The sequence below is a fragment of the Providencia sp. PROV267 genome (genome assembly GCF_028477825.1).
Lineage (GTDB): Bacteria > Pseudomonadota > Gammaproteobacteria > Enterobacterales > Enterobacteriaceae > Providencia > Providencia stuartii.
The window spans coordinates 57,672-153,068 of record NZ_JAMPLX010000017.1; the positions used below are offsets into that span (position 1 = coordinate 57,672).

Genomic DNA, 95,397 nt, shown 5'->3' on the forward strand with positions numbered 1-95,397 from the left:
TGTGGGCCGCCTAATGAAGGTATGTAAAGCGAAAATTGTGCCTCTGTTTCCGGTGTATGATCATCGTACTCATCAACTGCATATTTATATCCGTGAGCCTATGGATGATATTGATGGGCAGGATGATGAATATATTGCAAGAAGGATGAATGAAGAGCTGGAATATCTCGTCGGTCCAAATCCTGAACAATATACTTGGATACTTAAGTTATTGAAAACACGGAAGGGGGATGAAATTGAACCTTATCAACGTGATGATCTATATCGATAGTTTTACGCTCAATTCACTTAAATAATTATATTTTCTATGAATAGCACCTCGACTGAATTGTTATGTTAGAGGTGCTTTTTTTATATTTGGGGAATGCCTTACCTAAGAATTACCAATCTTTTATTGATTGGCTAATTATGATAATAATTTAGTTAATTGAGAAGTGAATAGAAAAAAAGATATTTATTTTTCTCTTTTATACTTTATTTATGATCGCTATTTTATCGATTTGCCTTATATCAAATATTTTATAACACCATGATAAATAAGTGAATTATATATTTTGGGGGTTCATTTATAACTTATTTTTTGTAAGGTTATAACTGCTTAACTGCATAAAACGAAGCCTTTTATCGAGCGGAAAGGTCAAAAATCCTTATCAATAGTTAATATCAATTATATGGTAAATGAAATACACGTAAAAGGTTATTTTTATGAGATGATATAAATTGTTGTAATGCAGATAATGTGAGTTTAGTTGATAGCGCGTATTTGTCAGAGTAAAAATAGGCAATCAGAGGTGGAAGGTTGTATTGAGATGCTCATACATTTGCGTTATTTTTCTTTGTAACTAAAGAGTCGTGTGTATTGATGAATGATAATGGAGATATAAGTTTTTTCTCTTTTTCATAAGCTCACTATAGTTAACTGTTAACTTATTGGAACAGTAATAAGATTAATCTAATAGAGCACTAGTTTGATAAAATTTTGATGAAATAAGTATTAATTAAAAAGGTCATATTGTCTGCCATTCCCCCCTAGAACCCCACATTTGCTAATCAATAACAAAAAATTATTAGATTAATATCCTGATTTTCTTTACTCTCAATAGGTGTTTAACGAGCCATAAATTTGCAAGCATTTGACGAGAACATTAAATGTTAAATCATAATTTAATTTAAAGTTAAACATCATACCAAATATTTATTAATAAAATAATTAATTAATTTAAATTACGCTGGGATTTTTTTAATGATTTAACGCTAAGACAAAACGCTATATTAACGAATAGTTTTTATGTTTTAAATATAAAATAAATGGCAATAAATTTATTGTATATTTTATTTTTACTGATGATTAAATGATGGAAGAAATAAGAGTAAGTTTAAATTAATAAAGCCCAAAAAAGAGATTCTTTTTAACTAAGATGAAATTTGTACTAAAAAACATACAGACTTAAATAATATTTAACTAATGATGACAAAATGATCTGTAAGTGCATATACCTATTAACGGTGATGAAATATGTTGCTATATTTTTATTAAATAATAAAAATTGAGTCCAAAACTCTATTTGGAGACGCTATGGAAAAAACGAGAACGACATTGGACCAATGGATTACCTTGCAAGCTGTTGTAGATTGCGGGGGATTTGCACAAGCCGCTGAAGTATTACATCGGACTCAATCCGCTATTAGTTATACAATCAGCAAACTTGAACAAACACTAGAAATTGAAATCTTTTCATTAGAAAAAAGACGCGCTGTTTTAACACCGAAAGGTGAAATGTTATTAGCGTTATCTCGGGAGTTAACGAATAAAGCGATATTATTGGAAACAAAAGCTAAATTACTGAATAGTAAATGCAATATAAAGATTAAACTCGTGATAGACACGCTTTATCACACAGATAATCTTTTAGATAAAGTGGCTAATTTTATTAAAAGGCATAAAGATTATGACATTGATATAATCAAACAAAACATATCTAAATCAGATGTGTTTGCTTTAAAGGATTATGATATTTTGATTACAGATCAGCATGTTGAGACTTTAAATCCTATTTTTTTAGAAACGGTTGAATCTGTTATTGTGACTTCACCTGACCATATATTACAGAGTATTGAAGAATCTAACTTATTGGATTATCTATCTAAATATACAAAAGTTGTTCTTGATCCTTCATTGGAAGATACCGTTAAAAGTGCACAAACTATCAGCGCTGCATCACTAGAAACAGTTATTAAACTTGTCGAAAATGGAACGGGCTATACATGGTTGCCTAAAAATCTAATAAAAAACCAGTTGAATAATCATTCACTAAAACAGCTAAAAATTGCCAATAAAAATATTTACTATGATTTTTATATGTATGTGAATAAAAATTCATTGGTGCAAGATGTTTTAGGTGAATTTATAAACCATTTAGAGTTAACTGAGATTAAATAAACGTTAATCATTAAATGAGTAATCAAAAATAAACATTAAGTGTTTCGATATAATAACAAAAAATTCAATGTAACAAGATATTAACTAAATTAAATTGTGATGCTATATTTCGCTTGCACTCATGCACTGAGTAAATATTTATTAGTGCTGTGGCAATTAACATCAGAATATCTAATTATAGGAATCGATATGAGTATTCTAAAAAAATCCCTAACTGCTTTAGGGGTGGCTTTAGCTGTAACAACCGCTCCAGCTGTTTTTGCTTCAGGAACAATTGACTTTACTGGTGAAATAACTGATTCAGCTTGTGCAGTAGATAGTAGCTCTCAAAACTTAACGGTTGACCTTGGTAAAGTGTCAGTGAAAAGTTTAGCAGCAGCAGGGCAAATTGCTGGTTTAAAAGATTTTACTATTAAACTCATCGATTGCCCTGAAAATGCTAAAGTGGCAGTAAGATTTGGTGGCTCTCGTGATAACGATGACCGCGATATTTTACAAATAGCACAAGCTGGGGGTCACGCAACCAAAGTAGGTATTGCTTTATTTGAAAAGGATGCGACAACACAAATTAAACTATTTGAAGATTCAAAATTAGTTGAATTTAAAAATGCAGCAGGTGATTCAGTAGAATTGAATTACGTAGCTCGCTATAAAGCAACAGGTGCTGCAACTGCTGGTAAGGCAGATGGTACGGCTGTTTATAGCATTCAATATCAATAATAAATATATACCCTAAATAATTTGAGTTGCATCTAAAAGACAGACCTACATATTCTGAGAAGCATCGTTATTTAATGCCTCTTGGAGGGGATGGTGCACGTCAATCATGAGGCAATTTGAATATAGTGTGTATAGAGGGTAACGCTGTTACCCTCTCATTTTTAATAAATAAAATGGCCGAATTATGAAAAAAATAATTTTTTCAGCAGTTTTTCTTTTATTTTCTATTTCTCATTTTGCTTCTGCGGCGGGTGTCAGTGTGGGAGGAACTCGTTTTATCTATCAAGAAAATAAACGTGAAATTGATATCCCTATTTTTAATAGTGATAAAGAAAAGCCATTCCTTATTCAAACTTGGGTAAGTCCATTTGAAGGTGAAGGAAAAACACCATTTATTGCAACGCCACCATTATTTCGCATCGAGCCAGATAGTAATGCTGCTGCACGTATTTCTTATGTAGGTGAACCTATTGGTTCAAACCAAGAAAAATTATATTTGCTTAATGTAAAATCAATACCACCTAAAGACGTTAAAATTGAAAATCAATTACAGATTGTTATCAACTCTCAGTTTAAACTATTTTTAAGATCAAAAGATATTGTTCCATTTGACTTTAATAAAGTTGAAATTATCAAAAAACCTGACGGTATTATTATTAATAACGATACTCCCTATCATTTATCAGTTAGGGATATATTGGTAGACGGGAAAAACATCCAAGGCGGTGATCTCGTTTACCCTCATACAAAAGAATACATTGTTAAACACAGCATAAATAATAATCAAAAAGTTGTTGTTAAATTTATTAATGACTATGGCGCGATTATTGATAAAACATCTAAATAAGAGTATAAAAAATGTCTGCCTCATGTTTTAAAAATAAAAGTTTATACCACTCAAAAGTTTTTATTGCAGTCAGTATTATATTATATTCTAACAATACTAAAGCAGATGATGTTTTTGACATTAATGCAATCAATACAGGGATTGAAAGCCACGTTGCGGATGTAAATAATTTAGATTACCTGTCATATTCGGGAGGGCAGCTACCCGGAACTTATCATGTCGCTATTTATATTAATAACAAATTTGTTGATGAACAAAATTTACGCTTTATCTTTGATAAGCAAAATAAAAAGCTTGTTCCTGAAATAGCAAAGAAGATGCTATTAAGCTGGGGGGTTAAAAATACCGCGAGCCAAGCTTTTAGCGATGCAAAAGATGATCAAGCAATCACTGATATCGCCGCGACTATACCCGGTGCGTTCTATAAATATGACTTTGGGAATGGCCGCCTTAATATCAGTATCCCTCAAATAGGGTTAGATAATTATAGCCGCGGTTACGTTGATCCTAAAGAGTGGGATGATGGTATTAATGCCGCCTTCGTAAATTATAATATCCGACACAGCCAAAATTGGTATAAAGATCGTGACGATACCAATACCAATAACACATTTATTGGCTTACGCAGCGGTATTAATTTTGATGTGTGGCGATTGAGAAACCACAGTACTTATAGCCGGACTTCAGGGAAAACGGATTGGAATAATCTACAAACTTATGTGGAAAGGGATATTCGTCCATTAAAAAGTCACTTAACGATTGGTGAAACAGCATCGGATAACGGTGTTATGGAAAGTAACCCTTATCGAGGCGTAAAGCTAGCCTCCGATGAAAGTATGTTACCGCAAAGTCAACGTGGGTTTGCGCCGGTAGTTAAAGGCATTGCTCAAACGAATGCTGTTGTGACGATCCGCCAAAATGGTAGCGTGATTTATCAAACGACAGTACCACCCGGCGAGTTTGAAATAAATGACCTTTATCCTACGTCATATAGTGGTGATTTGGATGTACAAATAGAAGAAGCAAATGGAACGATCCGTTCGTTTATTCAACCTTTTTCTGCCGTTCCTATGATGCAGCGAGCGGGATCATTAAAATACAGCATTGATATTGGTAAATACAATGTTGATAACGCGCTTCGGAAACCTAATTTTGCGCAAGCCTCTGCTATTTATGGTTTGCCTTATAACTTGTCGGTTTATGGTGGTTTTATTTTATCAAAGGACTACCAAGCTTATACCGCAGGGACAGGGATCAACTTGGGGAGTATTGGGGCAATTTCAGCCGATGTGACTCAATCTAAAACAGAACTACTTGATAAAACGAATGCGCAAGGTCAGTCCTATCGAGTGCAATATTCGAAATATATGCCAGGAACAGGTACGTCATTTTCTCTTGCATCTTATCGCTATTCGACAAAAGAATATTACGATTTTTCTGCATCAAATAATGACCCTTATGAGAGCGGAAGAAAGAAACAGCAGTTCCAAGCTTCTATTTCTCAGTCATTAAAAGATATTGGTTATTTATCCATTAATGGTTATCAACAATATTATTGGGATAGAAGCGGCGTCGATAAAAATTTAACCGTAGGCTTTAACTCTAATTATCGACAAATAAACTATGGTATTTCTTACTCTTATACTAAGCAGGAACATACTAACAGTAAAAACGAAATGTTATCTATCAATTTTAGTGTTCCATTTACGCTTGGACAAAAAAATAACTGGGTCAATTATCGTTACAATACTAGCCAGAATGGTGATTCGATTAGTTCGGTCAGTGTGAGTGGTACACGTTTAGAAGATAACAATTTGCAATTTGATATCACGCAAAACTATAACCATAGCCGACATGAAAATAGCGGTTCGGTGAGTGGTAATTATATTGTTTCATCAGGAGAGTATAACGGGGGCTATAGTTATGACCCACGTTATCAGTCCGCTAATATCGGGGCAACTGGCGCGTTACTATTACACTCTGGTGGTATCACCCCAGCTCGAGCGATTTATGACTCTGCGGTTTTAGTCAAAGCCAATGATATTAATGACCTGAAAGTCAATAATGCGCAGTCGCTTTATACTAACTCTTGGGGATATGCTGTTGTACCGAGTGCTACACGTTATGAAAGGAATAAGATCAGCGTTGACCCTTCAACATTAACAGGAAATAACGATGTTGGGTTAAGCACGACAACAGTTGTACCAACTCGTGGTGCTATCGTATTAGCCGACTTTAAAGGTAAACGTGGTGCGAGAGTCATGCTTAAATTAACTCACCATGATCAACTCATTCCATTTGGAGCACAAGTGTCTGTTTTAGTTGATAAAGAAGAGGTTACAACAGGTATTGTCGCTAATGATGGTGAAGTCTATTTAAGTGGTGTACCTGAACAGAGTCGTATTGTTGTCAAATGGGGAAGTCATGCGGATCAGCAGTGTGAACTGCCACTTCAGCTTGATTTAAGTAACGACAAAATTCAATTTATTGAGCGAATTTGCCAATAGGAGCAGACATGAATAAATTATTTTTAATTGGGGGTATTTCGACGCTTCTATTTTCACAATCCGCTTTAGCCGAATTTAGAGCATTATTTAATGAATTATCTCATACAGTGAATGAACCTATTTATGTTTCAAGAACAGCACCAATTGGATCAGAAGTCGGAACTATTGATTTAGGAAGCTATACCGCTTGGAGTTGGAGTAACATAACAGACGAAGTTCAAGTGGGAATTTATTTACCTGAAACGTATGGCAGTAAACAATATTATAATAACAGATACATTAAAGAAATTAATAATTCTGGTGTGGGCTATGCGCTACATGGGACAGTGTCAACACCTTGCACAGGTAGTGCTTATGTTGATGGAATTAATACCATTGATGGAAATAATGCGAATAGGATGATCTGTAGCACTACCCAGAGTTCAGGTGTGTATACCGTTTCTTTAAAACTTGTTTTTTATAAGCTCAAAGATAACGTAAAAACGCAAGTACTACCTGCTAGCCGAGCGGCGATGTTAATTATTTATAATAATGGATTTCAAACATCGGATAGCTACGGTAATATGGAGCCTAAGGTTAGTATAGGGCCGGTTAATATTATTTCGACTGGTTGTGAAGTGCTGAATAAAAATATTCTTGTGCCTTTTAATAAGATTGATAAATCGAGTTTTTCAGGGGTAGGGAGTGTTAGCCCAAATAGCGTGAAAGATTTTCAAATCAACCTTAGTTGTGACCCCGTGTCACCCATAAAAATCACCTTTACTGGAACACCTGTCAATAATAGTATGACACCCGGAACAATCGCATTAAATAATCCAACAGACGTCAATACTGCGAAAGGGTATGGTATACAAGTTAAGTATAAAAATGACCCCATTAAAATAAATCAAATGATGACGATCGAAGAAAAAAATGTATCGTCGGAAAATTATAGTATTCCATTACAAGCAGCGTATATTCAAACTTCGAATGATACACAAGCTGGCCAAGCTAATGGAACGTTACAGTTTAATTTGCAATATCATTGATTCCCAGAAAAATCGGACAGATTAAACGGTAACTATTCAATATAAATTATGATGAGCACAATATTTATTACAATGTTGTGCTTATTTTTATTTTAGTGATGCCAAAGACGAACGTAGGAGAACTTGGTAGCATTGGACCGAATGGATTGGCATTTACTGAATTTTATTATTCAACAGAGAATGGGAGCTATTTTGATGACTATCATCGTGTTTTAGCACAAGCATTGCCATCAGTATACCATGTTGAAAATTCTTGGGAAAACTATGACAAAATAGCTTCGGTGATTGCTGCTGTATTTAATAATTGGAAAATGACTCACTCTAAATAAGCATACACAGCATTATCTATATCGATTGAAAAAGGGAGCAAATGCTCCCTTTACACCGATATTGATTTATTCGACTTCCAAAATACGGCAAGTATTCGTACTACCAATTGTGCCCATCAAGTCACCTTGAGTAACGAGAACGAGATCTCCAGTCATTAAATAACCATTATCACGTAGGCGTGTGATAGCTTCATTCGCAGCCGCAATACCATCGGTGTGAGTGCTACAGAAAACAGGTGTAACACCACGGTACAGTGAAGACTGATTGAGTGTTTTTTCATGGCGCGACATAGCGAAAATAGGTAAGCCAGAACTGATACGTGACATCATACGAGCAGTACGGCCTGATTCAGTCATCGCGATAATGGCTTTGACCCCTTTCAGGTGGTTAGCAGCGTACATCGTTGACATCGCGATAGCTTCTTCAGGTGAATCAAACTCGGCATCTAAGCGGTGCTTGGAGACATTCAGTCCAGGCATTTTTTCAGCCCCTAAACAGACTTGTGCCATGGCAGCAACGGTTTCAGCTGGGTATTGCCCCGCAGCGGTTTCTGCTGATAGCATAACGGCGTCTGTACCATCTAGAACGGCGTTAGCGACATCCATCACTTCAGCACGAGTCGGCATTGGATTTGTGATCATTGACTCCATCATTTGAGTTGCGGTGATCACTACTCGGTTGAGCTGACGTGAACGGCGGATCAGTTTCTTTTGTACCGCAACTAATTCTGGGTCACCGATTTCAACGCCTAAATCACCGCGAGCAACCATGACAACATCCGATGCAAGGATAACTTCATCCATAATTTCATCGGTTGCCACAGCTTCAGCGCGCTCTACTTTCGCGACGATTTGGCATTCACAGCCTGCATCACGAGCCAAACGGCGCGCATAATTTAAATCTTCGCCTGAACGAGGGAAGGAAACGGCAAGGTAATCGACACCGATTTTAGCGGCGGTGATGATATCTTCTTTGTCTTTATCGGTTAGTGCTTCAGCCGATAAACCACCACCAAGTTTGTTGATGCCTTTATTATTGGAGAGTTGACCGCCAACGGTTACTTCAGTGAAAACTTGTAAGCCTTGGACTTCACGGACTTTCAGTTGTACACGACCATCATCAAGCAATAAAATGTCACCAGGTACAACATCAGCAGGTAAACCTTTATAATCAATCCCCACTTTTTGTTGGTCACCTTCACCTTTGCCGAGAGTGGCATCAAGGATAAATTTATCACCAACATTTAAGAATACTTTGCCATCTTTAAACGTAGAAACACGTATTTTAGGGCCTTGTAAATCGCCAAGGATCGCAACATGGCGACCTAAACGAGCAGCGATTTCACGCACTTTGTTAGCACGAAGAATATGGTCTTCTGGAGTTCCGTGAGAGAAGTTTAGGCGTACAACGTTGGCGCCGGCGTTAATAATCTTTTCAAGGTTATTATCACGATCGGTAGCTGGACCTAGGGTAGTAACAATTTTAGTTCTTCTAAGCCGTCTAGTCATGTATTACTCCGTTGACCTGTAATGGTGTTGATTTATTGAGTGAAATCTTTTCATACTTCAAGCGGTATGTAGTGCTCGTGGCGTAAGCCCCTATCATATTATGTCGACATACAACTTGAATCATTTAGCGTATTTTCGAGACCTTTTTACGACAAGTCGTCATGCTGACACGAGCACAGCTATTATATACTGCTAATTCGTTTATGCTATCAGGTCTGTAAAACTATTAAAGCCCACAGTAAGAAAAGAATACTTTTTAACGTTTACACACTATCAAACCGCGAATCACGTAATGCTTCTTTGACCCGTTTCAAGTTATCTCTAAATTTTTCACCTCTTCTTAAGGTAAAACCCGTTGTGAGGACATCGATCACTGTGAGTTGAGCAAGTCTTGAGACCATTGGCATATAGACGTCGGTATCCTCTGGTACATCAATAATAATTGAAAGGGTAGCGACTTGAGACAATGGAGAGTTTTCTGAGGTGATGGCAATCACAGTGGCATCGTTATCACGGGCTAGGCGAGCCATATCAACTAAGGCTTTCGTTCTTCCTGTATGCGAGATTAAAACGATAACATCCCCCTCAGTACTATTTATACAACTCATTCGTTGCATGACAATATCATCGAAATAAATGACGGGAATATTAAAACGGAAAAATTTATTCATCGCATCATGTGCTACAGCCGCCGATGCGCCAAAGCCAAAAAAGCTGATTTTTCTTGCTTGAGTGAGAAGGTCAACCGCACGATTAACGGCCGCAATGTCTAAAGTATGTTTGACATTATCTAAACCCGCCATTGCTGATTCGAAAATTTTATGGGTATAGGTGTTAACCGTATCATTTTCTTCAACATTTCGGTTCACGTAAGGGGTGCCGTTAGCGAGGTTTTGCGCCAATCGAAGTTTAAAGTCAGGAAACCCTTTGGTATCCATTTTACGGCAAAACCGGTTAACGGTGGGTTCACTCACATCAGCAAGTTGAGCAAGGCTCGCAATGCTAAGATGAATAGCTCGCTGTGGCATACCTAAAATCACTTCGGCAACTTTCTTTTCTGATTTACTTAAAAAATCGAGGCTGTTCTTCATTTGTTCTAAAATATTCATATAACGAAAGTGCCTATTTCATCAAAAGGAGAAATTTTTCTGCCATAAAGATACGCTGTATTTTATTAATATCGTTTTGAAGGCAGTGTGTATATAAAAGGAATATACTATGGGTAATGGCTAACCTATCTGAATGAGAGGCGTTTGTGATGTAATTTTTTACAAAACTATGAGCTGTATCTAATTTTCATATCAGTAAGTTCGTTAGCTGTTTTGTCATTTTATTACAAATGCTGTCACCATTCAGTTAACATGACATGGTTTAGGTTTGCTGCTTTTTTCAGCATAAAAACTGTGATCTGTATCATCAATATTTACTGAATACCCTCAAAAGGGTACATTAGCGGAACATCTGGCTAATTTTGTAACAAAATTACAATAAATTCCGCAAATTGAGGAGAACCAATATGGCGGTAAATAATGCTGCTCAAGCCTGTGACTTGATTATTTTCGGCACCAAAGGAGACCTCGCTCGTCGTAAGTTGCTTCCATCCCTTTATCAGTTGGAGAAAGCAGGCTACATTCACCCAGACACCCGTATCATCGGTGTAGGGCGTGCGCAGTGGAGCCAGAGCGATTATGTTGAGTTTGTTGAAAAGGCGTTCAGCGAATTTTTAAAAGAAGATCTCGACCCAGTACTTTGGGAGAGGCTCAGTGCGCGTTTAGATTTCTGCAATTTGGATGTTAATCAAACCGAAAATTTCGATAGCTTGGCACAAATGTTGAAGCAAGACTGCCATCCCGCTATCCACTATTTTGCTATGCCGCCGAGCACTTTTGGGGCAGTTTGCCATGGACTTGGACATGCAGGTTTAAATAAACAGCCTAACCGTGTTGTGATGGAAAAACCGTTAGGTACAGATTTAGCGTCTTCTCAAGAAATCAACAATGAAGTAGCGAAATATTTTGATGAAAGTCAGGTCTATCGTATCGACCATTACCTCGGTAAAGAAACGGTACTTAACCTGCTGGCTCTACGTTTTGCTAACTCATTATTTATCAACAACTGGGATAATCGCACCATTGACCATGTGCAGATCACCGTTGCAGAAGAAGTGGGTATAGAAGGGCGCTGGGGGTATTTTGATCAGGCAGGTCAAATGCGCGATATGGTGCAAAACCACCTATTACAAATTCTCACCATGATCGCGATGTCGCCACCTGCTGATCTCACCACTGACCGGATCCGTGATGAAAAAGTGAAAGTGTTACGTTCATTACGTCGAATTGACCACACTAATGTCAGAGAAAAAGCGGTTCGCGGGCAGTATACTGCGGGCTTTGTTCAAGGTAATAAGGTTCCCGGTTATCTTGAAGAAGAAGGCGCTAATAAACAAAGTATGACAGAAACCTTTGTTGCGCTACGCGTTGACATCGATGATTGGCGCTGGGCAGGAGTACCTTTTTATTTACGCACAGGTAAGCGTTTACCTGCTAAGTGCTCTGAAGTTGTTGTTTATTTTAAAAAGCCAGCACTGAATATTTTCTCTGAAAGCTATCAGGAATTACCGCAAAACAAGCTCACTATTCGTCTGCAACCGGATGAAGGGATTGATATTGAGATCATGAATAAGGCACCGGGCCTTGATCACAAACATCGCTTGCAAACCACTAAGCTGGACTTGAGTTTCTCAGAAACCTTTAATCAAACACACCTTGCGGATGCTTATGAGCGCTTATTGCTTGAAGCAATGCGCGGTATTCAAGCGCTGTTCGTACGCCGTGATGAGGTTGAAGAGGCTTGGAAGTTTGTTGATTCCATTATGGATGCGTGGGCTATGGATAATGAAGCCCCTAAACCATACCAAGCGGGTACTTGGGGGCCTATCGCATCGGTTGCGATGATCACTCGTGATGGGCGTTCTTGGAACGAATTTGAATAAGCTATAGTTGATTTATCTCGTAGGCCAGCTTGCTCTAGAAGGAAGCTGGCCTTATTTTTATCCATGGTGCGAGAGCATCTTACAGCACTAACTCACTTCTTCCTGTCGCCGCCATATGAATAATACCTTGCTCTATCCGTAAACAAGCCATTTTAGCCGCATCGGGAACAGACAGCCCCGCGAGTAATTGAGCTGTTAACTCTGCACCAAATAGATCGCCGGTACCTTTTGGCGTGACAGGGTAACGTTTATGGCGAATAACCGCGACATCCTGTTTGGTGACACACACGACCTCAATACTTTCATCATCGGGTTGGAATGCACTGGTAATGATCACCCATTGCGTATGGCCTTTTAGTAATGAACGAGCAGCTTGAGTTGCATCATCAAGGGTCTTTATCTGTTGACCACTTAGTGTCGCGAGTTCAAATTTATTGGGGATGATACCCGTTGCAAGCGGCAATACTTCATCGCGATACACATCGGCAATTTCTGGGGGAATATAAAAACCGCTATCTTCATCCCCCATAACAGGATCGACAATGACAGGTATAGAAGGGTATGACTGACGTACACTTGATAACCATTGTGCAAGATCATGGGCTTTATCTCTAGAGCCTAAATATCCCGTTAGGATCGCACGTACACTGCCAAGGCAATCGCGCTCAACTAATCCAGACAGATAGCCTCGAAACCATTCACCCGGTAATTCGCCGCCGTGACATGTCACATAATGGGGGGTATTGCTTAAAATCACTGTCGGTACAGCAGCGACCCTTAGCCCTTGCTTCATCAGTGCCGGAACCGCAATACTGTTACCGACACTGCCGTAAATAACTTGCGACTGGATGGAGATGACATCATAAGGCAGCGGCGTGGCATTTGCATCGTTTTGAAAACTGTTAGAGGTGAGGTTAAAGGTGTCCATTTATCTCTCTTTCGGCCAAAATTAAGCAGTTAGCTAATATAAGATGCCTGTTTGCCGTTGAAGTCAATCATAAACAATGGATAGGACTACGTAATAAAAGAAAACAATGAAAAATTTATTTTTTTCAATAAAAAGTATGGTTATCTAGTGAGAAGTTTGTGGTTGATTATTCGTTTAACTTGAGAATAGGTCAAGGTTAGTTGATTATTTCCTGCATAATTATGCAATAAATATTCATTTAAAAAAGCTTTTTATATTCATTGACTTAATATTTTTGGCATGATAAAAATAACCTGTAATCAACAATTATATGAGGGTTCGGAGTAACTTGGATGGATGTCCATCCGATGAAATGAATGAGATATCATGCTTAGCGTGAATAGCATTAAAATCAGTAAGTCCCAAAGAAGAACTACCCATCGGCTTTTCCTTTCAGCGATCCTTTCCAGTGAACACCACTGGTGCGGTGCATTATAGCGTCTCTCTCTATTATTCATTTTGCTGAATAAAATCAGCATCACTTTGATATTTATTTGTTTTTTATAATTGCACAAAATTTTTCTTAGCCGAAAAGTTTGCTATTTCTGTATGAATAATAAGCAGTCGTGCGATTATCCATAGAGAGATTATATAATGATATATTGGATATTTTTAGCATTAGCTATCATTACCGAAGTGATCGGTACATTATCGATGAAACACGCCAGCGTGAGTGGTGATTTTACTGGGATGGCAGTAATGTATGTCATGATTGCATCTTCTTACATTTTGCTGGCTGTTGCTGTGAAAAAAGTTGCCCTTGGGGTTGCATACGCCTTATGGGAAGGGATCGGTATTCTATTTATCACGACGTTTAGTGTGTTGTGGTTTGGCGAGTCGCTTTCCCCTATGAAAATTGGTGGCTTAGTATTGTTAATCGCAGGAATTGGGTTAATTAAATCAGGTACTAAAAAATCGACCGTCACTCAGTCTGCTCAAAAAGTGAAAGAAGCGGCGGGGCGTGCGGTCTCTGCGGTTAAATCAGGTGGTTTGGCACAAGAACGTGCTAAAACGGAGGCCTGATTATGGACGTCCAATTTGAATGGTGGCACGGCGCATTTTTAGTTCTTGCTGTGGTACTGGAAATTCTTGCAAACATCCTCTTAAAAATGTCGAACGGCTTTAAACGTTACTGGTTAGGCATTTTATCTTTAGTGGCAGTATTAGGCGCATTTAGCTCGTTGGCTCAAGCAGTCAAAGGTATCGAATTGTCGATTGCTTATGCGTTGTGGGGCGCTTTTGGTATTATTGCGACGGTAGCCGCGGGGTGGATCCTTTTCAATCAGCGGCTAAATTATAAAGGTTGGGGAGGTATCGTCCTGTTATTGTTGGGGATGGTGCTTATTAAAATGTCTTAAAAAATAGAGCGCCAATTGATGATTGGCGCTCTATTTTTTTATGATAAATCGTTTGCTAGGTGTCGTTATTCAATAGCGGCAACAATTTTGATTTCGACTTTATATTCCGGTTTCATCAGCGCCGCTTGTACAGTACAACGAACCGGTGCGCTGCCTTCAACAACCCAAGCATCCCATGCTTGATTCATTCCCGCAAAATCGGCTTTGTCAGCAAGGAAAATCGTTGCATCAAGGATTTTACTTTTGTCAGAACCCACGCGTTGTAAAAGAATATCAATCGCTGAAAGGGTATTCGCTGTTTGAGCAATAATATCAGCATCTAAGTTATCCGGTACACTGGTGTAGTAGACAACATTGTTGTGAATAACCGCTTCAGACCAACGTTTGTCAGGGTCAATTCTTTCAATCGTCATCATTATTCCTTAGTTCATTTCATTAGTGAGTCTTTTTAAGGATAACAGCTTGCTTTATTGATGAAAAATCCTTTCTATGACGATTGGATGATTTAGCTCAGCAGGCAACATCAAGACATGATAAAGTAGACGCCTTCAAAGAGAACAATAAATAGGTTTGCGGTGCACGACGATTTTTCTTCTAATGGCTTTTTGGCGAGAACAATCCCAGGTTTTCAACCACGAGCAGCCCAAGTCAAAATGTCACATGCTGTCACGGAGGCAATTGAAAAACAGCATGTGCTAGTGGCTGAAGCGGGAACAGGAACAGGCAAAACATACGCTTATTTGGTGCCCGCCTTACGTTCGGGTAAAAAAGTGATTGTTTCGACTGGATCGAAAGCGTTACAAGATCAGCTTTATCACCGTGACTTACCCACGATTATAGACGCGATGAAATTTAATGGGCGGACAGCGTTATTAAAAGGCCGCTCAAATTATCTTTGCTTAGAGCGTTTAGATCAGCAGTCATTAGGCGGGGGTAGCCTTGAGCCAGAAATATTGTCTGCCGTTGTCCGCTTACGCAACTGGTCCATTGAATCGGAGTCTGGGGATATCAGCACTTGTCACGATATCGCGGAAGATCATGCCGTTTGGCCATTAGTCACCAGCACTAATGACAACTGTCTCGGCAGTGATTGCCCTCGTTATCAAGAATGCTTTGTATTAAAAGCGCGCCGCAAAGCATTAGATGCTGACATTATCGTTGTTAACCATCATCTCTTTATGGCTGATCGTGTTGTTAAAGATACGGGGTTTGGGGAGTTAATGCCACAAGCTGATGTGATGATTTTTGATGAAGCGCATCAAATCCCCGATATTGCTAGCCAATATTTCGGTCAACAACTCAGTAGCCGCCAGCTTCTTGATCTCGCACGTGATATGGTTATGGCCTATCGCACAGAGCTAAAAGATCTGGTTCAGCTACAAAAAAGTGCAGATAGGCTAACCCAAAGCACATTGGATTTTCGCTTAAATTTAGGTGAGAGCAGCTTTCGTGGTAATTTGCGTGATCTATTGAAAAGCCCTGTGGTGCAGCGCGCGTTGACATTACTCGATGATTCTCTCGAGTTATGTTATGAAGTGATCAAGACATCATTAGGGCGTTCGCAAACATTAGATTCCGTTTTTGAACGGGTGACTCTCTACCGTAATCGTTTGAATCGGCTAAAAGATGTCACAATTCCAGGTTATAGCTATTGGTTTGAAAGCTATGGCCGGCATTTTTTATTAGCGATAACACCACTGACGGTTGCGGAAAAATTCAGTGAAATGATCTCCAGTACGCCAGCAAGTTGGGTATTCACATCGGCAACGTTATCCGTTAATGAACAACTCAATTACTTTACCGATAGATTGGGTTTAACGTCAGCGAAAACCTTGCTATTGGCGAGCCCTTTTGATTATCAAAGCCAAACTTTACTCTGTGTGCCACGTTTTTTACCGGAAACAAACCAAAAAGGGGTGGCACAAAAACTTGCGAATATGTTGCGACCACTGATTATAAAAAACCAAGGGCGCTGCTTTTTCTTGTGTACATCACATATGATGATGCGTGAATTAGCCGAAGAGCTGAGAACAACACTCGTGTTACCTGTGCTTATGCAAGGCGAAAGCAGTAAAAATAAGTTACTTGCTCAATTTATTGCGGCGGGAAATGCAGTGCTTGTTGCAACGAGTAGCTTTTGGGAAGGGGTAGATGTCAGAGGGGATGAACTGACATGTGTGATTATCGACAAATTACCGTTTACAGCCCCTGATGACCCATTATTACGGGCGCGTATTGAGGATTGCCAATTAAGAGGCGGTGACCCATTTGCGGATGTTCAAATTCCTGATGCGGTGATCACCTTAAAGCAAGGTGTTGGGCGTTTGATCCGTGATACCAGTGATTACGGCGTTATTGTGATTTGCGATAACCGTTTAGTAACACGTCCATATGGTAAGGTTTTTTTGAATAGTTTACCGCCGTCACCAAGAACTCGCAGTTTATCTAAAGCAATTGAGTTTCTTGAGAAAAAACGAATAGAACATAATAATAGCAATTAAACCAAGGTCATAAGCGGTTTTTTCTGCTATTTCATTTTGAGTTTATGCTACTATAAACGTCATTTTCAGGTCACTGTACAGGTACAGTGGCATCAAATCTAATCATTTGCCGGAGTTGTGGCATGTCGAGCCGTATTCTTGCTGTTGATACAGCAACAGAAGCATGTTCAGTCGCATTGTTATGCGATGGAGAAATTATTTCGCGTTTTGCCGTTTCGCCTCGAGAGCATACACAAAAAGTGTTGCCAATGGTGGACGAGGTATTATCCCAAGCGGGGGTCACTTTAAACCAATTGGATGCGTTAGCGTTTGGTCGTGGACCGGGGAGTTTTACGGGCGTTCGCATCGGGGTCGGTATCGCCCAAGGGTTAGCACTCGGCGCCAATTTACCGATGATCGGTGTTTCATCATTGATGACACTGGCAGAAGGGGCATATCGAACGCAAGGACATGAGCAGATTTTGACGGCGATTGATGCGCGCATGACAGAGGTATATTGCGCTCAATATCAGCGTACGGCAGAGGGTATATGGCTCGGTGAGGATACCGAAGCTGTTATGGCGCCGGAGCTATTTAGAGATTCAATCGCTCAGTTGGCAGGGCAATGGAGCCTAGCAGGAACAGGTTGGCAAGCTTATCCGCAATTAAAAGACAGTGCGCTTTCGTTGATTGAAAGTGGGATCACATTGCCAGCGGCACAAGATATGTTACCGATTGCTGAACGTTTATGGCGTTCGGGTCAGGTACAAGCCGTCGAAAACGTTGAACCAACATATTTACGTAACGAAGTGACGTGGAAAAAACTGCCGGGTCGTGAATAGGTATATTTTTTAGATTGGCTATGCTTATTTTATTGTTAAGTTAGGCATAGCCAAGTTCTGTTTTACGCTTTTTTCCTACCAATATTTACTGTCTTAAATGGATGTTTTTTTTAATTCGATGATTGAAATTAGCATCGAGACTCATCAAGCCTTATTTTATCAGTCTATAATTGAATTATTCGTGTATTTATCTCTCAAAGTATTGAACATATCGTGTTATGTTAGTTGATATTAATGTTAATCCTTGCCGTCTGAATTTATAATTAAAGCTAAATGGAGGTGGTATATGGGTATAAAAATTAACAGCCGTTCGACATTTAAAGCGGTTTTATTTGTCGGCATATTAACGTTAACGGGGTGTGTGTCGATCCCAGCCTCAATTCAAGGCTCGTCACCTAATCCAGCGGTTAACTTATCGTCAGTACAAAATGCGCCTGAAATGTATATTGGGCAGGAAGGGCGTTTTGGTGGGAAAGTAATCTCTGTTTTTAATCAGCCTAATAAAACGCGATTAGAAATTGCCGTGATCCCACTGAATAAATATGATGCAGCACCAGAATTAAATACGGCATCAACTGGTCGTATTTATGCCTTTGTTAATGGGTTCCTTGATCCTGCTGACTATAATGGTCGTTACATCACAGTGGTGGGTAAAATTACCGGAGAGCAGCCTGGTAAAATTGGTGATATCCCCTATAAGTATGTCACGCTAGACGTAACGGGTTACCAACGTTGGAATTTAGCGCAAAGTGTAATTTTGCCGCCAGCAGGCCCATGGGGTTATGGGTATTACGGAAACCCTTATTACTATAACCATCCTTGGGGTTACGGATATGGCTATGGTTATGGCTATCCGGGGGGCGTTGCTCCAGTACAAACCTATTTAACCGAATAAAATGAGAAGTGAAAGGCTATTTATTCGGCAATGAGCTTAGTCAGTTTATTTATTAGGTTTATACGTGGGAAATATGTTAATTTTTTCAAAAATGATTCAAAAAAGTGTATTATTATGATATCTACACCAGATATCGTTCTGGAATAACATACTAAAACGAAATAGGCGGAATAGTCCGCCTATTTTTGTTTCGAAGGAATGAAATTTATTTAGTGATAGACCTCTCAACCTTAGCACAGGGTATTTTTCAAACTGGTACGCTGAGTTAATAATTTGTTAAAAGAGTGTTTGAGTTATATTACTATACTAAAATTCAGGAGTCATACTTTGGAAAAAATCTGGCTGAAAAATTACCCAAGCGATGTGCCGGAAGAGATCGATCCTGATCGCTTTGCTTCTTTAGCAGAGTTACTTGAAAATTCGGTTTCGCAATATGCTGACCAACCTGCATTCATCAACATGGGTGCGGTGATGACTTATCGCAAGTTAGAAGAGAGAAGTCGTGCTTTTGCCGCTTACCTACAAAATGGGTTAGGGTTAAAAAAAGGCGACCGCGTCGCGTTGATGATGCCTAACTTGCTGCAATACCCGATAGCTCTATTTGGCGTTTTGCGCGCGGGGATGGTTGTCGTCAATGTTAACCCACTTTATACCCCAAGGGAGCTAGAGCACCAGTTAAATGATAGTGGTGCAACGGCCATTGTCATTGTGTCTAACTTTGCTCATACCCTTGAAAAAGTGGTGTTTAATACCAAGGTTAAGCACGTTATTTTAACTCGGATGGGGGATCAACTCTCTCGTCCGAAAGCGACATTAGTGGATTTTGTCGTCAAGTATGTTAAACGGTTGGTGCCTAAATACCATTTACCAGATGCTATCTCTTTCCGACGTGCGATGCATTACGGTTATCGTATGCAATATATCAAGCCAAAGATCAATGGCGATGACCTTGCGTTCCTTCAGTATACCGGAGGGACGACAGGGGTAGCGAAAGGGGCAATGCTAACGCACCGTAATATGTTAGCGAATATCGAGCAAGCTCGAGCGGCTTATGGTCCGGTATTAAAAATAGGTTCAGAATTTGTTGTTACGGCACTACCGCTCTATCACGTCTTTGCTCTTATGGTAAATTGCTTCCTGTTTATTAATGTCGGGGGGGTGAACTTATTGATTACTAACCCTCGTGATGTGGCAGGTACCGTTAAAGAGTTAGCGCGTTATCCGATCACCTCGATTACGGGTGTTAATACCTTATTCAATGCATGGCTACATAACGCAGAGTTCCAACAACTGGATTTCTCCAAACTCAGGTTGACGGTTGGTGGCGGGATGCCTGTTCAAAAAGTGGTTGCTGAAAAATGGCAAAAACTGACTGGGAAGCATTTATTAGAAGGGTATGGATTGACGGAATGTTCGCCACTTGTCACTGGAAACCCGTATAATCTGACGGCTTATAGTGGTAGTATCGGGTTACCGGTTCCATCAACAGAAATCAAGCTGGTTGATGATGATGGAAATGAGGTTGCACTTGGGGAACCAGGGGAAATGTGGGTGAAAGGTCCACAGGTGATGAAAGGGTATTGGAACCGCCCTGATTCAACCGCGGAAATTTTACATGATGGCTGGTTAGCGACGGGGGATATTGCTGAAATAGACAGTGAAGGTTATATCCGCATTGTCGATCGTAAAAAAGACATGATCATCGTTTCGGGCTTCAATGTCTATCCAAACGAAGTGGAAGATGTGATTTCATCTCATCCTGATGTCGTAGAGTGTGCCGCGATTGGTGTGCCGAGTACGAGTACAGGGGAGGCAGTTAAAGTCTTTGTTGTTAGTAGTAATCCTAATCTAACGTCAGATGATCTGAAAACATTTTGTCGCCGCTCATTAACCGCCTATAAAGTACCTAAGTTATTTGAGTTCCGAACCGAGCTACCAAAATCGAACGTTGGTAAAATATTGCGTAGGGAACTACGTGATGAAGAGAAACAGCAAAAAGATAAATCAACAGCGTAACGTTGTCATATCGGTTTGCACCCCTATGAGTAACGCCGGTTTTTACCGGCGTTACTGTGATGAGAATATAAAAAGAGAAATTTGTTTTGAATTATCGTTTAGTTACAACTGATAGCGAACTTGCACAGGTATGCCAGCAGGCGAGTGAAGCCGATTGGTTGGCATTGGATACCGAATTTGTCCGTACTCGAACTTACTATCCACAATTAGGTTTGCTACAGCTTTATGATGGAAAACAAGTTTCACTGATTGACCCGTTATCTATTAGCGACTTTTCACCGTTTAAAGCCTTACTGACAAATAAGAGCCTCACTAAGTTTTTACATGCCGGTAGTGAAGATCTTGAAGTGTTTTTGCATGATTTTGAGTGTGTGCCTGAACCGATGGTCGACACACAGGTTATTGCAGCCTTTTTGGGTTATCCAATCTCCTGTGGTTTCGCTTCTTTAGTTTCTGAATACTTAGGCATAGAGCTTGATAAGAGTGAATCTCGAACCGACTGGCTAGCGCGCCCCTTAAGTGAAAAACAGTGCCAATATGCGACGGCAGACGTACTTTATTTGCTGCCGTTAGCCAAGATCCTGATGCAGAAAGTGGAAGAGTCAGGCTACCTTTCTGCTGCGCTAGAAGAGTGCCAAAGAACGGTTGAACGCAGACAAAATGTGACTGATCCTGCATTAGCTTACCGTAATATCACCAATGTTTGTCAGTTAAAGAATGAGCAATTGGCTTGCTTGCAAATGCTGGCGGAATGGCGGCTAAATCAAGCAAAAGCGCGTGATATGGCGATTAACTTTGTGGTTAAAGAGGAGCATCTTTGGAAAGTGGCGCGTTATTTACCCGGTTCATTAGGTGAATTAGACGCATTAGGGCTGACGGGGCAAGAGATCCGCTGTCATGGAAGGCGGTTACTCAGTATTGTTGAAAAAGCCAAACAAATGGATGAGAGTGAATATCCCCCCACAGTGGCGAATTTGAATGAGCAACCTCAATATAAAACGTTATTTAAAGAGATAAAGAGTGTTGTTAAAGAAATTGCAGAGCATGAGAAATTCAATGCGGAATTGCTTGCTTCAAGGCGACAAATAAACCAGTTGCTCTCGGTACATTGGGGGATCAAATCTATCCCTAATCAGCCTGAATTACTTGATGGTTGGCGAGGAAGAATGCTTGCTGAGCCAATTACAAAGCTCCTTCAACAAGCGCGTTAATGGCCTATTTTCACTCCTAGGTTTGCTAGGAGTGAAATGTTAACCTTTTGCCTAGTGAATAGTGACGGCACTTAAGCGTTGAATAGCTCACCCACTCATTAATCAATCGATTTATTTACTGCACTGCTACGGTTTCGACAGAAAGTTAACTATCGGCAGAGGCGTATCGGAGAGTTGGGGGATTTTGTATTTCTTTTGGCAATAGACACCCAAACCACATAGAACAAATATTCATTCCATTGATGATTATTTAAATTCAATTGGTTGAACAAATAAAAAAGCAAGCCGCTATTTACAACTTAAAAACAACGGCTATTTGCTATGATTATTTTTCAGGAGCCTTGATTTCATCACCTTCCGGTAACGTAACGTTGAGTTCAAGTACTGAGATATCATCACCTTTTTGTTCGAATTGTACAGAAAGCATCTCAGGGTCAACTTGCACGTATTTACAAATAACCTGCAAAATATCTCTTTTCATATCAGCAAGATAAGGAGGTTCACTATCACCGCGGCGACGTTCTGCAACGATGATTTGCAATCGCTCTTTTGCGATATTTGCTGTCGACTTTTTTCTCGACAGAAAGAAATCCAATAAAGCCATTATTTACCCCCCAAATAGGCGTTTCAAGAAACCTTTTTTCTCTTCTTCAATGAATCGGATAGGGCGCTCTTCACCTAAAATACGGTCAACACAGTCACTGTATGCCTGACCTGCATCAGATTCTGCGTCTAAGATGACCGGTTCACCTTGGTTTGATGAACGTAGAACAGATTGGTCTTCAGGGATCACACCAATTAATGGAATACAAAGTATTTCCAGCACATCTTCCATGCTTAACATATCACCACGCGTCACACGACCCGGGTTATAGCGGGTTAATAACAAGTGCTCTTTGATAGGATCGAGCCCTTTTTCGGCGCGGCGTGATTTAGAGGCGAGAATACCCAAGATGCGGTCAGAGTCACGAACAGAAGAAACCTCAGGGTTCGTGGTGATGATCGCTTCATCTGCAAAGTAAAGTGCCATTAATGCACCACTTTCAATACCGGCTGGGGAGTCACATACGATAAAATCAAAAGACAAGTCATTACTTAATTCGTCGAGTATTTTTTCAACGCCTTCACGTGTCAGTGCGTCTTTGTCACGAGTTTGTGATGCTGGCAGAATATAAAGATTCTCGGTGCGTTTATCTTTAATCAGTGCCTGATTTAATGTGGCATCACCTTGAATGACGTTAACGAAGTCATACACTACTCGGCGTTCACATCCCATGATCAGGTCGAGGTTACGTAGACCGATATCAAAATCGATCACAACCGTTTTTTTCCCTCTTTGAGCTAGGCCTGTAGCTATGGCCGCGCTTGAAGTGGTTTTACCGACGCCACCTTTACCTGATGTAACAACAATTATGCGTGCCATGAATAATTCCTTGTAAATAAGGTCTAAATTAAGTTTTCAATATTTAATCTGTTGTCAACGAGACAAAGTTTCGCTGCTTTGCCGAGAAATTCAGACGGGATCTGATCACTCAGCCAATATTCACCTGCAATAGACACTAACTCTGCTTGCAAGTGGACACAAAAAATTTGGCTTTCCGTATCGCCAGAAGCACCTGCAAGTGCTCGGCCTCTCATTATGCCATATATATGAATATTACCATCTGCCAACAATTCTGCACCTGCACTCACATTACTTGTTACGATGAGATCACTATTTGGTGCATAAATTCGTTGGCCTGAACGAACAGGGGCATTAATAATTCGTGTTTTCCGGTAATTAAACTCAGGTTCGGCGGGAGTGGCTACCTCAACCGGTGTATGAACAGCCTTAGGTTGAGTATCAACGGCTTTTTGGCTTTTCCCCTCATTGAGAACCGGTAAGCCTGCATCATTGACTTTCTTACGTAGCAAAGGATCGGTACATCCGCTTATTCCGACAACCCTTAAGCCAACCGATATAATTGCTTTGTGAATACTGTATAAATCAGCATTTGTGGTTAAATCAGCAATGTTGATAACCACTGGCGCATTTTTAAGGAAGTCAGGAGCTTGACTAACCTTATCTTGTAGCGCTTTTTTGATGAGTTTGGGTTCTTCACTGTGTAAGTGAAGAACAGAAAGAGTAAAACTACTGCCTTTGAGTTCTATTGGCGACTGTGACATCTATCCGGGCTCAGCAAATTAAAATATCCGAAACAAACTTCGGGTGACGATATTCTGTAAAACAATAGCATGTTATAGTTACTACATTCTTCAAGCAAGCCAATGAACTAAGAAAAAGAGTTAAATATAATGATTTGTGCAATATATCGTAGTCCTAACCGTGAACAAACATATCTTTATATTGAGAAGAAGGATGATTTTTCTCGTGTACCTGAAGAACTCATGAAACAATTTGGTACTCCTCAATTTGCGATGACCCTTTCCCTTGCAAACCGCGACAAGCTGGCAAATGCAGACATTGAGAAAGTCAAAGCTGATTTAATTGAAGTTGGGTATTATCTGCAATTTCCACCTCCAGTTGAAAACCTACTCGCTGAATATCGAGAGTCTTACAGCGAATAAAATTAGGATAATACTTAGATGTTAATTTACTTGGGGAGGTGATGTGATAAAACCAACGTTATTATTTACTTTAATTAGCGGCCTATTTTTAGCTAGCTGCTCAGCAAAACAACCTATTTTGGTTACACCACAGGCTGAGCAAGATGCCATGATTGCAAAAGAGGTGATCGCGCTAAATAAAGCTTTTCCACTCGAAGAGCGTGAACCATCGCAATTCCCTGCTTATGTGGAGTTGTTAAAAGAGCATGCATTAGCTCAAGGTATTCAACCTGCCACTATTGAACGTGGTTTCGCCCATATTCATTTTATTGAACGCGTTGTTAAGGCCGATAAAGGGCAACCGGAAAAAAGAGCAACGGTGACTTTAGAAAGTTATCTCAAGAATGTGCTACCTGCATCACGCATTAATGCAGGCGCGGAAAAATATTGGGAAAATGAGTCACTCTTAAATGCGATTAGCCATCGTTATGGCGTACCGCCCCAATATATTGTTGCGTTGTGGGGGCTAGAAAGTGGCTTTGGTCGCTCCCAAGGTAAAGAAGATGTTATCTCAGCATTAGCTACGCTTTCATTTGAAGGCCGCCGTGAAGCATTATTCAGTAAACAGTTGCTGGCTGCACTGGAAATTATGGATAAAGGCTATATACCGGAAGAGCAGCAGTTAAAAGGCTCTTGGGCAGGCGCCATGGGCCAAAGCCAATTTATGCCGACGTCTTATTTATCTTATGCGGCGGATGGTGATGGCGATGGCAAAATGGATATTTGGAACAATAAGGCGGATGTGTTTGCCTCAATTGCCAATTACCTGTCTACGGAAGGCTGGCAGTCTGCACTACCTTGGGGCTATCAAGTGAGCCTACCTACCGACTTTGATAAGCAACTTGAAGGCGTGAAAGCAGAGCAGGGCAAAACGGTTGCACAGTGGGAGCAACTTGGCGTTAAACTCCCTGCATCTGCGCAGTTATCACCCAATTTAAAAACGTGGGTTGTTATCCCTGATGATCCGTTAGGGCGTGCATACTTAGTAACTGAAAACTTCCGCACGATCATGCATTGGAATCGTTCATATTACTTTGCTTTGAGCGTTTGCCTCATGGCTGATGGCGTTGCTCAAAAAATACAATAACGATAATAGGAGTTACAACTATGTACCAACATCGTGACTGGCAAGGTGCCTTACTGGATTTCCCTGCAAACAAAGTGGTTTGTGTTGGCAGTAACTATGCGAAACATATAAAAGAAATGGGCTCAGCACACCCCGAAGAGCCTGTGATTTTTATCAAACCTGAAACGGCATTATGTGACGCTAACCAACCGATTGTTATTCCAAAAGATCTTGGCTCTGTACACCATGAGATAGAATTAGCGGTTTTGATTGGTATGCCCTTAAAAAATGCTGATGAAGATAGAGTTTCTCGCTCAATCGCGGGTTTTGCTGTGGCATTAGATTTAACATTGCGTGATTTGCAGGCAAAATTTAAAAAAGCAGGGCAGCCATGGGAAAAAAGTAAAGCGTTTGATGGCTCATGTCCTATTTCAGGCTTTATTCCGGTTAATAACTTTGGTGATCCGCAAAGTGCCCAGCTTTCACTGGAGATCAATGGGGAAATTCGCCAGTCAGGCTCTACTCGTGATATGATCACGCCAATATTACCTCTGATTAGCTATATGTCTCGCTTTTTTACTTTGCGTGCGGGGGATATTATTTTAACGGGAACACCAGAGGGTGTCGGGCCGTTGACATCGGGTGATATGTTAAAGCTCTCAATTAATGACCACTCGTTAACGACTCGAGTGATCTAATGATATAGGATTGATAAGTATTATGTCTCAGCCTTTCTGGCAGGTAAAAACGTTAGATGAAATGACTGACGATGAATGGGAATCACTGTGTGACGGTTGTGGTCAGTGTTGTCTACATAAGCTGATGGATGAAGACACGGATGAAATTTATTTTACTAACGTGGCTTGTAATCAATTAAATATTAAGACCTGCCAGTGTAAGCATTATGAAGATCGTTTCAGTTATGAGGCAGATTGCATCAAGCTCAATCGCTACAATTTAGAAACGTTTGAATGGTTGCCACACACTTGTGCTTATCGTTTATTGCTAGAAGGTAAAACCTTACCTGCATGGCATCCTCTTAAAACGGGGTCAAAAGCGGCAATGCACAGTGAGCGGATCTCTGTTCGCCATATCGCGGTTAGAGAAAAAGATGTGGTGGATTGGGAAGACCATATCATGAATCGGCCAGTAGATAGAACATCATCTTAATCAGATAAGCTTGATTTAGCCAATATGTTTGAATAACGCGACAGCCCTATTTTATAGGGCTGTCGTATTTTAAAACAGTGACGTATTAAAATTCTTCATAAACAGCAGGATCTTGATTGCGTAATCGACCATTAGCAGAAGATAAGTTATTTATTGCTTGCATATCTTCCGGCGATAATTCGAAATCATAAACATCAATATTTTCAATTTGGCGTGACGAATGCGCCGATTTCGGTATTGGTAATGCACCTAACTGTAAATGCCAACGTATGATAATTTGCGATACCGATTTATTATAGCGACTCGCTAAATTGAGTAAGGTTGGATTAGATAACACATCACCAGCACGACCTAATGGGCTCCATGATTGCGTAATGATCCCTTTAGATTGGTCATACTGACGCTGTTTGGCTTGATTAAAATTAGGATGCAGCTCAATTTGATTGACCACGGGAAGTATGCCCGTCTCTTTTTCTAATGTTTCTAGATGTTCGGGGAGAAAATTACACACCCCAATACTTCTGATTAAACCTGAACGTTGTGAATCGATTAATGCTTGCCAAGCCTCAACAAATGTTCCTCTTTTCGGATTTGGCCAGTGGATCAAATAAAGGTCAACATAATCTAAACCTAATCGAGCCACTGATTCTTGGATAGTGTGCATGGCATTATTGTATTGTTGGTGTCGGCCAGGTAATTTCGATGTGACGGTTATTTGATCTCTAGGAACTGAGCTATTTTTAATGGCTTTGCCGACAATACCTTCATTCTCATAATTAAATGCAGTATCTAATAAACGATAGCCATGTGATAGCGCACTTTCAATAACCCGAACCCCATGTAAACCTTTTAATGAATATGTTCCAAAACCAATTTGAGGGATTTGGAATCCATCGAGTAATTCATATGATGGGATCATAGTGTCTCCTGATAGATGTCAAAACTGTACCCAATATATCACCGCGTAAGAACTTATTTTGTCGATTTGGGCAGTAGCAATAACATCATGATGGCAATGACCAAAGCGCAAACCGTCAGTAACACTCGGTCAATCGCTAATACAATAGGCCCAGCAGTGGCCGTTAAGTTAAATGTTAATGCGATAGCGGTTAAACAAAATGTCCAATAGCCATAACGTTTCGCACCGATCATTAACATGGCGAATAACAATAGGCCCACTAAGGAAACGTGTAAGAGTGGGTTATTTGATAAACCAAGTAAAAGCCCCCCTACAGCAGCACCGAGCAGAGTGCCTGCACCACGTTGTTTTAGCCTTTGCCAAGTTGCTGTCCGTTCAGATTTCATCACTCTTAAACCAGCAGCAGGTAACCAACAGGGATGAGAGCTAGGGAGCAGGGTTGCAAGAGCACTCCCGATGAGCGCAACGAGAACTATTGCCACAGAGAAGCGCTGTACTGCGGGAGTGCGCATATCAATTTGAGTTGTTGGTGCGGGAAGGTCATGACGGGGCAACAGAATATAAGCAATAATGACGCCCCAAAATGTACCGAGTGTAAATGCGATGCCATAAAATAAGCTACCCTGAGCGGGGACCTGACCAATTGATAGGAAATAAGCTAAAACGCCAAGGGCGATTGGTAAACGTAGATAGGTTGACCGCAATTCGGCATAGCCTTGAAAAAAAGCGCCAAGTCCAGAGCAAATAAAGAATAAAAGGCTACCAAGGGTGACATTAACACCGATTACCGCAAGAGCAGATAAAATGCAGGCTCCTTGCAGTAAAACATAAATAGGTTTTTTCGTGGGGAGTTTAGGAAATGATACAACTAATAAATATGCACCAAAAGAGATCAAAGTCCCTAACATGGGTTGCTTATAGAGGATAGCAATAAACCATGGAGCGATAACCCATAGAGAAAGTAAAAAGGCACTTCGGGTTTGGGGCAAAGAAATTGGCATTAGACGATCTCACCTTATAAATTAATCATATTCATACAGTGTATAAGTTGATAACTCAACGAATAACTTACTGAGAATTATTATAATTTTCCATCATCTCTATTTGAGCATCATTGATTGCCCCGCCAACCTATCACTCGGAAAATGACATAACCAGCGTATAGCAACATCAATATGCCACTCTGGTAGTCGTTTGTATTGCTATCTTCTATTTTTGTAAAATTAAGTAATTAAGACCTATCTTTTTCTTGAGTATGGCATGGTAAAGCCTCTAAAGGGAGGAGACCAAAATGCATCAAATGAAAACAGAAGTTGTGGTTATTAGACTCACTAAGCAAGAAAGAGCAGAGCTTGACGCTAAGAAAACTAAGCCCATTCTCTCAGACTGGTTAAAAGAGCTCGCATTTGCAGCCCCCGATAACCCAGACAATAAGAATATTGAAGGTAAACCCGCCTAGCGGAGTGATGATTTTATTCTCTACAAAATGGGCTTGCATGGTATATCTCAGTCAATAAAGGCGTTGAATGCAATTAACTTTATGGCTAATAGTAGGTTAATTGCATTCACTTAATGGAATGTAGCAGTTTAAGTCAGCAATTTTGTAAGGTGCTGTTAAAGAGGTTAACGGTAGTTTTAATTGATTGGTCGCTAACAATATGAAAGTAGTAACTTAACAACAATGTCGATTAAAGTTTGATCGGTGTGTGTAGTTGAAAGAGATCTAACTCTCACTTCTTACGATAACAGATATTCAATATACGATGTGTGCTTTATGTTATGGTCTAAATAAGTTGCATTAAACAGGCTTATTCGCTCCATTAATCTTGTTATCTTTAGATAGATTATTGCGCAAAGTGATCTAACTAACCTTAACTGAGCATCTTTTTTGTTCAGCGCTGGTGAAATAAAAAGCTATTTATACTCTTTAGGTGAGTTTTAGGACTATTCTTAAGGATGGTTTTGATATCTGAGTTAAGTCTCAATAGAGGGGAGGGTAAATTATTTTTTAACATTAGTTATCAAATGGTTACACATTTAAAAAAATTTGAATAGATCAAAAAATATGAAGAAAAAATGTGCATACATCAAATTAATTGATAACATTTACTAACAATAAGTAACCTTTGTTATTTCTTCATTAGCGCATTTTGGGTGCTAGGCAAGGAATAAAATAGCGAAATAAAAAGAACTTTTGAAATATAGTCAAATCACAAGTAATTATTCTACTTACTAGATCAAAATAAAGCCTATTACTTTCTGATTTATCGCTTAAGTTTTGCTTTTAATCTAAAAATACACCTTTATCCATATAATCATATTGTTTTACTCCTTACATGAGTAAATCATCCAATTATGATGCATTACCGTTATATCATAAATATATTCTCAAATGAGAATTAATTCCATCAATGAATAAACATAAAATTAATTTATATTATTTAAAACCCAAATATCATATTTAGACTAATATTTATTTTGAGTATATAAATTTAGAATAAGTAGTCACAATAAGGATAATCTTATTTAGAATAGTTTTTGCATTTATCTCTTTTATAAAATATCACTATAAGATCATTTTTTAGAATTTGTTAAAAACATAAAAATAAAAAACAAACAATCAATTTGATAAATTAGCGTAAAACGAGTAATACATCGTGTATATTCAATAAGGTTTTTCGATCAATAGCAGTTGTTTGATAGGCTAAGACTATTAAATTTTATTGTATCTCATGATAAAAACGATTTAATGTAATTTAAGTTTTTATGTATCCTCTCTCCGAAATCATATAGACCACGTTATGATTATTAATTCTAAAAATGGACTGATTAAGATAGAACTATATTTTTAATTAAATTATTAGCAGTAGCTTAAATACACGGAAATAAATGTGTAACCATATTAAACATATGGTCAACACCCTACGCTAATTATTTATTAAAAGACTAGGTGCTTAATAAGTTCTGTTTAGTGTAATAATAAAAACCCTCATATTAGGAAATGACAATGAAAAAAGTATTACTGACTGCAATTGCTACTGCAATTATTGGTGCATCTTCTGCTTACGCTGCAACTGAAAACGCTGGTGGTGGCCAAGTTAATTTTTACGGTAAAGTGACAGATGTTTCTTGTACTATTTCTGTTGACGGCCAAGGTAGTGACGCTAAAGTTTATTTGGCTCCTGTTTCAGTAAAAGAAGTTAAAGATGCAGGTGCAAATACTTACCTGAAACCAAAATCATTTGTTATTGACGTGACTAATTGTCAAGGTACAGCTGATGACACTACATTAAATGTTAACTGGACTGGTGGTAACGTATTAGTAGGTGCTTCTGGTGCAAACGAAGGTTATTTAGCTAACACTGATTCAACGGGTGCTGAAAATATTCAATTAGTATTAGCAACTAATGCTGATCCTGATTTAAAAACCAAAATCAACCCAACTAGTGCTACTCAACCTAAAGCAAAAACAGTTGATATTGCTGACGGTTCACGTTTCACTTATTACGTAGGTTACGCAACTTCTACGCCAGATACTGTTAGCAGCGGTATCGTAGAAAGCTATGCAACTTACGAAATTACTTACGAATAATATTAAATTAATTTAAAAGTAATATTTATCTAAGCGGTAGGTTAACTGCCGCTTTTATTTAGAGGTTCAAATGAAAGCAATTGTTTTATTCTTCTGCTTCGTTTTCAGTGCATCTTCATTAGCGAACAACATTATTGTTAACGGCACACGATTTATTTATCCTGGAAATGAAAAAGAAATTACAGTGCAGTTAAATAATACCGCGGATAGACCAGCTGTCGCACAAGCATGGTTAGATACCGGTGATGCATCTGAAACACCAGATACAATAAAAACACCATTTCAAATTACGCCTCCAATATCTCGTATTGATGCTAAGGGTGGTCAAACTCTCCGTATTAAATTAATGGATAAAAATGGACTACCACAAGATAAGGAAAGTTTATGGTGGCTGAATATTTTAGATATTCCACCGACAGTCCGAACTGCAGGAAAAGAAGATCAAAACTTTTTACAACTGGCAATTCGTTCTCGTTTTAAATTTATTTATCGTCCTGTAGGTTTAGGTAGCCGTGAATTAGCACCTGAAAAACTAATTGTGAGTGCTAATGGAAATAATCTGACTATAAATAACCCAACACCATTTTTTATTACCATTACAAAAATTTCTACAGATGGAAAAAATGGGTTAACTGATAAAGCGGTTATGGTGGCACCAAAAAGCCAGAGCTCAGTGGTATTGAAAAAAGCAATTAAAGCAGGTGAAAACATTGTTTTGAACAATATCAATGATTATGGGGCGGACATAGCAGTTAAAACAACTGTTAAATAGGACAGAAAAATGAAACAGCGAGAGTTAATAAATAAATATAGTAATACACTCTCTGTGACCTGCTTTGTCACTGTATGTATGATGCCAACATTTTACGCGTGGGGGGCGGAAGGCACAACCTACGAGTTTAACAGTGGATTCATAGTAGGCAGCAAAGATAATGTTGATTTAGAACGCTTCAATACTGCTCCAATTAGTGAAGGTAAATATTCTGTTGATGTGTATACCAATGATAATTGGAAAGGACGCTATGATTTAAATATTGTTCAACAAAAAGATGGGAATTTAGGTGTGTGCTATACGCCAGCTATGTTGAGCAATTTTGGTGTTGATGCAGAAAAATTAAACCCACAACTAAATTCACAAGAATCCACCTGCTTACCTCTTAAAGAGTGGAATAATTTGAGTGAAGTGAATGATAAATTTCACTCATCTAATTTACGTCTAGATATTTCAGTACCCCAAATTTATGAACAACGTTTATCACGCGGGTATGTTGCGCCACAATTCTGGGAAAAAGGAATACCAGCACTTAATGTAGCCTATATGGCTAACTATTATGATAATCATACGAGCGGAGCTCAGGGGCAAAATGATGCCAGTGCGTATTTAGGATTAAATGCAGGGTTATCATTCGATGGCTGGTTGTTAAAACATATCGGTAACTTAAGTTGGCAACGTTCAGGAAGCACCAGTTGGAACAGCAACCAAACTTATTTACAACGACCTATTGCAAGTATGAAGTCAAAAATGACCGCAGGTCAGTTTTATACTGATGGCGATCTGTTTGACAGTATTAGCTTGCGTGGTGCAAAAATTGCGACAGATGACAGCATGTATCCTGATGGAATGACATCATATGCACCTGAAATTCGTGGTGTTGCCCAAAGTAACGCATTAGTCACTGTACGCCAAAATGGCTCGATCATTTATCAAACCTCAGTACCACCAGGGCCGTTTATTTTAAATGATGTCTATCCATCCGGTTACGGTAATGACCTAAACGTCACCGTTAAGGAAGCAGATGGCAGTGAAAGTACTTTCAGTGTGCCATATTCATCGTTAGCACAACTGTTACGTCCGGGCTTTACACGTTATCAAGTCGCTGCTGGTAAGTCTGATACCGATGGTTTGCATCATCGCCCTTATATTATGCAAGGTACGATCCAACACGGCTTAAATAATACGTTTTCACTTTATGGTGGTGTTACGGCATTTGATGACTACCAAGCTTATTTAGTTGGTACTGGTATTAATACGGGGATTGGTGCGTTAGCACTGGACGTGACGCAATCTCGAACTGCGTTAAAACATCGAACCGATAATGGCCAAAGTTATCGTATCACTTTTAACCGACTGATATCGCAAACTGATACCAATATTTCATTGGCTGCGTATCGTTATTCAACGAAAGACTATTTTAATGTTAACGATGCGCTGTATGCGATCGATTATGATAAACGTGGTCTTTCAAATAACCGTTGGCGTGAAAAAAATGGTTTTAGCTATACAGTAAACCAAAACTTACCGGATGGATTTGGTGGGCTGTATTTTACAGGTCGTATATCAAGTTATTGGGAACGTTCTGGCACTGAGAAACAGTATCAGTTTAGTTATAACAACCAATATCAGCGCCTCTCTTATTCCATTAATTTTATGCGAGTCTACTCGGATAATAATAACTCACATGGAAAGAAAGACGACCGTATTAGCCTAAACCTAAATATTCCACTCTATTTTGGTGACAGCAGAAGTACCACATTAACCTCAAACACCGTATTTAATAATGAGAAATTTGGCTCAACTCAGCTCGGTGTTAATGGGGCACTAGATGATGAGAATAACTGGACTTATGGGCTAAATACCTCAACGGCTAGAGGTGGTGAACACAGTGTTGCAGTAAATACGGGTTATCGTACTCCTTATGTCAATACCAATGCTAATTATAGTCAAGGGCAAGGTTATCGCCAATTTGGCGTTGGTGCGAATGGCTCTGTTGTTGTGCATTCAGGGGGCGTTGTACTCACACCAAATACTGCAACGACAATGGCGTTGATTGAAGCCGAAGGTGCAGAAGGCGCTTCAATTATCAGTGCTCCAGGTGTACGCGTCAATCGAGGTGGTTATGCACTAGCACCATATGTACGACCTTATCGTATTAATAATATTGAAATTGACCCTAAAGGCAGTGCTGAAGATATCGTGTTCGAAAACACATCAAGCCAAGTCGTTCCTTATGAAGGCAGTATTGTTAAGGTGAAATTTGGCACTAAAGTTGAACGTAATCGGACTTTTAACGTTGTGCGTCTCGATAAAAAGCCAATGCCATTTGGCGCGGAAGTGACTAACGCTGAAGGTGAGTCAATTGGTGTTGTCGGACAAGGTGGCACGGTATTTATTAGTAACGAAGATGCCAAAGAAGCTATTGTGAAATGGGATAATGGGCAATGTGTATTTTCTCTGGAAGCAGGAACCAGTAAGGATAGTGTATGTCGATAAACACAATTTTACGTAATGGAATAGCACTGGCAGCAGTGCTATCGAGTATCCCCGCGTATGCTACATGCACCCGAAATAGTTGGGTTCCAGCCGAGAATATCGACATGCAATTTGGCCGAGTGGTTGTCTCCCCAGATCTTCCTGTAGGTAGTGTGATACAAGAAAAAACATGGCCGATGAAGGAAACTGGCAGTTATTGGGCACAGTGTTATGGTGGCACTGTTTTAGATGCCATTATAACAGCAAAGGGGCTGACTGAGGGGCCAAATAAAGTCTATAACACGAATATCCCAGGGATAGGATTGCGTTTCCAACGTATGGGGGCTGTAGCAATGACCTACCCAGATACGTTTAAAGTTAGTGGGAGTAATAGACAAAAGATCAATGTGTATTTAGCTGGCTCAACATTTAAGTTACAAATCATTAAGACAGCAGAAAATACAGGCTCAGGGCGAATTACCCAAGGTGAGTATACTCGTTATGGTTACAAACCTAATTCAGTTGAACCAGCGATTATTACTTATTTATCGGCTGATGCCATTACCATTGTATCGCCATCTTGTAAAATTATGACAGGTAAAAACCAAGATGTTCATCTAGATACGGTTAAGCGCACCGATTTTAAAGGTCGAGGAACTACTGCGGGTGAGAAAAAGTTCCCTATTAATTTAATGTGTAATGGTGGAGTGAGTATTTCTCCCGATTCGGTTTCTGTAAACATGAGTTTCTATGGAAGAAATGCACCGAATACCAACCCTCAAGATGGGGTTCTGGATAACACTGCAAAATCGTCCCCGGCACAAGGTATTGGTGTGCAAGTTCTTACCGACAAGGGAGTAAAATTAACTTGGGGTAAGAGTTATAAGGTTGGGGAGTTAACAACTGCACTCGATAAATATATTAATACGAACTATATTGCTCGCTATTACCAGTATGGAGACAAAGTGACTGCTGGTGATGTGCAGGCTGTGATGCAATTCAACATAACCTATGATTAATAGGGGAGCCCAATGAAAAACTGGATAATACTGATGCTTTTTTCAGCGGTAGGTTATGCAAATGCATTACCAACTTTTGAAACTAACTATGATGAAGGCAAGGTATCTTTTGCGGGTAAAGTTGTTGATGTTTCGTGTGTAGTTTCCGTGAATGACCAAGGAAGTGATGCGAATATCTATCTTGCTCCAATTTCACTTATGGAAATTCATAATAGTGAAGGTGGTGCCTATTTAAAATCAAAAATGTTTACTATCAAGTTATCACAATGTCAATCTGTTGAGCATAATGGTGAAGTTGTTGATGCCGATCTCAATAAAATCAGTGTAACTTGGGCGGATGGTTACTTGGTGCCGAAAACAAACTTTGAAACTGCGGGGCTTCTGAAAAATATGTTAGTTGATGGTGCAAAAAATATTAACTTTGCATTATCCATCAATAATAACACGATTCTAGATGCTGATAATAAAATTATTCCAGCAGATCCTCAGCAACTTAAAGTCACGCCGAAAATATCGGATAATAAGGATGCAATTTTCCAATATTATATTGGTTACACAGCAGAGAAGGCGAGTGATGTGACAACTGGGTTGATGGCAAGTTATGCGACATATGAAATCCAGTATAATTAACATATAAAAACATGTAGGTTAAATAAAAATAACATAGCGATTTAATCGCTATGTTATTTTTTTTGTTTAGGTGATTAGGTTTGAAATATAATTGTCTAATTACAGATGTATCATAAATGTAATAATATAGATTGAAATATTAGAGCGAGTTTTTAGAGTGAATAATAACACTCTCTGCTGTATATTTTAGCTCTTGACTCTTAATATTAATTGTTTCATCTTGCATAGAGTAATCCTCTTCAGTAATACATCCTTGAAAGAACCAGTCTATAGGGCATTTCAACGCAATCGCTATGCTAACTAAGTGATTTAGAGGTATTTTATTGATTCCATTCTCATAGCGAGAGACTTGCTGTTGGCTGATATTTAATTTTTTGGCTAAATCAGCCCCCGAAAGGCCTAATTCTTTTCGCCGTGTTTTTATCTTAATTCCAATAAAATAATGAATGTCCATGTGACACCCTCGATTGATAAAGGGATTGTAGAGTATAATGCTAATGCATTATAAAATTATACAATATATAAAATCTTAAAAAAACAATTAATTTCAATATATCGGTTATTTAATTTAGCTAAGCCATATATTGAAAAGACCTTACAATTTATATTAGTAAGTGTTCTCATGTGTTAATTAAAATGAGAATAATAATTATAACAGAAATATTACTATATAAACATTTGATATAAATTAATTGTTTTACTTTTTGTTTTTTAGTTTTTGTATTTGATTATTTTAAGGCTTGATTATATTTAAATAAACCTTATTCATTTTTTCTTTTATCGATACTCGATTATGGATATGTCGTTCTCTAATATATAACCTTAGATGTTAGTGATATGTATCTAAAAAGCTATTAATTTTCACGGTAAGTATTTTTATTGAGGGTTTCATTGGTATATAAAAATATTAACATTAATTAATATTAAGGAAATTTAATGTTTATTGCTGTTTTACGGAGGATTATTGAATAAAAATTCACGTGGTAAATATACGTATGCTTATAATACATTATTAAAATAATAATAAAGTAGAATGAAAAAATTCAATAAGTATATAATGAAATTAATCAATTAACTGTAATTACGGTCTTGAGAGGGGAGTGCTAGAAAGGATTGTAATTATTAAATCTATTTATAATCAATTACTTATTTCTTCATTCTAATCAGAAGGAGAGTAATATAAATTACATTTTAATAACAAAAAAATGCAAGATATAGATAAGCTCATCATAGATCCCTAATGACATAGTAAAAATAACTATTAATGTAAAAAAGCTAACAGAAAGCAGTTTCGCCATAATTAATTGATAAAACTCTATTGGTAAATATGTGTTTATAGTTTTAGTATAACTGAACTTAAATATTAAAAATGATGTAATGTGTAAACATACATTTCTGGTAGCGCATACTAACAACTAACGCCATTGTTCAGGTGTTTTTTGAAGTTATAGACTAATTGATCTGATTAGACCAGTTTTTTATGCTGTATATATGGTATAATACAGTGGTAGAAGTCGGTGATATTGGCCTGAATTACTGCAAATTGTAACAAAATTGAATGTTCACAAAAGGGCGAAATGAAGAGGTTCGCTGATAAATATCTTGCATAACTCATCGGTTAGAACAGATTTAGTGGTGGGTTACTTAAAGTTAATGAATTTTACAATTTTGTTACATCCATGCCTTTCGCTATACTAACATAATAATCAATATGATTGTCACCACTTAAATGAAGAGGATCTTATAATGAAACTCTATCTTTATGATCATTGTCCGTTTTGTGTTAGAGCAAGAATGATATTCGGATTTAAAAAAATCGCTGTAGAGCAGATATTTTTGATGGAAGATGATAAAGCGACGCCAACCAAAATGATTGGCCGCAAAATGTTGCCTATTTTGCAAAAAGATGATGGTGACTATTTACCAGAGAGTCTAGATATAGTTCATTATGTCGATCAGCTAGTAGAGCCAGCAATCGCTCAACATGCTGTTTCTCCAGAGATTGATAAATGGTATAACACCGTTTCAACTACAGTATATAAATTGGTTGTTCCACGTTTTACACAAGCCGATTTTCCTGAGCTAAGGACCCCAGAGGCGAGAGCCGCTTATATTGAAAGGGAAGAGAGTGCTTTTGGTGATCTGAATACGTTATTAAAAGAAACGCATACATTAATTGTGGAGCTTGAACCACATATGGATGCTTTAGATGCATGGTTAGAAACGCGTAATAGCAACAATATTATGGATGATATTATTATCTTCCCTTTATTGCGCAGTTTATCAATAGTGAATGACTTACCGTTTAGCACCACTATACTGAATTATATGAAAAATATCGCTCAAATAACGGGGGTAACCCTGCTGTTTTCACAAGCAAGGTAAAGTTAGCTATTTTGAAACCGTGTTATTATCAAGCAAAAATCCCATTATTCATGACAAATAATGGGATTTTTAATTAGTCGTCACTTGAAAATAAAGAAAAATTAATTAACGTAATCTTTCAAAACATAAACCAGTTTATACCTACCTTGTGACAAAGTAAGCTTTTTATCATTATAGGATATATCAGCACCTTCGGTTAGCATACGTTTAATTAATGGATCCCATTTTGATAAGTCTTCATCAACGCACTCTAATTCTGTTTTGGATAGATGCTTAACAACAAGCGTTGCATTATTGATCCGACCCATTCCATGAAAATCATTGCACATAGTGGCAGAGACAAACATTTTTTCGCCAAAGGACAAACTAGGAACGCCGACTTTACCAACGATGGGGTGCCCATCAACCTCTGTTAGTACAAAATTATGATGGATTAACTGTTGCTCAGTCACATTATCGCTGTTATCAGCACTCACATTTTGGGTTTGGCAGGCTGCTAATAAAAAACCCAATAGTGTTAAAGGGATTATCCGTTTCATTATCATTTTGCCTCTATTAGGCTTTGACAATGTTAGGACAATCTTCGCCATTATTAAGTTGGCGGATGTTCCCTAAAGTTGTTTCGCTGATACTGGTTAATGCTTCTTCCGTTAAGAAAGCCTGGTGACCCGTAAATAGCACATTATGGCATGATGAAAGGCGACGGAAAATATCATCTTGGATAACGTCATTCGATTTGTCTTCAAAGAACAATTCGCGTTCATTTTCATAAACATCCATACCAAGAGAGCCAATTTTCTGTGCTTTAAGTGCACTAATGGCTGCAACAGAATCGATGAGAGCGCCACGGCTTGTATTGATGATCATTACGCCATTTTTCATTTTATTAAATGCGTTTTCATCTAATAAATGGTGATTTTCGGGCGTGAGAGGGCAGTGTAAAGAGATAATGTCAGAATTTTTGTATAAAGTATCTAAATCCACATATTCTGCACCTAAATCGAGGACCACTTGATTTGGGTAAGGGTCATGGGCGAGTAAACGCATACCAAACCCTTTTAAGATCCTCAGCGCGGCTTGGCCAATTTTACCCGTGCCGATAATACCGACAGTGCGGTTATGCATATTAAAGCCCGTTAACCCTTCTAAAGAAAAATTAGCATCTCGGGTACGTTGATAGGCTCGGTGGATACGACGATTAAGGCATAACATCATCCCCACGGCATGTTCGGCAACTGCTTCAGGTGAATAGGCGGGCACACGCACAACTTGGATCCCAAGCTCTTGTGCTGCGACTAAATCAACATTATTAAAACCTGCGCAACGTAATGCTAAAATGCGGATATTAAGCGCCGCAAGCTCTTCTAATACTTCACGGCTAGCATCATCATTAACAAAGATACATACGGCATCAGCGCCGACAGCATTTTTTGCTGTTTGTACTGTTAATGGAAAATCAAAGTATTCGATATTAAAATCAAACTCGGATCCTTGATTGACTTGATCCATATGTTTACGATCATACTGTTTAGTACTGTAAGAAACGATTTTCATCTAAGAAACTCCGTGTACTATTCGTTAGGAACCCAAAATAAGGGGTAGCTAAAAAAGTGGCTACCAAGCATTAAGGTCAGAATAAGATAATTATTACAGTAAATCATCAAAAAAATACTGAAAGCGCGCCTTTATTGCGCTTTAATTGGTGATTGTAGTCGTTTAAAGATATAACGATCTTGATTAGCACCAATATTCACAATCGATATAGATAAAACAAGGAAGCTGTTTGATGAAAAGGGCACTTAAAATATTACTCTTAAGCGTTGTAGGATGCGTTGTGCTCTTATCTATTTTATGGGTCACAGTAACCCGTTGGCTTCCTATTGTTGCAAAATCTTATTTACCCGAAAACGTGACGCTGTCATTTAGCCAGCCTGTATATCGTCATGACCAATTAATTGTTGATAGCATACAATTGAAGGCAGGCGACTGCTTGTGGTTTGATGCTAAAAAGAGCCGTTTTTCGCTTTTTCCATTACATTTAGCAATTAATGAGTTAACTGAAGATAATCAATGTTTAAGTCAGTTGTCTTCAGATGAAAAAGATAGCGAAAGTACACCACTATCGGTGATTGAATTGATTGATAACTTACCTTCATTTTCATTGGTCATTGAAAATGCCAAGGTATCGCCTTGGGAAGAGTATCAAGGCAGTATTTGGCTGTATCGAAATGAAGGGACGCCATTAGCTTTAGATTATCGTGGTGATAAATTATCTTTTTCAACTAATATCACTGCTAACCATCAACTCAATATTGAACATTTTTCCGTTCAATTACCAGAACAAGAGCAGCGCCTTGAACTCGATGGCGAGTTAAGCTTACCACTAACGACAGAATCACTTCCGACATCAGGCATACTCTTTGCTGAATTTTTATTAACTCAGCCAAGCAAATCCCTGTATGCGAAATTGCGGTGGCTGGATGATCAAGGCACATTGTCTTTATTTGATAAGCAAAGTGGTCAAGAAATTTTTCATTTGCCTTGGCAAGTGTCAGCCAACATGATCCGTATTGAGGATGGGCGTTGGCAGTGGGAAGAGAGTGAGGTTCCATTACATGGCGGTATTTCGTTACAAATAGAGAATTGGCAGTCGGGCCTGAGTGACATGGTGATTAGTGGGCGTACTAATATGATGACCGAGGCTCAAAAAGGTAAAGCGAATTTAGTATTAAATTTACCAGCTAATAAAATTAATTTACTCGATGCAGATATTCATTTTCAGCTAAATGGGCAATTGAAATATGATGATATGGTTTTAGATATCAACTTGCCGTCAAAAATATCGGGTCAATTAATTTCGCCCGCAATTTCATTTCTTCCCGGCTCACTCTTACGAGCTTATGGGCGTGTTTCACCGACGCTACTATTACAAGAAGCACGCTTACCTTTAGCGGGTACTTCATTGAGTGCGGAAGGGATCACCGGGCGCCTCCAAGCTATTTTAAAAGTGAAAGAGCAGTATTGGGGGGATTTCGCCATTCATTTAGATGGTCAGGCGAATAAGTTTATATTTGATAAAGGTAAGTGGTTTTGGAATTATTGGGGAAATGCACAATTACCGGCTTTAGCGGCGCATTGGGATATCAAAGGGCAAGGTAGTTGGCAAGATTCGTTAATTACCCTAAATACGTTAAACACTGGGTTTGACCAAATAAAATATGGTTTGCTTTCGATGACGGCAACACGCCTTATTTTAACAAAACCTTTATTTTGGCAACGTGATCCGGCTAAAGAGAACTTCCAAGGTGAACTCCAACTTACCAGTCACCGAATGCAATTTGGAGCCGCAAGCTATTTGCCTAAAACGACTGTTAATGCGGCTCTAAAAGGTAAATCACCGGCTGATTTTCAGTTAAAAGCTGATTTAAGTACTAAAGACGTAGGGCCAATTGTTATTTTTAGTCGATGGGATGGCGAACGTTTTCGGGGGCAAGCGCGTTGGCCAGAACAATCAGTGAGTGCATTCCAAACATTGATCCCAAATGATTTAGGGATCACCTTGCGTGAAGGAAAACTTTTTTCACAAGCCGCTTTTTCGATTGATCCAGAAACCGGTTTTATCGCGGGAGGGCACTGGCGTGTAGAAAATACGGGAATGTGGCTTAAAGATGGTGAAGTGAGTGGCTTAGATTTCGTTTTACCTTGGAAATTACAAAATAGCACATGGACGTTAGGTGAAAAATCGGCTGTACAATTACGTATCAAGCAATTAAATAATTTGTTTGAACTAACCGATATTCGAGCCGATTTATCAGGTACTTACCCGCCAACAGATGCAATGCCATTAAAATTGAGCCAAGTTGGTTTTAATTTATTAGGGGGGAAGGTAGAGCTTGATTTACTCCGTTGGCCACAAAAACAGCCAGCCACAATCAGACTACATCAAATTGAATTAAGCCGATTATTTACCATACTCAAAGTAACTCAGTTTGCGGCCTCTGGTCGCGTTGATGGGGAATTACCTTTTTACCTTAATAATCCAGAGTGGATCGTTAAAAATGGTTGGTTAGAAAATAGTGGCCCGTTGGCCTTGCGTCTTGATACTCAGTTTGTTGAGTCAATTAAGGCTGATAATATGTCTGCAGGAGCAGCGATAGGTTGGTTGCAATACTTGGAAATTTCTCGCAGCCGTACCGATGTGAATATCACCAATTTAGGCTTGTTGACAATGAAAACCATTATCCAAGGTTTTAATCCTCAAGAATCTAAAAAAAGAGAAGTCCACTTAAATTACACACATGAAGAGAATATCTTCCAATTATGGCGTAGCCTACGTTTTGGCAGTAACTTAGAAGAGTGGCTGGAAAAAAATATCTAAAGGAATAAGGATTAACAGTGAAAATAATCGCGACGAGTGTATTTACATTGATGGCAATGATGCTGACAGGTTGTTTGCGGGTTGAGGTAGCGACACCTGATAAACCCATTAATATCAACATGAATGTTAAAATTGAGCACGAAATACTCATTAAAGCTGATAAGCAAGTTGAAGACTTACTTAAAGAAAATAGTGATCTTTTTGGTAAGGTGGAAGCACAATGAAGACCATTTTCCAAGCGTTGATGATATCCGGTTTATTTGTTTTTTCGGCTGCTGCACTAACCGTTGATGAGGCAAAAAATCAAGGGTTAGTTGGTGAAACATTATCGGGTTATTTAGCGGTAGTTACCCACGGTAATGCGGAAGTTGATGAGCTTGTCACTGAAATTAACCGTGAGCGTGAAATCAAATACAGTGAAATTGCGAAGAAAAACAATCTAAAAACTAGGGATGTGGGCAAAATAGCGGGGCAGAAACTCGTTGAAAGAGCCGCGAGTGGGGAGTATGTACGCGGTATTAATGGTCAATGGCTGAAGAAAAAATAATATGCGCATGATTTGTTCACACGCACATCATTGTAAGGTCAATTGCGGTTAAGCGATAACCGTATCGATGCATTGACGAGCATCTTGCTGTGCTTTTTCAGCCGATTCAGTACCTAATGCAGTACCCTCAGCAAAAATAAATTCGATATCGGTGATACCGATAAAGTTTAAGAACAGTTTTAAAAATGGAACAATAATGTCAGAAGCCGTATCTTTATAGATGCCACCTCGGCTGGTTAACACAAATGCACGTTTATTTTCTAATAAACCGACTGAGCCTTGTTCAGTATATTTAAAGGTCTCTCCCGCTCTTGCAATAAAATCAAAGTAATTTTTAAGATGGGAAGGGATATTCAAATTGTACATTGGCGCAGTAATGACAATCACATCATGTTGTTTGATTTCATCGATCAATTGGTTAGATAATGCTAAATGCGCTTTCTGCTGTTCAGTTTTACTGTCGCCTGGTGCGAAAGCTGCTAAAATTTCCGCATCAATCGCTGGAATTGGGTTGCTGACAAGATCACGGATGGTTATGCTATCGCTCGGGTTTTTTTCTTGCCATTGTTCAATAAAGTAATCTGCCATTTTGTTACTGTGTGAATAGTCTGCCAGAATACTTGATTTCAACAACAATACTTTTTTCATCGTTTTACCTTAAAACTCATTGATTTATATCGTAATTAATAATACAGATTTTAATCATCAATGAAAGAAAGAATTTTAGAAGAGTTATATCAAAAAAATTGATGTTGCCATTTATTCTGTGATATTGATGGCGTTTTTATCATGATGGTAATGACAGCCTATATTCAACAAAATGGCATAAAATAGTTTAAATAATAAGGATTTAAAAAGTGGAATCCATGCTGACAGCCTTAGAAGCTGATATTGGACAAACTTCATTACGTGACCAACGGTTACTGAAAAAGCGTCTTCAAGGAATAGTTAAAATTCGTGATGAAAAATCACGAGTTGCGGTACTGAATGCGATAAAAGCGGATGTTGAAACAGCGAAACAAAAAATTTCGAACAAGCTGCTTAATCCACCTAAAATCGTCTATCCAGAAAATCTTCCTGTTAGTCAGAAAAAACAAGCTATTTATGATGCGATAAAACAGCATCAAGTGGTGATCATCGCGGGTGAAACAGGGTCCGGTAAAACGACTCAGATCCCCAAAATATGTCTGGAATTAGGGCGAGGCGTTAAAGGGCTAATCGGTCATACACAACCAAGGCGACTAGCCGCTCGTGCGGTAGCAACCCGTCTAGCTCAAGAGCTTGAAAGCGAAGTCGGAACTATTGTTGGTTATAAAGTTCGCTTTAGTGATCAAGTGAGTGATAATACACAAGTCAAATTAATGACAGATGGCATTTTGTTAGCAGAACTGCAAAATGATAGGTTACTGCTGCAATATGATACGATCATTATCGATGAGGCTCACGAACGTAGCCTAAATATCGATTTTATCTTAGGTTACCTGCGCCAATTATTACCTAAACGTCCTGATCTAAAAGTCATTATTACGTCAGCAACTATCGATCCTGAACGTTTCTCTCGCCATTTTAATCAGGCACCCATTATTGAAGTGTCGGGGAGAACTTATCCCGTTGAAGTGCGTTATCGCCCGATTATGGGGGATGATAATGACAGCGACCGCGATCAAATCGATGGCATCATTGATGCTGTAAATGAGCTTGGGCAGGAAAGCTCAGGGGATATTTTGATCTTTATGAGCGGTGAACGAGAAATCCGCGATACCGCTGATGCCTTGTCAAAATTACAATTGCGCCATACCGAAATTTTACCGCTATTTGCTAGGCTATCGAATAGTGAACAAAATCGCATATTCCACCCACATGGTGGGCGGCGAATTATTTTAGCCACTAACGTTGCTGAAACGTCTTTGACCGTGCCTGGCATCAAATATGTCATTGATACTGGTTATGCGCGAATAAGCCGTTACAGTGTTAGAACCAAGGTGCAGCGCTTACCTGTTGAACCGATCTCCCAAGCTTCAGCAAATCAGCGTAAAGGTCGCTGTGGTCGTGTTTCTGATGGTATTTGTATTCGTTTATATTCTGAAGAGGACTTTTTAAGTCGCCCAGAGTTTACCGATCCTGAAATACTAAGAACCAATTTGGCGTCTGTTATTTTACAAATGACCTCAATTGGCTTAGGAGATATTAGCGCATTTCCATTTGTCGAAGCTCCGGATAAACGTAATATTCAAGATGGCGTGAAGTTATTAGAAGAGCTTGGGGCTATTCAGGCGCATCAACAGAGTGAACGCGGTTATATATTGACGGATATTGGTCGTCAATTGGCGCAACTACCGGTTGACCCACGTCTCGCTCGAATGGTGATAGAAGCGAGAAAGCTAGGAGCAGTCAGGGAAACCATGGTGATTGTGGCGGCATTATCGATTCAAGACCCAAGGGAGCGCCCATTAGATAAACAACAAGCGGCAGATGAAAAGCATCGCCGCTTCCACGATAAACAATCTGATTTCTTAGCATTCCTTAATCTGTGGGATTACTTAAAAGAGCAGCAAACCGCTTTATCAAATGCGCAATTTAGAAAAATGTGCCGCCAAGATTTTTTGAACTATTTACGCATTCGAGAGTGGCAAGATCTCTATACTCAATTGAGGCAAGTTGTTAAAGAGCAAGGTTTTCCAATTAATAGTGCAGCGGCAGATTACCGGTGTATTCATACATCATTACTTGCTGGGCTGCTATCTCATATCGGTCAAAAAGATGTGGAAAAACCAGAATTTACAGGCGCTAGGAATGCAAGATTCACTATTTTCCCCGGCTCAGGTTTATTTAAAAAGCCCCCAAAATGGGCAATGGTCGCCGAGTTAGTAGAAACGTCAAAATTATGGGGGCGGGTGGCTGCAACTATTGAGCCTGAATGGATAGAGCCGTTAGCGGAGCACCTTGTTAAGCACCATTACAGCGAACCTCATTGGTCTAAATCGCAAGGTGCTGTGATGGCCTCTGAAAAGGTCACTTTGTATGGATTACCGATCGTCGCCGCGCGCCAAGTGAATTACGGGAAAATCGCCCCCTTATTGTGTCGCGAGCTTTTCATTCGTCATGCACTGGTCGAAGGGGATTGGGTTACTCGTCACGCATTTTTCAGGGAAAATCGTAAGCTATTGGCGGAAGTTGAAGATTTAGAACACAAGTCTCGTCGTCGTGATATTTTGGTTGATGATGAAACCTTGTTTGCGTTTTATGACCAGCGTATCCCTAATGATGTGATCTCTACTCGCCATTTTGATAAGTGGTGGAAGGTTGCTTCAAAACAGCAGCCCGATCTCCTGAACTTTGAAAAAAATATGTTGATCAAAGAGGATGCGGCGCACGTATCATTGCTAGATTATCCAAATTTTTGGCATCAAGGTGAGCTGAAATTCCGCTTAAGTTATCAATTTGAACCAGGAACGGAGGCAGATGGGGTGACAGTGCATATCCCATTAGCCATTTTAAACCAAGTACACAATGTTGGTTTTGAGTGGCAAGTCCCGGGGTTACGTCAAGAACTGATTATTGCGTTGATTAAATCATTACCTAAGCCTGTACGTCGGAATTTTGTGCCTGCACCTAATTATGCCGCGGCATTTCTTGAAAGAGTACCGACACCAGATGGTAGCCTACTTGATAAGCTTGAGCGTGAATTACGTCGCATGACAGGGGTGACTGTTGAGCGTGATGCTTGGCAATTAGACCAACTACCTAGCCATTTGAAAATGACATTCCGCGTAGTGGGTGAAAAAAATAAAACCATCGCTGAAGGTCAAGATCTGGATGAATTGAAAAATCGGCTCAAAGAAAAGGTACAAGAAACCCTTTCCGAAGTGGTTGATGATGGCATTGAACAAAGCGGCTTACATATCTGGAGCTTTGGTGAGTTACCTCAACGTTACGAACAGAAACGAGGAGGGTATTCTGTTAAGGCTTATCCGGCCTTAGTGGATGAAAGAAACAGTGTTGGGATCCGCGTTTTCGAAACCGAATTTGAACAACAACAAGCGATGTGGGGTGGTGTACGTAGGTTACTGTTACTGAATATTCCATCGCCAATTAAATACTTACATGAAAAACTCCCGAACAAATCTAAACTGGGATTATATTTTAATCCGTATGGAAAAGTTTTAGAGTTAATCGATGATTGTATCGCCTGTGGTGTTGATCAACTCATTGCGACTTATGGTGGCCCTGTGTGGACGGAAGATGGGTTTGGCAAGTTACAAGAGTTTGTGCGGGCTGAACTCAATGATGCAGTTGTACAAATCGCGAAACAAGTTGAGCAAATACTCACTGCGGTATTTGCAATCAATAAACGCTTAAAAGGACGCGTTGACTTTGCGATGGCAATGGCACTTTCGGATATAAAAGGGCAGATGTCTAACTTAGTCTTTAAAGGCTTTGTCACTGAACATGGTTGGAAACGGCTTCCTGACGTGCTCCGTTATTTGAATGGTATTGAGCGCCGATTAGAAAAACTGGCGATTGATCCTAATAGAGACCGCGCCCAAATGAGTAAAGTGGAGCATGTGACACAAATGTGGCAGCAATGGAAGGTGAAACTGACACCAGTACAACAACAATTACCGGAAGTACAAGAGATCCGTTGGATGATCGAAGAGTTGCGTATAAGCCTATTTGCACAGCAGCTTGGTACGCCGTATCCGATTTCGGATAAACGGATTATTCAATCAATGGAAAATTTAAGTCAGTCACTTTGATAAAATACAGAGTTAGATGATAACCTTCAAAACCCCATCATGATGCTAAAGATGGGGTTTTTTTATCGTTATCGGTTATGGATAAACAATTTGTAATGTCGCAGTTGCATTGGCTTTCCCCGCACTAACAGAGGGGTGGATTTGCACATATTGAGCTTCGAAATAAATGGCATAGGGGGAGCGGTCAAAGCTAGTTCCCAAATTAAAGACTTTATTTAGAGGGATTGGCTCACCTTGAAAACGCAGTTGTAAACCAATCCCTTGGGCGCTATCAGGTCTTTTATCTAGTGCAATCACAGAATGATCTGCACTGTGACTGGCTCGCCCACTAAGGATAATGCCCACAGGGGTTTCTCCACTACAATTTAGCGTAAGATAAAAAGAGACGGGGGCGGAATGGCTACCAATCCCCCTAAACTGGCTCTGTTTGACTTTCTTCATTTTTACTCGTTTATGTTTTTCGAGCAGTTCACAGCTAGGCGTAACAATCTTTGTATTTAGGAAACGATAACTTTGAACAGGTAAATGACCAATTGATGCTTCAATCAGACGATGAGAGCTAAGTATCCCTGAACCTGTGATGTTTTTTGTTTTCACCAATTGTACTCGGATCCCATTTAATGCATTACCACAATAGCTATAACGATGAGAGGTAATGTGGCAAGCATTGGGTGAGTCATTAACAAAAGGTAACTTATCTCGGCTAAATGCCGCTCCCTGTGAGATAAAGCGAAGGCCAATACCGTCAATATTTGTTTGATAAATTGAGTTATAACCATTTGATAGTAATGGGAACTGGCTATTTTCCCATTTTGCTTGAACGGGTGAGCGACAATCTACCATGATTGGATTGTCACTAAGACCGTTTAAGGTCACCTCTTGGATCACCGACCCTACCGCTAATCGATGAGGTACAGTTACCGTACCGAGGGATAACACAGTATGATGTGGCGTGAAATTTGGCACATATTGGCATTGAGAAGCATAAGCGTTATGTGTAACGAATATACAGCAAGGCCATAAACGAGAAATTAAAGTCATCATAAAGCTTCCTTGCGCTGACAAATCACCGGAACATGGTAAAACCCTTGATTCAGATCTGTTTCTAATAGTTGGTATTGAAATTCACATTGCTGCGATTGTTTTGCTCCCCATTTCAATTTTATTGTGCCTGATGGCTCAAGCCCACTTAAATAGACTTGGCCCATATCGTTAATAATTCCTACATTAATATCATTGCTTGTTAGTTCTCCTTTTTCTGTTACGAGGCTGGCAAGCGCACCAAAAGGGGCCAATTTCCCATCCGCAAGCCGAATAGTAAAGAAAGAGCGTTTGCCCCGTTTGACGGGGAAGTGAACCAGTACCAATGCCCCTTTCGTTGGTAAAATAGATTGAAAACTCGTTTCAATTTCAGTATCTACAGGTAAGGTCTGTGTATCAATAACAAAGTTATTACGCCGATAAGGTTGTAGCTGATTGATAATCGCATGGCCTTTGCTATCGGTATTGGTATTGAGTTGAGCATCCAAACGGACGTCTTGCGTATCAGGTACAACCAATAAAGCGGAAGTTTCCCCACGACTCGGTGTTAGCGTGATGCCATACGGATGAGCCACCACTGAACTTCGAAACCCATAGTGCAATTGGTGCTCTTGTTTGTAGCCATAACCCGCATTTAAAATAAATTTATTATGATGATACTGAGTATAAAATCGTGTGTCTGATTCATTTTTCGGCCTCATACAACAGCGGTTATTTAGAGAGTTATGCTGTAGAGTATAAGAAATAAAATTATCTTCTAGGATGGCTCCCGTTAATGTTGCTTGCTGGCTTTGATAGTTATTTGGCGCATATTGTGATTGGTAACTAAAATGCGTATTAGGCAACCAAGCGTTCACCGGAATAATTATGGAAGCAGAAAAGATATACTCTGGTTTTTGCTCAATGATAGAATAATTTGACTGGCAGTTAAGGCTAAAATGGTATTCGTTTATATTGCCTGAATAATTGAGATTATAGGCCCACTGATATCCTCTTTGCTCTCTAAACCTCTGTTGCGATGCTGATAATGATATATTTCCAAAATAACCTAACCCTTGTGATAAATGTAGCTTAATGATCTGTTGAGGGTAGGCGGTGTTAGATAAGTTTATTTTATCCAATACATCAGTGAACTGCCGTAACTTAGGGTTATCGGTCCATTGAACATTAAATGTAAACTCAGTTGCGGTGGGCGTGATTAACTTTGAATATTCAAACTGATAACTATTTGATTTATTTTTCTGACTGTAGGATTGTGTCCAATCAATAGTCAAATCGCCAATTTCATTGGCTGAAAATGAACTGCCTAATATCAGTGATTTAAAAGGTGATGAGAAAATAGAACCAGTATACGCAGTGATATTATTGTTAATACCATATTTTATTTCGCTATGAAAAAAATAAGGTGGTGCAGAGCGTGAGCGGTTAGAGACCATTCCACTGTTTAAGGCATAGCGAAATTGGCCTTTTTTGATCATCAGTGGCGAAGAAGAAAAAGGGTATTGGTATTGACGAACTCGACCACTAGACTCAGTGATCGTCATTTCTAAGACGCCTTTATGGGCTAATGGTTTTAATTGATTTAGTGTAAATGGCCCTGCAGGTAAATAATCATTATAAATGATAATATTATTTTGCCTTACAGTCACCTGAGCCGGACTATGATTAATGCCTTGTAATATGGGTGAATAATATGCATCATAATCCGGAAACATTAATTCATCATTAGAGAGTGAGATCCCTTTAAAAGAGTATGGGATAAAAAATGAGGAGGCAAGGTAATACTCGCCTAAGATAAATTGACTTTTTAATGACCTAATCGGGTAGGATAAAGTTGTATTATAACTCTCCCATTGTTGGTGTGAGTTTGAATAGACTAAATTATTTCTTAGGCGCCATCCTAGATAGTTAATACCATTTTGCAATGACAGGTTAAAGTTATTATTGTCATTAATGTACTTATTCGAGTTATAACTTCCGGATAGGTTATAATCAATATAAGCTGACGTTACGCCATCATCCCATTGTGATTGGAGGTTATTCTCATTAGTGTCACTATTTAAGTAATGATGAGGGATATTGATATCCAACGTTAAGTGATTAAGGTCAAAGTGATGAAAATAACCCTCGATAATTGTTGAAAGGTGGCTAGCTAGGTTGTCATTTTTATCAAACGTCATTGTATTTAATGTTTTTTCATGCAGGCCAATTTTTAATAATTGATTTCGACTGAATATTGGTACTAACTGTTGATCTATATATTGAAAACTTACATTTTCAGTAAATAGTCTAACATTGTTGACAATAACATCAACGGCATAAATCCCTTCGGGTTGATTATCTAGATTTAATATAATATTTTCAATGTCATTAATATTTTCAATGTTATCAAGTGCCTCAAGATTAAAATATTCAGCATATGCCAAAAGTGGAGTCGTGATTAAAAACAGCATTAATAAAGTGATATTATTTTTTTTCATCATCATTAAAGAGTTGTTGAGAAATTAATTGTGTTTTACCGCCATAATCATTTAATGCGCTCCAAGAAACAGAATTCAATTGAGGCAATACTATTTTCCAAGATAATTGCCCAAAGGGGGCTATCATGCCAGGCTCTGCAATCTCTTTACCATTAAGGTATAGTTCTCGCAGCGTAATATAGTGCCCAGTAGGATTTGTTGCCGTTACTTTTTGGTTATTATAGCTAAAGGTGACCTCTTTAAATGCAGATTCGGCACTGCTATTTAAAGATTCAGGCCGATAAAATAGCTTGAAACTGGATTTCACAACAATATGTAAATTATTTTCTGTATTTTCATGAATGGCAGGAAGAGACTTGATATGTAACCAGTAGAGAGTTTCTTGATCAGTTTGGTTTAATGGCGCCACTTTTATCACTCTTAATTTATTTAATGAGGCAGGTTTTAGCTTAAATAGTGGTGGTGTAATAATAAAATCATTAGACCGTTGATTATCTTTTTCAACCCATGATTGAATAAGGTAAGTCGTTTGCTCCTCAGGGTTCTCAATAGATAATGATATTTCCCTATCGTTTTCAGGATAAACAAACCGCGTGCCATTAATAATAATTCCGGCATAAGAGAGAAAAGGAAGCAATAATAAAAAGGTGACTGTTATTTTCATGATAATTAATGAGAGAGAAGAAAACCTCTCTCTCATCTCCTTTTTTATTGATAAATAATGCTGAAATGCGCTAATGCATCTGCTGAGCCGGGAATGATTTGATCACTGGTTGCAATATATTTAGCCACAAAATTCATTTCTACCGTTTTACTTGGGGTTATTTCTTTAAACTGGCTTCCCCCATTTAGTGGTATACGGCGAACACTATTTTCTTCATAAAGGCCTATTGCAATACCTGTTGCAGCAGGTGAGGTTGCATTTGGTGATAATCCTAATAAAGAAGGGTTAGCACTATCACTTTTACCATCAAACTTAAATTGAATTTTCTTATAATCGGTAGGGCAATTAGATAATGTTATTCTAAATGGTGTTGCTGCGGCAGCACTATTTTTATTAGTAAAAGCGGCTACAGAAACCTTCCCCATATTTACCACTTTATGTACAGAATTAGTATCAACAGAGCACGCCGTTGGAATTATACTGCCAACGAACTTTATTTCACCATCTGCTGAAAAAGAAATAGAATGATTAAAAAATAAAATAAGTAATATATATTTTAATAAACTGTTCATTGTATGACCTTGTAAATTATTTGCTGTGTGATTTCTATCAGTATATGTTGCTGATTGAGCGCAATATAATAAGTCTATTTTTTATGTTAAAAAGGGGTAAATTGGCGTGCACAAAACCAAATGATTTGATATCGACTTTCTTTTTCATCCTAAAATTTTGTTTTTAACATTTGCATTATGAAAATGATTTTCAGCATGATACTCCGTTTATTGTTCTTAAAAATTAAGAGTAGGGTATAACCGTTAAATTTTTAACGATTATAGCATCAAAACATACTACTTTAGTTACAACATACTAATTGTTTGGAGAGTACCTAATGAAACAACAGTGCCAATACAAAAAATAACGTGACTAGGCTAACTAAGAATTAAATGGGAAATCAATCCAAGGTAGGGTGAATAGGGGGGAAATGGTAAATCAGAGTCTCTATTTACTCCCTTTGCTAGTTTTAGCAGAGAGAGTAAAAACACAAACTGTCTGTATGGGAAATGAGCAAAACACTACAGTGTTTTACTTGTTACGCTATGCAAATAGGGCGAGCCATTGGTTTTTACGGCGTTTAAAGAGAATGGGTGTAACTCCTTTGAGCCTTTCTCATTTAACTTCTGGCGACATCTAATTTTTCTGGCACAGGCACTATTCGAAAAATGAAGCTTATTGATTTTTTTAACTTTAGCGCTAAAACCAATGTCTTGTGATGATTGAATTCTCTCATTTTTTGTTATGGTATATGAATGTTCATTACGTAATATTAAGTGCATGTTACCTCCTGAATGCAATCATTAGATAATATATGATTCACTTACAAATGATTTAAAAAAGCACTGCTAGAACTAATGAAGGAAGAAGTATCGATGAGATCACTACACTGAATACTAGAGCCTTTTCAGTGTAGTGATTGTAGTTGAAGCTAAAATAGATAGTAGGTTGCGGGCACTGCCCCCGCGATAATAGCCAGAGCGATAATCTTTTCAGCCATATTAAGTGGAGCTTGTTGGGATTGCTGAGTTCGCGCATACCAAAAAACAAGTATACCAGGCGCATATAAAACGACAGACAGCATAAGGTTGATCAGTCCAGAAGCATAAAGCAGCCAAAGACCATAGAGGCTGGCCACCATTCCAACCATCAGTAGCAGCTTATTATGGCGTTCAAAAGCGACTTTTATGAGAAAAGCACCCACTAAAAAGTAAGGAACCAAAATCATCTCAGAAGCGATTGTTAGGAGCGTATTGTAATTACTCCCACTTAGCCAAATTAAGACTAGAGAAAGCTGTACGGCACCATTTGTTAACCACAGGGAGGAGGATGGAGCATCATTCTTATTCAGTTTATTGAATATTTTAGGGAATGATTGATATTGCGCTGCGATATAAGGCACTTCGGCAGCCATAATTGTCCAACTCAGGTATGCTCCACACACAGAGATAATAAGCCCCGCTGCGATAATGATCTCACCACTTGAACCAATTAAACCTACCATTAAATTGGCCATTGATGGATTTTTTATTTCAGCAAGCTCAGCCCTTGGCATAAGGCCTAACGAGAGAAGGGTCACTAGGATATAGATGATTAATGCAGAACTAACGGCGAAAACAGTGGCTAAGCCAACATCACGGCGGTTTTTAGCGCGAGCAGAGACAACGACAGCTCCTTCGATACCAATAAACACCCACAACGTGATCAACATAGTGTCTTTAACTTGCTGCCAAACAGGCACTCCGAGGGAAATCCCACTAAAATCTGCATCGAACACATCAAGTTTGAAAGCGACAAATGCTAGGATAATAAATAGCCCTAATGGGATTAATTTTGCCATAGTGGCTAGCTTATTAATTCCCGCCGCCGTTTGAACACCACGCAACACTAAATAGTGCACAATCCATAATAAGATGGATTCACCAACTAAGGCTTGCCAAGTGTTACCATCGCCAAAAATAATCCTATCGGGTGTATCAGTAAAAAAGCTGATGGCCGCAAAAACGATAACTAAGTAAGAGACATTAGCGATAACCGCACATAGCCAATAACCCCATGCGGAACAAAAACCAATCAGTTCACCGAAACCTTCTTTTGCATAAGTAAAAATGCCCCCATCAAGATCTGGGCGTATACGAGAAAGTAGCAGTAGAGAGAAAGCTAAAAATAAAATGCCAATGCCTGTAATTGACCAGCCAATGATAAGTGCCAAAGGGCTGGCAACTTCAGCCATATTTTGTGGAAGGCTAAAGACACCTGCACCCACCATTGAGCTGAGAACTAATGCGGTGAGTGCTGTAAGACTGAGTGTATGTTTCAATGTATGTCCTGGTTATTCTACAATCAAAAGTTAAAATAACGTTAAATCTACAATTTTATAATGTATTTAAGCTGGAACAATTTTAAATTATAGATTGTTTATCTGTCGTACTGATAAAGTGAGGGGGATTCTACGAATGAAACGACGGTTATGCAATGGAAAACTATTCAGTTTGATAAGATTTTTATTCAGTGGGAAAATCAGCAGTCAAACGTTTTTTTCAGAAATAAAAAAGCCAGCTCGAAAATGGAGCTGGCTTGGTTAGTTAGTATACTTATTACTTAAAGAGGTCAGCGCTGATGGTTACGCTACCGCCATTTGACTGCCACTCACGTGTGATATGGAAGTATTTGGCACCTTTAGCTTCAGCACGTTTGGCAATTTGATAACGCACTTCTGGTGTATTGGTGTAATAACCCGAGAAAGTGATCGAATCAAATGGAACCATTTGTGCAGCAGCGGTTTTATTAACTTCTTCGATAACATAGCCACTTGGCAATGTTACGCTGGTTTTGCCTGGTGCACTGCTTGATGTTTCAAAGAAACGACCAACGGCAGTAGTTGGTTCTTCAGATGAAGCAACGCCAGGAATACGTACTTTTTTGGCGGCTTCACCACCTTCCGCTAATAATGCTTGACCCGCTTCTGAATCTGCTGGTACGACAGCTTCCTCTAGCTGAACTTGGCGCTTAGGCGCATCTTTTTTATAGACATAAGCGGTAGCTAGGGTATTTCCACCATCATTTACAGCGATGTTACGAACAACATAGAATGATGCTGCGCCTTTTTCTTTTGCTTTCTTCGCAATAGCTTCATAAAGATCAGGCTGAGAAGGGTAGAAACCACTGACGGTAACAGCATCAAATGGTTCATACTGTGTTGCGTCTGCTTTTGACATCTCTTCAACGCCACCAAATACGCGACGTTTGCTTTCTTCCACAGATTTTGCATCTTTTTGGTAAAGATCTGCAACAACGCGCATGTTACCGCTATCACCCACATCATCAAGGCTCTGGATATAGAAAGCGTAAGCGCCTAATTTATCAGCCCGGCGTGAGACGGCATCGGATGCTTCATAAATAGCATTAAAGCGCCCAGTCACTGTTATGCGCTCATAAGGTTTTAACTCTTCAGCCTGTTTGGGCGTCAGTTCAACAGCTGCCTGTACAGCAGTAATACTGGTTAATGATAACACCGCGGCTGCGATGGCCGTAGTTTTCAGCTTCATACAAAATCCTTCCGACTTGCGCAATTTATTTTAAAAGTGCTGAACTTTAGTTGTATCACATGGCTATGATTATTACACGTAACCAATCAAGTTGTCTCATAATTTTATTTTTTATAAGAAATAAATATTCATTGACTAGTCATAATTACCAGATTTTTTTAGCTATCCAGTATTTTATTGACCTAAAACTAAGATTTTCACTGCGAATTCCATTTACTGTTTAAGAATCGAGATCAATTATGGATCAAGAAGGTTATTTTCAGTAGGTTATTAGAACTCCATAGAACTGTTTTCGGCTAAAAATAGGACTTTTCTATCTAAGATGGTTAATTTTTAGCAAATTTAACAAATACAAAATTACTTTGGCTTTGAAAAGGGAACATTATGCGTATTGGTATACCTAGAGAACGACTTGCCAATGAAGCTCGTGTTGCTGCTACACCCTCGACGGTGACTCAACTGATTAAGTTAGGTTTCAGTGTCTGTATCGAAAGTGAAGCAGGACATTTAGCGAGTTTTGAGGATGCGGCTTATGAGCAGTCGGGGGCTGAGATTGTTGATCGTGACACCGCTTATTCAGCCGATATTGTTTTTAAAGTCAATGCACCACTAGACGATGAAATTGGATTATTGAAAGAAGGTGCAACGCTGGTGAGTTTTATCTGGCCAGCGCAAAATGCTGAATTGATGGATGCCTTAAAAGCAAGAAATATCAATGTATTCGCTATGGATGCAGTGCCGCGGATTTCCCGTGCGCAATCATTAGATGCCTTAAGTTCAATGGCAAATATCGCAGGTTATCGTGCAATTGTCGAAGCTGCTCATGAATTTGGTCGTTTTTTTACTGGTCAAATTACAGCAGCCGGTAAGGTACCGCCAGCGAAAGTGATGGTCATTGGTGCTGGGGTTGCTGGGCTGGCGGCAATCGGTGCTGCTGGTAGCTTGGGAGCGGTTGTACGTGCATTTGATACGCGTCCAGAAGTTAAAGAGCAAGTGCAAAGTATGGGGGCCGAATTCCTTGAGTTAGATTTCAAAGAGGAAGCAGGCAGCGGCGATGGCTATGCGAAAGTCATGTCCGAAGCGTTTATTAAGGCGGAAATGGCTTTATTTGCTGCACAAGCTAAAGAAGTCGACATTATCGTCACTACCGCACTCATTCCTGGGCGTCCAGCACCTAAATTAATTACCAAAGAGATGGTTGAGTCAATGAAACCTGGTAGTGTGATTGTTGACTTAGCGGCGCAAACAGGGGGGAACTGTGAGTTAACCCAAGCGGATAAATTGGTTGTGACTGATAATGGTGTCAAAATTATTGGTTATACCGATTTACCAAGCCGTCTACCGACTCAATCATCGCAATTGTATGGCACAAACCTTGTTAACTTGATGAAGTTACTGTGCAAAGAGAAGAATGGCGAAATCAATATTGATTTTGATGACGTTGTGATCCGCGGTGTTACCGTTATTAAACAAGGTGAAATCACGTGGCCTGCTCCCCCCATTCAAGTATCTGCTCAGCCGCAGGCGAAGCCTCAAGTGGCGGAAAAAGAAAAAGCGCCTGAGAAGAAGAAAATGTCGCCTGTAGTTAAGTATGGCTTAATGGCATTAGCGATCATTCTATTCGGTTGGTTTGCAAACTCAGCGCCAAAAGAGTTCTTATCACACTTTACGGTATTTGCTCTCGCTTGCGTTGTCGGTTATTACGTTGTGTGGAACGTAACACATGCGTTGCATACACCATTGATGTCTGTCACCAATGCAATTTCAGGCATTATTGTTGTCGGTGCAGTATTGCAAATAGGCTCGGGAGGATGGGTTAGTTTCTTATCTTTCATTGCCATATTGATTGCAAGTATCAATATATTCGGTGGGTTTACTGTTACCCAGCGTATGTTAAAAATGTTTCGTAAAGGATAAGGGGTAACGTATGTTGTCGAGTGGAATTGTAACGGCAGCTTATATTGTTGCTGCTATCCTATTTATATTCAGCCTAGCAGGGTTATCACGCCATGAAAGCTCTCAGCGTGGTAATACTTATGGTATTGCAGGTATGGCGATTGCTTTACTGGCTACCATCTTTGGCCCAGATAGTGCCAATATTGGCTGGATGATTGTTGCGATGGTCATTGGTGCAGTGATTGGTATTCGTCTGGCCAAAAAAGTTGAAATGACCGAAATGCCAGAATTGGTCGCTATTTTACATAGCTTTGTTGGTCTAGCGGCTGTTTTGGTTGGTTTTAATAGTTTTATTGCCAGTGAAGGTCATGCAGACGCGGTGATGGAAAATATCCATCTGACGGAAGTGTTCTTAGGCATATTTATTGGTGCGGTCACCTTCACAGGATCTGTGGTGGCTTATGGGAAATTGTCCGGTAAGATCTCATCGAAACCGATGATGCTACCTAATCGCCACAAACTAAACTTAGCGGCGCTTGTTGTCTCATTTGTGTTATTGCTGATCTTTGTTAAAACAAATAGTGTTGGTTTACAAGTCTTTGCCATGCTGATCATGACGGTTATTGCTTTGGCATTTGGCTGGCACTTAGTTGCTTCGATTGGTGGTGCAGATATGCCAGTTGTTGTGTCAATGCTGAACTCATATTCAGGTTGGGCAGCCGCTGCGGCAGGTTTTATGTTGAGTAATGACTTGCTCATCGTGACAGGAGCATTGGTCGGTTCGTCGGGTGCTATCCTCTCTTATATTATGTGTAAAGCCATGAACCGCTCCTTTATCAGTGTTATTGCTGGAGGCTTTGGTACAGATGGCTCCTCAACGGGTAATGAAGAGGAGATGGGCGAATACCGTGAAACAACGGCGGAAGAAGTGGCAGAATTATTGAAAAATTCAACCTCTGTCATTATTACTCCAGGTTATGGATTGGCGGTTGCTCAAGCACAATATCCTGTTCACGATATTACGGCTAAGTTGCGTGAGAGAGGCATCAATGTGCGTTTCGGTATCCACCCTGTAGCAGGGCGCTTACCTGGGCACATGAACGTCTTATTAGCTGAAGCAAAAGTACCTTATGACATAGTACTGGAAATGGATGAAATTAATGATGATTTCTCTGATACCGATACAGTATTGGTTATTGGTGCGAACGATACTGTTAACCCTGCGGCACAAGAGGATCCAAATAGTCCAATTGCCGGCATGCCAGTGTTGGAGGTTTGGAAAGCAAACAATGTGATTGTATTTAAGCGTTCAATGAATACCGGCTATGCAGGTGTACAAAATCCATTGTTTTTCAAAGAAAACACGCAGATGTTATTTGGTGATGCAAAAGCCAGCGTTGATGCGATTTTAAAAGCACTTTAATATACTAACCTCAAAAGCTCTGTAGGCAACTACAGGGCTTTTTTATGGGTAAAAATGGGTTGTATAAGAAACTATCTTATTAAAAATTCAGTCTATCTCATTATGTTGTGATTAGTTTCATTTTAATTTTAAAACCGGAGAATAGAAAATAGCCGTCATTTTATCGTCCACATGATGCTATTTTATTCACTTTAATCATAACGAGGAGGCCAATATTATGACTCTCAACTGTGTAAATAAGGCTTCCTCACGATTACCAATGGATTTGTTTCAGGATTGGACATTGATAATGGGTTAGCATTGGGAATTAAATAACGTATTACAATGAGTCGACGAGGGGGTAGCCGTTAATATCTCTGCTGAAGGTAAATTAGAGATATTTTCAATTAGATAGTTTTTATATTACCCAATATACAAATTTTATGAGTAATACTGCTGGCAAAAATAGTGGGGATACTAATTTTTGCGCATTGAAGCACTGAATGTGCATTCATTTATCGCAAAAGCGCTGAGTTACCTACAGCGCTTTTGCCACTTTAAAATAAATCTACTTAAGGTTGAGCGATAAAATTAATCATCATCAACCGTGATTGGGCAAACGAAACCATCAGGCTTAATCGCTAATAGGTCACATTTCAATTTGTCGATAACATGTTCTGCTGTATTCCCAAGAAAAGCTGCGGAAATCCCAGTTCTGCCTAATATACCTAGGACAACGACGCCGGCATGTAACTCCTCACAGATTTCAGGGATGATTTTCTCAGGTAACCCTTCACGGACGTGAGTGTATTTTTCATCAATCGAAAATTTCTGGCGTAATTCCTTCATGGCAATGAGATGTTGCCCACGTAGTGCATTGTTATAAAGGCTTGGGTCGAAATCAGGTAGTTCTATTGCAATATTCATTGGCGCAATAGGGTATGCGCTGACCAAATGAATTTCCTGATCTTTCACAATACGTGTTGCTAAATCCTTCGTTTTCTCAACCAACTTAATATTGAGGTCATCATGATAGGATTCTTCATTTGATAAATTGACGGCCACAACAACCGAACCATGATCTGGCCAGACTTTATCTTTAACCATCCATACAGGAGAAGGGCATTTTCTTAAAAGGTGCCAGTCCAGCGGCGTAAAAATAATCGACTCAAAGTTATCTGTTTGATGAGCCATTTTCAGAAGCAGGTCGTGTTCACCACTAATCACTTCCTGAATGATGGCTTCGTAAGGTTTATTATGCCAAATCACTTTAATTTCTATCTCAATACCTGCTTCCAGATAGAAATGCGCTTGTTGTTTAATCCAAGCAGCCTTTTGATTAATGACACCCTTACGCATTGCATCACGCTCTTCAGGTGATAGCAACGTGGTCATATCATAAGAGAGATCATAGATAGGTAAGAATGCTTTAATCCGTCCACCATTACGTTGCACTATGTAGACAGCACGTCGTAATGCTGGTTGATCATCCTGATTTGGGTCAATTGCAACTAGGAGATTTCTATAGTTTGCCATATTAAAATCCTCATAACGGCTGGACATTCCCTACTAAAGATAAACTAAGGTATTGAGGAAAAATAGGCAAGATTTGATGAAAAATAATAATGATGGGTCACAAAATAGTGACCCACCGAGAATTATGAACAAGAGACAGTGGAGACTTTACCTGCAATATCAGTCAGTTTTTCCATATCTTCAATAGTGATATATTTGCCTTTAACACTTAACATGCCGCTTTTTTGGAAACGTCCTAAAAGTCGACTAATCGTTTCAACGGTAAGGCCTAAATAGTTACCAATATCACCACGAGTCATCGTTAAGCGGAATTCTCTTGGAGAGAAGCCGCGCTCTGCAAAGCGATGAGATAGGTTAAGAATAAATGCAGCTAAACGTTCTTCCGCATTTTTCTTAGACAATAAAAGGATCATTTCTTGATCGCCTTTTATTTCGCCGCTCATCAAACGCATGATTTGTTGGCGTAGATTAGGCATCTTACCTGACAAATCATCGAGAGTTTCGAATGGGATTTCACAAACCATTGATGTTTCAAGAGCTTGTGCAAAACTTGGGTGCTGTGTATGTATAATTGCATCAAAACCAACCAGGTCACCAGCAAGATGGAAGCCTGTAATTTGCTCATCACCTTCTTCAGTGATGGTGTAACTTTTGATTGTTCCTGAGCGAATGGCATACAAAGAACGTAATTCATCGCCGGCTTTAAACAGCGCCTGACCCTTTTGAATCGGTTTTTTACGTTCAATGATATTATCAAGTTGATCCAGTTCATGTTCATTCAGTGTGAAGGGAATGCACAGTTGGCTAATACTGCAGTCCTGACAATGAATAGCACAACCACCAGACTGGATGCGACGAACAACTCTTTTTTCTGGGATCATATTAAATGCTCAATACAAGTTAAAATTATTGATATGAGTCAATTTTAACATAAGATAATGCAACTGATAAGTAGAAATATAAAACAGAAGTATCTCAAATAGAAAAGCGTATAAAAACAAAGTAGTTAATCAAATTACATAGTTCATTATAACATCATGATATTCCTTATTTAACTTAAATAACCATTAAGTTAAGTAAAAAATTCTTTAATAGATAAAAGGGGTTATCTATTAAATATCTATTTAAAAGATATATTTTGATAAATTTAAAAATTAACATTAGTTATAATATTTAAACAATAATGCAATATTCGACTTAAAAATGAAAACTTCAGAGGAGCATCAAATGGTAAATAATCCATTAAATATTCCCAATACGATGAAAGTAATAAATATCGCGGAGCACGGTGGAGCAGAAAAACTGCAAATAATTGAACAACCATTGCCCGTATTATCAGAGGGTTATTTATTGGTTAAAGTTGAGGCTGCTGGTGTTAATCGCCCTGATGTTCTTCAACGTATGGGGGCTTATCCGCCACCTCCAGATGCCTCACCTATTTTAGGGCTTGAAGTCGCAGGAACCATTGTTGCAAAAGCAGACGATGTTCAACAATGGCAGATTGGAGATAATATTTGTGCGTTAGTTGCTGGAGGTGGTTACGCCGAATATTGTCTGGTACATCAAGATATTGCATTACCATTAGGTCACTTATCATTTGTTGAGGGAGCGGCTATACCTGAAAACTTTTTTACTGTTTGGGCGAATGTTTTTCAGATTGGTAAATTGAAAAAGGGTGAAACAGTGCTCATTCATGGTGGAACATCCGGTATTGGATCCGTTGCTATCATGTTAGCAAAAGCATTTGGTGCCACGGTGATCACAACAGTCGGCTCAGCAGAAAAGGTAGAAGTCGCAAAATCATTAGGGGCGGACTGTATAATTAATTACCGAAACGATGATTTTGTTCAACACACTCTTGATTACACGCGTTCTCAAGGGGTTGATATGGTTGTTGATATTGTTGGTGGTGATTATGTGGATAAAAATTATCAAGTCGCCGCAAAATTCGGGCGGATCATTCAAATAGGAATGATGAAAGGTAACCCTAAGAGCCTCAATTTAATGCCTTTAATGATTAAACGTTTGATTCACACAGGGTCAACCATGCGTTCACGTACCGTTGCCGAAAAATCCAGCATCGCCGCAGAGTTAAAGCAGCACGTTTGGGGGATGTTGCAAAAAGGTGAATTAAAACCTTTTGTTAACAAAACCTATCCGTTAGACCAAGTGGCTGATGCTCATCGCCATATGGAATCTGGCGATCTTTACGGAAAAATAGTGTTAATTAACAAATAATTATTTTCCTATTGAGATTTATTGAGTCATGAAGATTTAATTTTTTCATGACTCATTGGCTTGCTCATTTATAACAAATGGTTTACATTTTCAAGTGGTTTTAGCGTAAATATCTCTTTACAGCAGACTAATTTTCGAAATTTTGTTCCTGCGCACAAATCCGATTGAAATAAATACGAGTTTATTAATATTTTAACAATTATGGATTATACCTATAGCTAAGTTGGCACATTAACGGCTTGCCTATCAATAAATAACCCAAAGATAATAAAGATAACAAGATCATTAATATATTGTTGTCTTTTAAAGATATGCATCCGTTATATCACTTTCCAATGATAGTAGTTACTTAAATCAAATATGCCATTAAAAGCATGGGCATGATTTAAAGGTGTAGTGATAATGACAAATTTTAATAACTCAAAAATGAATGTAGATGCTTTATTTCTAGGACCGAAATCTGAAAATGCAGTATTTTTCAGAGAGATGATGGAATATGCGGTAACGGAACATATGCATTGGCGTTCAGGCTACCACCCAGAAGACCCTGAATATGTGACAACGGTCGATCGTTATGCACCGGAATATAGGGATACTTTATATCGAACAGAAGGTATTTTAAATCAACTCTCTTCTAAGTTAAAAACAACATCAATCCCATGGTTTTCTCCTCGTTATATGGGCCACATGAACGCGGATACCTTAATGATATCGAATCTCGCGTACGTTATGGCAATGATGTACAACCCAAATAACTGTGCCCAAGAGTCTTCCCCCACCACAACAGTACTCGAGCTAGAAGCAGGGTTAGACCTGTGTGCAATGTTTGGTTATGACACTAATCAGTCATGGGGGCATATTACTTCAGGCGGCACTGTCGCTAATTATGAGGGGTTGTGGGTTGCTCGAAATATTAAAACGTTACCTTTGGCAATAGCTAAGCATCCTCAGGCTCGTCAATTACTAAAAGAGGATAGTGAGAAAGCGTTGCTGAATATGCCGACCTCTGCTGTTTTAGATCTTATCGATGATTTAAAGAAACAAGGATTATTTGAAGAAGTCAGAGATATGACTTGTCGTGGTGAAGGGGTAGAACAAGGGAAATTAGGTAAGCTATTAGTCCCACAATCTAAACATTACTCTTGGATGAAAGCGATGGATATTTTGGGGTTAGGACAACAAAATATCGTACAGCTCCCCGTCGATGCCAGTTATCGCACTGATACTGAGCAAATGAGACAAATTGTGTTTTCATTGATTGAACAAGGTGAGCCTATTTTAGCCGTAGTGGCTGTTGTAGGAACAACGGAAACGGGCGCGATTGATAATGTCGCAAAACTGATTGAATTGCGCAGAGAGTGCGAAGCGCGTTTTGGTGTCTCGTTTTATATTCATATCGATGCCGCTTATGCAGGCTATGCCTGTGCCATGTTCCGTGATGAGAATAATCAATTCCTTGATTATGATGTTTTGATTAAACGTTACCATCAGGAAGGTATTTTCCCCTCCGATGTTGTTTGGCCAAAGCCAGAGGTTTATCAAAGCTTCAAGGCATTACAAGAAGCGGACTCTATCACGGTTGATCCTCATAAAGTGGGCTTTATTCCTTATGCGGCAGGAGCAATCTGCATGAAGGATAAACGTATTGTTGATCTCATTTCTTATCATGCCGCTTATGTGTTTGAAGAAGTTGCAGAAAAAGGGCGTAAAGCAGAAAAGCAACAAAACGTATTATTAGGCTCTTCAATCATGGAAGGGTCAAAAGCTGGAGCCACGGCGGCGGCGGTCTGGGCGGCCCATCGGTTAGTTCCGCTAAATATTCTCGGTTACGGAAAAGTGATAGCAGCAGGAATAACCACAGCGAATTGGATCATTGAAAGTATCAATACCTGTGAGGCATTTGAAATCGAAGATAGAAAATTCGAAATTATTGCGCTGCCATCGCCTGATTTCCATATGGTCAACTTCATGTTTAAGGAAGTTGGTAATCAATCATTAGAAAAGCAGAATCAACTGAATAAGCGCCTTTATGAGTTGTGCTCATATGCCGCAGGCCGCTCTTATACGAATGACTTTTTAACTTCCTCAACATCCTTAACCTCGGAAGAGTACGGTGATAATCCACGAAATTTCTGTCGTGAGGCTGGCTTTAGTGATCAAGAGTGGGATAAGACTCAGTCATTATATGTATTAAGAGCCGCGATCATGACACATTGCTTACGGGATAAGCAGCATTTCACCGATTTTTGGCAAGAGTTGAAAAATATCTTTGAAGGCAAGTTGCAACAGCTTATAGATGAAGAAAATAAATTAAATCATTCAAAACAAAAAATAACGCTATAAACTTCTTGGCTAGGATCTCAATATGAAAAATCGCACACTTGGCAGTATTTTTATTGTTGCTGGCACTACGATTGGTGCTGGTATGCTTGCAATGCCGATAGCGGCAGCAGGTAATGGCTCCACGATAAGTTTAGCAATGTTGTTCGTGCTTTGGGCATTGATGTGTTACACCGCATTATTACTTGTCGAAGTCTATCAACATGAGTCCTCAGAAACGGGTATCGGCTCTGTTGCTCAGCGCTACTTAGGCTCAGGCGGTAAATTTATTACCGGTTTTAGTATGATGTTCCTGATGTACGCACTAACGGCGGCTTATGTTAGTGGTGCAGGGGAAATTATTACCTCCAACTTAAAAAGCAGTTTTGCTATTGAGATGGCTGATTGGATGGGGATTGTTATTTTTACGGTGATTGGTGGTGGTGTCGTGTGCTTTGGAACATCATCCGTTGATTTTATTAACCGTATTTTATTCGCAGCAAAAATTGTTTTTCTAGTCATTATCTTAGTGTTAATGATGCCACATGTTGAGCAGCAAAATTTATTGTCTGCACCAACAGAGAAAGTCTTGATCCTCTCGGCTATTCCTGTGTTTTTTACCTCATTTGGTTTCCATGGCAGTGTGCCAAGTGTTGTGAAATATATGGGCGGTGATGTGAAAAAATTACGGATAATATTTATTATCGGTAGTGCTATCCCATTAGTTGCCTATATTTTATGGCAGATTGCTACGTTAGGTAGCATTAACCCTACAACCTTTGTCGGCATTCTTGCAGAAAATTCAGGATTAAATGGCTTACTGGATGCTATCCGCAATGTTGTGATGTCGGAAAGAACCCAGTTTATTGCTCAGATGTTTATGAGTTTAGCGCTCGCCACCTCGTTTCTCGGTGTTGCTTTAGGGCTATTTGATTTCTTAGCGGATTTATTTAAGCGCCAAGATAATATGGAGGGCCGCCTGCAAACAGGATTATTAACTTTCTTGCCACCATTAGTCTTTGCGCTGTTTTATCCGAAAGGATTTGTCATGGCATTAGGTTTTGCGGCGATTGCATTATCTATTCTTGCACTATTGTTACCTAGCGCGATGGCATTTAAATCAAGGTTGTGTAATAAGCGTAAATATCAAGTTACCGGTGGCACACCTGCACTATTTATCGTGTTCTTGTGCGGTATTGTGGTGATCGGTGTTCAATTGGCAATTGCCTTCAAAATACTGCCAAACGTAGGGTAATTGACCTTTTCATTCAAATCAATAAAGCCAATCACGGACTCAACGGATTGGCTTTTTTTATTTCACGTCGATCATTGCTAATGCTTTTTTATCGATGGCATTTTATTAGTATCTCAATAAGAATAATTATCATTAGCATTTTATGCAAAAAAACAGATATATCTAAACTGGTAATCTTCAAAAAATCCACTATTATATTAGATATATCGGTTTTTAAGACCTAAAGGGGTTCTGAGAGTATTAATGAATAATGAACAACAAGCGGAACCGTGCCTTTGTGATGGTAAAAGCTTAAGCCGTATGTTTAACCCAAAACAGTTGCGTGTTTACATTCTGCATCTCTTGGCTGATGGGTCAAACTATGGTTATGAATTGATAAAAAAGATAGGGCAGGAAACGGCGGGTTTTTACTGCCCAAGCCCTGGTGTGATTTATCCAACATTAACATTACTAGAAGAGTTGGGGCTGATCACCGCGTATAAGGAACAAGGAAAAGGGCGTAAGTGTTATTCGCTGACACCTGAAGGAAAATGTTTTCTATTATTGAAAGCTGATATTTTAGCGGAAGTTCAGCTAAAACTCAGTTATGCACAAGAGCTTACGGCTGGCAACCAATTTGCCAAAGAAATAGAGCTTGCTGTTGATAGATTTAAATCATTGCTGCGACACAACATTGTTTTGCAGGAATTGACTAAGGAACAATCAATGCGAGTTGTTGAAATTATCAACAGTGCTGTTGAACGTATTGAACAAGTCAACTCGGTATTGACAGTAGAAGGGCACGAACATGGCTAAAACCAATGATATTATTCAGGCAAAAGAGTCTTCATATATGAAAGATAACGTAAAGACATCACCTAATATACCATCTAACGAAAGTACGGAATCGGCCGAGGTAAAACCAGAGGCTGCATTAGATAAAAAATTTAAAGAGGTTGTTTGCCCAAAAGTACCGACATCTTATTTTAAACGAGCTAAACGCCAGCGTACTAAATAATAAAATAGGTTATTTTGCTGATTTATTATTCATGGTAAAACTTTTTGCACTTTAATTCGCTATTTTAGTGGAAAAAGGCCATGAAAATAAAAAATAGACCTATTTTACCAAAACATTTTTCTGTTCTTAATGAACGGTCATAGTAAAACGCTGTTTATGGATTACATAATTATCATGTAATCCCCTAATAACCTTGGCTATTAGGGGATTGATTTAATTACAGGTTGAGTAGCGCCTGTATTTTTTCTATTTCATCGATCCACTGTTGTTGAAGCAGTGGTTTTTGATGAGCTAATTTACGTTGCCTATCTGCGTGTAATTTATCTTCAAGTAACAATAACTTTTCCAACAATTCATCTTCATAAACAGTCGATTGAGAAGCGGCTTCGTCTATATGGGGTGAAGCTACTTTTTCGTTAATTACGCTGTTATTTTGAAGGTGCGATTGTTGCTCGATTTGTTGGTAAACCTCCTCGACGTCAAGATACTCCTCTAATCGATTATTATTGATATACCAAAAACGCTGGCAACTCGTTTCAATTAACCATTTATCATGGCTAACCACCAGCAAAGCGCCTGCAAATTGTGATATTTGCTCACTCAGTGCTTCTTTACCTTCAAGATCAAGGTGGTTGGTGGGTTCATCTAGCATCACTAGCTCATATTGCGCCAAGCTCAAGCCAATAAATAACAACCGTGCTCGTTCGCCGCCACTGAGTGTTGCCACTTTTTGTTGGTGGCGAGTATAAGGAAAACCTGCACCAATCAATGCCATTTTGCGTTGTTCATCGACTAAATTAGCAAAAGGCCGTAAAGCATCAGATAAACTGTCATTATCATTGAGTTGCTCAAGTTGTTGGTCGTAATAACCCGCATTAATCGATGGATGAAACTTTAATTGCTCACTGTATCGTTCATCTGCTTTAAAACGTTGCCACAATAAACGTAATAAAGTGGATTTACCGCAGCCATTGGCACCAATAATGGCAATACGCTCACCACTTTTGACTTGATGAAAACCTGTTGTGAAAAGCAATTTCTCATCGGGAGTCTTAATGTTGGCATGATCTAATTCAAGGACTCTATCTGCGGGGATCGATTTGCCATTTAGCGCTAATTTCCATTGATAGCCTTCAGTCAGCTCAGTTTGCGCCTCCTTGAGTCTATCGATATGTTTTTCCATCTGTTTTGCTTTACGAGAAAGGTCTTCGTTATCATAAACTTGACCCCATATAGCTAAACGTTTGGCACTTACCGCAATGCGATCAATCTCCTTTTGCTCCGCTTGATGGCGTTTTTCATCAGCGACATCTTTTTGGCTCAGTGCATGACGTGCAGATGAGCATGGGAGCCGGAAGAAATGTAGCGTTTTATCTCGCAATATCCATGTGCAGTTAGTCACTTTATCAAGCAGATTTTGATCGTGAGAAACTAAAACGAAGCTGCCTTTCCAGTTTTGCAAAAAGTTACCTAACCAAATCAATGTGGGAAGGTCAAGATGGTTACTTGGCTCATCCAATAGCATCAGATCGGGTTGTTGAATTAATGCTCTACCTAAAAGTAATCGGGTATGCTGCCCGCCACTAATTTGATTGGCTTTTTGTGCCCATTGTTTCTCAGTGAACCCTAAATCAGTCAGTAAAACTTCCGCTCGCCAACGCTCAGAAAGACGCTCTTGAGCAGGGAGTTGCTGCATAACTGCATCAATTAAACTCAAATGCGCTACCTCTTCGGGTAGGTGCTGTTCAATATAAGCGGTTACACACTGATTTGCATAAGTAATACTGCCACTGTTAGGTGATAACTGACCAGTCAAAAGCTTCAATAATGTACTTTTGCCACTTCCGTTATGTCCAATCAGACCAATACGATCGCCACTTTGTAGCGTGAAGGTAATATCACTCAATAAAGAGGTTGTAGAAGTATCATAATTTAATGATTTTACAGATAATAAAGTGCTCATAGCTTACTCAATTTTTAGGCATGACAATGCCAGGGTATAGTCAGGACGACAACCCAGTAAGCTGAGGAAGGTATCTTTTGGGAGCTTCGCTCAGGCAGGGTTATCGCAGTATATAACTGTGAAAGCCTGAGCTTTGGCGATTACCAAAGAAGTGTGAATAGTCAATAAGATCACACAACATCATAATAAGCCTCCTTTTTTCTAGTGTTGAACAATATCGCTATCATAACAAACCTAGCAACTTTCTATCAATCACAATGATGTATTGTGTTTAGGTATTGTTATAAATGATTCTAATGGCATTAAAAGTGTCATGAATAAAACTGCTAGTGGCTGTGGTGAGTAATAATTTTGGAGTAAAATCAAGATGTAAACATATAGGAAACGCCAAAATGAATGTAGAAATAAAACCAGCCACAATTAAAGATGCCGCTTTGATTTTAGATATGATCATCGAATTAGCGGAATATGAAAAAGCACGTCATGAAGTTAAAGCATCTGTCACCGATATAGAAAACTCATTATTTGGTGAAAATTCAAATACAGAGGCTTTAATTTGCTATGTGGACGGTAAACCTGCTGGTTATGCGGTCTTTTTTTCTAGTTACTCGACTTGGTTAGGTAATAATGGGATCTACTTGGAAGATTTATATGTTTCCCCTGATTATCGAGGAGCGGGTGCGGGTAAAAAATTATTAAAGCATATTGCAATGATTGCCAGTGAAAGGAAATGCCAGCGTTTGGAATGGAGTGTTTTAGACTGGAATCAACCTGCAATTGATTTTTATAAAAGTATTGGTGCTAAACCCCAAGATGAATGGGTTCGTTACCGTATGGATGAACAAACAATTGCTGAATTTATAAGTTAAATACCTAATAAGTTAATTTTATAACAAAATAATGCTAACAAACTTTTTTGTTAGCATTATTTTTTTGTTTTTTAATAAATCTTAAGCAATAAGTGCCAATAAACTCTTTTTAACTTTTGAATATGGTATTTTGTGATATATGTGCTATTTTACTTAAGGTTAAAAGGGATAAAATAGAATTAAATTAAAGGGATAGAGAACAGGCAAGTAACTTAATCTAAAAAGGAATGTTGTATTGAGATGTTAAGTTGAAAATGTGCGTTAGTCAGTTTTTATTTTCTTGGTTTTATTATTTTTTAGTGTGACTAAATAAGATGGGCAATACTAAACAATTGAATTAAAAATTAGCTATTTTCTTTCACATAAAGAAAAGAGAAGGGATGGTATGAAAATAAATAAACGAAAGATCATTTTTTATGTCGCTATTATTTTAATTATTGCAGCAGGTGGTTTTTATTATTGGAGTATGAATTCTAGCAGTTTACCCGCAGGTTTCGCTCAAAGTAATGGTCGTATAGAAGCAACCGAAATTGATATTGCAACCAAAACGGCAGGGCGGATCGATACTATTACGGTGAGAGAAGGTGATTTTGTCAAGGAAGGTCAGGTTCTTGCCAAAATGGATACCAGAGCACTGCAAGAACAGCTTCACGAAGTACAAGCTCAATTACGTCAAGCAATTAGTAATGTATCAACAGCAGAATCAGGTTTAGTGCAACGTGAAAGTGAAAAGTTAGCCGCACAAGCGGTTGTTCGTCAACGTGAAGCAGAACTTGATGCGGCACAGAAACGACTTAACCGTTCTCGTGCATTAGTAAGAACTAAAGCGGTTTCTCAACAACAGGTTGATGATGACACCGCACAGGTACAAGGCGCAAAAGCCGCGCTGCAAGCGGCTAAAGCTCAGGTTGCAGCCTCTCTTGCGGCAATTGATTCTGCAAAAGCGGGCGTTGTTCAAGCAAAAACGCGCGTTGATGCAGCGACTGCAACTGAAAGACGTATTATTGCTGACTTAGATGATAGTGTGCTTAAAGCGCCGCGTAACGGTCGTATTCAATACCGTGTTGCTGAACCTGGTGAAGTATTAGGGGCCGGTGGTCGAGTATTAAATATGGTTGACCTCAGCGATGTTTATATGACCTTCTTTTTACCTACAGAAGATGCTGGAAAAGTGGCATTAGGCAGTGATGTGCATATTGTCTTAGATGCTGCCCCTAATATTGTGATACCTGCGAAAGCGACTTTCGTTGCCAGTGTTGCACAATTCACACCAAAAACCGTTGAAACGCAAAACGAACGTTTGAAATTAATGTTCCGTGTTCGCGCGCGAATTTCACCAGAGCTACTGGAAAAGAACCTCGAATATGTCAAAACTGGTTTACCTGGCAAAGCTTATGTTCGTTTAGATCCTAATGCCCAATGGCCAACTGACCTTGAGGTGAGATTACCACAATGACCCATAATTTGATGGATGATGTGATAGTAGATTTAAGCCATGTCAGCCAACATTACGGTGATAATTGTGCGTTGGATGACATTACTTTATCAATTCCAGCAAGGAAAATGGTTGGTTTAATTGGCCCTGATGGTGTGGGGAAATCAAGCCTAATTTCATTGATTGCCGGTGCAAGAGAGATCCAGCAAGGGAAAGTTATCGTTCTTGGCGGTGATATGGCAGATAAAGAACATCGCCGAGAAGTCTGCCCTAAAATTGCTTATATGCCCCAAGGATTAGGGAAAAACTTATACCACACGCTTTCAGTCTATGAAAACGTTGATTTCTTTGGGCGTCTATTTGGGCAATCTAAAGAAGAGCGCCAGTATCGAATCGACGATTTACTCGAAAGCACGGGGTTGGCTCCATTCAAAGATAGGCCAGCAGGGAAGCTTTCAGGGGGGATGAAACAGAAACTGGGGCTTTGTTGTGCGCTAATTCATGACCCTGATTTACTGATCCTTGATGAACCAACCACAGGGGTTGACCCATTGTCACGGGCACAATTTTGGGATTTGATCGAACGTATTCGCGAACGACAAACCAATATGAGTGTGTTGGTGGCCACTGCTTATATGGAAGAAGCGGAGCGTTTTGATTGGCTGGTTGCGATGGATGATGGCAAGGTCATGGCAACAGGACATGCCTCTGAACTGAAAGCACAAACACAGTGCGATGATCTTGAAGCTGCATTTATTGCGTTACTGCCAGAAGAGAAGCGTAGCGGTCATAAAAAAGTGGTTATCCCGCCTCGTGATACCTCAGACGATGATGTGATAGCGATTGAAGCGCAAGATCTAACCATGCGTTTTGGTCAATTTGTGGCGGTCGACCATGTTAATTTTAAAATACCGAAAGGTGAAATATTTGGCTTTTTGGGATCTAACGGATGCGGTAAGTCCACAACGATGAAGATGTTGACTGGGCTATTGCAAGCGAGCGAAGGGCAAGCATGGTTATTTGGGCAAGAAATTGACCCAAAAGATATCGAAACGCGCAAACGCGTTGGTTATATGTCACAAGCATTTTCCCTCTATAGCGAATTGAGTGTCGAACAAAACTTAGTTTTGCACGCTAAGCTATTTCATATCGCGGAAGATCAAATTAAGCAGCGCATTGATGAGATGTGCCAGCGTTTTGATTTAGATGATGTGCGAGATACGATGCCCGATGATTTACCGTTAGGTATTCGTCAACGCTTATCGCTAGCCGTTGCCGTTATTCATCGCCCCGAAATGTTGATCCTTGATGAGCCTACATCAGGGGTAGACCCTGTGGCGCGAGACATGTTCTGGAATTTAATGGTTGACCTTTCAAGGCGTGACGGTGTCACTATTTTTATTTCTACCCACTTTATGAATGAAGCGGAGCGCTGTGACCGTATTTCCTTGATGCATGCAGGGAAGGTACTTGATTGTGATACTCCTGATAATCTGATCAAAAAGCGCGGATTAGACACGCTGGAAGCCACTTTTATCGCCTATCTACAAGATGCTGTGGGAGAAGCCGGAGCGACCAAGGATACAGCCCCTGAATTTCATGTTGACCCTGAGCTTAAAAAACAGACGGATGAAGCGCTGAAAAGCCGTTTCAGTTTCCGTCGATTATTTAGTTATAGCATTCGGGAAGGGATGGAGTTACGGCGCGACCCAGTACGTTCGACACTCGCACTACTGGGTACGGTGATCCTCATGTTTATCATGGGCTATGGGATCAGTATGGATGTGGAAAATTTACGTTTTGCAGTACTTGACCGTGACCAGACAGGTTTAAGCCAAGGTTATACCCTAAATTTGGCAGGCTCTCGCTATTTTATCGAGCAGCCTCCCATTAAGGATTATGATGAACTGGAAACCGCGCTGCGTAGCGGTAAAGTATCTGTCGCCATTGAAATTCCCCCTAATTTTGCGCGTGATGTAGCAAAAGGGCATGCGGTGAAAATTGGCGTATGGGTTGATGGCGCAATGCCTAATCGTGCTGAAACTGTTCGTGGTTATGTACAAGCGATGCATCTCGCTTGGTTAAGCACCATGGCTGCTAAGCAACCAGTTGGTGTGGCGGGAATGCCTGTCATCGACATTCAGACCCGTTATCGCTATAACCCCGATGTAAAAAGTTTACCTGCGATTGTTCCCGCAGTGATTCCTCTGTTGCTGATGATGATCCCAGCGATGTTAAGTGCACTCAGTGTGGTTCGCGAAAAAGAGCTAGGATCAATGATTAACCTTTATGTAACCCCGATCACCAAATTGGAGTTTTTATTAGGTAAACAGCTTCCTTATATTTTATTAGGCATGTTTAACTTTGTGATGCTCTGCGCGTTGAGTGTATTTGTTTTTGGCGTTAGCTTTAAAGGGAGTTTTCTGACCTTAACACTTGCAGCTTTTCTCTATATTACTATCGCAACAGGAATGGGCTTGCTGATCTCTTGCTTTATGAAGAGTCAAATCGCCGCTATTTTTGGTACCGCAATTATTACACTGATCCCGGCTACTCAATTTTCAGGCATGATTGACCCTGTCTCTTCACTTGAAGGGATTGGTCGTTGGGTTGGTATGGTTTATCCAACATCGCACTTTTTGACAATAACACGCGGTACTTTCTCTAAAGGACTGAACTTGTTTGATTTGCAAGCGTCATTTATTCCGCTATTGATTACTATCCCTATCGTGATAGGCCTCAGTGTTATTTTCCTGAAAAAACAGGAGTCCTAACTGATGATACGTAAGTTACAAAACATATTTCATTTAGGTGTCAAAGAGCTGCGTAGTTTAGGGCGTGATAAGGCGATGATGGCGCTTATTGTTTTTGCTTTTACGGTGTCGATTTATTCATCGGCAACAGTGACGCCAGGCTCTTTGCATCACGCACCGATTGCGGTTGCTGATCAGGATAAATCACAGTTATCGAACCGTATTATCAATAGTTTTTATGCACCTTATTTTAAGACGCCGGCGGATGTAACTCCCGAACAGATTGATGGCCTTCTTGACCGAGGTACTTATACTTTTGCTTTAGATATTCCACCTAATTTTCAGAAGGATGTACTGGCCGGTCGCCATCCAGAAATCCAAGTGAATATTGATGCAACACGTATGAGCCAAGCGTTTTTAGGTAATAGCTACATTCAAAATATCACTTTAGGTGAAGTGAATGAGTTTCTTGCTAAGTACCGTAGTGATGCGAGTTTACCTGTAGATCTTGAAGTTCGTATGCGTTTTAACCCCAACTTAACGCAATCATGGTTTGGGTCGGTAATGGCAATCATTAATAACATTACTATGCTTTCGATAGTGTTAACGGGCGCTGCGCTAATTCGCGAACGAGAACACGGTACGGTTGAGCATTTAATGGTGATGCCACTAACTCCATTTGAAATCATGCTATCTAAGATTTGGTCAATGGGATTAGTGGTTTTGGTTGCCTCGGCAGTATCACTTCTGCTGGTGGTCAAAACCTTGCTACAAGTGCCGATCGAGGGGTCTATACTGCTATTTATGTGTGGTGTGGCATTAAGCTTATTTGCGACCACATCAATTGGTATCTTTATGGGTACGCTAGCTCGTTCAATGCCTCAGTTTGGGCTATTGATGATCCTTGTTCTATTACCGTTAAATATGCTTTCAGGAGGTATGACCGCACGTGAAAGTATGCCTCAGTTAGTTCAAGACATTATGCTGACGATGCCGACAACACATTTTGTGAGCCTTGCACAAGCGATTTTATATCGAGGAGCAGGGTTCCAGATCGTTTGGCCTCAGTTTATTGTCTTATTAATTATCGGTATCGTCTTCTTTTCGTTCGCATTAATGCGGTTTCGTAAAACCATTGCAACCATGGCATAACACCTTGCTGTTGCAATTATGTCAAAAAACGCTTGCTGAATTGTTCAGTAAGCGTTGTAATATAGTGCCTATCAATTCAAAAATCATTGCAAGGCTGTGCCTATCAAATCGATAGTATTAACTGATTGGAAAAAAAGGCTGTAAACCAGTAACTTAATAATCAACCAAACAGGAGAACGTAAAATGTCTTTAATTAATACTCAAATCAAACCATTTAAAAATCAAGCTTTTAAAGACGGTAAGTTTATCGAAGTCACCGAAAAAGATGTGGCTGGAAAATGGAGTGTATTCTTCTTCTATCCAGCAGACTTTACTTTCGTTTGCCCAACTGAACTTGGTGACGTCGCTGACCATTACGAAGAATTCCAAAAAATGGGCGTTGAAATCTATTCAGTTTCAACTGATACCCACTTTACTCACAAAGCATGGCACGAAAGTTCAGAAACTATCGGTAAAATCAAATACACCATGATCGGTGACCCAACAGGTGAACTGACTCGTAATTTCGAAAATATGCGTGAAGCAGAAGGTTTGGCTGACCGTGGTACTTTCGTTGTTGACCCACAAGGTATCATCCAAGCTATCGAAATCACAGCAGAAGGCATTGGCCGTGATGCTTCTGATCTGCTACGTAAAGTTAAAGCTGCGCAGTATGTTGCTAGCCACCCAGGCGAAGTATGCCCTGCTAAATGGAAAGAAGGTGAAGCAACTCTGTCTCCATCTTTAGATTTGGTTGGCAAAATCTAATCGAAAACTTTATTTCGAAAGTAGAAAGTAAAAACATACTGATGTTATCGGGTGCTATGCACCCGATTTTATGACCAAGGGGATCATATGCTCGATAACAATATGCAAGCGCAATTGAAAGCGTATTTAGAAAAATTGACTAAACCTGTTGAGTTAGTCGCTAATTTAGATAGCAGTAATAAATCAAATGAAATAAAACAGCTTCTAAACCAAATTGCTGCGCTTTCAGACAAGATTACTGTTCGTGAAGTACAAGATAATACTCAAAGAGTACCATCATTTTTAATTACTAACCCTGGTGTTGATAGTGGATTGCGTTTTGCAGGTTCACCACTAGGCCATGAATTTACATCGCTTGTGCTTGCATTGTTGCAAATTGGTGGTCACCCATCTAAAGAAGCACAAGAGTTATTAGATCAAGTGAAGGCCCTTGAAGGGGAATTCCATTTTGAAACCTATTATTCATTATCGTGCCATAACTGCCCAGATGTTGTGCAAGCACTGAATTTAATGGCAGTATTAAATCCAAATGTCACACATACAGCGATTGATGGTGCGCTGTTTCAAAATGAAATTGAAGAACGTAATGTGATGGGCGTTCCCGCTGTTTTCTTAAATGGAAAAGAGTTCGGCCAAGGGCGCATGACATTAAGTGAGATCATTAATAAGGTTGACACGAATGCTGACGCGCGTGCCGCTAAAGCATTAACGGAACGTGAACCATTTGAAGTACTCATCATCGGTAGTGGACCTGCTGGAGCATCCGCAGCGGTTTATACTGCACGTAAAGGTATTCGCACTGGTGTGATCGGTGAGCGTTTTGGTGGCCAAGTTATGGATACCGTTGATATCGAAAACTACATTTCTGTACTCAAAACAGAAGGGGCGATATTTGCGGGAGCACTGAAGAACCACGTTGATGACTACAATGTTGATGTAATTGATGGTCAGTCAGTGACTAAGTTAATTCCAGCAACAGAAGAAGGCGGTTACCACCAAATCGAAACAGCTTCCGGCGGAGTAATGAAGTCACGGAGTATCATTATTGCGACAGGTGCCCGTTGGCGTAACATGGGAGTACCTGGGGAGCAAGAGTATCGCACGAAAGGCGTTACATTCTGCCCACACTGTGATGGTCCGTTGTTTAAAGGCAAACGCGTTGCTGTGATTGGTGGAGGTAACTCAGGTATTGAAGCAGCTATTGACTTAGCGGGTATTGTTGAACATGTAACAGTATTGGAATTCGCGCCTGAATTGAAGGCGGATTCAGTACTACAAGATAAAGCACGTAGCCTGAAAAATGTTGACATTATCGTTAATGCTCAAACATTGGAAGTGAAGGGCGATGGTAGCAAGATGACGGGTCTTGAATATAAAGACCGTACTGATGATAGTGTACATTTATTAGAAGTTGCAGGCGCATTTGTACAAATTGGCCTGTTGCCAAATACCAATTGGTTAGGTGATACCGTTGCACGTAACCGTATAGGCGAAATTGAGGTGGATGCACGTGGCGAAACAAATGTGAAAGGTGTGTTCGCTGCGGGTGACTGTACTACTGTACCTTATAAACAGATCATTATTTCAGCCGGTGAAGGTGCAAAAGCCGCACTTAGCGCCTTTGATTACCTAATCCGCACAAGTACCAGAACCGCTGAATAATTGTTAATTCAGTAGGTTGTACCCAAAGGCACTCGGGGGCGAGTGCCTTTTTTTGTGCATAATCTTTACAAAAAAGGCTCAAAAGTGCCTAAAAGTGTTCAAGTGTGGACAACTTGTGGACATGCAAAAGTTAAATTTGCATCGTTTCTCGTTGTTAAAATCATCCTAAAACGAACAATCTATTAAGCTAACTCTGTTCCTCCCTTTAATGGGCTGTACGTAATCGCATCTTGAAGAAAGTCCGGTGTAAAGTGAGCGTAGGTCAAATGTCGAGTGACCTAGGATTCTCTGCAAAGTAGTTCTTTCTGTAAAAGCGGCCTATATTCGCCAAACACGTGACTTTATTATTGAGCTGGCCAAACAACGTGTTCAAGCGATCCAACTCGACCAGCCACAAGTGATGGAGTTTTGGGAGATATTTGATTATTTACATGATAACGAGGCTTTTGGTGTGAATCACAGTAGTGAAAAGGGTGTTTATGCGGTGAACTTTAACCATATTGCACAGGTGGCCAGCGAATACCGTCAGTCTATACAATTGAATACGGATATTAAAAATTTATTGAAAGCGGGGCGCATGCGTAAGTTTGTGGGCGTTAAGACGGTGCGAAGTGTGGTAAACAGCCAGTTTAATAGTTCGCTTGCGGTGGGGAGTACGCTTAAAAAACCTGAAGTGATTAAGTGCTGGGTGTTTCAGGAAAACAGTGAGAGTTAGTTTTCTCCTCTATTTATCTATAGGCTGCCAATGTGCAGCCTTTCTTTTATCAGTAGAAATCCATCAAGTAAATATCATAAATACTCAGAATGACAAACAAGTGAAAGCATAAAGGGTTGTGCAATAAACAAGCATTATTAAGTATCTTTTATATAAATAGAGAATTTATGGGAGGGGTTCGGAAAGTGGTTACAATGGTTACAAAATTAAAATAGTCTTATATCTTATTGATAATATATAAAAATGTAGAAATAGCAAAAGGTTACAAATGGGTTACTTTGCGGTTACGTGTAACCATTTTTAGAGGTTACAAATTAAAAATATAACTTATTGTTTTATAAGGATGTAACTTTTTAACCCCTGTTTTGTAACCCGTTGTAACCAGTAAAAAGTTACAACGGAGTTGTTTATAATCAGTGGGTTAGAGGTGGTTTTGGTAGGATGTAACCGTTGTAACCAGTTTCCGAGAGGGGGCGGATTATTTACAAATTTCAATGATTTCAATTAGTTTTTTTATTGGAAAATCAGGGCTAATGATTATGGAGTTTTTATTGAATTTTTTCACAAATAAATATAAAGCAATATTTTGAATTTCTTGAATTTTTTCTATTGTTGAAAGGTTTCTTTTTTTTATATCATTATCATTTATTCTATTATTGAAAATCTTTTCTGGTTCGGAATAAATAAAAATTGAGAATGATAAACTTAAATGATTAAAAACTTCTTCTTCTATAATTTCAATTGATGTGGGAGTTTCTACTACATTATGTAGCTCTAAAACTAATGTATTATTTTTTGCTATTTCTTTAACACCATTTATCAATAATTTTTGATTATTAGTTATATTTCTAAAATTTAGGTCTTCAAAATCTATGACTCCTTGATTTTTTTTGATTATAGAAGATGCGCTAGAATGCACCCATGATTTTTTATATTTGATAATATTACTGGATAGCGTAGATTTCCCACTTCCAGATAGCCCAAAGATACCAATTATCATATTATGTCCTATTAGCTGATTGCTAATGTATTAATGTAACAAAATGACTGGGGAACTGTTATTCCTAAAGCTCTGATGTCCGAAATTGTTATATTTTTATTAATAGGAATTACATTTTTTAAGTATATTAAGTTAATGGATTCTATACCTGTAGCGTAATTCATGATATCTTTTCTTGAAAGACAAGCACTAGATAGCTCAATATCGCTTATTTCACTTTTGTTTCGTATGACAATTTTATCTATCATTGCACTTCCAAGTAGTTTTTTTGTCGGAGAGCTTGCATAAATAAATATTTTCATGTTTTCTCTAAATTGTTGCCCGATTTTTCTTCTGATTTCGATTGTTTTTAGACCAGAAATGATTCGATTTGCATGTATTGGTTTTATAGATAATAATATTGCAAGGTTTTCATTCTTATTCTTTTTCATCTAATAATCTAGTACCTTTTTGACGAAATAACATAGGGATAATATGGCTGACAGCATAGCAATTTGGATATCCAAAAACAATAAACAAAGTGGCACTTCTAAAGCAACTAGTAAATCAATAGAGGAAGATGGTGGTTTAGGTGATGCTAAAAACGAAAAAAACACCGAAAAATCAGGAGATAATGAGGGTGGGAAAGCTGATATTCCCCCTAGTGTAGAGCTGCATTTTAATTATTGGAATATTAGTGAAAACAACTTCTCCAAAAAATGTTTTTTATATGAGTTGAAAAACAGAAAGTCTAGCAGTACTACAGTAAAAACATTGTGTTTTATTGCGTACTGTTTTGGGTGTTTGCTTTCGTTTTTGGTAAAAGTCAGCAAAAGATTCTTTGGTGACAACATTGTTTCTTTTTTGGATGTTGGTGTTAAATATCAGCACTTAGATGGTGATGTCTGTATTTATTTCCCGTTTAAGTTGAAGGAAGATAACTACGATGGTGATCTTTGTATGCGGATGTGCAAAGAAAAAGAATTATTATCTACATTATTTAATAACTCAGTGAAAACTGATGATGCCATATCTCCCCAAGAGTTAATTACCAAAATATCTTTTTTTAAGGATAAGGATGGTGACGTATATTTGGTGAAGAATTTATCATTGAATAAAAATGGTGATATAGGCTCGGGGGTTAGTCTAATTTCAACTCAAGATGGCGGTTGTTGTTTAACCTTTCCTCAAAAAATACTAGAGTTACCAGAGTCCGACAAAAATGGTTTCGGTTATTTTAGATTTAGAGTGATATTAGATAAGTATAATAAAGAAAAATTATCGACATATTATAAAGCGAGAGATAGGTACTTTACTGCAAAAGATGAAATGATTGAAATTATTGACTTTAGAATTAATGAGATAAGAAATATTCCACCACAATTTAAAGGGAATATTGCTGAACGAGATATAATATCAAGCGTTCATTTTTTCGCTATTAGAGAAGTAAGTACTGAGTTCTTAATGTCAGATGATAAATACTCTCGCTGCCGTTTGCTTGAAGGTCCTTTATGGGAAAAATACTTGGAGTCTAAGCAATTTTTAAGTGTTAGTAATATTCCACTGTCATTGATTTATCATTGGAAGAAAAAGGGCGAACAGAAAGATGGTAATAAAGATGGTAATGTAGCTAAATTGGATAAATATACAGCATTCGCAAAATTTAGGTATTCTAAGTTCTCAATTTACGCTATTTTAAGAAATATTTTGGTTATTCTTGTGTTAGCGCTCCTAGCAAATATGATTTACTCTATTATTGCAGATCATGAATGGTTTGAAGGCATCGTATTGAAAATAAAAGGTTTATTTATATACGATTGTCATTCCTATCCTAGTAATGTTACTATATGAGTATTATTTTAATTTTTGGGTCGTGGAGGACATATGTATAATCGATTACCAATGGTTATAGGCAGAAATGTTGTTTCTCCGGTGATTCATATTAGGCAGGTTGTGAAATATAGTGAGTTTCAACCATATGATTTTAATGACGAAATGTTGGCCATTCGTAAGTTTTTAAATCCAGTGGCGATATATTATTCTAATTTCCATGTTTGGTTAAACTCAAATTATATTTGTAAAAAGAAGCAGTTAAAGGATCGAAGTATAATTTTTGCATATGATGAGAATGATTCAATAATTGGTGCTTCTTTATTAAAAAATAGTGTTGAAGAGAAAAAAATTTGTACTTTTTTTATAAGGCCTGATTATCATTATAGGGGTATAGGTAATGCCTTAATGAAAAAAAGCCTTATGAAATTTGGGGACAATGATGAAGTGCTAATTACGTGTTCTGAACTAGTAATTCCACAACTACTTCCAATTCTTAATAAATTTCATTTTAATGATGTAGGTAGTACTGAAAACTTATATCAATCTGGATATACTGAGTTTTTTTATAAAAGAAATTAGCTATTATATTTATAAAATACTCATAGTATTGCATCAATTTGCACAATTTTAGTAATTACTATTTTTGAACTCAGCTCATGTTAGCCCCTGTAAGGGGACGAGATTTCCCTTTCTGCACACCCGCACAAAATCCCACCCCTTTTGTGTGCGGGCGAGGCGGGGGAGCAAGCGCGCGCAAAGGGGTAGATGTGAGCCGCGCTGGCTATGGCGTGATTAGCTCGTTAATGGTGTTATTTGCGATTATTCAGGCTGTACAGCCTAGATGAGATATAAAATAGTTTCGGGTATATGGAATAGGTAGAACGGCACTAAGGCCGTTCTATTACGTTTGAAGGGAGAGCATCGATTAACGTGGATTGAATGGTTTATTTATAGTTAGGTTCTTTGTTCTTCGCCTGTGTCAAAAAATCCAGCAATGCATATTGTTTAAAGCGGATCACCTCAACGCCTAGCATGTCGTTAATTGATTTCATGCTTTCCATCAGCGGTAGTAATTCATTGAACCAAAAAACCATTGCGGCTTTTTCGATATCGCCAAGGCTACCCGAGCCTTGCGGAATGATCCCCATCAGTTGTGGTGGTATCCGGTGCATGGCCAACAAATCATCGCGGGTGGTGTCCTTGATGCCAACAAACTCGTCTTTTGCGCTGATTTGTGAGAATGGCAGTATTTGAATCCCATCTTTGCCACCGTTGGCGGCATACACAAAGATATTCTTAAACGCCTTGCCTTTGCGGGCTTCAGTGAGTGATTTCTTTAATGACTCAACGGCCTTGTCATCAGCCAATGCCGCGGAAAGATACACCATGACACCGGCGTGACTCCCATTCTCATAATAGTTGGTCCGAAACAGAGTGGCTGAATGATTCAAGTTAGCGGAAATAAGCCCTGCCAAATAATCGGGAGTGCCATATATCTCTTGGTGAATACACGGGTTTTTCAAATGAATCACGCTATTTTTGCGAAATTCGTAGGCATCTTGGTAATTCTTCACTTGCCAGTATTGCCCCTCATTCACACCGGCGCGGGTGTACTTAGCCAAAGAGGGTTTAAGCGTTAACATATCGCCGAGCCGGTTAATGCGCTTTTCAAGGTAACCATTACCAAAAACGACAAAATCCTGCGCTAAGGTGGTGAAATCAGGGCGTGATAAATACGGCGTTGGTTCAAAACAACTGGTGCCTGCGTCGTATTCAAAACGGCCATTACGAATAAGCATGAGCATTTTCATGATCATCATGCGTTTAATAGGGGCTGAATAGTTGAGTAAGTTGGCCGCAGGAAAGAATTTAACGACCAGCTCGTGCACGGCGGCACCGGTACCGCCGGTACCATCAATGGTGATGGATTGCACGTTATAACGCTGAGTAATGCGTTTGATTTCTTCGGCTTGTTTTTCGAATGCCATCCCGCGTAACTGGATAGTTTCAATAATGCGGAATTTCCCGCCACTGACTGCCGGTGGTGAGGCAATCACTAACCCCAAGCCATCGCCATTATCACCGGTACCGGTTGGGTCTGCGCCTACCCAAACAGGGCGATTACCCAGCGGGCGCGGGGCGTAAGGTTTCCAGTCTGGCCAAACATCACTGTTATAGCCATCGACGCCACAATTGATTAATGCATCATAACTGAATGCTCGTTCACCCGTTTTAACGAACTCACACTCGTATAAATTACGAAAATCGTCGGGCGGGTTTTCGTCTTTGATTTCTTCCAAATTAACGCGGTTCAGCCCGCGAGCGATGGCATCATGAATGTTAACGATTTGCCGCCACATGCTGTCCGCGCAGTAATGGCCAAGCTTTAATATTTTATGGGATAGCTCAATGATTTTGCGTTCTTTCTCGGGCTTGCCTTTGTTATAAAAATCTCCTGTCCAAAATTCATAGGCTTCGTGATCTTCACTGGATGGCGTGGAAAAGTAGGTACGGCGCAATCCCGTTTGTGTGGCCATCGCTGAGGCCACTTTTCGTAATTCCAAGAAACGTGATACCCAGAACACCTCATCAAAATAGAGGTCACCAGTATACGATTGCGCTGTCGCTGCTGCGGTACCCAAGAAAAACAGGATCGCACCATTAGACAACATAATCTCATCGCCGCCTTTGAGCTCAACACCCACTTGGCGCGCCAACAATTGAATAAAGCGTTTGAACTGAAAGGCCTGTGCACGGCTAGCAGATAGAAATATTTGGTTATTGCCAGTTTCCAATGCGGTCAATAGGGCTTCGCGGGCAAAATACCATGTCGCCCCAATTTGCCGTGATTTAAGAATAAAGCGGTTTCGCTGCGTGCGTTCATCCCACCATTGGCGCTGATACTCAAATAAGCTATCCAGCACTAGGTTTTTAAGCTGTTCGATTTGTTCAGGGGTAAAGTGATTCTTTTGTGCCTTAACTTTACTTGTTCCCGCCGTTTGTTTCTTCATTTCCAAACGCTCAAAGCGGTCTAACTGGCGGTTAAAGAAATCCACCGTTTTAAAGTCATGGGCGGTCATCGTGTCTTTCGCCATGATACGCAGCACTTTTACATGTATTTGGTCAGTAACACGGTGAATAGGGGATGCGTCATCCCATTTATCACGTCGTCGCCATGAATAAATGGTGTGAATACTTAAGCCCAGCCGCTTTGCAATCTGCGAAACGCGGTAAGCCTGCCAATAAAGTTCTTTGGCTTCTTGTCGTGGGTCAATGTCTGTTTTCATCATGCTGTCACTTTGTCACGCCCGCGCGTAACCCTCTATGAATATGGGTTCTCATAGCGCTGTGAGAACCGTAACCCTTTGAGTAAAAAGAAGATGATTGAGATAGTGGCGTTATCGAAATGACAGTTACGTCAGAAATGGAGATTGATTTATGTCGTAAGGTAAAAACACGCGCCAGATAAAGCTGATTGCTTGTACAGAGGGGATGACGCTAAACGGTTTTCCCGTTGAGCGTGAACATATCGAGCAGATGGCAAAAGATTACGACCCAAAATTTTACTGTGGTCGTGTGAATTTGGATCACATTAAAAGTCTGTTCCCCGATAGCCAATTTCGCAGCTATAGCATGATTTCAGCGGTGAATACCGTTGAATTAACTGAGGGTGAACTTAAAGGCAAATTAGGGCTTGAAGTCACCATTGATATTGATGATTTAAAAGATGAATACATTGTTAATCTGAATAAATCAGGCCAAAAGATTTTTTCCAGTATCGAATATTACCCCTCATTCCCACAAACCAAACGCGCTTATTTAACAGGGGTAGCGTTAACTGATTACCCAGCGGCTATTGGTTCCCGTCCTATTGAACTAAGCGCGGTCTCTCGCGGCTTACCGGATAGCGGCAACTACTTTACCGCTTCATTAGAAACGCAGTGCCATTTGTTAAGTGAGCAACACACCGAACACCAAGAGGAAAAGGAAGCAAGTAAGAAGTTTTTATCGACGGTGAAACAGTGGTTAGGGCTTGAACGTCATCACAACTCAGAAGAAACCACCAACCTAAAAACAGCTATCGAGTTGACTGCACAGCAATGCGGCACCTTGCTAACTGAAAACGAAGCCCAAAAGCGAGCGTTATCACAGCTAACTAATGATTTTAATGCCTTAAAACAGCAACTTGCTGTGACTGATGGTTCAGGGGATTCACGCCCTCAAGTCACCGGTGGTTCGACTAAATTGGCTGAATATTAAGCCGCGTTTTACTTTCTTCAATTTTAATCAATAAAAGGTTTTTACTATGGGTATCAGTAATGAATCACTGGCGAATTATCTCTCATGGCTTGACCAGCAAGCCCGCTTAAATGGAGTACGTCGTGAGGGTTCGTCATTAAATTTTAGCGTTGACCCTGCGGTGCAGCAGCGCTTAGAAAAAGCCAAAATGGAAAACAGCCCATTTTTAAAACAAATCAACTCATTTGGAGTGACGGACCAGGAGGGGCAAAAGGTTTTTGGTTCGGTCAATGGTCCTATAGCCGGTACAAATGACTCAACGACCGAGCGCCGTCAGCCTGAGCAAGTCAATGAGGAAAACAGCGACGATTATCGTTGTGATAAAACCAACTGGGATACGTTTATCCCGTATTCATGGTTAGACGCATGGGCGGGGCATCCTGAATTTCAACCGATGATCAGCCAACTGATTGCACAGCAAGAAGCTAATGACCGCTTAATGATTGGGTTCAACGGTGTGAAACGGGTGAAAAAATCCAATAAAGCCGAAAACCCATTGTTACAAGACGTCAATATCGGTTGGCTGCAAAAAATCCGTAATGCGGCGCCGCAACGCGTGATGAAAGATGTCACGTTAACCAGCCGCGATGAAAGCGGAAAAATCATTGCCAAAGGGATGTATGCCAACGTAGATGCGATGGTATTCGATGCGGTGAATTCATTGTTAGACCCATGGCACCGCCGCGCACAGGGCTTAGTTGCGATCACCGGTTATCAGCTCTATACCGATAAAAATTTCAAAATCATGAACCAGCACAGTGAGCAAAACCCAAATATGGAAATGCTTGCGGGTAATGAGCTGTTGAAATTGAGTTCAATGGGTAACTTACCTACCTTACAAGTACCGTTTTTCCCTGATGGTGCCACCTTGGTCACGACCTTTAAGAACCTGTCGGTGTACTGGCAGAAAGGCAAGTACCGCCGTGTGATCAAAGATGAGCCGGAATATAACCGCGTGGCGACTTACTCGTCGGGCAATGAGGGCTATGTGATTGAAGATTATGGCCTGTCTTGCCTGATTGAAGGTATCAACTACGCCGAAAGCAAAGAAATTTAAGCCAACATTGGGGAATGCAAATGGAACATTTAACACCGGCACAGCAGCACTGGCAAAAAGTGATGGCATCGCGCCGTGGCGGGGCATCTACCGAAATGTCACGGGCAGATATGACCGCTTATGAAAATATTTTACACCGTTTACGGGCTGACCAAGCGCAATTAAGCAATATCCAAGGCAATGACCGCAAAGCGGCGTATAAGCGTAAGGTTTTACCTAATTATCGCGGTTGGATTGAGGGGGGGGTTGGAAAGTCAAAGTGGTGTGGCTGATGAGGTCTTTACGCGCACTTTGGTGTGGCATATCGACGCGGGTTTATACACAGAAGCCTTACACATGGCCGAATATGCTATCCAATTTAATCTGCCATTACCTGATAACTATAACCGCACCTTAGCCACTGTTTTAGTTGATGAAATCTGCGACTGGTCATTAGCCGTGAAAGCAAGTGGCAAAGAAGATGAAGTGACAGCGTCACTTGATGATTTACTGAAATTAGAGCGTATTACAGCACAATCAGATATGCCTGATGGGGCGCGTGCTAAGTTGTACAAAGTCATTGGTTTAACACTCAAAAATGACGATAAGCAGCAAACCTTAGCCCTTGAATACCTGCAAAAAGCCATTCTTATTGACAAAGATATTGGCGTGAAAAAAGAGTTGAACAGCTATTACGGGCAGTGCGTAAGCAAGAAGACGAAACGCCTAAAAAATAGCAATAACCGAGTTGCACCCGCGTGCCACGGAGGCACAGCAATAATAAAGGGTTAACCCTCTGTATTGTCGCTGTCCACCTCCGTTTTTTCAAAGGGGGAATCATGGGCTTAGTGGCATCAAAACAAATTCATAGTGTGCAAGACGAAAGCATCAGTGATGGTGATGAAAAAATCACGTCAGGTGAATTTTGGCCAGACATAGGTTTAGACCCGTTACGCCAATCCATGCGATTAACGGGGAATGTCACCACAAGCCGTTTAAAGCATATGGCCACAGAAGCGGTGTTGTATGTCAATCAGCTATTGGATGAATGGCGGCAAGAACAGAACGCCAAAGGGTTTAACCAGTTATCTGCGGTGCCATCACCGGAAATTAACGACACCACGGCCGTTGTATTTCGTTATCACCATGCGGTGTATAGCTTTACTAAAGCGTTATTGATTGAAAACTACCGCGATATTGACACCACGCGTGAGGGTGAAAAACACGCCCAAGCTTTGAGCACGCAAATTGATGATCTGCGCCGTGATGGCCAAAACGCCGTGCGGGATATTCTCGGCAAGTTACGCATGTTTGCGGAGCTCGTCTAATGAAAGTGCAGGCGCTGCAAGGTGACACCGTTGACCTGTTGTGTTGGCGGCATTATGGGCGAACTCAGGGCATCGTTGAGCAAGTATTACAGGCCAATCCTAATTTGGTTGAGGGCGGCATACAGCTAGCCGCGGGGCAATGGGTGGAATTACCCGAACTCGCACCGGTGGCAAAACAAGACATGATCCAACTTTGGGATTAACAAAACGGGATTAATAGTATGAATGATTGGTGGAGCCGCCTAACTTACGCACTTTCTGGATTTGGTGGTTTGTTCAGTGGGTCGGGAATTTTAGGATTTTTTGGTGATTTCTCCGTGTATGAGTGGGGCTTTTTAATCGGGTTAATTGCCAGTGTTTCATTGGGTGTGATGACCTACCGATTAAACCGCCGTGAGCAAATGAAACGCACACGCATATTAGAACGTTATTTTTCTCGCCATTCCATCAGTGAGCGCGATATTGAAAACATTGTGAAAGTGACCGAGCAATCACCAAAGGATTTATGAAATGAACACCAAATCACGATTAAGTCAGGCAGTTATTGCGTTGATTATTTCCGGTGCCAGTGGCGGTGCGATCCTCTCCGGCTTTTTGAATGAGAAAGAGGGAAATTCGCTCAAGGCATATCGTGACGGGGGCGGTGTGGTCACTATTTGTCGTGGTGTGACACGCATTGGCGGTAAGTCGGTAAAAATGGGTACTCAATTATCCCCAGCGGAATGTGACCGGCTAAACCAGATTGAAGCTGACAAGGCGATTGCATGGGTTAAACGCCATGTTCACGTACCACTGACTGAACCACAAATCGCGGGTATTGCTTCATTTTGCCCTTACAACATCGGGCCATCTAAATGCTTTTCATCCACGTTCTACCGCAAGTTAAATGCGGGTGATATCAAGGGCGCCTGTGCAGAGCTCCCTAAATGGACGCGGGATGGTGGTAAAGATTGCCGACAAACCAAAGGCCAGCCAAATGGCTGTTATGGCCAAGTGATCCGCCGTGACCAAGAAGCCGAATTACTGTGCGGCGAATGGGGGCGGTAATGGTGAATTATCGTCAGGTTTTTGGGGGATATTTAGCGGTTGCCTTTATTGCTGCATTAGTTAGCGGCGGTGCGGTGTTTGGCATTGCACGTTTGGACTTCAAAGCCAAGTTAAGTGTGAGTGAACTGGGGCACCAAATGGCACTCAGTGCGATAAGCGCCCAAGCCTTTATTGATGCAAATGAAAAACTCGCCCAGTTAAAAAAAGCACAAGATACCTTGCACCAGCTTGATGTGACTTATAACCAGAGGTTGTTAGATGAACAAAATGAATCTCAACGTTTGCGTGATGATTTGCTCACTGAGCGCCGTCGCGTGCAGTTCGCCAGCGCCGACCTTGCAACCTGTGGGCTCACCATCAATCACACTGCCCGCGCCGGCAGCGTGGGCGATGCAGCCACCGTCGGACTCACTCGAAAAGGTGGACTTATTGTTCACGATATCCGAACCGGAATTAAGCGAGATAGAGCCAAAATAAGTTATTTACAGGGCTATATCCGTGACGTGGTAAACCAGTGCAAGGGGGTGAAATGAAAACATTAATTAATATATTGATATTCATTGTTTTTATTTTGTTTTTAAGCCTTATTTTGTTGGGCGGCGTGGTGTTATTGCAAGAACCCAAATGCGCCACGGCACCACTGCAAGAACAAATTGAAATGCGTTGCCAAAAAGCACTGTATGACACGCGGGGGAGATAATGTTAAAGCCAAATCTATTACGCCAAACTATTGTTGAGCAGATACCCCAGTTTAAACAAAACCCTGATTTATTAGAGGTCTATATCACTGAGGGTGGTATACAGGCCACCGGTACACAATCCGCATCTTACTTGAATGAGTACCAAATTCAGGTATTGGCCATGGATTACGCCGGTGAATTGAGCGCATTGTCATTGGCCATCTTGACTTTTGCCCGAAAACATCAGCCAGATTTGTTATTTAACCCTGATAAACGGGCGAATGGCATTCGCTATAAGGCCGACATTCTCGACAATGAAAAAATCGACGTGCTGTATACCATCAAGGCCACCGAGCGCGTGATTGTTAAAAAAGTGAATGGAAAAATTGTTCAAGAGCATATTTCCGAGCCTGAAATCGCCTTACCTGCATGGGATATCGTGATTGATGAGGGAGTGATGGTTCATGAGTGATAACAGTCTGTTTATGCAACTAGAAAATGAGCTTAATGGCTTGTTATCGACAACCTCAGCGGCTTACCGGCGAAAACTGACGGGCAAATTAGCGCGGGCAATCCGTGCCGACCAACAAAAGCGCATTCGTAGCCAACAAAATGCGGACGGCTCGGCCTATGAACCCCGTAAGCGCAAAGTGTTACGCGCACAGCAGCAAATCCGATTTATTCACCATGGTGATGTTCGCACCCTGCGAAATTGGCAAGGGTCAAAAGGTCGTCGCGGTAAAACCATTACCGGTTTTGATGAAGATAGAGGCGCGGTAAGAACCTTTTATCGCCAAGATATTACCCGTTTTTTAGATATTAATTTTTCCTCGGTTAAGCGCAGTACAAAACGCAATGTACTGATGTTCAGGCGGCTTAGGGCGGCGCGTTTTCTTCATGCCCGCAATACGCAAGATAGCGCAATAGCTGGGTTTCAGGGCAAAGCTGCGGCAATTGCGCGGGAACATCAATACGGGCTTGAGGGGGGCAGTGAATGAACTGGCACGGGCACGTTACCCCAAACGGGAGTTATTGGGGCTATCAGAGCATGAACGCTTAGGTTTATTGGAAATGATTTATCTCGATTTGGTAGGACAGCTATGAGTTTACAAGAGCTATACCGCTTACTCAGTAACCTTTTTCGACAAGGCGTGGTCACTGAGGTGGATTTAGACAATAACTGTTGCCGTGTTCAAGTGGGGGAATTAGTCACAGATTGGATTCGATGGTTAGTGCATCGCGCCGGTGAATCTCGGAGTTACTGGGCACCGACGGTAGGTGAGCAAGTGTTAATTGGTGCGATTGGCGGTGAGCTAACAACCGGTTTTGTTTTGGGCTCCCTGTATAGCAATGCGAACCCCGCGCCGACACATTCAGCCAATGCATTACACCACACTTTTCCCGATGGTGCGGTGATTGAATATGAGCCAGAAAACGGAACATTAAAGGCCGTCGGTATTAAAAAAGCGGTGATTGAGGCTAGCGATGAAATTAGTGCAACAACCAAAAAAGTGATTTGCAAAGCCTCTGTCGAAATCAAGCTCGATACACCGAACGTGATTTGTACTAACAACCTTACCACCGCCACGTTGAATGTGGAAAAGGGTGGCGAAATGACCGGTGATTTTAACCATTACGGCGGGTCGATAACGTCTAATGGTGTGGTTATTCATACTCACCAACACAGTGGCGTCCGCTCGGGTGGGGACACATCAGGTAAACCCGTATGAAATATTACGGCATGAATGCGAAAACAGGTCGTGGCCTGACAGACAGTGAGCATATTCGCCAAAGTATGGCAGATATTTTACGAACGCCCATTGGTTCGCGGGTGATGCGCCGGCAATACGGCTCACTGTTGTATGACTTGATTGACCAGCCACAAAACCCTGCGCTGCGCCTCAAAATTATGAGTGCGTGCTATATGGCGTTAATGCAGTGGGAGCCCCGCGTTAGGTTACAGACAATTGATTATATTCGTTCAGATGTTGGCGAAATGGGCGTGAGTTTATCCGGTGTGATTATGCAAACGGGTGAGCCGATTTCGATTTCTATTCCAGTGAGGTAAGTATGGCAGCCAGTATTGATTTAAGTTTATTGCCAGCACCGGATGTGGTTGAGCTATTAGATCATGAGGTGCTCTTTGCCGAACGCAAAGCCGCGCTCATTGCTTCAATGCCTGAAGAACTGCGGGAAGCGGTAGCTCGCACGCTGGAATTAGAGTCCGAGCCGTTAACCAAGTTATTACAAGAAAACTGTTATAGAGAATTGATTTTACGTCAGCGCGTTAATGAAGCGGCTCGCGCCAGTATGGTGGCCTTTGCTACCGGTGCCGACCTTGACCAACTGGCAGCCAATAATAACGTGAAACGCCTGATGTTATCGGCGGGTAATGAAAATGCGATCCCACCCATTGCGCCAGTGTATGAGTCGGATTCCAATTTACGCATGCGAATACCGGCCGCTTTCGAAGCGTTAAGCGTAGCAGGTCCTATTGGTAGTTATGAATATCATGCACGGTCTGCCGATGGTCGGGTTTCTGATGCTTCTGTCATTAGCCCATTACCGGCTTATGTCACGGTTACCGTTTTATCCCGCGAGGGGAACGGCAGCGCACCGGCTGATTTAATTGAAAAAGTCGATATGGCGCTAAACGATGAGGACGTTAGGCCGGTGGCTGACCGTGTCACCGTGCAATCAGCCAAGATTATCAATTATGAAATCGACGCGGTGATTTACTGTTATCCCTCGCCTGAATATGAGCCGATTATGGCGGCGGCAGAGGAACAAGTGAAACGCTATGCGACACAACAACACCGGTTAGGCCGTGACATTGTGCTCAGTGCGATTTATGCCGCGCTGCATGTCCAAGGCGTGCAGCGTGTCGAACTGAAAAAGCCGGTTGCCGATATCAAGCTAGATAAAACTCAGGCGAGCTTCTGCACACAAATTAACGTGACATTAGGGGGCTCGGATGAATAGTCGATTATTGCCTGTCGGCTCATCACCGTTAGAGCTCGCGGCGGCTGAATCACTGGCACAGATTGAGCGCGTGCCTATTCCTATTCGTGAACTTTGGAACCCTGATAAATGCCCCGCGCATTTGCTGCCCTATTTGGCGTGGGCGTTTAGTGTTGACCGATGGGATAAAAACTGGACGGAAAAAGCCAAACGGGATGCAGTTAAAGCCGCAATGTTTATTCATAAGCACAAAGGCACTATTGGCGCATTGCGCCGTGTAGTTGAGCCATTGGGTTATTTAATTCGCGTCGTGGAATGGTGGCAAACCAATGAAACCGCTGGCACGTTTCGATTGGATATCGGGGTTCTTGAAACCGGTATTACCGAAGAAATGTATCAAGAGTTAGAGGCATTAATTTTTGATGCGAAGCCGGCAAGCCGTCACCTTGTCGGGCTCACTATTCAGCTTGAAACTAAAGGCCAAATCTATTGTGCCGCAACCAGTTATAGCGGTGATGAATTAACCGTTTACCCATACACGCCAGATGTGATCAGCTCAGGCGGCACGATTTCCACAGGGGCAGCGGTACACGTTATTGATGAAATTAGGGTGACTCTCCAATGAAATATTTTGCATTGCTTACCACTTATGGTGAAAAAGTGCTCGCAGAGGCGACTGCCCTCGGCACGAAAATTGAATTAACACACATGGCGGTCGGTGACGGTGGCGGCACATTGCCCGCACCCGATACCAAACAGACTAAATTAGTCAATGAAAAGCGCCGAGCAGCAATTAATACGTTATTTATTGACTCAGTGAATACCAATCAAGTTATTGCGGAACAGGTGATCCCCGAAAATGAGGGCGGTTGGTGGATACGAGAAATCGGTCTGTTTGATAAATCGGGGTTATTGGTGGCCGTGGCGAATTGCCCTGAAACTTATAAACCTCTGTTAGCCGAGGGTTCAGGTCGTACGCAAACTATCCGTATGATTTTAATTGTCAGCCATACCGAAGCCGTGACTTTGAAAGTTGATCCCGCAATTGTGCTTGCCACGCTCGGCTATGTGGATGATTCAGTAAAAACAGCGATTGAGGCTCACGTTAAAAGCCGTAATCACCCCGATGCAACGACTAGCGCAAAAGGTTTTGTACAACTTGCTGATACACTGAGCGAAGATAACAGCAAAGCAGTCACACCCAAATTGGCTACAGAAATTAACCAACGGGCTGTTAATGCACAAAATTCAGCGAATGCGGCCAATACAGCAGCAACTAATGCGAATAACAACGCCAATGGACGGGTGCCAAGTTCGCGCAAGGTAAACAATAAACCGTTAAACGCAGATATTACTTTAGCTGCGGGCGATGTTGGCGCTTATACAAAGGCAGAAACAGATACTAAAGTCGCTGATGCGAAAAAAGCCGGTACGGATGCGCAAGCCACAGCGAACGCCGCCAATACTGCGGCAACTAATGCAAATAACAATGCTAATGACCGAGTACCAAGCACGCGTAAAGTAAACAATAAGCCGTTGAGCGCTGATA

At 40.0% G+C, this 95,397-nt stretch carries 88 protein-coding genes and 1 pseudogene (1 of these 89 cut by a window edge); 63 read left to right on the forward strand and 26 right to left on the reverse strand.

Annotated elements, in window-relative coordinates:
• The 7 genes from lpxM to PR709_RS11945 form a co-directional block, all read left to right on the forward strand.
• A protein-coding gene (gene lpxM / locus PR709_RS11915; protein ID WP_004919471.1) for a lauroyl-Kdo(2)-lipid IV(A) myristoyltransferase crosses the window boundary here: on the forward strand, nt 1-271 show its final stretch. The gene continues 704 nt to the left of window position 1, outside the view; 271 of the gene's 975 nt are visible here — the last part of the coding sequence; its start codon lies off the left edge, out of view; its stop codon occupies nt 269-271.
• A gap of 1,305 nt (nt 272-1,576) precedes the next feature.
• Entirely contained in the window at nt 1,577-2,440 is an 864-nt protein-coding gene (locus PR709_RS11920; protein ID WP_040133096.1) for a LysR family transcriptional regulator, read from the forward strand.
• Between the two features lie 189 nt (nt 2,441-2,629).
• Nucleotides 2,630-3,160 carry a fimbrial protein gene (locus PR709_RS11925; protein WP_014658296.1) on the forward strand — a complete coding sequence of 177 codons (531 nt, stop codon included), beginning with the start codon at nt 2,630-2,632 and terminating at the stop codon, nt 3,158-3,160.
• A gap of 184 nt (nt 3,161-3,344) precedes the next feature.
• Nucleotides 3,345-4,007, forward strand: coding sequence for a fimbrial biogenesis chaperone (locus PR709_RS11930; RefSeq protein WP_004919478.1), 663 nt, complete (start codon nt 3,345-3,347; stop codon nt 4,005-4,007).
• Between the two features lie 11 nt (nt 4,008-4,018).
• Entirely contained in the window at nt 4,019-6,514 is a 2,496-nt protein-coding gene (locus tag PR709_RS11935) for a fimbria/pilus outer membrane usher protein (RefSeq protein ID WP_004919481.1), read from the forward strand.
• Nucleotides 6,515-6,522: 8 nt separating this feature from the next.
• A complete protein-coding gene (locus PR709_RS11940) occupies nt 6,523-7,542 on the forward strand; it encodes a fimbrial protein (protein ID WP_014658298.1) in 1,020 nt (339 codons plus the stop codon).
• Between the two features lie 98 nt (nt 7,543-7,640).
• A complete protein-coding gene (locus PR709_RS11945) occupies nt 7,641-7,871 on the forward strand; it encodes a DUF7832 domain-containing protein (protein ID WP_004919485.1) in 231 nt (76 codons plus the stop codon).
• A 66-nt stretch (nt 7,872-7,937) separates the two neighbouring features.
• On the opposite strand, the gene pyk is transcribed toward PR709_RS11945, so the two are convergent.
• Nucleotides 7,938-9,380, reverse strand: a complete 1,443-nt coding sequence (gene pyk, locus PR709_RS11950; RefSeq protein WP_004919488.1) for a pyruvate kinase — start codon at nt 9,378-9,380, stop codon at nt 7,938-7,940.
• Nucleotides 9,381-9,643: 263 nt separating this feature from the next.
• Entirely contained in the window at nt 9,644-10,489 is an 846-nt protein-coding gene (locus PR709_RS11955; protein ID WP_004919490.1) for a MurR/RpiR family transcriptional regulator, read from the reverse strand.
• 407 nt (nt 10,490-10,896) lie between these two features.
• Between PR709_RS11955 and zwf the strand changes: the two genes are divergently transcribed.
• Nucleotides 10,897-12,372 carry a glucose-6-phosphate dehydrogenase gene (gene zwf / locus PR709_RS11960; RefSeq protein ID WP_004919491.1) on the forward strand — a complete coding sequence of 492 codons (1,476 nt, stop codon included), beginning with the start codon at nt 10,897-10,899 and terminating at the stop codon, nt 12,370-12,372.
• Nucleotides 12,373-12,451: 79 nt separating this feature from the next.
• On the opposite strand, the gene pdxK is transcribed toward zwf, so the two are convergent.
• A complete protein-coding gene (pdxK, locus tag PR709_RS11965) occupies nt 12,452-13,300 on the reverse strand; it encodes a pyridoxine/pyridoxal/pyridoxamine kinase (RefSeq protein WP_004919494.1) in 849 nt (282 codons plus the stop codon).
• Between the two features lie 633 nt (nt 13,301-13,933).
• Between pdxK and mdtJ the strand changes: the two genes are divergently transcribed.
• Both mdtJ and mdtI read left to right on the forward strand, forming a co-directional pair.
• Complete coding sequence (mdtJ, locus tag PR709_RS11970; RefSeq protein ID WP_004919496.1) at nt 13,934-14,362, forward strand: multidrug/spermidine efflux SMR transporter subunit MdtJ; 429 nt, start codon at nt 13,934-13,936, stop codon at nt 14,360-14,362.
• Nucleotides 14,363-14,364: 2 nt separating this feature from the next.
• On the forward strand, nt 14,365-14,697 hold the full coding sequence (mdtI, locus tag PR709_RS11975; protein WP_004919498.1) for a multidrug/spermidine efflux SMR transporter subunit MdtI: 333 nt from the start codon (nt 14,365-14,367) through the stop codon (nt 14,695-14,697).
• Nucleotides 14,698-14,762: 65 nt separating this feature from the next.
• Here mdtI and PR709_RS11980 read toward each other — a convergent pair whose 3' ends face one another.
• Complete coding sequence (locus PR709_RS11980; protein ID WP_014658300.1) at nt 14,763-15,110, reverse strand: RidA family protein; 348 nt, start codon at nt 15,108-15,110, stop codon at nt 14,763-14,765.
• Nucleotides 15,111-15,272: 162 nt separating this feature from the next.
• On the opposite strand from PR709_RS11980, the gene PR709_RS11985 reads away from it, so the two are divergent.
• The 5 genes from PR709_RS11985 to rnd all read left to right on the forward strand — a co-directional run bounded on the left by PR709_RS11985 (nt 15,273) and on the right by rnd (nt 22,141).
• Nucleotides 15,273-17,198, forward strand: a complete 1,926-nt coding sequence (locus PR709_RS11985) for an ATP-dependent DNA helicase (protein WP_036940136.1) — start codon at nt 15,273-15,275, stop codon at nt 17,196-17,198.
• Nucleotides 17,199-17,320: 122 nt separating this feature from the next.
• The gene (gene tsaB, locus PR709_RS11990) at nt 17,321-18,019 is read left to right on the forward strand and encodes a tRNA (adenosine(37)-N6)-threonylcarbamoyltransferase complex dimerization subunit type 1 TsaB (protein ID WP_272526360.1); all 699 of its coding nucleotides are present in this window, start codon (nt 17,321-17,323) and stop codon (nt 18,017-18,019) included.
• A gap of 286 nt (nt 18,020-18,305) precedes the next feature.
• A complete protein-coding gene (locus tag PR709_RS11995) occupies nt 18,306-18,914 on the forward strand; it encodes a Slp family lipoprotein (protein WP_102780636.1) in 609 nt (202 codons plus the stop codon).
• A 327-nt stretch (nt 18,915-19,241) separates the two neighbouring features.
• Nucleotides 19,242-20,930 carry a long-chain-fatty-acid--CoA ligase FadD gene (fadD, locus tag PR709_RS12000; RefSeq protein ID WP_004919508.1) on the forward strand — a complete coding sequence of 563 codons (1,689 nt, stop codon included), beginning with the start codon at nt 19,242-19,244 and terminating at the stop codon, nt 20,928-20,930.
• An 86-nt stretch (nt 20,931-21,016) separates the two neighbouring features.
• Nucleotides 21,017-22,141 carry a ribonuclease D gene (rnd, locus tag PR709_RS12005; protein WP_004919510.1) on the forward strand — a complete coding sequence of 375 codons (1,125 nt, stop codon included), beginning with the start codon at nt 21,017-21,019 and terminating at the stop codon, nt 22,139-22,141.
• 325 nt (nt 22,142-22,466) lie between these two features.
• Here the strand turns inward: rnd and minE are convergent, their stop codons facing one another.
• Genes minE through minC form a run of 3 tightly spaced genes read right to left on the reverse strand, consistent with a single transcriptional unit; the run spans nt 22,467 to nt 24,307 of the window.
• Nucleotides 22,467-22,745, reverse strand: coding sequence for a cell division topological specificity factor MinE (minE, locus tag PR709_RS12010; RefSeq protein ID WP_004919515.1), 279 nt, complete (start codon nt 22,743-22,745; stop codon nt 22,467-22,469).
• Between the two features lie 3 nt (nt 22,746-22,748).
• On the reverse strand, nt 22,749-23,564 hold the full coding sequence (gene minD, locus PR709_RS12015) for a septum site-determining protein MinD (RefSeq protein WP_004919516.1): 816 nt from the start codon (nt 23,562-23,564) through the stop codon (nt 22,749-22,751).
• A 23-nt stretch (nt 23,565-23,587) separates the two neighbouring features.
• Nucleotides 23,588-24,307, reverse strand: a complete 720-nt coding sequence (gene minC / locus PR709_RS12020; protein ID WP_004919519.1) for a septum site-determining protein MinC — start codon at nt 24,305-24,307, stop codon at nt 23,588-23,590.
• Nucleotides 24,308-24,436: 129 nt separating this feature from the next.
• On the opposite strand from minC, the gene PR709_RS12025 reads away from it, so the two are divergent.
• The 4 genes from PR709_RS12025 to PR709_RS12040 are packed head-to-tail and all read left to right on the forward strand — an operon-like array spanning nt 24,437 to nt 26,984.
• Nucleotides 24,437-24,709 carry a YcgL domain-containing protein gene (locus tag PR709_RS12025; RefSeq protein WP_004919520.1) on the forward strand — a complete coding sequence of 91 codons (273 nt, stop codon included), beginning with the start codon at nt 24,437-24,439 and terminating at the stop codon, nt 24,707-24,709.
• A gap of 43 nt (nt 24,710-24,752) precedes the next feature.
• Entirely contained in the window at nt 24,753-25,835 is a 1,083-nt protein-coding gene (locus PR709_RS12030; RefSeq protein WP_004919522.1) for a lytic murein transglycosylase, read from the forward strand.
• 20 nt (nt 25,836-25,855) lie between these two features.
• Entirely contained in the window at nt 25,856-26,512 is a 657-nt protein-coding gene (locus PR709_RS12035) for a fumarylacetoacetate hydrolase family protein (RefSeq protein ID WP_004919523.1), read from the forward strand.
• A gap of 19 nt (nt 26,513-26,531) precedes the next feature.
• Complete coding sequence (locus tag PR709_RS12040; RefSeq protein ID WP_088499444.1) at nt 26,532-26,984, forward strand: YcgN family cysteine cluster protein; 453 nt, start codon at nt 26,532-26,534, stop codon at nt 26,982-26,984.
• Nucleotides 26,985-27,069: 85 nt separating this feature from the next.
• Here the strand turns inward: PR709_RS12040 and PR709_RS12045 are convergent, their stop codons facing one another.
• Both PR709_RS12045 and PR709_RS12050 read right to left on the reverse strand, forming a co-directional pair.
• Entirely contained in the window at nt 27,070-27,903 is an 834-nt protein-coding gene (locus tag PR709_RS12045; protein ID WP_004919527.1) for an aldo/keto reductase, read from the reverse strand.
• A gap of 53 nt (nt 27,904-27,956) precedes the next feature.
• Nucleotides 27,957-28,904 carry an FUSC family protein gene (locus PR709_RS12050; protein WP_004919529.1) on the reverse strand — a complete coding sequence of 316 codons (948 nt, stop codon included), beginning with the start codon at nt 28,902-28,904 and terminating at the stop codon, nt 27,957-27,959.
• 290 nt (nt 28,905-29,194) lie between these two features.
• On the opposite strand from PR709_RS12050, the gene PR709_RS12055 reads away from it, so the two are divergent.
• The 6 genes from PR709_RS12055 (at nt 29,195) to PR709_RS12080 (ending at nt 36,394) form a co-directional block, all read left to right on the forward strand.
• Nucleotides 29,195-29,362, forward strand: a complete 168-nt coding sequence (locus PR709_RS12055) for a hypothetical protein (RefSeq protein ID WP_004919531.1) — start codon at nt 29,195-29,197, stop codon at nt 29,360-29,362.
• Between the two features lie 1,548 nt (nt 29,363-30,910).
• On the forward strand, nt 30,911-31,495 hold the full coding sequence (locus PR709_RS12060) for a fimbrial protein (RefSeq protein ID WP_004919533.1): 585 nt from the start codon (nt 30,911-30,913) through the stop codon (nt 31,493-31,495).
• Between the two features lie 70 nt (nt 31,496-31,565).
• Nucleotides 31,566-32,267 carry a fimbrial biogenesis chaperone gene (locus tag PR709_RS12065; RefSeq protein ID WP_004919535.1) on the forward strand — a complete coding sequence of 234 codons (702 nt, stop codon included), beginning with the start codon at nt 31,566-31,568 and terminating at the stop codon, nt 32,265-32,267.
• 9 nt (nt 32,268-32,276) lie between these two features.
• Nucleotides 32,277-34,766, forward strand: a complete 2,490-nt coding sequence (locus tag PR709_RS12070) for a fimbria/pilus outer membrane usher protein (protein ID WP_040133104.1) — start codon at nt 32,277-32,279, stop codon at nt 34,764-34,766.
• The gene (locus PR709_RS12075; RefSeq protein ID WP_004919539.1) at nt 34,757-35,764 is read left to right on the forward strand and encodes a fimbrial protein; all 1,008 of its coding nucleotides are present in this window, start codon (nt 34,757-34,759) and stop codon (nt 35,762-35,764) included. Before PR709_RS12070 ends, PR709_RS12075 begins: the two co-directional genes overlap by 10 nt.
• A 12-nt stretch (nt 35,765-35,776) precedes the next feature.
• The gene (locus PR709_RS12080; RefSeq protein WP_004919541.1) at nt 35,777-36,394 is read left to right on the forward strand and encodes a fimbrial protein; all 618 of its coding nucleotides are present in this window, start codon (nt 35,777-35,779) and stop codon (nt 36,392-36,394) included.
• Between the two features lie 139 nt (nt 36,395-36,533).
• Here the strand turns inward: PR709_RS12080 and PR709_RS12085 are convergent, their stop codons facing one another.
• Entirely contained in the window at nt 36,534-36,848 is a 315-nt protein-coding gene (locus tag PR709_RS12085; protein WP_004919544.1) for a helix-turn-helix domain-containing protein, read from the reverse strand.
• 1,292 nt (nt 36,849-38,140) lie between these two features.
• Between PR709_RS12085 and grxB the strand changes: the two genes are divergently transcribed.
• On the forward strand, nt 38,141-38,779 hold the full coding sequence (gene grxB, locus PR709_RS12090) for a glutaredoxin 2 (protein WP_042116564.1): 639 nt from the start codon (nt 38,141-38,143) through the stop codon (nt 38,777-38,779).
• Between the two features lie 101 nt (nt 38,780-38,880).
• Here the strand turns inward: grxB and PR709_RS12095 are convergent, their stop codons facing one another.
• Together PR709_RS12095 and PR709_RS12100 are read right to left on the reverse strand one after the other, a co-directional pair.
• Nucleotides 38,881-39,318 carry an META domain-containing protein gene (locus PR709_RS12095; protein WP_014658307.1) on the reverse strand — a complete coding sequence of 146 codons (438 nt, stop codon included), beginning with the start codon at nt 39,316-39,318 and terminating at the stop codon, nt 38,881-38,883.
• Between the two features lie 16 nt (nt 39,319-39,334).
• Nucleotides 39,335-40,333, reverse strand: a complete 999-nt coding sequence (locus PR709_RS12100; RefSeq protein ID WP_004919549.1) for a 2-hydroxyacid dehydrogenase — start codon at nt 40,331-40,333, stop codon at nt 39,335-39,337.
• A 232-nt stretch (nt 40,334-40,565) separates the two neighbouring features.
• On the opposite strand from PR709_RS12100, the gene PR709_RS12105 reads away from it, so the two are divergent.
• The 3 genes from PR709_RS12105 to PR709_RS12115 are packed head-to-tail and all read left to right on the forward strand — an operon-like array spanning nt 40,566 to nt 43,704.
• Nucleotides 40,566-43,157, forward strand: a complete 2,592-nt coding sequence (locus tag PR709_RS12105) for a YdbH family protein (RefSeq protein ID WP_004919551.1) — start codon at nt 40,566-40,568, stop codon at nt 43,155-43,157.
• Nucleotides 43,158-43,207: 50 nt separating this feature from the next.
• On the forward strand, nt 43,208-43,381 hold the full coding sequence (locus PR709_RS12110; RefSeq protein ID WP_004919554.1) for a YnbE family lipoprotein: 174 nt from the start codon (nt 43,208-43,210) through the stop codon (nt 43,379-43,381).
• Nucleotides 43,378-43,704, forward strand: coding sequence for a YdbL family protein (locus tag PR709_RS12115; protein ID WP_004919556.1), 327 nt, complete (start codon nt 43,378-43,380; stop codon nt 43,702-43,704). The genes PR709_RS12110 and PR709_RS12115 overlap by 4 nt, the downstream gene beginning before the upstream one ends.
• 48 nt (nt 43,705-43,752) lie before the next feature.
• On the opposite strand, the gene PR709_RS12120 is transcribed toward PR709_RS12115, so the two are convergent.
• On the reverse strand, nt 43,753-44,352 hold the full coding sequence (locus PR709_RS12120; RefSeq protein WP_004919558.1) for an FMN-dependent NADH-azoreductase: 600 nt from the start codon (nt 44,350-44,352) through the stop codon (nt 43,753-43,755).
• 218 nt (nt 44,353-44,570) lie between these two features.
• On the opposite strand from PR709_RS12120, the gene hrpA reads away from it, so the two are divergent.
• Nucleotides 44,571-48,461 carry an ATP-dependent RNA helicase HrpA gene (gene hrpA / locus PR709_RS12125; RefSeq protein WP_272570902.1) on the forward strand — a complete coding sequence of 1,297 codons (3,891 nt, stop codon included), beginning with the start codon at nt 44,571-44,573 and terminating at the stop codon, nt 48,459-48,461.
• 75 nt (nt 48,462-48,536) lie between these two features.
• Here hrpA and PR709_RS12130 read toward each other — a convergent pair whose 3' ends face one another.
• The 6 genes from PR709_RS12130 to ydgH form a co-directional block, all read right to left on the reverse strand.
• The gene (locus tag PR709_RS12130; protein WP_042116568.1) at nt 48,537-49,505 is read right to left on the reverse strand and encodes a fimbrial protein; all 969 of its coding nucleotides are present in this window, start codon (nt 49,503-49,505) and stop codon (nt 48,537-48,539) included.
• On the reverse strand, nt 49,502-51,988 hold the full coding sequence (locus PR709_RS12135; RefSeq protein WP_272570903.1) for a fimbria/pilus outer membrane usher protein: 2,487 nt from the start codon (nt 51,986-51,988) through the stop codon (nt 49,502-49,504). Before PR709_RS12135 ends, PR709_RS12130 begins: the two co-directional genes overlap by 4 nt.
• The gene (locus PR709_RS12140; protein WP_081368619.1) at nt 51,969-52,682 is read right to left on the reverse strand and encodes a fimbrial biogenesis chaperone; all 714 of its coding nucleotides are present in this window, start codon (nt 52,680-52,682) and stop codon (nt 51,969-51,971) included. Before PR709_RS12140 ends, PR709_RS12135 begins: the two co-directional genes overlap by 20 nt.
• An 8-nt stretch (nt 52,683-52,690) precedes the next feature.
• Nucleotides 52,691-53,218: a fimbrial protein gene (locus PR709_RS12145; protein WP_004919568.1), complete on the reverse strand. Its 528-nt coding sequence runs from the start codon at nt 53,216-53,218 to the stop codon at nt 52,691-52,693.
• 911 nt (nt 53,219-54,129) lie between these two features.
• Nucleotides 54,130-55,467, reverse strand: coding sequence for a basic amino acid/polyamine antiporter (locus PR709_RS12150; protein ID WP_004919572.1), 1,338 nt, complete (start codon nt 55,465-55,467; stop codon nt 54,130-54,132).
• 328 nt (nt 55,468-55,795) lie between these two features.
• Nucleotides 55,796-56,746 carry a DUF1471 family protein YdgH gene (gene ydgH, locus PR709_RS12155; protein ID WP_004919577.1) on the reverse strand — a complete coding sequence of 317 codons (951 nt, stop codon included), beginning with the start codon at nt 56,744-56,746 and terminating at the stop codon, nt 55,796-55,798.
• Between the two features lie 384 nt (nt 56,747-57,130).
• Here ydgH and pntA point away from each other — a divergent pair, with 384 nt between their 5' ends.
• Both pntA and pntB read left to right on the forward strand, forming a co-directional pair.
• Nucleotides 57,131-58,663, forward strand: a complete 1,533-nt coding sequence (gene pntA, locus PR709_RS12160) for a Re/Si-specific NAD(P)(+) transhydrogenase subunit alpha (RefSeq protein ID WP_004919579.1) — start codon at nt 57,131-57,133, stop codon at nt 58,661-58,663.
• Nucleotides 58,664-58,676: 13 nt separating this feature from the next.
• Nucleotides 58,677-60,065: a Re/Si-specific NAD(P)(+) transhydrogenase subunit beta gene (gene pntB, locus PR709_RS12165; RefSeq protein ID WP_014658317.1), complete on the forward strand. Its 1,389-nt coding sequence runs from the start codon at nt 58,677-58,679 to the stop codon at nt 60,063-60,065.
• 570 nt (nt 60,066-60,635) lie between these two features.
• On the opposite strand, the gene uspE is transcribed toward pntB, so the two are convergent.
• Nucleotides 60,636-61,580 carry a universal stress protein UspE gene (gene uspE, locus PR709_RS12170; protein ID WP_014658318.1) on the reverse strand — a complete coding sequence of 315 codons (945 nt, stop codon included), beginning with the start codon at nt 61,578-61,580 and terminating at the stop codon, nt 60,636-60,638.
• 122 nt (nt 61,581-61,702) lie between these two features.
• The gene (locus PR709_RS12175) at nt 61,703-62,461 is read right to left on the reverse strand and encodes an FNR family transcription factor (protein ID WP_004919586.1); all 759 of its coding nucleotides are present in this window, start codon (nt 62,459-62,461) and stop codon (nt 61,703-61,705) included.
• A 346-nt stretch (nt 62,462-62,807) separates the two neighbouring features.
• Between PR709_RS12175 and PR709_RS12180 the strand changes: the two genes are divergently transcribed.
• The 5 genes from PR709_RS12180 to PR709_RS12200 all read left to right on the forward strand — a co-directional run bounded on the left by PR709_RS12180 (nt 62,808) and on the right by PR709_RS12200 (nt 68,389).
• Complete coding sequence (locus PR709_RS12180; protein ID WP_042116570.1) at nt 62,808-63,818, forward strand: NAD(P)H-quinone oxidoreductase; 1,011 nt, start codon at nt 62,808-62,810, stop codon at nt 63,816-63,818.
• Nucleotides 63,819-64,220: 402 nt separating this feature from the next.
• Nucleotides 64,221-66,161 carry a pyridoxal phosphate-dependent decarboxylase family protein gene (locus PR709_RS12185; RefSeq protein ID WP_004919591.1) on the forward strand — a complete coding sequence of 647 codons (1,941 nt, stop codon included), beginning with the start codon at nt 64,221-64,223 and terminating at the stop codon, nt 66,159-66,161.
• An 82-nt stretch (nt 66,162-66,243) separates the two neighbouring features.
• Nucleotides 66,244-67,392, forward strand: coding sequence for a tyrosine transporter TyrP (gene tyrP, locus PR709_RS12190; protein ID WP_306463368.1), 1,149 nt, complete (start codon nt 66,244-66,246; stop codon nt 67,390-67,392).
• A 243-nt stretch (nt 67,393-67,635) separates the two neighbouring features.
• Nucleotides 67,636-68,187, forward strand: a complete 552-nt coding sequence (locus PR709_RS12195; protein WP_004919595.1) for a PadR family transcriptional regulator — start codon at nt 67,636-67,638, stop codon at nt 68,185-68,187.
• A complete protein-coding gene (locus tag PR709_RS12200) occupies nt 68,180-68,389 on the forward strand; it encodes a hypothetical protein (protein WP_004919597.1) in 210 nt (69 codons plus the stop codon). Before PR709_RS12195 ends, PR709_RS12200 begins: the two co-directional genes overlap by 8 nt.
• A gap of 217 nt (nt 68,390-68,606) precedes the next feature.
• On the opposite strand, the gene PR709_RS12205 is transcribed toward PR709_RS12200, so the two are convergent.
• Nucleotides 68,607-70,352, reverse strand: coding sequence for an ABC-F family ATP-binding cassette domain-containing protein (locus PR709_RS12205; RefSeq protein WP_040133116.1), 1,746 nt, complete (start codon nt 70,350-70,352; stop codon nt 68,607-68,609).
• Between the two features lie 392 nt (nt 70,353-70,744).
• Between PR709_RS12205 and PR709_RS12210 the strand changes: the two genes are divergently transcribed.
• From PR709_RS12210 to ahpF, 6 genes are all read left to right on the forward strand, one after another.
• The gene (locus PR709_RS12210) at nt 70,745-71,221 is read left to right on the forward strand and encodes a GNAT family N-acetyltransferase (RefSeq protein ID WP_036940170.1); all 477 of its coding nucleotides are present in this window, start codon (nt 70,745-70,747) and stop codon (nt 71,219-71,221) included.
• A 385-nt stretch (nt 71,222-71,606) separates the two neighbouring features.
• Nucleotides 71,607-72,677 carry an HlyD family secretion protein gene (locus PR709_RS12215; RefSeq protein WP_004919603.1) on the forward strand — a complete coding sequence of 357 codons (1,071 nt, stop codon included), beginning with the start codon at nt 71,607-71,609 and terminating at the stop codon, nt 72,675-72,677.
• The gene (gene rbbA / locus PR709_RS12220; protein ID WP_014658323.1) at nt 72,674-75,430 is read left to right on the forward strand and encodes a ribosome-associated ATPase/putative transporter RbbA; all 2,757 of its coding nucleotides are present in this window, start codon (nt 72,674-72,676) and stop codon (nt 75,428-75,430) included. Before PR709_RS12215 ends, rbbA begins: the two co-directional genes overlap by 4 nt.
• 6 nt (nt 75,431-75,436) lie before the next feature.
• The gene (locus PR709_RS12225; RefSeq protein WP_169342274.1) at nt 75,437-76,561 is read left to right on the forward strand and encodes an ABC transporter permease; all 1,125 of its coding nucleotides are present in this window, start codon (nt 75,437-75,439) and stop codon (nt 76,559-76,561) included.
• Between the two features lie 183 nt (nt 76,562-76,744).
• Nucleotides 76,745-77,308 carry an alkyl hydroperoxide reductase subunit C gene (gene ahpC, locus PR709_RS12230; protein WP_004919611.1) on the forward strand — a complete coding sequence of 188 codons (564 nt, stop codon included), beginning with the start codon at nt 76,745-76,747 and terminating at the stop codon, nt 77,306-77,308.
• Between the two features lie 87 nt (nt 77,309-77,395).
• Nucleotides 77,396-78,970: an alkyl hydroperoxide reductase subunit F gene (gene ahpF / locus PR709_RS12235; protein WP_036940177.1), complete on the forward strand. Its 1,575-nt coding sequence runs from the start codon at nt 77,396-77,398 to the stop codon at nt 78,968-78,970.
• A 182-nt stretch (nt 78,971-79,152) separates the two neighbouring features.
• On the opposite strand, the pseudogene PR709_RS19600 reads toward ahpF, so the two are convergent.
• Nucleotides 79,153-79,267 (reverse strand): annotated as a pseudogene (locus tag PR709_RS19600) (phage integrase); the annotation flags it as partial.
• Between the two features lie 154 nt (nt 79,268-79,421).
• Here PR709_RS19600 and PR709_RS12240 point away from each other — a divergent pair.
• A complete protein-coding gene (locus PR709_RS12240) occupies nt 79,422-79,685 on the forward strand; it encodes a hypothetical protein (protein ID WP_241014533.1) in 264 nt (87 codons plus the stop codon).
• A 478-nt stretch (nt 79,686-80,163) separates the two neighbouring features.
• Here the strand turns inward: PR709_RS12240 and PR709_RS12245 are convergent, their stop codons facing one another.
• A complete protein-coding gene (locus PR709_RS12245; protein ID WP_141173626.1) occupies nt 80,164-80,685 on the reverse strand; it encodes an ATP-binding protein in 522 nt (173 codons plus the stop codon).
• 11 nt (nt 80,686-80,696) lie between these two features.
• Complete coding sequence (locus tag PR709_RS12250) at nt 80,697-81,116, reverse strand: ASCH domain-containing protein (RefSeq protein ID WP_141173625.1); 420 nt, start codon at nt 81,114-81,116, stop codon at nt 80,697-80,699.
• Nucleotides 81,117-81,159: 43 nt separating this feature from the next.
• Between PR709_RS12250 and PR709_RS12255 the strand changes: the two genes are divergently transcribed.
• Both PR709_RS12255 and PR709_RS12260 read left to right on the forward strand, forming a co-directional pair.
• Nucleotides 81,160-82,515 (forward strand): hypothetical protein, encoded by a 1,356-nt coding sequence (locus PR709_RS12255; protein ID WP_164456926.1) that lies wholly within the window; start codon nt 81,160-81,162, stop codon nt 82,513-82,515.
• A 33-nt stretch (nt 82,516-82,548) separates the two neighbouring features.
• The gene (locus tag PR709_RS12260; RefSeq protein ID WP_140186461.1) at nt 82,549-83,076 is read left to right on the forward strand and encodes a GNAT family N-acetyltransferase; all 528 of its coding nucleotides are present in this window, start codon (nt 82,549-82,551) and stop codon (nt 83,074-83,076) included.
• 365 nt (nt 83,077-83,441) lie between these two features.
• Here the strand turns inward: PR709_RS12260 and PR709_RS12265 are convergent, their stop codons facing one another.
• A complete protein-coding gene (locus PR709_RS12265) occupies nt 83,442-85,787 on the reverse strand; it encodes a phage portal protein (RefSeq protein WP_272570904.1) in 2,346 nt (781 codons plus the stop codon).
• Between the two features lie 184 nt (nt 85,788-85,971).
• Between PR709_RS12265 and PR709_RS12270 the strand changes: the two genes are divergently transcribed.
• From PR709_RS12270 to PR709_RS12350, 17 genes are all read left to right on the forward strand, one after another.
• On the forward strand, nt 85,972-86,757 hold the full coding sequence (locus PR709_RS12270; protein ID WP_272570909.1) for a GPO family capsid scaffolding protein: 786 nt from the start codon (nt 85,972-85,974) through the stop codon (nt 86,755-86,757).
• Between the two features lie 46 nt (nt 86,758-86,803).
• Complete coding sequence (locus PR709_RS12275) at nt 86,804-87,853, forward strand: phage major capsid protein, P2 family (RefSeq protein ID WP_272570905.1); 1,050 nt, start codon at nt 86,804-86,806, stop codon at nt 87,851-87,853.
• 20 nt (nt 87,854-87,873) lie between these two features.
• A complete protein-coding gene (gpM, locus tag PR709_RS12280) occupies nt 87,874-88,125 on the forward strand; it encodes a phage terminase small subunit (RefSeq protein WP_052309247.1) in 252 nt (83 codons plus the stop codon).
• Entirely contained in the window at nt 88,100-88,624 is a 525-nt protein-coding gene (gene gpM, locus PR709_RS12285; RefSeq protein WP_071599651.1) for a phage terminase small subunit, read from the forward strand. The genes gpM (PR709_RS12280) and gpM (PR709_RS12285) overlap by 26 nt, the downstream gene beginning before the upstream one ends.
• A 47-nt stretch (nt 88,625-88,671) precedes the next feature.
• Nucleotides 88,672-89,160 carry a head completion/stabilization protein gene (locus PR709_RS12290; RefSeq protein WP_004919641.1) on the forward strand — a complete coding sequence of 163 codons (489 nt, stop codon included), beginning with the start codon at nt 88,672-88,674 and terminating at the stop codon, nt 89,158-89,160.
• Nucleotides 89,160-89,363 carry a tail protein X gene (locus PR709_RS12295; RefSeq protein WP_004919643.1) on the forward strand — a complete coding sequence of 68 codons (204 nt, stop codon included), beginning with the start codon at nt 89,160-89,162 and terminating at the stop codon, nt 89,361-89,363. The genes PR709_RS12290 and PR709_RS12295 overlap by 1 nt, the downstream gene beginning before the upstream one ends.
• A gap of 18 nt (nt 89,364-89,381) precedes the next feature.
• On the forward strand, nt 89,382-89,669 hold the full coding sequence (locus PR709_RS12300; RefSeq protein WP_004919645.1) for a hypothetical protein: 288 nt from the start codon (nt 89,382-89,384) through the stop codon (nt 89,667-89,669).
• 1 nt (nt 89,670) lies between these two features.
• Nucleotides 89,671-90,207 carry a lysozyme gene (locus tag PR709_RS12305; RefSeq protein ID WP_004919648.1) on the forward strand — a complete coding sequence of 179 codons (537 nt, stop codon included), beginning with the start codon at nt 89,671-89,673 and terminating at the stop codon, nt 90,205-90,207.
• Nucleotides 90,207-90,740, forward strand: a complete 534-nt coding sequence (locus tag PR709_RS12310) for a lysis system i-spanin subunit Rz (RefSeq protein ID WP_004919650.1) — start codon at nt 90,207-90,209, stop codon at nt 90,738-90,740. Before PR709_RS12305 ends, PR709_RS12310 begins: the two co-directional genes overlap by 1 nt.
• Complete coding sequence (locus tag PR709_RS12315) at nt 90,737-90,907, forward strand: hypothetical protein (protein WP_004919652.1); 171 nt, start codon at nt 90,737-90,739, stop codon at nt 90,905-90,907. Before PR709_RS12310 ends, PR709_RS12315 begins: the two co-directional genes overlap by 4 nt.
• Nucleotides 90,907-91,359 carry a phage tail protein gene (locus PR709_RS12320; RefSeq protein WP_004254663.1) on the forward strand — a complete coding sequence of 151 codons (453 nt, stop codon included), beginning with the start codon at nt 90,907-90,909 and terminating at the stop codon, nt 91,357-91,359. Before PR709_RS12315 ends, PR709_RS12320 begins: the two co-directional genes overlap by 1 nt.
• Nucleotides 91,352-91,885: a phage virion morphogenesis protein gene (locus PR709_RS12325; protein WP_004919654.1), complete on the forward strand. Its 534-nt coding sequence runs from the start codon at nt 91,352-91,354 to the stop codon at nt 91,883-91,885. Before PR709_RS12320 ends, PR709_RS12325 begins: the two co-directional genes overlap by 8 nt.
• Before the next feature lie 102 nt (nt 91,886-91,987).
• The gene (locus PR709_RS12330) at nt 91,988-92,617 is read left to right on the forward strand and encodes a phage baseplate assembly protein V (protein ID WP_004919658.1); all 630 of its coding nucleotides are present in this window, start codon (nt 91,988-91,990) and stop codon (nt 92,615-92,617) included.
• Nucleotides 92,614-92,955: a GPW/gp25 family protein gene (locus PR709_RS12335; protein WP_272570906.1), complete on the forward strand. Its 342-nt coding sequence runs from the start codon at nt 92,614-92,616 to the stop codon at nt 92,953-92,955. The genes PR709_RS12330 and PR709_RS12335 overlap by 4 nt, the downstream gene beginning before the upstream one ends.
• Nucleotides 92,956-92,957: 2 nt before the next feature.
• Nucleotides 92,958-93,869, forward strand: a complete 912-nt coding sequence (locus tag PR709_RS12340) for a baseplate assembly protein (RefSeq protein WP_004919662.1) — start codon at nt 92,958-92,960, stop codon at nt 93,867-93,869.
• Complete coding sequence (locus tag PR709_RS12345; protein ID WP_004919665.1) at nt 93,862-94,473, forward strand: phage tail protein I; 612 nt, start codon at nt 93,862-93,864, stop codon at nt 94,471-94,473. The genes PR709_RS12340 and PR709_RS12345 overlap by 8 nt, the downstream gene beginning before the upstream one ends.
• The coding region (locus PR709_RS12350) for a phage tail protein (protein WP_272570907.1) at nt 94,470-95,397 on the forward strand (928 nt) is incomplete at its 3' end. The genes PR709_RS12345 and PR709_RS12350, both read left to right, overlap by 4 nt.

Coding starts and splice junctions, on each gene's coding strand:
- PR709_RS11920 (WP_040133096.1), top strand. CDS start 1,577: ATGGAAAAAACGAGAACGACATTGGACCAATGGATTACCTTGCAAGCT.
- PR709_RS11925 (WP_014658296.1), top strand. CDS start 2,630: ATGAGTATTCTAAAAAAATCCCTAACTGCTTTAGGGGTGGCTTTAGCT.
- PR709_RS11930 (WP_004919478.1), top strand. CDS start 3,345: ATGAAAAAAATAATTTTTTCAGCAGTTTTTCTTTTATTTTCTATTTCT.
- PR709_RS11935 (WP_004919481.1), top strand. CDS start 4,019: ATGTCTGCCTCATGTTTTAAAAATAAAAGTTTATACCACTCAAAAGTT.
- PR709_RS11940 (WP_014658298.1), top strand. CDS start 6,523: ATGAATAAATTATTTTTAATTGGGGGTATTTCGACGCTTCTATTTTCA.
- PR709_RS11945 (WP_004919485.1), top strand. CDS start 7,641: ATGCCAAAGACGAACGTAGGAGAACTTGGTAGCATTGGACCGAATGGA.
- pyk (WP_004919488.1), bottom strand. CDS start 9,380: ATGACTAGACGGCTTAGAAGAACTAAAATTGTTACTACCCTAGGTCCA.
- PR709_RS11955 (WP_004919490.1), bottom strand. CDS start 10,489: ATGAATATTTTAGAACAAATGAAGAACAGCCTCGATTTTTTAAGTAAA.
- zwf (WP_004919491.1), top strand. CDS start 10,897: ATGGCGGTAAATAATGCTGCTCAAGCCTGTGACTTGATTATTTTCGGC.
- pdxK (WP_004919494.1), bottom strand. CDS start 13,300: ATGGACACCTTTAACCTCACCTCTAACAGTTTTCAAAACGATGCAAAT.
- mdtJ (WP_004919496.1), top strand. CDS start 13,934: ATGATATATTGGATATTTTTAGCATTAGCTATCATTACCGAAGTGATC.
- mdtI (WP_004919498.1), top strand. CDS start 14,365: ATGGACGTCCAATTTGAATGGTGGCACGGCGCATTTTTAGTTCTTGCT.
- PR709_RS11980 (WP_014658300.1), bottom strand. CDS start 15,110: ATGACGATTGAAAGAATTGACCCTGACAAACGTTGGTCTGAAGCGGTT.
- tsaB (WP_272526360.1), top strand. CDS start 17,321: ATGTCGAGCCGTATTCTTGCTGTTGATACAGCAACAGAAGCATGTTCA.
- PR709_RS11995 (WP_102780636.1), top strand. CDS start 18,306: ATGGGTATAAAAATTAACAGCCGTTCGACATTTAAAGCGGTTTTATTT.
- minE (WP_004919515.1), bottom strand. CDS start 22,745: ATGGCTTTATTGGATTTCTTTCTGTCGAGAAAAAAGTCGACAGCAAAT.
- minD (WP_004919516.1), bottom strand. CDS start 23,564: ATGGCACGCATAATTGTTGTTACATCAGGTAAAGGTGGCGTCGGTAAA.
- minC (WP_004919519.1), bottom strand. CDS start 24,307: ATGTCACAGTCGCCAATAGAACTCAAAGGCAGTAGTTTTACTCTTTCT.
- PR709_RS12025 (WP_004919520.1), top strand. CDS start 24,437: ATGATTTGTGCAATATATCGTAGTCCTAACCGTGAACAAACATATCTT.
- PR709_RS12035 (WP_004919523.1), top strand. CDS start 25,856: ATGTACCAACATCGTGACTGGCAAGGTGCCTTACTGGATTTCCCTGCA.
- PR709_RS12045 (WP_004919527.1), bottom strand. CDS start 27,903: ATGATCCCATCATATGAATTACTCGATGGATTCCAAATCCCTCAAATT.
- PR709_RS12050 (WP_004919529.1), bottom strand. CDS start 28,904: ATGCCAATTTCTTTGCCCCAAACCCGAAGTGCCTTTTTACTTTCTCTA.
- PR709_RS12055 (WP_004919531.1), top strand. CDS start 29,195: ATGCATCAAATGAAAACAGAAGTTGTGGTTATTAGACTCACTAAGCAA.
- PR709_RS12060 (WP_004919533.1), top strand. CDS start 30,911: ATGAAAAAAGTATTACTGACTGCAATTGCTACTGCAATTATTGGTGCA.
- PR709_RS12065 (WP_004919535.1), top strand. CDS start 31,566: ATGAAAGCAATTGTTTTATTCTTCTGCTTCGTTTTCAGTGCATCTTCA.
- PR709_RS12070 (WP_040133104.1), top strand. CDS start 32,277: ATGAAACAGCGAGAGTTAATAAATAAATATAGTAATACACTCTCTGTG.
- PR709_RS12075 (WP_004919539.1), top strand. CDS start 34,757: ATGTCGATAAACACAATTTTACGTAATGGAATAGCACTGGCAGCAGTG.
- PR709_RS12080 (WP_004919541.1), top strand. CDS start 35,777: ATGAAAAACTGGATAATACTGATGCTTTTTTCAGCGGTAGGTTATGCA.
- PR709_RS12085 (WP_004919544.1), bottom strand. CDS start 36,848: ATGGACATTCATTATTTTATTGGAATTAAGATAAAAACACGGCGAAAA.
- grxB (WP_042116564.1), top strand. CDS start 38,141: ATGAAACTCTATCTTTATGATCATTGTCCGTTTTGTGTTAGAGCAAGA.
- PR709_RS12095 (WP_014658307.1), bottom strand. CDS start 39,318: ATGAAACGGATAATCCCTTTAACACTATTGGGTTTTTTATTAGCAGCC.
- PR709_RS12100 (WP_004919549.1), bottom strand. CDS start 40,333: ATGAAAATCGTTTCTTACAGTACTAAACAGTATGATCGTAAACATATG.
- PR709_RS12105 (WP_004919551.1), top strand. CDS start 40,566: ATGAAAAGGGCACTTAAAATATTACTCTTAAGCGTTGTAGGATGCGTT.
- PR709_RS12110 (WP_004919554.1), top strand. CDS start 43,208: ATGGCAATGATGCTGACAGGTTGTTTGCGGGTTGAGGTAGCGACACCT.
- PR709_RS12115 (WP_004919556.1), top strand. CDS start 43,378: ATGAAGACCATTTTCCAAGCGTTGATGATATCCGGTTTATTTGTTTTT.
- PR709_RS12120 (WP_004919558.1), bottom strand. CDS start 44,352: ATGAAAAAAGTATTGTTGTTGAAATCAAGTATTCTGGCAGACTATTCA.
- hrpA (WP_272570902.1), top strand. CDS start 44,571: ATGCTGACAGCCTTAGAAGCTGATATTGGACAAACTTCATTACGTGAC.
- PR709_RS12130 (WP_042116568.1), bottom strand. CDS start 49,505: ATGATGACTTTAATTTCTCGTTTATGGCCTTGCTGTATATTCGTTACA.
- PR709_RS12135 (WP_272570903.1), bottom strand. CDS start 51,988: ATGATGATGAAAAAAAATAATATCACTTTATTAATGCTGTTTTTAATC.
- PR709_RS12140 (WP_081368619.1), bottom strand. CDS start 52,682: ATGAGAGAGAGGTTTTCTTCTCTCTCATTAATTATCATGAAAATAACA.
- PR709_RS12145 (WP_004919568.1), bottom strand. CDS start 53,218: ATGAACAGTTTATTAAAATATATATTACTTATTTTATTTTTTAATCAT.
- PR709_RS12150 (WP_004919572.1), bottom strand. CDS start 55,467: ATGGTGGGTGCAGGTGTCTTTAGCCTTCCACAAAATATGGCTGAAGTT.
- ydgH (WP_004919577.1), bottom strand. CDS start 56,746: ATGAAGCTGAAAACTACGGCCATCGCAGCCGCGGTGTTATCATTAACC.
- pntA (WP_004919579.1), top strand. CDS start 57,131: ATGCGTATTGGTATACCTAGAGAACGACTTGCCAATGAAGCTCGTGTT.
- uspE (WP_014658318.1), bottom strand. CDS start 61,580: ATGGCAAACTATAGAAATCTCCTAGTTGCAATTGACCCAAATCAGGAT.
- PR709_RS12175 (WP_004919586.1), bottom strand. CDS start 62,461: ATGATCCCAGAAAAAAGAGTTGTTCGTCGCATCCAGTCTGGTGGTTGT.
- PR709_RS12180 (WP_042116570.1), top strand. CDS start 62,808: ATGGTAAATAATCCATTAAATATTCCCAATACGATGAAAGTAATAAAT.
- PR709_RS12185 (WP_004919591.1), top strand. CDS start 64,221: ATGACAAATTTTAATAACTCAAAAATGAATGTAGATGCTTTATTTCTA.
- tyrP (WP_306463368.1), top strand. CDS start 66,244: ATGCTTGCAATGCCGATAGCGGCAGCAGGTAATGGCTCCACGATAAGT.
- PR709_RS12195 (WP_004919595.1), top strand. CDS start 67,636: ATGAATAATGAACAACAAGCGGAACCGTGCCTTTGTGATGGTAAAAGC.
- PR709_RS12200 (WP_004919597.1), top strand. CDS start 68,180: ATGGCTAAAACCAATGATATTATTCAGGCAAAAGAGTCTTCATATATG.
- PR709_RS12205 (WP_040133116.1), bottom strand. CDS start 70,352: ATGAGCACTTTATTATCTGTAAAATCATTAAATTATGATACTTCTACA.
- PR709_RS12210 (WP_036940170.1), top strand. CDS start 70,745: ATGAATGTAGAAATAAAACCAGCCACAATTAAAGATGCCGCTTTGATT.
- PR709_RS12215 (WP_004919603.1), top strand. CDS start 71,607: ATGAAAATAAATAAACGAAAGATCATTTTTTATGTCGCTATTATTTTA.
- rbbA (WP_014658323.1), top strand. CDS start 72,674: ATGACCCATAATTTGATGGATGATGTGATAGTAGATTTAAGCCATGTC.
- ahpC (WP_004919611.1), top strand. CDS start 76,745: ATGTCTTTAATTAATACTCAAATCAAACCATTTAAAAATCAAGCTTTT.
- ahpF (WP_036940177.1), top strand. CDS start 77,396: ATGCTCGATAACAATATGCAAGCGCAATTGAAAGCGTATTTAGAAAAA.
- PR709_RS12245 (WP_141173626.1), bottom strand. CDS start 80,685: ATGATAATTGGTATCTTTGGGCTATCTGGAAGTGGGAAATCTACGCTA.
- PR709_RS12250 (WP_141173625.1), bottom strand. CDS start 81,116: ATGAAAAAGAATAAGAATGAAAACCTTGCAATATTATTATCTATAAAA.
- PR709_RS12255 (WP_164456926.1), top strand. CDS start 81,160: ATGGCTGACAGCATAGCAATTTGGATATCCAAAAACAATAAACAAAGT.
- PR709_RS12260 (WP_140186461.1), top strand. CDS start 82,549: ATGTATAATCGATTACCAATGGTTATAGGCAGAAATGTTGTTTCTCCG.
- PR709_RS12265 (WP_272570904.1), bottom strand. CDS start 85,787: ATGATGAAAACAGACATTGACCCACGACAAGAAGCCAAAGAACTTTAT.
- PR709_RS12275 (WP_272570905.1), top strand. CDS start 86,804: ATGGGTATCAGTAATGAATCACTGGCGAATTATCTCTCATGGCTTGAC.
- gpM (WP_052309247.1), top strand. CDS start 87,874: ATGGAACATTTAACACCGGCACAGCAGCACTGGCAAAAAGTGATGGCA.
- PR709_RS12290 (WP_004919641.1), top strand. CDS start 88,672: ATGGGCTTAGTGGCATCAAAACAAATTCATAGTGTGCAAGACGAAAGC.
- PR709_RS12295 (WP_004919643.1), top strand. CDS start 89,160: ATGAAAGTGCAGGCGCTGCAAGGTGACACCGTTGACCTGTTGTGTTGG.
- PR709_RS12300 (WP_004919645.1), top strand. CDS start 89,382: ATGAATGATTGGTGGAGCCGCCTAACTTACGCACTTTCTGGATTTGGT.
- PR709_RS12305 (WP_004919648.1), top strand. CDS start 89,671: ATGAACACCAAATCACGATTAAGTCAGGCAGTTATTGCGTTGATTATT.
- PR709_RS12310 (WP_004919650.1), top strand. CDS start 90,207: ATGGTGAATTATCGTCAGGTTTTTGGGGGATATTTAGCGGTTGCCTTT.
- PR709_RS12315 (WP_004919652.1), top strand. CDS start 90,737: ATGAAAACATTAATTAATATATTGATATTCATTGTTTTTATTTTGTTT.
- PR709_RS12320 (WP_004254663.1), top strand. CDS start 90,907: ATGTTAAAGCCAAATCTATTACGCCAAACTATTGTTGAGCAGATACCC.
- PR709_RS12325 (WP_004919654.1), top strand. CDS start 91,352: ATGAGTGATAACAGTCTGTTTATGCAACTAGAAAATGAGCTTAATGGC.
- PR709_RS12330 (WP_004919658.1), top strand. CDS start 91,988: ATGAGTTTACAAGAGCTATACCGCTTACTCAGTAACCTTTTTCGACAA.
- PR709_RS12335 (WP_272570906.1), top strand. CDS start 92,614: ATGAAATATTACGGCATGAATGCGAAAACAGGTCGTGGCCTGACAGAC.
- PR709_RS12340 (WP_004919662.1), top strand. CDS start 92,958: ATGGCAGCCAGTATTGATTTAAGTTTATTGCCAGCACCGGATGTGGTT.
- PR709_RS12345 (WP_004919665.1), top strand. CDS start 93,862: ATGAATAGTCGATTATTGCCTGTCGGCTCATCACCGTTAGAGCTCGCG.